Origin of the sequence: Bradyrhizobium japonicum USDA 6, from assembly GCF_000284375.1 — a bacterium.
Taxonomy (GTDB): domain Bacteria; phylum Pseudomonadota; class Alphaproteobacteria; order Rhizobiales; family Xanthobacteraceae; genus Bradyrhizobium; species Bradyrhizobium japonicum.
The window spans coordinates 7,403,730-7,513,741 of the sequence record NC_017249.1; the positions used below are offsets into that span (position 1 = coordinate 7,403,730).

The 110,012-nt window shown below is 64.8% G+C and carries 111 protein-coding genes, 1 tRNA gene and 1 pseudogene (2 of these 113 cut by a window edge); 45 read left to right on the forward strand and 68 right to left on the reverse strand.

Annotation, left to right across the window (positions count from 1 at the left end; all coding sequences use genetic code 11):
• Positions 1 to 103 carry the 5' portion of an extensin family protein gene (locus tag BJ6T_RS34585; protein WP_014497231.1) on the reverse strand. Its footprint begins 1,049 nt before the window's first position, so only the first 103 of its 1,152 coding nucleotides appear in the window; its start codon is at positions 101 to 103; its stop codon lies beyond the left edge, outside the window.
• A gap of 64 nt (positions 104 to 167) precedes the next feature.
• Here BJ6T_RS34585 and BJ6T_RS34590 point away from each other — a divergent pair, with 64 nt between their 5' ends.
• Both BJ6T_RS34590 and BJ6T_RS34595 read left to right on the forward strand, forming a co-directional pair.
• Entirely contained in the window at positions 168 to 1,796 is a 1,629-nt protein-coding gene (locus BJ6T_RS34590) for a fatty-acid--CoA ligase (protein ID WP_014497232.1), read from the forward strand.
• A gap of 263 nt (positions 1,797 to 2,059) precedes the next feature.
• On the forward strand, positions 2,060 to 2,914 hold the full coding sequence (locus BJ6T_RS34595; protein ID WP_014497233.1) for a DUF1499 domain-containing protein: 855 nt from the start codon (positions 2,060 to 2,062) through the stop codon (positions 2,912 to 2,914).
• A 53-nt stretch (positions 2,915 to 2,967) separates the two neighbouring features.
• Here BJ6T_RS34595 and BJ6T_RS34600 read toward each other — a convergent pair whose 3' ends face one another.
• The 4 genes from BJ6T_RS34600 to BJ6T_RS34615 form a co-directional block, all read right to left on the reverse strand.
• Positions 2,968 to 3,891 carry an MBL fold metallo-hydrolase gene (locus tag BJ6T_RS34600; RefSeq protein WP_014497234.1) on the reverse strand — a complete coding sequence of 308 codons (924 nt, stop codon included), beginning with the start codon at positions 3,889 to 3,891 and terminating at the stop codon, positions 2,968 to 2,970.
• A gap of 156 nt (positions 3,892 to 4,047) precedes the next feature.
• Complete coding sequence (locus BJ6T_RS34605) at positions 4,048 to 5,262, reverse strand: acyl-CoA dehydrogenase (RefSeq protein WP_014497235.1); 1,215 nt, start codon at positions 5,260 to 5,262, stop codon at positions 4,048 to 4,050.
• A gap of 136 nt (positions 5,263 to 5,398) precedes the next feature.
• Complete coding sequence (gene ribB, locus BJ6T_RS34610; protein ID WP_014497236.1) at positions 5,399 to 6,475, reverse strand: 3,4-dihydroxy-2-butanone-4-phosphate synthase; 1,077 nt, start codon at positions 6,473 to 6,475, stop codon at positions 5,399 to 5,401.
• Positions 6,476 to 6,665: 190 nt separating this feature from the next.
• A complete protein-coding gene (locus BJ6T_RS34615; RefSeq protein WP_014497237.1) occupies positions 6,666 to 8,396 on the reverse strand; it encodes a cation:proton antiporter domain-containing protein in 1,731 nt (576 codons plus the stop codon).
• Positions 8,397 to 8,463: 67 nt separating this feature from the next.
• On the opposite strand from BJ6T_RS34615, the gene BJ6T_RS34620 reads away from it, so the two are divergent.
• A complete protein-coding gene (locus BJ6T_RS34620; RefSeq protein ID WP_028170153.1) occupies positions 8,464 to 8,991 on the forward strand; it encodes a DUF3124 domain-containing protein in 528 nt (175 codons plus the stop codon).
• A gap of 54 nt (positions 8,992 to 9,045) precedes the next feature.
• On the forward strand, positions 9,046 to 10,278 hold the full coding sequence (locus BJ6T_RS34625; RefSeq protein WP_014497239.1) for an aminotransferase-like domain-containing protein: 1,233 nt from the start codon (positions 9,046 to 9,048) through the stop codon (positions 10,276 to 10,278).
• Positions 10,279 to 10,286: 8 nt separating this feature from the next.
• Here BJ6T_RS34625 and BJ6T_RS34630 read toward each other — a convergent pair whose 3' ends face one another.
• Positions 10,287 to 10,559: a helix-turn-helix domain-containing protein gene (locus tag BJ6T_RS34630; protein WP_014497240.1), complete on the reverse strand. Its 273-nt coding sequence runs from the start codon at positions 10,557 to 10,559 to the stop codon at positions 10,287 to 10,289.
• 157 nt (positions 10,560 to 10,716) lie between these two features.
• Between BJ6T_RS34630 and BJ6T_RS34635 the strand changes: the two genes are divergently transcribed.
• Both BJ6T_RS34635 and BJ6T_RS34640 read left to right on the forward strand, forming a co-directional pair.
• The gene (locus tag BJ6T_RS34635) at positions 10,717 to 11,169 is read left to right on the forward strand and encodes a hypothetical protein (protein ID WP_014497241.1); all 453 of its coding nucleotides are present in this window, start codon (positions 10,717 to 10,719) and stop codon (positions 11,167 to 11,169) included.
• 153 nt (positions 11,170 to 11,322) lie between these two features.
• Positions 11,323 to 11,544 carry a hypothetical protein gene (locus tag BJ6T_RS34640; protein ID WP_014497242.1) on the forward strand — a complete coding sequence of 74 codons (222 nt, stop codon included), beginning with the start codon at positions 11,323 to 11,325 and terminating at the stop codon, positions 11,542 to 11,544.
• Between the two features lie 69 nt (positions 11,545 to 11,613).
• Here the strand turns inward: BJ6T_RS34640 and BJ6T_RS34645 are convergent, their stop codons facing one another.
• From BJ6T_RS34645 to BJ6T_RS34665, 5 genes are all read right to left on the reverse strand, one after another.
• On the reverse strand, positions 11,614 to 12,432 hold the full coding sequence (locus tag BJ6T_RS34645; RefSeq protein ID WP_014497243.1) for an aldo/keto reductase: 819 nt from the start codon (positions 12,430 to 12,432) through the stop codon (positions 11,614 to 11,616).
• Positions 12,433 to 12,743: 311 nt separating this feature from the next.
• Entirely contained in the window at positions 12,744 to 14,318 is a 1,575-nt protein-coding gene (locus tag BJ6T_RS34650; RefSeq protein ID WP_014497244.1) for an alkaline phosphatase D family protein, read from the reverse strand.
• Between the two features lie 118 nt (positions 14,319 to 14,436).
• Complete coding sequence (locus BJ6T_RS34655) at positions 14,437 to 14,856, reverse strand: hypothetical protein (protein ID WP_014497245.1); 420 nt, start codon at positions 14,854 to 14,856, stop codon at positions 14,437 to 14,439.
• A 108-nt stretch (positions 14,857 to 14,964) separates the two neighbouring features.
• On the reverse strand, positions 14,965 to 15,966 hold the full coding sequence (locus tag BJ6T_RS34660; protein ID WP_014497246.1) for an NAD(P)H-dependent flavin oxidoreductase: 1,002 nt from the start codon (positions 15,964 to 15,966) through the stop codon (positions 14,965 to 14,967).
• Positions 15,967 to 16,028: 62 nt separating this feature from the next.
• The gene (locus BJ6T_RS34665; RefSeq protein ID WP_014497247.1) at positions 16,029 to 16,766 is read right to left on the reverse strand and encodes an SDR family oxidoreductase; all 738 of its coding nucleotides are present in this window, start codon (positions 16,764 to 16,766) and stop codon (positions 16,029 to 16,031) included.
• A gap of 166 nt (positions 16,767 to 16,932) precedes the next feature.
• On the opposite strand from BJ6T_RS34665, the gene BJ6T_RS34670 reads away from it, so the two are divergent.
• Positions 16,933 to 17,397: a winged helix-turn-helix transcriptional regulator gene (locus BJ6T_RS34670; protein ID WP_014497248.1), complete on the forward strand. Its 465-nt coding sequence runs from the start codon at positions 16,933 to 16,935 to the stop codon at positions 17,395 to 17,397.
• Positions 17,398 to 17,585: 188 nt separating this feature from the next.
• Here the strand turns inward: BJ6T_RS34670 and BJ6T_RS47625 are convergent, their stop codons facing one another.
• The 3 genes from BJ6T_RS47625 to BJ6T_RS47630 all read right to left on the reverse strand — a co-directional run bounded on the left by BJ6T_RS47625 (position 17,586) and on the right by BJ6T_RS47630 (position 18,584).
• Positions 17,586 to 17,744 (reverse strand): hypothetical protein, encoded by a 159-nt coding sequence (locus tag BJ6T_RS47625; protein ID WP_014497249.1) that lies wholly within the window; start codon positions 17,742 to 17,744, stop codon positions 17,586 to 17,588.
• A gap of 23 nt (positions 17,745 to 17,767) precedes the next feature.
• The gene (locus tag BJ6T_RS34675; protein ID WP_014497250.1) at positions 17,768 to 18,142 is read right to left on the reverse strand and encodes a PRC-barrel domain-containing protein; all 375 of its coding nucleotides are present in this window, start codon (positions 18,140 to 18,142) and stop codon (positions 17,768 to 17,770) included.
• 283 nt (positions 18,143 to 18,425) lie between these two features.
• Complete coding sequence (locus BJ6T_RS47630; protein WP_167541711.1) at positions 18,426 to 18,584, reverse strand: hypothetical protein; 159 nt, start codon at positions 18,582 to 18,584, stop codon at positions 18,426 to 18,428.
• Between the two features lie 177 nt (positions 18,585 to 18,761).
• Here BJ6T_RS47630 and BJ6T_RS34680 point away from each other — a divergent pair, with 177 nt between their 5' ends.
• Positions 18,762 to 19,016: a hypothetical protein gene (locus BJ6T_RS34680; RefSeq protein ID WP_014497251.1), complete on the forward strand. Its 255-nt coding sequence runs from the start codon at positions 18,762 to 18,764 to the stop codon at positions 19,014 to 19,016.
• Between the two features lie 176 nt (positions 19,017 to 19,192).
• On the opposite strand, the gene BJ6T_RS34685 is transcribed toward BJ6T_RS34680, so the two are convergent.
• From BJ6T_RS34685 to BJ6T_RS34690, 3 genes are all read right to left on the reverse strand, one after another.
• Positions 19,193 to 19,399 (reverse strand): hypothetical protein, encoded by a 207-nt coding sequence (locus BJ6T_RS34685; protein ID WP_014497252.1) that lies wholly within the window; start codon positions 19,397 to 19,399, stop codon positions 19,193 to 19,195.
• Positions 19,400 to 19,480: 81 nt separating this feature from the next.
• Positions 19,481 to 19,612: a hypothetical protein gene (locus BJ6T_RS49280; protein WP_256376429.1), complete on the reverse strand. Its 132-nt coding sequence runs from the start codon at positions 19,610 to 19,612 to the stop codon at positions 19,481 to 19,483.
• Positions 19,613 to 19,729: 117 nt separating this feature from the next.
• Positions 19,730 to 19,924, reverse strand: a complete 195-nt coding sequence (locus BJ6T_RS34690; protein WP_014497253.1) for a hypothetical protein — start codon at positions 19,922 to 19,924, stop codon at positions 19,730 to 19,732.
• Between the two features lie 94 nt (positions 19,925 to 20,018).
• On the opposite strand from BJ6T_RS34690, the gene BJ6T_RS34695 reads away from it, so the two are divergent.
• From BJ6T_RS34695 to BJ6T_RS34705, 3 genes are all read left to right on the forward strand, one after another.
• Positions 20,019 to 20,531 carry a DUF4142 domain-containing protein gene (locus BJ6T_RS34695; RefSeq protein ID WP_014497254.1) on the forward strand — a complete coding sequence of 171 codons (513 nt, stop codon included), beginning with the start codon at positions 20,019 to 20,021 and terminating at the stop codon, positions 20,529 to 20,531.
• Between the two features lie 457 nt (positions 20,532 to 20,988).
• Positions 20,989 to 27,282, forward strand: coding sequence for a HAMP domain-containing protein (locus BJ6T_RS34700; protein WP_028170152.1), 6,294 nt, complete (start codon positions 20,989 to 20,991; stop codon positions 27,280 to 27,282).
• A gap of 14 nt (positions 27,283 to 27,296) precedes the next feature.
• The gene (locus tag BJ6T_RS34705; RefSeq protein ID WP_014497256.1) at positions 27,297 to 28,787 is read left to right on the forward strand and encodes an HWE histidine kinase domain-containing protein; all 1,491 of its coding nucleotides are present in this window, start codon (positions 27,297 to 27,299) and stop codon (positions 28,785 to 28,787) included.
• Positions 28,788 to 28,875: 88 nt separating this feature from the next.
• Here the strand turns inward: BJ6T_RS34705 and BJ6T_RS34710 are convergent, their stop codons facing one another.
• Positions 28,876 to 29,181, reverse strand: a complete 306-nt coding sequence (locus tag BJ6T_RS34710) for a hypothetical protein (RefSeq protein WP_225895060.1) — start codon at positions 29,179 to 29,181, stop codon at positions 28,876 to 28,878.
• Positions 29,182 to 29,237: 56 nt separating this feature from the next.
• Here BJ6T_RS34710 and BJ6T_RS34715 point away from each other — a divergent pair, with 56 nt between their 5' ends.
• Positions 29,238 to 29,495: a hypothetical protein gene (locus BJ6T_RS34715; protein WP_014497258.1), complete on the forward strand. Its 258-nt coding sequence runs from the start codon at positions 29,238 to 29,240 to the stop codon at positions 29,493 to 29,495.
• Positions 29,496 to 29,591: 96 nt separating this feature from the next.
• On the forward strand, positions 29,592 to 29,837 hold the full coding sequence (locus BJ6T_RS34720) for a hypothetical protein (RefSeq protein ID WP_014497259.1): 246 nt from the start codon (positions 29,592 to 29,594) through the stop codon (positions 29,835 to 29,837).
• An 86-nt stretch (positions 29,838 to 29,923) separates the two neighbouring features.
• Here BJ6T_RS34720 and BJ6T_RS44120 read toward each other — a convergent pair whose 3' ends face one another.
• Together BJ6T_RS44120 and BJ6T_RS34725 are read right to left on the reverse strand one after the other, a co-directional pair.
• Entirely contained in the window at positions 29,924 to 30,109 is a 186-nt protein-coding gene (locus BJ6T_RS44120; RefSeq protein WP_014497260.1) for a hypothetical protein, read from the reverse strand.
• An 18-nt stretch (positions 30,110 to 30,127) separates the two neighbouring features.
• On the reverse strand, positions 30,128 to 30,349 hold the full coding sequence (locus BJ6T_RS34725) for a hypothetical protein (RefSeq protein ID WP_014497261.1): 222 nt from the start codon (positions 30,347 to 30,349) through the stop codon (positions 30,128 to 30,130).
• A 115-nt stretch (positions 30,350 to 30,464) separates the two neighbouring features.
• Between BJ6T_RS34725 and BJ6T_RS34730 the strand changes: the two genes are divergently transcribed.
• Both BJ6T_RS34730 and BJ6T_RS34735 read left to right on the forward strand, forming a co-directional pair.
• Positions 30,465 to 30,659: a DUF3072 domain-containing protein gene (locus tag BJ6T_RS34730; RefSeq protein WP_014497262.1), complete on the forward strand. Its 195-nt coding sequence runs from the start codon at positions 30,465 to 30,467 to the stop codon at positions 30,657 to 30,659.
• 72 nt (positions 30,660 to 30,731) lie between these two features.
• Positions 30,732 to 31,019 (forward strand): DUF6496 domain-containing protein, encoded by a 288-nt coding sequence (locus BJ6T_RS34735; protein WP_014497263.1) that lies wholly within the window; start codon positions 30,732 to 30,734, stop codon positions 31,017 to 31,019.
• A gap of 13 nt (positions 31,020 to 31,032) precedes the next feature.
• Here BJ6T_RS34735 and BJ6T_RS34740 read toward each other — a convergent pair whose 3' ends face one another.
• Together BJ6T_RS34740 and BJ6T_RS34745 are read right to left on the reverse strand one after the other, a co-directional pair.
• On the reverse strand, positions 31,033 to 31,395 hold the full coding sequence (locus BJ6T_RS34740) for a hypothetical protein (RefSeq protein WP_028170150.1): 363 nt from the start codon (positions 31,393 to 31,395) through the stop codon (positions 31,033 to 31,035).
• A 271-nt stretch (positions 31,396 to 31,666) separates the two neighbouring features.
• Entirely contained in the window at positions 31,667 to 33,202 is a 1,536-nt protein-coding gene (locus tag BJ6T_RS34745; protein WP_014497265.1) for a Do family serine endopeptidase, read from the reverse strand.
• A gap of 194 nt (positions 33,203 to 33,396) precedes the next feature.
• Here BJ6T_RS34745 and BJ6T_RS34750 point away from each other — a divergent pair, with 194 nt between their 5' ends.
• A complete protein-coding gene (locus BJ6T_RS34750; RefSeq protein ID WP_014497266.1) occupies positions 33,397 to 34,233 on the forward strand; it encodes a universal stress protein in 837 nt (278 codons plus the stop codon).
• A gap of 31 nt (positions 34,234 to 34,264) precedes the next feature.
• Here BJ6T_RS34750 and BJ6T_RS34755 read toward each other — a convergent pair whose 3' ends face one another.
• The 9 genes from BJ6T_RS34755 to BJ6T_RS34795 form a co-directional block, all read right to left on the reverse strand.
• A complete protein-coding gene (locus BJ6T_RS34755; RefSeq protein WP_014497267.1) occupies positions 34,265 to 34,477 on the reverse strand; it encodes a hypothetical protein in 213 nt (70 codons plus the stop codon).
• A gap of 390 nt (positions 34,478 to 34,867) precedes the next feature.
• Positions 34,868 to 35,605 (reverse strand): ribulose-phosphate 3-epimerase, encoded by a 738-nt coding sequence (rpe, locus tag BJ6T_RS34760; protein WP_014497268.1) that lies wholly within the window; start codon positions 35,603 to 35,605, stop codon positions 34,868 to 34,870.
• The gene (gene cbbX, locus BJ6T_RS34765; RefSeq protein WP_014497269.1) at positions 35,602 to 36,537 is read right to left on the reverse strand and encodes a CbbX protein; all 936 of its coding nucleotides are present in this window, start codon (positions 36,535 to 36,537) and stop codon (positions 35,602 to 35,604) included. The genes rpe and cbbX overlap by 4 nt, the downstream gene beginning before the upstream one ends.
• 98 nt (positions 36,538 to 36,635) lie before the next feature.
• Positions 36,636 to 37,043: a ribulose bisphosphate carboxylase small subunit gene (locus BJ6T_RS34770; RefSeq protein WP_014497270.1), complete on the reverse strand. Its 408-nt coding sequence runs from the start codon at positions 37,041 to 37,043 to the stop codon at positions 36,636 to 36,638.
• Positions 37,044 to 37,054: 11 nt separating this feature from the next.
• A complete protein-coding gene (locus BJ6T_RS34775) occupies positions 37,055 to 38,515 on the reverse strand; it encodes a form I ribulose bisphosphate carboxylase large subunit (protein ID WP_014497271.1) in 1,461 nt (486 codons plus the stop codon).
• Positions 38,516 to 38,546: 31 nt separating this feature from the next.
• On the reverse strand, positions 38,547 to 39,632 hold the full coding sequence (gene fba, locus BJ6T_RS34780; RefSeq protein ID WP_014497272.1) for a class II fructose-bisphosphate aldolase: 1,086 nt from the start codon (positions 39,630 to 39,632) through the stop codon (positions 38,547 to 38,549).
• A gap of 14 nt (positions 39,633 to 39,646) precedes the next feature.
• Entirely contained in the window at positions 39,647 to 41,668 is a 2,022-nt protein-coding gene (gene tkt / locus BJ6T_RS34785) for a transketolase (protein WP_014497273.1), read from the reverse strand.
• A 16-nt stretch (positions 41,669 to 41,684) separates the two neighbouring features.
• Complete coding sequence (locus BJ6T_RS34790; protein WP_014497274.1) at positions 41,685 to 42,560, reverse strand: phosphoribulokinase; 876 nt, start codon at positions 42,558 to 42,560, stop codon at positions 41,685 to 41,687.
• A gap of 12 nt (positions 42,561 to 42,572) precedes the next feature.
• A complete protein-coding gene (locus tag BJ6T_RS34795) occupies positions 42,573 to 43,610 on the reverse strand; it encodes a class 1 fructose-bisphosphatase (protein ID WP_014497275.1) in 1,038 nt (345 codons plus the stop codon).
• 119 nt (positions 43,611 to 43,729) lie between these two features.
• On the opposite strand from BJ6T_RS34795, the gene BJ6T_RS34800 reads away from it, so the two are divergent.
• Complete coding sequence (locus BJ6T_RS34800) at positions 43,730 to 44,707, forward strand: LysR family transcriptional regulator (RefSeq protein ID WP_014497276.1); 978 nt, start codon at positions 43,730 to 43,732, stop codon at positions 44,705 to 44,707.
• Between the two features lie 12 nt (positions 44,708 to 44,719).
• Here BJ6T_RS34800 and BJ6T_RS34805 read toward each other — a convergent pair whose 3' ends face one another.
• The gene (locus BJ6T_RS34805; RefSeq protein WP_014497277.1) at positions 44,720 to 44,914 is read right to left on the reverse strand and encodes a hypothetical protein; all 195 of its coding nucleotides are present in this window, start codon (positions 44,912 to 44,914) and stop codon (positions 44,720 to 44,722) included.
• A 173-nt stretch (positions 44,915 to 45,087) separates the two neighbouring features.
• On the opposite strand from BJ6T_RS34805, the gene BJ6T_RS34810 reads away from it, so the two are divergent.
• Positions 45,088 to 47,478: a TonB-dependent receptor gene (locus BJ6T_RS34810; protein WP_014497278.1), complete on the forward strand. Its 2,391-nt coding sequence runs from the start codon at positions 45,088 to 45,090 to the stop codon at positions 47,476 to 47,478.
• Positions 47,479 to 47,561: 83 nt separating this feature from the next.
• Here BJ6T_RS34810 and BJ6T_RS34815 read toward each other — a convergent pair whose 3' ends face one another.
• The 7 genes and pseudogenes from BJ6T_RS34815 to BJ6T_RS34835 all read right to left on the reverse strand — a co-directional run bounded on the left by BJ6T_RS34815 (position 47,562) and on the right by BJ6T_RS34835 (position 52,484).
• Positions 47,562 to 47,762 (reverse strand): hypothetical protein, encoded by a 201-nt coding sequence (locus BJ6T_RS34815; RefSeq protein WP_014497279.1) that lies wholly within the window; start codon positions 47,760 to 47,762, stop codon positions 47,562 to 47,564.
• Positions 47,763 to 47,900: 138 nt separating this feature from the next.
• On the reverse strand, positions 47,901 to 48,320 hold the full coding sequence (locus tag BJ6T_RS34820; protein WP_028170149.1) for a hypothetical protein: 420 nt from the start codon (positions 48,318 to 48,320) through the stop codon (positions 47,901 to 47,903).
• A 140-nt stretch (positions 48,321 to 48,460) separates the two neighbouring features.
• On the reverse strand, positions 48,461 to 49,654 hold the full coding sequence (locus tag BJ6T_RS34825; RefSeq protein ID WP_014497281.1) for an MFS transporter: 1,194 nt from the start codon (positions 49,652 to 49,654) through the stop codon (positions 48,461 to 48,463).
• A gap of 51 nt (positions 49,655 to 49,705) precedes the next feature.
• Entirely contained in the window at positions 49,706 to 50,326 is a 621-nt protein-coding gene (locus BJ6T_RS34830; RefSeq protein ID WP_039228468.1) for a TetR/AcrR family transcriptional regulator, read from the reverse strand.
• A 1,060-nt stretch (positions 50,327 to 51,386) separates the two neighbouring features.
• Positions 51,387 to 51,568, reverse strand: a pseudogene (locus BJ6T_RS48685) (SOS response-associated peptidase); the annotation flags it as partial.
• Positions 51,569 to 51,766: 198 nt separating this feature from the next.
• On the reverse strand, positions 51,767 to 51,973 hold the full coding sequence (locus BJ6T_RS46240) for a hypothetical protein (protein ID WP_141379574.1): 207 nt from the start codon (positions 51,971 to 51,973) through the stop codon (positions 51,767 to 51,769).
• On the reverse strand, positions 51,957 to 52,484 hold the full coding sequence (locus tag BJ6T_RS34835; RefSeq protein WP_014497283.1) for a hypothetical protein: 528 nt from the start codon (positions 52,482 to 52,484) through the stop codon (positions 51,957 to 51,959). The genes BJ6T_RS46240 and BJ6T_RS34835 overlap by 17 nt, the downstream gene beginning before the upstream one ends.
• A 257-nt stretch (positions 52,485 to 52,741) precedes the next feature.
• On the opposite strand from BJ6T_RS34835, the gene BJ6T_RS34840 reads away from it, so the two are divergent.
• Complete coding sequence (locus BJ6T_RS34840; RefSeq protein WP_014497284.1) at positions 52,742 to 54,295, forward strand: winged helix-turn-helix domain-containing tetratricopeptide repeat protein; 1,554 nt, start codon at positions 52,742 to 52,744, stop codon at positions 54,293 to 54,295.
• 476 nt (positions 54,296 to 54,771) lie between these two features.
• Here BJ6T_RS34840 and BJ6T_RS34850 read toward each other — a convergent pair whose 3' ends face one another.
• From BJ6T_RS34850 to BJ6T_RS34865, 5 genes are all read right to left on the reverse strand, one after another.
• Entirely contained in the window at positions 54,772 to 55,155 is a 384-nt protein-coding gene (locus tag BJ6T_RS34850; protein ID WP_014497285.1) for a universal stress protein, read from the reverse strand.
• 703 nt (positions 55,156 to 55,858) lie between these two features.
• Positions 55,859 to 56,047, reverse strand: coding sequence for a hypothetical protein (locus tag BJ6T_RS34855; RefSeq protein WP_225895061.1), 189 nt, complete (start codon positions 56,045 to 56,047; stop codon positions 55,859 to 55,861).
• Between the two features lie 1,079 nt (positions 56,048 to 57,126).
• Positions 57,127 to 57,264 carry a ParB N-terminal domain-containing protein gene (locus tag BJ6T_RS47635; protein WP_240537926.1) on the reverse strand — a complete coding sequence of 46 codons (138 nt, stop codon included), beginning with the start codon at positions 57,262 to 57,264 and terminating at the stop codon, positions 57,127 to 57,129.
• Positions 57,261 to 57,389 (reverse strand): hypothetical protein, encoded by a 129-nt coding sequence (locus tag BJ6T_RS49285; protein ID WP_259228086.1) that lies wholly within the window; start codon positions 57,387 to 57,389, stop codon positions 57,261 to 57,263. Before BJ6T_RS49285 ends, BJ6T_RS47635 begins: the two co-directional genes overlap by 4 nt.
• A 638-nt stretch (positions 57,390 to 58,027) precedes the next feature.
• Positions 58,028 to 58,561, reverse strand: coding sequence for a hypothetical protein (locus BJ6T_RS34865; RefSeq protein WP_225895062.1), 534 nt, complete (start codon positions 58,559 to 58,561; stop codon positions 58,028 to 58,030).
• A 786-nt stretch (positions 58,562 to 59,347) separates the two neighbouring features.
• Between BJ6T_RS34865 and BJ6T_RS34870 the strand changes: the two genes are divergently transcribed.
• From BJ6T_RS34870 to BJ6T_RS34880, 3 genes are all read left to right on the forward strand, one after another.
• Positions 59,348 to 59,527, forward strand: coding sequence for a hypothetical protein (locus BJ6T_RS34870; protein WP_370151206.1), 180 nt, complete (start codon positions 59,348 to 59,350; stop codon positions 59,525 to 59,527).
• Between the two features lie 211 nt (positions 59,528 to 59,738).
• Positions 59,739 to 59,963, forward strand: a complete 225-nt coding sequence (locus BJ6T_RS34875) for a hypothetical protein (RefSeq protein ID WP_014497292.1) — start codon at positions 59,739 to 59,741, stop codon at positions 59,961 to 59,963.
• Positions 59,964 to 60,166: 203 nt separating this feature from the next.
• Positions 60,167 to 60,493 carry a hypothetical protein gene (locus tag BJ6T_RS34880; protein ID WP_014497293.1) on the forward strand — a complete coding sequence of 109 codons (327 nt, stop codon included), beginning with the start codon at positions 60,167 to 60,169 and terminating at the stop codon, positions 60,491 to 60,493.
• A gap of 61 nt (positions 60,494 to 60,554) precedes the next feature.
• Here the strand turns inward: BJ6T_RS34880 and BJ6T_RS34885 are convergent, their stop codons facing one another.
• Positions 60,555 to 60,779, reverse strand: coding sequence for a hypothetical protein (locus BJ6T_RS34885; RefSeq protein WP_014497294.1), 225 nt, complete (start codon positions 60,777 to 60,779; stop codon positions 60,555 to 60,557).
• Positions 60,780 to 61,514: 735 nt separating this feature from the next.
• Positions 61,515 to 61,591, reverse strand: a tRNA-Pro gene (locus tag BJ6T_RS34895).
• 68 nt (positions 61,592 to 61,659) lie between these two features.
• On the opposite strand from BJ6T_RS34895, the gene BJ6T_RS34900 reads away from it, so the two are divergent.
• The 6 genes from BJ6T_RS34900 (at position 61,660) to BJ6T_RS34925 (ending at position 67,609) form a co-directional block, all read left to right on the forward strand.
• On the forward strand, positions 61,660 to 62,649 hold the full coding sequence (locus BJ6T_RS34900) for an L-threonylcarbamoyladenylate synthase (protein WP_014497295.1): 990 nt from the start codon (positions 61,660 to 61,662) through the stop codon (positions 62,647 to 62,649).
• Positions 62,650 to 62,727: 78 nt separating this feature from the next.
• Positions 62,728 to 64,155: an FAD-binding oxidoreductase gene (locus tag BJ6T_RS34905; protein ID WP_014497296.1), complete on the forward strand. Its 1,428-nt coding sequence runs from the start codon at positions 62,728 to 62,730 to the stop codon at positions 64,153 to 64,155.
• Positions 64,152 to 64,592, forward strand: a complete 441-nt coding sequence (locus BJ6T_RS34910; RefSeq protein ID WP_014497297.1) for a GNAT family acetyltransferase — start codon at positions 64,152 to 64,154, stop codon at positions 64,590 to 64,592. Before BJ6T_RS34905 ends, BJ6T_RS34910 begins: the two co-directional genes overlap by 4 nt.
• A 13-nt stretch (positions 64,593 to 64,605) precedes the next feature.
• On the forward strand, positions 64,606 to 65,187 hold the full coding sequence (locus BJ6T_RS34915) for an NUDIX hydrolase (RefSeq protein ID WP_014497298.1): 582 nt from the start codon (positions 64,606 to 64,608) through the stop codon (positions 65,185 to 65,187).
• A gap of 262 nt (positions 65,188 to 65,449) precedes the next feature.
• Entirely contained in the window at positions 65,450 to 66,379 is a 930-nt protein-coding gene (locus BJ6T_RS34920) for a glycine reductase (protein ID WP_014497299.1), read from the forward strand.
• A 36-nt stretch (positions 66,380 to 66,415) separates the two neighbouring features.
• Positions 66,416 to 67,609: a CaiB/BaiF CoA transferase family protein gene (locus BJ6T_RS34925; protein WP_014497300.1), complete on the forward strand. Its 1,194-nt coding sequence runs from the start codon at positions 66,416 to 66,418 to the stop codon at positions 67,607 to 67,609.
• A gap of 127 nt (positions 67,610 to 67,736) precedes the next feature.
• Here BJ6T_RS34925 and BJ6T_RS34930 read toward each other — a convergent pair whose 3' ends face one another.
• Positions 67,737 to 68,501: an SOS response-associated peptidase gene (locus tag BJ6T_RS34930; protein ID WP_014497301.1), complete on the reverse strand. Its 765-nt coding sequence runs from the start codon at positions 68,499 to 68,501 to the stop codon at positions 67,737 to 67,739.
• 63 nt (positions 68,502 to 68,564) lie between these two features.
• Between BJ6T_RS34930 and BJ6T_RS34935 the strand changes: the two genes are divergently transcribed.
• From BJ6T_RS34935 to BJ6T_RS34950, 4 genes are all read left to right on the forward strand, one after another.
• Positions 68,565 to 69,065, forward strand: a complete 501-nt coding sequence (locus tag BJ6T_RS34935) for a hypothetical protein (RefSeq protein ID WP_014497302.1) — start codon at positions 68,565 to 68,567, stop codon at positions 69,063 to 69,065.
• Between the two features lie 19 nt (positions 69,066 to 69,084).
• A complete protein-coding gene (locus BJ6T_RS34940; protein WP_014497303.1) occupies positions 69,085 to 69,519 on the forward strand; it encodes an NUDIX hydrolase in 435 nt (144 codons plus the stop codon).
• A gap of 46 nt (positions 69,520 to 69,565) precedes the next feature.
• Positions 69,566 to 69,943 (forward strand): TIGR02301 family protein, encoded by a 378-nt coding sequence (locus BJ6T_RS34945; RefSeq protein ID WP_014497304.1) that lies wholly within the window; start codon positions 69,566 to 69,568, stop codon positions 69,941 to 69,943.
• Positions 69,944 to 70,172: 229 nt separating this feature from the next.
• Positions 70,173 to 70,439, forward strand: coding sequence for a hypothetical protein (locus BJ6T_RS34950; protein WP_014497305.1), 267 nt, complete (start codon positions 70,173 to 70,175; stop codon positions 70,437 to 70,439).
• Between the two features lie 196 nt (positions 70,440 to 70,635).
• Here BJ6T_RS34950 and BJ6T_RS34955 read toward each other — a convergent pair whose 3' ends face one another.
• From BJ6T_RS34955 to BJ6T_RS34975, 5 genes are all read right to left on the reverse strand, one after another.
• Complete coding sequence (locus BJ6T_RS34955) at positions 70,636 to 70,956, reverse strand: cupredoxin domain-containing protein (RefSeq protein WP_014497306.1); 321 nt, start codon at positions 70,954 to 70,956, stop codon at positions 70,636 to 70,638.
• Between the two features lie 8 nt (positions 70,957 to 70,964).
• On the reverse strand, positions 70,965 to 71,498 hold the full coding sequence (locus tag BJ6T_RS34960) for a DUF4142 domain-containing protein (protein ID WP_014497307.1): 534 nt from the start codon (positions 71,496 to 71,498) through the stop codon (positions 70,965 to 70,967).
• Between the two features lie 88 nt (positions 71,499 to 71,586).
• A complete protein-coding gene (locus BJ6T_RS34965) occupies positions 71,587 to 72,276 on the reverse strand; it encodes an RNA polymerase sigma factor (protein WP_014497308.1) in 690 nt (229 codons plus the stop codon).
• Positions 72,277 to 72,377: 101 nt separating this feature from the next.
• The gene (locus tag BJ6T_RS34970) at positions 72,378 to 73,241 is read right to left on the reverse strand and encodes a sulfurtransferase (RefSeq protein ID WP_014497309.1); all 864 of its coding nucleotides are present in this window, start codon (positions 73,239 to 73,241) and stop codon (positions 72,378 to 72,380) included.
• Between the two features lie 143 nt (positions 73,242 to 73,384).
• Positions 73,385 to 74,719, reverse strand: a complete 1,335-nt coding sequence (locus BJ6T_RS34975; protein ID WP_014497310.1) for a dihydroorotase — start codon at positions 74,717 to 74,719, stop codon at positions 73,385 to 73,387.
• A 101-nt stretch (positions 74,720 to 74,820) separates the two neighbouring features.
• Here BJ6T_RS34975 and ygfZ point away from each other — a divergent pair, with 101 nt between their 5' ends.
• The 6 genes from ygfZ to BJ6T_RS35005 all read left to right on the forward strand — a co-directional run bounded on the left by ygfZ (position 74,821) and on the right by BJ6T_RS35005 (position 81,377).
• Entirely contained in the window at positions 74,821 to 75,696 is an 876-nt protein-coding gene (ygfZ, locus tag BJ6T_RS34980; protein WP_014497311.1) for a CAF17-like 4Fe-4S cluster assembly/insertion protein YgfZ, read from the forward strand.
• Positions 75,693 to 76,319, forward strand: a complete 627-nt coding sequence (locus tag BJ6T_RS34985) for a DNA-3-methyladenine glycosylase I (RefSeq protein WP_014497312.1) — start codon at positions 75,693 to 75,695, stop codon at positions 76,317 to 76,319. The genes ygfZ and BJ6T_RS34985 overlap by 4 nt, the downstream gene beginning before the upstream one ends.
• Complete coding sequence (locus BJ6T_RS34990) at positions 76,316 to 76,930, forward strand: YfbR-like 5'-deoxynucleotidase (RefSeq protein WP_014497313.1); 615 nt, start codon at positions 76,316 to 76,318, stop codon at positions 76,928 to 76,930. Before BJ6T_RS34985 ends, BJ6T_RS34990 begins: the two co-directional genes overlap by 4 nt.
• 144 nt (positions 76,931 to 77,074) lie before the next feature.
• On the forward strand, positions 77,075 to 77,581 hold the full coding sequence (locus BJ6T_RS34995) for a tyrosine phosphatase family protein (protein ID WP_014497314.1): 507 nt from the start codon (positions 77,075 to 77,077) through the stop codon (positions 77,579 to 77,581).
• 70 nt (positions 77,582 to 77,651) lie between these two features.
• Positions 77,652 to 78,620 carry an NUDIX hydrolase gene (locus BJ6T_RS35000; RefSeq protein WP_014497315.1) on the forward strand — a complete coding sequence of 323 codons (969 nt, stop codon included), beginning with the start codon at positions 77,652 to 77,654 and terminating at the stop codon, positions 78,618 to 78,620.
• Between the two features lie 51 nt (positions 78,621 to 78,671).
• Positions 78,672 to 81,377: a DUF2339 domain-containing protein gene (locus tag BJ6T_RS35005; RefSeq protein WP_014497316.1), complete on the forward strand. Its 2,706-nt coding sequence runs from the start codon at positions 78,672 to 78,674 to the stop codon at positions 81,375 to 81,377.
• Positions 81,378 to 81,380: 3 nt separating this feature from the next.
• Here the strand turns inward: BJ6T_RS35005 and BJ6T_RS35010 are convergent, their stop codons facing one another.
• From BJ6T_RS35010 to BJ6T_RS35045, 7 genes are all read right to left on the reverse strand, one after another.
• The gene (locus BJ6T_RS35010; protein ID WP_014497317.1) at positions 81,381 to 83,069 is read right to left on the reverse strand and encodes a methyl-accepting chemotaxis protein; all 1,689 of its coding nucleotides are present in this window, start codon (positions 83,067 to 83,069) and stop codon (positions 81,381 to 81,383) included.
• Positions 83,070 to 83,353: 284 nt separating this feature from the next.
• Complete coding sequence (locus tag BJ6T_RS35015) at positions 83,354 to 85,324, reverse strand: methyl-accepting chemotaxis protein (RefSeq protein ID WP_014497318.1); 1,971 nt, start codon at positions 85,322 to 85,324, stop codon at positions 83,354 to 83,356.
• Between the two features lie 205 nt (positions 85,325 to 85,529).
• A complete protein-coding gene (locus BJ6T_RS35025) occupies positions 85,530 to 87,272 on the reverse strand; it encodes a methyl-accepting chemotaxis protein (RefSeq protein WP_014497319.1) in 1,743 nt (580 codons plus the stop codon).
• A 225-nt stretch (positions 87,273 to 87,497) separates the two neighbouring features.
• Complete coding sequence (locus tag BJ6T_RS35030) at positions 87,498 to 87,731, reverse strand: DUF6894 family protein (RefSeq protein ID WP_014497320.1); 234 nt, start codon at positions 87,729 to 87,731, stop codon at positions 87,498 to 87,500.
• Between the two features lie 151 nt (positions 87,732 to 87,882).
• On the reverse strand, positions 87,883 to 88,482 hold the full coding sequence (locus tag BJ6T_RS35035; RefSeq protein ID WP_028170143.1) for a hypothetical protein: 600 nt from the start codon (positions 88,480 to 88,482) through the stop codon (positions 87,883 to 87,885).
• A 112-nt stretch (positions 88,483 to 88,594) separates the two neighbouring features.
• Entirely contained in the window at positions 88,595 to 89,581 is a 987-nt protein-coding gene (gene acuI, locus BJ6T_RS35040) for an acrylyl-CoA reductase (NADPH) (protein WP_014497322.1), read from the reverse strand.
• A gap of 41 nt (positions 89,582 to 89,622) precedes the next feature.
• The gene (locus BJ6T_RS35045) at positions 89,623 to 90,876 is read right to left on the reverse strand and encodes an MFS transporter (RefSeq protein WP_014497323.1); all 1,254 of its coding nucleotides are present in this window, start codon (positions 90,874 to 90,876) and stop codon (positions 89,623 to 89,625) included.
• A 337-nt stretch (positions 90,877 to 91,213) separates the two neighbouring features.
• On the opposite strand from BJ6T_RS35045, the gene nadA reads away from it, so the two are divergent.
• The 3 genes from nadA to nadC are packed head-to-tail and all read left to right on the forward strand — an operon-like array spanning position 91,214 to position 94,827.
• Positions 91,214 to 92,320 (forward strand): quinolinate synthase NadA, encoded by a 1,107-nt coding sequence (gene nadA, locus BJ6T_RS35050; RefSeq protein ID WP_014497324.1) that lies wholly within the window; start codon positions 91,214 to 91,216, stop codon positions 92,318 to 92,320.
• 9 nt (positions 92,321 to 92,329) lie between these two features.
• A complete protein-coding gene (locus tag BJ6T_RS35055) occupies positions 92,330 to 93,937 on the forward strand; it encodes an L-aspartate oxidase (RefSeq protein WP_014497325.1) in 1,608 nt (535 codons plus the stop codon).
• Between the two features lie 11 nt (positions 93,938 to 93,948).
• Positions 93,949 to 94,827 (forward strand): carboxylating nicotinate-nucleotide diphosphorylase, encoded by an 879-nt coding sequence (nadC, locus tag BJ6T_RS35060; protein WP_014497326.1) that lies wholly within the window; start codon positions 93,949 to 93,951, stop codon positions 94,825 to 94,827.
• A 152-nt stretch (positions 94,828 to 94,979) separates the two neighbouring features.
• Here nadC and BJ6T_RS35065 read toward each other — a convergent pair whose 3' ends face one another.
• From BJ6T_RS35065 to BJ6T_RS44130, 3 genes are all read right to left on the reverse strand, one after another.
• Positions 94,980 to 96,434 (reverse strand): cell wall hydrolase, encoded by a 1,455-nt coding sequence (locus tag BJ6T_RS35065; RefSeq protein WP_028170142.1) that lies wholly within the window; start codon positions 96,432 to 96,434, stop codon positions 94,980 to 94,982.
• Between the two features lie 607 nt (positions 96,435 to 97,041).
• A complete protein-coding gene (ppdK, locus tag BJ6T_RS35070) occupies positions 97,042 to 99,981 on the reverse strand; it encodes a pyruvate, phosphate dikinase (RefSeq protein WP_028170141.1) in 2,940 nt (979 codons plus the stop codon).
• A gap of 96 nt (positions 99,982 to 100,077) precedes the next feature.
• Positions 100,078 to 100,233 (reverse strand): DUF3096 domain-containing protein, encoded by a 156-nt coding sequence (locus BJ6T_RS44130; protein ID WP_014497329.1) that lies wholly within the window; start codon positions 100,231 to 100,233, stop codon positions 100,078 to 100,080.
• Positions 100,234 to 100,456: 223 nt separating this feature from the next.
• Between BJ6T_RS44130 and BJ6T_RS35075 the strand changes: the two genes are divergently transcribed.
• The gene (locus BJ6T_RS35075; RefSeq protein ID WP_014497330.1) at positions 100,457 to 100,810 is read left to right on the forward strand and encodes a DUF1236 domain-containing protein; all 354 of its coding nucleotides are present in this window, start codon (positions 100,457 to 100,459) and stop codon (positions 100,808 to 100,810) included.
• 287 nt (positions 100,811 to 101,097) lie between these two features.
• On the opposite strand, the gene glyS is transcribed toward BJ6T_RS35075, so the two are convergent.
• The 6 genes from glyS to BJ6T_RS35105 form a co-directional block, all read right to left on the reverse strand.
• Positions 101,098 to 103,197, reverse strand: coding sequence for a glycine--tRNA ligase subunit beta (glyS, locus tag BJ6T_RS35080; protein ID WP_014497331.1), 2,100 nt, complete (start codon positions 103,195 to 103,197; stop codon positions 101,098 to 101,100).
• Positions 103,197 to 104,132, reverse strand: a complete 936-nt coding sequence (locus BJ6T_RS35085) for a glycine--tRNA ligase subunit alpha (RefSeq protein ID WP_014497332.1) — start codon at positions 104,130 to 104,132, stop codon at positions 103,197 to 103,199. The genes glyS and BJ6T_RS35085 overlap by 1 nt, the downstream gene beginning before the upstream one ends.
• 222 nt (positions 104,133 to 104,354) lie before the next feature.
• Positions 104,355 to 104,546, reverse strand: a complete 192-nt coding sequence (locus tag BJ6T_RS35090) for a hypothetical protein (RefSeq protein ID WP_014497333.1) — start codon at positions 104,544 to 104,546, stop codon at positions 104,355 to 104,357.
• Positions 104,547 to 104,650: 104 nt separating this feature from the next.
• Positions 104,651 to 105,559: a S49 family peptidase gene (locus tag BJ6T_RS35095; RefSeq protein WP_014497334.1), complete on the reverse strand. Its 909-nt coding sequence runs from the start codon at positions 105,557 to 105,559 to the stop codon at positions 104,651 to 104,653.
• Between the two features lie 151 nt (positions 105,560 to 105,710).
• Positions 105,711 to 106,541, reverse strand: a complete 831-nt coding sequence (locus tag BJ6T_RS35100; protein WP_014497335.1) for a tRNA1(Val) (adenine(37)-N6)-methyltransferase — start codon at positions 106,539 to 106,541, stop codon at positions 105,711 to 105,713.
• Positions 106,534 to 106,761, reverse strand: a complete 228-nt coding sequence (locus tag BJ6T_RS35105) for a putative signal transducing protein (protein ID WP_014497336.1) — start codon at positions 106,759 to 106,761, stop codon at positions 106,534 to 106,536. The genes BJ6T_RS35100 and BJ6T_RS35105 overlap by 8 nt, the downstream gene beginning before the upstream one ends.
• 133 nt (positions 106,762 to 106,894) lie before the next feature.
• Here BJ6T_RS35105 and BJ6T_RS35110 point away from each other — a divergent pair, with 133 nt between their 5' ends.
• The 3 genes from BJ6T_RS35110 to fabF form a co-directional block, all read left to right on the forward strand.
• Positions 106,895 to 107,902 carry a polyprenyl synthetase family protein gene (locus BJ6T_RS35110; protein ID WP_014497337.1) on the forward strand — a complete coding sequence of 336 codons (1,008 nt, stop codon included), beginning with the start codon at positions 106,895 to 106,897 and terminating at the stop codon, positions 107,900 to 107,902.
• Between the two features lie 538 nt (positions 107,903 to 108,440).
• Positions 108,441 to 108,956 (forward strand): winged helix-turn-helix transcriptional regulator, encoded by a 516-nt coding sequence (locus BJ6T_RS35115; RefSeq protein ID WP_014497338.1) that lies wholly within the window; start codon positions 108,441 to 108,443, stop codon positions 108,954 to 108,956.
• Position 108,957: 1 nt separating this feature from the next.
• Positions 108,958 to 110,012 carry the 5' portion of a beta-ketoacyl-ACP synthase II gene (gene fabF / locus BJ6T_RS35120; protein ID WP_014497339.1) on the forward strand. It continues 208 nt past the right edge of the window, so only the first 1,055 of its 1,263 coding nucleotides appear in the window; it begins with the start codon at positions 108,958 to 108,960; its stop codon lies beyond the right edge, outside the window.

A 110,012-nucleotide genomic window follows, 5' to 3' on the forward strand; every position in this document is an offset into this window, starting at 1 on the left:
GCACAAGCGATAGCCCGAGCGCAGCGGTAACCATTGCCGCGCCGGCGGACATATAGCCGCGACAAGACCATTTGCGGCGAAAGTCCGGCAGGCTAAAACTCATGACAATTCTTTGGCCCAGCGCTGAGAGCTATAAAAAGTCCAGCCCACCTCGGAGGAATGTCTGAATGCTTGGTTTGATGCAAGATTGGCCCCTGCTCTGCCACCGGATCATCGAACACGCCGCCAAGATTCATGGCAAGCAGGAGGTCGTTACGCGATCGGTCGAGGGACCGATCCATCGCACCACCTACGGCGAAATCCACAAGCGGGCGCTCAAGGTCTCGCAGGTGCTGGAGCGAGACGGCATCAAGCTCGGCGACCGCGTCGCAACGATCGCCTGGAACACCTGGCGCCATCTCGAGGTCTGGTACGGCATCATGGGGATCGGCGCCATCTGCCATACCGTCAATCCCCGCCTTTTCCCCGAGCAGATCGCCTGGATCATCAACCATGCGCAGGATCGCATCGTGATGACCGACCTCACCTTCGTTCCGGTCCTGGAGAAGATCGCCGACAAGCTGCCAAGCGTAGAACGCTACGTCGTGCTCACCGACAAGGCGCATCTGCCTGAGACCACGCTGAAGAATGTGGTCGCCTACGAGGACTGGATCGCGGAGGCCGACGGCAAATTCGAATGGAAGGACTTTGACGAGAACACAGCCGCCGCGATGTGCTACACATCCGGCACCACGGGCGATCCGAAGGGTGTTCTGTATTCGCATCGCTCCAACGTGCTGCACGCTCTGATGGCGAACAATGTCGACGCGCTGGGCACCAGCGCGTCCGAGACAATGCTGCCGGTGGTGCCGCTGTTCCATGCCAATAGCTGGGGCATCGCCTTCTCGGCCCCCTCGCAAGGCACCAAGCTGGTCATGCCCGGCGCCAAGCTCGACGGCGCCTCCGTCTACGAGCTGCTCTCGACCGAGAAGGTGACGCACACGGCGGGCGTGCCCACGGTGTGGCTGATGTTGCTGCAGCACATGGCCGCCAACAATCTGAAGCTGCCCGATTTGAAGATGGTGATCTGTGGCGGCTCGGCGATGCCGCGCTCGATGATCAAGGCCTTCCTCGACATGGGCTCGAACGTGCGCCACGCCTGGGGCATGACCGAGATGAGCCCGATCGGCAGCGTCGCGGCGCTGAAGCCGCCGTTCCAGAATGCGACCGGCGAGGCGCGGCTCGACGTGCTGCAGATGCAGGGCTATGCGCCCTTCGCGGTGGAGATGAAAATCACCGACGATGCCGGCAAGGAGCTGCCCTGGGACGGCAAGACCTTCGGCCGTCTCAAGGTCTCCGGCCCCGCCGTTGCCAAGGCCTATTACCGCGTCGACAGCAACATCCTCGACGAGGAAGGCTTCTTCGACACCGGTGACGTCGCGACCATCGACGAGGCCGGCTACATGCGGATCACCGACCGCTCCAAGGACGTGATCAAGTCCGGCGGCGAGTGGATCTCCTCGATCGACCTCGAAAACCTCGCGGTCGGCCATCCGGCCGTGGCGGAGGCCGCCGTCATCGGCATCTATCATCCCAAATGGGACGAGCGGCCGCTGCTGATCGTGCAGCTCAAGCAGGGCCAGCAGGCCAGCCGCGAGGACATCCTGAAGTTCATGGACGGCAAGATCGCCAAATGGTGGATGCCCGACGACGTCGCCTTCGTCGACGGCATTCCACACACCGCGACCGGCAAGATCCTGAAGACCGCACTGCGCGACCAGTTCAAGGACTACCGTTTCCCGAACGCGGCGGCGTAGGCGTCCTGCCAACCTCCCCTGGAGGGGGAGCGTCGGCTCGCAGCTCGTGAGCGATGTGAGCCGGGGTGGGGTGGCAGTCTCTCTCCAAAAAGCGGTGCCCGTGTGGAGGGATCACCCCACCCCGCTCGCGCGTCGCGCGATCGACCCTCCCCTCCAGGGGAGGGTGAACGACCCTTGAATTTACCCCCGGGCCGTGATCTCAACGGCCCATCGTCGCGCCAAATCGGCCGACATCGCCCAAAACCCCAGCAGAGCTTCACCCGATGGCCCGCAGGTTTTCCGCTCCCTATCAGTCGGAGCCCGTGTCCAGCCTCGCGACCTGGGCGCGTAATCTGGCCGTGTTCGCGGTGGTGGCAGTGGCGGTCTCGATCATCATCGTCCGCTTCGACTTCCTGGAGATGAAACCGGCGCTGATGACGTTCTTCGGCGGGCTCGCGATCGCCGGCCTCTCGATCCTGTTTGGGCTCGCGGGCTTTGCGGCGATCTGGCAGAACGGCTCGCGCGGCATGGGGCGCATCCTGCTCGCCTTCCTCATCAACGGCGCGATCCTCGCTTATCCCGCTTATCTCGCCCTGCAATACCGCAAGCTGCCGCCGATCTACGACATCACAACCAACCCGATCGACCCGCCGCGCTTCGACGCGCTCGCGCACCTGCGCACCGGCGATGGCACCAACACCGCGGTCTATGCCGGCCTCTATTCGGCCGAGCAGCAGCGCCAATTCTACCCGGACATCGAGCCGATCGAGCTGGAGATCCCGGTCGATCGGGCCTATGCGATCGCGCGCCAGCTCGTCATCAAGCGCAAATGGCTCGTCATCGACGAGCGCGAGCCGCAACCGCCGCGCCGTATCGGCCGCATCGAGGCGGTGGCGCGGACGCCGATCATGGGGTTCCGCGAGGACATCTCGATCCGGGTGGTGCCCGACGGGGACGATTCCCGCGTCGATATCCGCTCGGCGTCGCGCTATTTCGACAGTGATCTCGGCAGCAACGCCGCGCGCATCAAAAAATTCATCGACGATCTCAACACCGCCGCCGACGCCGACGCGCTGAAACCGGTGAAGAAGACGCCGGTCGCGCCGCCGAAGGCACCGGCGAAGACGGTGAAGAAGTAGCCCCGCTGTCATTCCGGGGCGATGCGCAGCATCGAGCCCGGAATGACGAGAAGCTAGGCCCCCGCCATTCGATACGTTCCACCGATCACGGGATCGCCGTCCGTCGTCACCACGCCGCGCGCGACCAGATCTTCCAGATGCGCCAGGACCGAATAGCCTGCGGCCGTCGTCAGCCTGGGATCGATGCCGATATAGATCGCGCGCACCATGGTCGGGATATCGGCCTCGCCCTTGGCGAGGCGATGCAGGATCGAGGCTTCGCGCGCCTTGCGGTGGCGGATCAGGAAGCGCACGAAGCGCTGGCCGTCCGGGATCTCCGGGCCGTGGCCGGAGAAATACAGATCTTCCTCGCGCGCGGCGAGGCGGTCGAGCGACTCCATGTAGTCGATCATCGAGCCGTCGGGCGGCGCCACGATCGAGGTCGACCAGCCCATCACGTGATCGCCGACGAAGTTGAATTTCCGTTCGGGCCAGGCGAAGGCGAGATGATTGGCGGTGTGGCCGGGCGTCGCCACGGCCTCCAGACGCCAGCCGGCACCCTCGACGACGTCGCCATGGGCGATCCTGATATCGGGCGCGAAATCGCGGTCGGCGCCGGACTCCGGATTGTGCTTCTCGCTCTCGAAGCGCGGTCGCGAGGCACGGTGCGGGCCTTCGGCATAGACAGGCGCGCCGGTCGCCTGCTTGATCCGCGCGGTGTTCGGCGAATGGTCGCGATGGGTGTGGGTGACGAAGATATGGCTCACCGTCTCGCCGCGCACGGCAGCGAGCAGCGCCGCCGCATGCGCCTCGTCGTCCGGGCCGGGATCGATGATCGCGACGTTGCCTTGGCCCACGATGTAGCTGACCGTGCCGGTGAAGGTGAACGGGCTCGGATTGTTACAGAGCACGCGCCGCACGCCGGGACGGACTTCCTCGACGACACCGGCCTTGAGCGGAAAGTTGCGGTTGAACGGGATGTCGTCGTTCTCGGACATGGCTTGCTCATTCCTTGCTGACTTCGTCATGCCCGGCCTTGTGCCGGGCATCCACGTTCTTCGCGTGGTTTAAGACGTGGATGGCCGGGACAAGCCCGGCCATGACGCAATTGGAGAGTTCAGTCGCATCCCATGCCCATGCCGAGGCGCGCCGGCTCAGAAAAACGCCTGGATGCCCGTGATCGCACGTCCCAGGATCAGGGCGTGGACGTCGTGAGTCCCCTCGTAGGTGTTGACGGTCTCGAGGTTATGGACGTGGCGCATCACGTGGTACTCGGCCGAGATGCCGTTGCCGCCGTGCATGTCGCGCGCGACGCGGGCGATATCGAGCGCCTTGCCGCAATTGTTGCGCTTCATGATCGAGATCATCTCGGGGGCAAACTTGCCTTCGTCCATCAGACGGCCGACGCGAAGCGAACCCTGGAGGCCCAGCGCGATCTCGGTCTCCATATCCGCCAGCTTCTTCTGCACGAGCTGGGTCGCGGCGAGCGGCTTGCCGAACTGCTTGCGATCGAGCGTGTACTGGCGGGCGCGGTGCATGCAGTCCTCGGCGGCGCCCAGCGCGCCCCAGGAGATGCCGTAGCGGGCGCGGTTGAGGCAGCCGAACGGGCCCTTGAGGCCGGACACGTTGGGCAGCAGCGCGTCCTCGGGAACCACGACGCCGTCCATCACGACTTCACCGGTGATCGAGGCGCGCAGCGACAGCTTGCCGCCGATCTTCGGCGCGGAGAGCCCCTTCATGCCCTTTTCCAGCACGAAGCCGCGGATCTGGTTGTCGTGCTCGGCCGACTTGGCCCAGACCACGAACACGTCGGCGATCGGCGCGTTCGAGATCCACATCTTGCTGCCGGTCAGGCGATAGCCGTCCGAGACCTTCTCGGCGCGGGTCTTCATGCCGGCCGGATCGGAGCCGGCGTCGGGCTCGGTGAGACCGAAGCAGCCGACCCACTCGCCGCTGGCGAGCTTCGGCAGGTACTTCTTGCGCTGGTTCTCGTCGCCATAGGCGTAGATCGGATACATCACCAGCGAGGACTGCACCGAGTTCATCGAGCGATAGCCGGAATCCACCCGCTCGATCTCGCGCGCGACGAGGCCGTAGGCGACGTAGCTCGCATTGGCACAGCCATATTCCTCAGGCAGCGTAATGCCGATCAGGCCGAGCTCGCCCATCTCGTTGAAGATCTCGCGGTCGGTCTTCTCCTCGAGATAGGCCTTGGTGACGCGCGGCAGCAGCTTGTCCTGGGCATAGGCGCGCGCGGTGTCGCGCACCATGCGCTCGTCTTCGGTGAGTTGCTCGTCGAGCAGGAACGGATCGTCCCATTGGAAAGAAGCCGCAGCCGGCTTGTCCTTGGCCTGAGGGCGCACGCTCATGAAACGTCCTTTCGTCTGGTTCCGTCAAATTTGCCCGACAAAGTAAAGCGCCGCGGCAACAAGTGCAATTGCGTTGCAGATGGATGGCTCTGCGCAAATCCCGGGGATGCGCAGCGCGCGCCCCGGAATGACAGCGCTAGCTTTCAAGCTGCTCGTTGGCGACGATCTCGATGCCGAAGCCGGACAGGCCCTTGTAGTCGTGCACCGATGAGGTGAGATGGCGGATCGAGGTGACGCCGAGATCGCGCAGGATCTGTGCGCCGACACCGACCTCGCGCCACTGGCGGTTGCGGTCCGCCTCGGTCGCGCTCTCATCGGGCAGCGGGGCAACGGGGACACCGGCGGCGCCGTCGCGCAGGTAGACCAAGACGCCACGGCCGGACTTCTTGAAGTGCTCGAGCACTGCCGCCATGCGCTTGTGGCCGGTGAAGATGTCCTTGACGATGTTGGGCTTGTGGAAGCGCGTCAGCACGTTCTTGCCGTCGCCGACGCCGTTATAGACGAACGCGACGTGGGCGATGGAATCGAACGGCGAGCGGTAGGCATAGCCCTGGAGCGGGCCGATCGGGCTGTCGGTGACGAAGGTCGAGACCCGCTCGATCAGCTTCTCGCGCACCTGGCGATAGGCGATCATGTCGGCGATGGTGACGTGCTTGAGCTTATGCTGAGCCGCGAAGCGGGCGACCTGCTCGCCCTTCATCACGCTGCCGTCGTCGTTCATCAGTTCGCTGATGACGCCGACCGGCGGCAGGCCGGAGAGCTTGCACAGATCGACCGCGGCCTCGGTATGGCCGGAGCGCAAGAGCACGCCGCCGTCCTTGGCGATCAGCGGGAAGATGTGGCCCGGACGGGCGAAATCGTTGGCGCCGACATTGGGATTGGACAGCGCGCGGCAGCACGAGGCGCGCTCCTCGGCCGAGATGCCGGTACCGCCGTCGGGCTTGTAGTCGATCGAAACCGTGAACGCGGTGGTGTGCGCGGAATCATTGTGGGCCACCATCGGATCGAGCCGGAGGCGGCGCGCGTCCTCGGTGGTCACGGGCGCGCAGACGATGCCGGAGGTATGGCGGATGATGAACGCCATCTTCTCGGCGGTGCAGAGCGAGGCGGCGACGATCAGATCGCCCTCGCCCTCGCGGTCCTCGTCGTCGGTGACGACCACGAGCTCACCCCGGGCAAAGGCCTGCAAGACTTCCTGAACGTTATCGGGCATTTCCCAATCTCTATCGGTTATGGCCGGGAGGCTTAGCCGGACGCCTTAGCCGGACTTGGCCCCAAGCGCTAGTGTCCTGGACGCAACCGCATATGCCTGATGGCGGACCGGCCCACGGGTCTAAGGCTTGCACCGAAGATACCAGGGATATAGGCGCACATGGCCCGGACGGAAAGCGGCCGCGCCGCCTTCAGGGCAGCACTTCGCGCCGCTCGCCGAGCCGGACATCGAGCTCGGTCCGCTTGTCGGCCAACAGCCCGGCCTGGGCCGCTTCGATCACGGTAAACAGCTCATGAGCGTCGCTGAGCCGGGTCACCGTGACGTAGCTGGCGCCGGCCGCGTAGAGCTCGCCCACATCCGACAAAAGATCGGCCGTGGCGACGATCATGGCGGTCGGGTTGAGGGTGCGGACATGGCGGACCAGCTTCTCGTTGCTGGCGCCCTTGAGAAGGGCGTCCGGCACGCTGAGGATGATCATCTCGGACTTGCCGACGCCGGCATGGAGCAGCGTGTCGGCGCTGCTGATGTCGCCATAGATCACGTGCAGGCCGCGCGACAGCAGCGTCTTGTACACATTGGGGTTGAAGTCGATCACGGTGATCTGCTCGAGCAGCACCGGCGCCTGCCGTTCGATCTCGGCCAGCAGCGCGCTCGCCGCACGGAAAAAGCCGAGAATGACGATGCGGCGGGCCTCGCCATGGCCGCCCTCGTGCCCCTCCTCGGCATGGCCGTTGCCATGGTCGAGGTCGCGCAGGCCGATCCGTTTCAGGGGGCCGATCGCCCAGCGGGTGATCTCGTCGCTGCGGGTCATCACGAAGGTCGAGAGCACCGCCAGCACCACGAAGGCGAAGGAGGCTGCGTTCGCCGTTTCGGCCGCGATGTGATGGTCGGCGACGCCGGTCTGGATCACCACCAGCGAGAACTCGGAGATCTGCGCGAGGTTAAGGGCCGGCAGCAGGCTGGCGCGCAGGCCCTGCTTCATCAGGTAGAGCGGGGCGAAGGTGGTGACGAGGCGGCTCACCACCGTGAACGCCGCGATCATCAAGGCAAGCCCGATCACGGAGAGGCCCGGCACGGGAATGGTCATGCCGAGCGCGACAAAGAACAACGTGATGAAGAAGTCGCGGAGCGTGGTGACCTTGGCGGTGACGTCGAGGGCGTAAGGAAAGGTCGACAGCGAAACGCCGGCGATCAACGCACCCATCTCGCGCGAGAGCGAGAGCCGCTCCGCGGTCTCGGCGACGAGGAAGCACCAGGCGAGCGCGCCAAGCAGAATCAGCTCGGGGCGGCGGGCAATCTGATGGAATAGGCGCGGCAGCACGTAGCGGCTGACCAGCAGCGCGGCGGCGACCAGCACCGCGACGCGGCCGATCGACAGCAGGATGACGCTGACCTCGAGATTGGCGAGGCTCGGCTGCACCGCCAGGAACAGGATGGCGAAGATGTCCTGGAGCACCAGCACACCGAGCGTGATGCGGCCGGGCAGCGTGTCGAGCTCGCGCTTCTCGTAGAGCACCTTGACGATGATCACGGTACTCGACAGCGCGCAGGCGACGCAGAGATAGACCGCATCGAAATGCCCACCGCCGAGCGACAAGCCGATGCCGACGAAGAACAGCACCCCGAGCACGCAACCGCCGATGAGCTGGCCGCCCGCCGCGAACAGGATCACCTTTCCCGCCCGCACGATCTTTTTCAGGTCGATCTCGAGCCCGATCATGAACAGCATGAAGATCAGGCCGAGCTCGGAAATGACGCTGATCGATTCCTGTGATTTGACCCAGCCGGCACCGAATGGACCTATGCAGAAGCCGGCGATAAGGTAGGCCAGGATCAGCGGCTGCCGCGAAAAATGGGCGAGCAGGCCCAGCATCCAGGCAAACAGAATACAGAGAGTGATGTCGCGAATGAGTTCGTGCATACCAAATTGGTCCGTTTTGCCGCACCCTAGAGCCAGGTTGCGGGGCGGCAAGCGAGCAATTCGTCACATGCGAGCAGGGCTTTTCGCAGCAATGCTGCTATGTCCCCTCGCCTCTGCCGCGCCCGCAGCCGCGCAATCCAAGGTCAATATCGAACAAAACTTTGCCGATTCGCTCACCACATTGCCGAAGGAGGAACTCGCAGTCTCCGGCGGGTTCTATGTGCCCGCCTATTCCAGCGTCGCGATGAGCCAGGGCAAACTACGTGTCGACTTCTCGGTGACGCTGAGCGTTCACAACGCCTCCGAGACCCAGCCGCTGGTGGTCAAACGCATCGCCTATTTCGACACCGCAGGCAAGCAGGTCGAGACCTACCTGAAGGGCCAGGTAGCGCTGAAGCCTCTGGCCACCGTCTCGATCTTCATTCCGACCGACGACGTGCGCGGGGGGACCGGGGCCAACTTTCTCGTCGACTGGGCCGCAACAGGCGAGATCGCCGAGCCAGTGGTCGAGGCCTTGATGGTTGGCGGCGTCGCCAATGCGCATTACGCTTTCATCAGCCAGGGCCGTCCGACGAGGACGGCCGGCAAGAAGTAAGGTTGGCCGGCGCAAGGCCGGCCGCTCAACAAGAACAAAACGAGGAACGCCCCCATGACGTCCAGCTTCGATTTCGCGCCCCTGTTTCCCGCAGGGCTGCCGGCCCCTTCCGCGCGCTGGACGGGCCTCGCCAAGTACAGTTTCGTCGGCGGCAACAACGATTCCGAGCAGTTGCCGCTCGACGGCCTGATCGAGGCAACCAATTCCGCCCTGCAAAAGGAAGGCCGCTCGCTTGCCACCTATGGGCTGGCGCACGGACCGCAGGGCTACCTGCCCTTGCGCGAATTCCTGGTGACAAAACTGAAGCGCGACGCCGGCATCAACTGCACGGTCGACGATCTCCTGATCGTCTCCGGCTCGCTCCAGGCGCTCGACCTCGTCAACGCGACGCTGCTGACACGCGGCGATACCGTGATCTTCGAGCAGGACAGCTATCAGGGCTCGTTGACCCGCCTGGCGCGGCTCGGGGTCAACGTCGTCGGTATCCCCCTCGACAAGGACGGCATGCGCATGGATGTGCTGGCCTCGACGCTGGCGGATCTCAAGGGCCGCGGCATCCGGCCTAAATACATCTACACCATCCCGACCGTGCAGAACCCGACCGGCAGCATCATGCCGGAAAGTCGGCGCGCTGAACTGGTACGGCTCGCGGCCGAATATGGCGTGCCCATCTTCGAAGACGATTGCTACGCCGATCTCGTCTGGTCGGGACAGCGGCCACCGGCGATCCACGCGATGAGCCCGAACGGCGGCGTGATCCATATCGGCTCGTTCTCGAAATCGATCGCACCGGCGCTGCGCGTCGGCTTCATCGTCGCGCCCTGGGATGTGATGTCGCGCATGCTGGCGCTGAAGACGGACGCAGGCTCCGGCGCGCTGGAGCAGATGGTGCTGGCCGCCTATTGCAAGCCGCATTTCTCGACCCACGTGCCGGCCCTGACCAAGGCGCTGCGCACCAAGCTCGATACGCTGATGGAGGCTCTCAATGAGCAGTTCGGGACGGCGGCCGAGTTCGAGGAGCCCAAGGGCGGCATCTTCCTGTGGGTCAAGCTGCCCGACCAGGTCGATACGCTAAAACTCTATCAGGCCGCGCTCGCTGCCGGCGTCTCGATCAATCCGGGGCCGGAATGGTCGACCAACAAGCCCCATTCCAGCTCGCGGCTCAGGCTGTGCTTTGCGAGCCCCTCGCATCAGCAGATCCGTGAAGGCGTCGCCGTGCTCGCCGAGGTGTGCCGCAAGGAGTTCGGCGTGCCGGCCCGCAGCGCCAATGTGCAGAAGCGGGCCTAAGGCTCGCTTCAAGCCACCTGAGGCTGGCTGCCGTGGATCGCGGAGGCCAGCCGCAGCAGCAGGACGATCGAGACATTGCCCTTGCCCGCCTCGATCTGGGCGATGTAGCGCTCGGAAATCCCGGAGCGGCGGGCCAGCTCCCGGCGCGACAGCTCGCACCGCGCGCGCGAGGACCTCAAGCGCTCGCCCAGCTCGGCCAGGAACGCGGTCTCGGAATAAGGCGGCACGGCACAGCTCCCCGGCAGTACCTCGCCCGCGAAATCCACGACTTGATTCAGCATCGCTCTCACCAACTTCGCCTTCGGGAGCGCCATCCTACCCCTTGATACGACCGGCCTCATTGACGCGGATCAAATTCATGAGTGATTGCCGGCTCGCGTGGACGATCGCGCGCGGGATGCTACACTTGGACTTGTTCGAGGCGGGGTTTTTCAGGACATGACGCGTTGTCTAGGCTGCCGGATCGCGGCGGCGATGCTGTGGATTGCGTTCACGCCAGCGGCCGGCGCCGAGACGCTTGCGGCGACGGTCGAGCAATGGGGCCTGCTCGGCTCATGGGCGGTCGATTGCGCGGCCCGGCCCGACCGCGACAAGGGCTCGCTGTTGACTTACGAGATCAGGAAGGACGGCCGGGTGATGTACCGGCGCGATTTCGGCGAAGCCAGGGACGAGAACGAAGTGGTGTCCGCTACGGTCGAAGCCGAGGGCCTGCTCAATGTGATGGTTTACTTCCGCTCGCTGCACCAGACGCGTGAGTTCGGGCTGCTGCTGGCGAAGGATGGCAGCCTGCGTGCGATCTACAATCGCAGCGAGCGCGGTGTGTACACGATTCGGGACGGCAACTACGTCGCGACAGGCGCGCCGACACCAACGCAGCAACGCTGCGATTGAGCATCACGTTTGAGCATGATCGCTCGGAAAACCGCTTCACACTTTTCCGGATCATGCTCCGTCTGAACATCCATTCAGAATTCTCTTCCAGTTCCTCCGGAACGTTCGCACACATGCGTCGTTCTCATGTGCATTGCATTGGAGGAGGACATCATGAAGAAGCTTGGTTATGTGGTTGCGGCTCTCGGCGCGCTCGCGATCGTTGCACCGACGATGGCGAATGCCGAAACGGTGGTGATCAAGAACGGCTACCATCATGGCTACGGCGCCCGCGCCGAAATGCGCGAGCATCGCGACCACGGCTGGCATCGCGGCTGGCACCATCGCGACCGGGTCGTCGTGGTCAAGCGCGGTCACCGTCACCATTGGGATTGATGCGCAACACATCATGAAAATGGCCCCTCGCGGGGCCATTTCTTTGCGTATTCGCAACGTTCGGCGAGACTAATCCCACACCGGCGCAAAGCCTGGATTGACGCAACGCCTGTCCTTGGGCAACGCCGCGATCTTCTTGCGGTCGGCATCGTCGAGCGTGATCTTCAGCGCATCGAGATTGGCCTGCTGGCTCTCGCGGCGCGAAGCCTTCGGGATCGCAGCGACACCGTCCTGGTCGAGCAGCCATTTCAGCGCGACCTGCGCGGCGGTCGTGTTGTGCCTGGCGCCGATCTCGGCCAGCACCGGATCTGACGCGATGCGTCCTTGCGCGAGCGGACAATAGGCGACCAGCGGGATCGACCTGGCGTTGAGATAGGCCAGCACCTTCGATTGATCGAGCATGGCGTGATATTCGACCTGGTTGCAGGCGATCGGCGCCTTGATGTCCTCGACCGCGATCTTGAGCAGCGCCATGGTGAAATTGGCAACGCCGATCGCCCACGTACGCCCCTCCTCCTTCAGCTTCATCAGGGTCTCGAACACCGCGCCCCAGTTCGCGGATTTCGAGGGCCAGTGCACGAGGTAGAGATCGACATGGTCGAGCCGGAGCTTGGTCAGGCTGGCGTCGAAGGCGCGGCGGATCGCATCGGGGCTGAGATTCTCGTGCCAGACCTTGGTCGTGACATGAAGCTCGCCGCGCGGCAGCCGGGCCGCAGCGAGCGCGGCACCGATCGGTTCTTCATTGGCGTACATCTCGGCAGTGTCGATGTGGCGATAGCCGATCGACAGCGCGCTCTCGACCGCCGCGCGGCAGGCATCGCCCTGCATGCGGAAGGTGCCGAGGCCGAGCTTGGGCATGCTGATGCCCTGTGTCTTCAGATGATCCATGAGCTAGCTCCTGACGTATTTCAGCCGCCGAACACGCGGTGGGGCCGCGAGGGAAGACTCTTCGGTGATGGAAAGAGGTGGCGGGAATGAAGACTATAGCGCAGGAGACGCGAGGCGGCCAATCAAGATCGGGTTAGGAGCGGATAGGTTTGATCCTCGCCGCAAAGAAGGTGAGCTCCCTCTCCCGCCTGCGGGAGAGGGCTGGGGAGAGGGTGCATCCGCATCGGGACAACCCCCAAGCGGAAAAAGCCCTCACCCGGCGCTTCGCGCCGACCTCTACCGCAAGCGGGAGAGGTGAAGAAGCCCGCCACTCACGAATGCTGCGCGACCACGGCCGGGCGCGGCTGCGGCTGCGGCACGATGTCGACCGACCAGAGGTCGCGGTTGTCGACGTCTTTCAAGGTTACGGTCATCACGCCGCTCGCACCGTCGATATCGACCCTGCCGAAGAACTGCAGGCCGAAGCACGGCGCGAGGTTCTCCCCTTGCGCCTCGCCGCAGCCGTTCTGATACATCGCGACGGGCCCAAACGTATTGTCGAGCTCGCCCGGCCCCCAGGTGCCGGCATGGAGCGGGCCGGAGACGAACTCCCAGAACGGCTCAAAATCCCGGAATTGCGCCTTGTTCGGATCGTAATAATGCGCGGCGGTGTAGTGCATGTCGGCGGTGAGCCAGACGATGTTACGCACGCCCGCGCGCTTGATGGAGCCGAGGAGATCAGCGATTTCGTGCTCACGCCGATCGGGCGCTCCGTTGCCGAGCGCGACGGCATCGAGGCTGACGAGGCCGATCGGCAGGTCGGCCGCGATCACCTTCCAGGTCGCACGCGACGCGGCGAGCTCCCGCTTCAGCCATGCGAGCTGCTCGGCACCGAGAATCCAGCCGCGATGGTCCTCGCCCTTGTTCCAGCTGTCGTCACGATAGCTGCGCATGTCGATCATGAAGACGTCGAGCAGCGGACCGTAAGCGATCTTGCGATAGACCCGGCCCTGTCGCTTGCCGACGTCGCGGATCGGCATGAAATCGAAGAAGGCACGGCGGGCGCGCGAGACCAGGCGCGGCGTGCCGTCGTCCTCACGGCCGGCGTCGTCATAGCTGCCGGTCGGCGACCAGTCGTTGGTGACCTCGTGGTCGTCCCACTGCGCGAACATCGGCACCTCCGCGTGGAAGGCACGAAAATGCTCGTCGAGATGGTTGTATTTGTAGTTGCCGCGGAATTGCGCCAGCGTGTGCGCGGCATCGGCTTTCTCCTCGGTCACCAGATTGCGCCAGGTCTCGCCGTTCGGCAGCTTCTGCTCGGAGGGAACCGTGCAGTCGGCGTAGATGTGATCGCCGGAGTGGATGAAGAAGTCCGGGCGGTTCTCGAGCATGGTGCGATAGCTGCGATAGCCGCCGCGCGAGATGTCGATGCCCCAGCCCTGCCCCGCGACGTCGCCCGACCACACGAACTTGATCGACTGCCCCGCGGCCGGCGCGGTACGAAAATGGCCGACGCGGCTTTCGCCGGCAATGCCGGTCGCGATGTCGTCGAAGCGCACGCGATAGAAGATGTCCTGCCCGGACGGCAGGTCGTTCAGCAACAATTTTGCGGTGAAGTCGGCATCAGGCAGCGCGTCGCGCGAGGCTGACGCCATGATCGTCTTGAAACTCTCGACGGTCGCGCATTCCACCTGCATTCGCGCGGGCCGGTCGGCGCGCGCCCAGATCACGGCGGAGCCATCCGAGACATCGCCGGACTGAATGCCACCCGCGATTTGCGGGCGATCGGCGGCGCGGCTGATGGATGGCTTTGCGAGTGTGCCGAGCGCGGCAACGGCGAGACTTGAAGTCGAGCGGACCAGGAACTGCCGCCGGGTCCATGCGCGCGAGGCGCGGAGCGTTGCCATTCAGGAAACCTTCGTCGAATCGCGACGGAAGGTGCCTGCGCCGTTTGACTCCTATCCTGACGGTTTCTTGACTCCGGGCCTACGGTTTTGCGACGCCCGGATGACGCGACAGACCCGGCTAGCGCTTCCAGTTGCAAATGCCGCCGGTGCGGCACGGCCAGGTCTGGATGCGGGTGTCCATCGCCTGCGCGTCCAGCGGATTGCCGCGACGATGTGCGAGCTTGGTGCGCGCTGCGCCGCGTGGCTGGGCGCCCCTGGCATGAACAGCCTTCGGCTCGGCCACGTGCACGCGCTCGGCGGCAACTTTCTTCGGTACGTCCATCGGCTCGGCGCGCGCCTGCGCCTCGTTGCCACCCTTCGCCTCCAACGCGACCGGGGCGAACTGCGTCTCGGGCCCGAGCCGCTTCGGCGACAGCACCGCCTTGGAGAGATCGAGACCGAGATATTCGTCGGGCTTGTAGTCGTCAGCGCGTGCGATGCCGCCCCATGCGAGCACGAGGGCAATGGCAACTGCAAAGGGAATGCTCTTCAGGACCACGGACGCCTCCTGAAATTGCTTATTTCAAGGGTAATTTACCCCTATTTAGGAGGCGTCACGCGCAATTCCAGCGGCCAAGTGCCGCCGTGGTTAAGAAGTTTGGAAGTGTCAGGCGACCTTTCGCACCGCCCCCGTCCCGTCCAGGAATCCCATCAGGCGGCTGCGGATGATCTGTTCCGCCTCATCCATGATGCGATCGACCAGTTCCTTGCAGGAGGGGATGTCGTGGATCAGTCCTGCGACCATGCCGCAGCTCCAGGCGCCCGCGTCCATCTGGCCGTCCAGCATGATCTTGGGATAGACGCCCGCAACCTGGTCGTGGATATCGTCGATGTTCAGCTTGGCGCCCTTCTCGCGCTCGATCTCGAGCAGACGATCGACGTTGGCGTTCTTGAGCACGCGCTCGGTGTTGCGCAGAGCGCGCATGATCAGGCGGGTGTCGAGCTCGGTTGCCGCAACAAGCGCGTTCTTCACGTTCTGATGCACCGGTGCCTCCCTGGTGGCGATGAAGCGCGTGCCCATGTTCATGCCCGCCGCACCCAGCGACAGCGCCGCGACGAGGCTGCGCCCGTCGGCCATGCCGCCGGAGGCCACGAACGGAATCTTCAACGCCTCCGCCGCGCGCGGCAGCAGGATCATGTTGGGGATGTCGTCCTCGCCGGGATGGCCGCCGCACTCAAAGCCGTCGACACTGACGGCGTCGCAGCCGATGCGCTCGGCCTTCAGGGAGTGGCGCACGGACGTGCATTTGTGGATCACCTTGATGCCGGCGGCCTTCAGCGCAGGCATGTATTGCTCCGGGCTGCGCCCCGCGGTCTCGACCGCCTTGATGCCGCCTTCGACGATGGCCGCGATGTATTCCGGATAGGGCGGCGCCGAGAAGGTCGGCAGGAAGGTGAGGTTCACGCCGAACGGCTTGTCCGTCATGTCGCGACAGCGCGCGATTTCTTTCGCGAGCAATTCCGGCGTCTTCTGCGTGAGGCCCGTGATGATGCCGAGCCCCCCGGCATTGGAGACGGCAGCGGCGAGCTCGGCAAAGCCGACAAAATGCATGCCGCCCTGGATGATCGGGTGCTCGATGCCGAACAGTTCGGTGATCGCGGTCTTCACGTAGGGGCCTCCCGGATTTCAGTTTGTATTGGGATCAGTCTAGCCGCAGTCTTGCTCCGCGGTCACCATTTCTCTCCGAAGGGGCGGATCTCCATCTCGAAGGTCCAGGCGCTCTTCGGCTGCTGATAGAGTTGCCAATAGGCATCCGCGACAGACGACGGCGGCATCAGAAGATCGGGATTATCAAGCGCATTCGCCCCGAGCGCTTCGAGCCGGCGCTGCCGCACCCACTCGGTGTCGACGCCGGAATCGATGATGAGATGGGCGACATGGATGTTCTTCGGCCCGAGCTCGCGCGCCATCGCCTGCGCCACCGCGCGCAGTCCGAATTTTGCGCTGGCAAAGGCGGCAAAGCCGCTGCCGCCGCGCAAGCTCGCCGTCGCGCCGGTGAAGAAGATGTTGCCGCCACTGCGCGGCAGCATCAGCCGCGCCGCTTCCCGGCCGGCAAGGAAGCCGGAATAGCAGGCCATCTCCCACACCTTCCGGAACACGCGCTCGGTAGTGTCGAGGATCGGGAAATTGACGTTGGCGCCGACGTTGAAGATGCAGACTTCGAGCGGCGCGTGCTTGTCGGCGTCATTGAGGAAGGAGATGACCTCCTCCTCTTTGCGTGCATCGAGCGAGCGGGCGTGAATCTCGCCGCCGACGGCCTCGATGTCCTTCACCAGCGGCGCCAGCTTGTCGCCGTTGCGGCGCCCGGCGAAGACCGTGAAACCTTCCGCGGCAAATTTCTTGGCGATCTCGGAGCCGATGAAATCGCCGGCCCCGATGACGGCGGCTGTCGCGTTTCGCTTGGGCAAGGTCACCTCCTCCGGTGAGAACGGCATGTGATTGGGCCGGAGGCTATAGTTCTAAAATAGAACTGTCAAACTACAGGGTTGACTGATATTCTTCAGTAGAAATAGCGCTGATCATTCAAGTCAGTTCCTTTTTCTGACTTACTATCCTTATGCCGGAGATCGCTATATGAAGTGGGACACGCTGGACGAAGAGCCCTGCTCTCTCTCCCGCACCGTCGCCGTGGTCGGCGATCGCTGGACGCTGCTGATCCTGCGCGAATGTTTCTTACGCGTGCGCCGGTTCGAGGCGTTTCAGTCATCGCTCCAGATCACGCGGCACCTGCTCTCGGAGCGTCTGAAGAAGCTGGTGCGGTTCGGCATCCTGCGCCGCGTCCCCTATTCCGAGGCGCCCAAGCGCTACGAATACATCCTCACGCAGAAGGGCCTCGACCTCTATCCGATCATCATGGCGATGGTGCATTGGGGCGACACCCACATGGGCGACGAACGCGGCCGCCCGCTGCTGCACCAGCACAAGACTTGCGGTAAGGAGTTCGACCCCGTGATGGTCTGCTCGGAATGCGGTGAGCCGCTGCATGCGAAACAGGTGCACGTGCATGCGGGGCCGGGGCGGAAGGAGGCGGTGGGATAGAGTGGCGCCAAGCAAAAGGTGTCGCGCCCCGGCTTGACCGGGGCATCCAGTACACCGCGGCTTCTGCGTATCCCTCAACCGCTTCTGGAATACCGGATCGCTCACCCCAGCACGCAACTGCGCACAAGGCCGACGATGACAGCGCGGGCACGCTCCCTCAATGCCCCCCGCTGTCGGCGCACTCTTGCTCAGTGCGTCTTGGTCTCTTGCCACGTCTCGAGGTCAGGCTTTGTCTCGCCCGACTTCTGCTCCTTCTCCGGATTGCCCTTCCAGGGCTTGTCGGTCTGGGCGTGCGATCCCCAGTCATTCTGACGCCGGGGATCGTCGGTGGGCCGTTCCTTGCTCATCGGATCTCGCTTTCCATGGGAGCTTACGCGAAGGGAACGCCGTAATACGAGTTGATGCCGCGGACTGCCGCGTCGTCACCCCAGTTCCAGTCGCTGCGTTCGCCGTATTTCGGCGCGCCTTCAAGCGTCTTGGCGGTGATCCCGGTGACATAGCCGCCGAGCTCCGTATCGTATTTCAGCGACTGCCAGGGCAGCGGATAGTGGTCGTTGCCGAGGCCCAGGAAACCGCCAAAGCCGAGCACGGCGTAGGACACCTTGCCGCTGACCTTGTCGATCATCACGCGTTCGATCGAACCGATCTTGTTGCGATCGGCCCCATAGACCGACGTTCCCTCGACCTTGTCGCTGCCGATCAACCTTCCCATCTCGCTGCGGTCCAACTCGCCTTGTTTCAGCATTCCAATTCTCCACTCAGTCAACGTGTGAACCAACCGGGTCGGCGAGCGAACGTTCCGACGCATGCTCCATGCGGTCGCGTCAGGCACGGAGCACGGACGCCAGGTGCGATCAGCGAGCGGCCGCGGCCTCCCGTAGCATCAGGAAATCATGCATCGCGGCAGCGGTCTGAAGCTGATCGATGCGCGCCATGACAGAATCGCGCCGCTGTCCATTGGCAAGCCCGACAGTTCGTGCTCGAGCCGCAGCTGCTCTGCCTTGAGACGTTGTTCGAACGTGTGGGGCTCAGATCGTCTTCGCATCTTCCGTCCTCGGTGGTTGCAGCCCCGAGCTGTTGGCCCAGCGCTCGACTTGCTCGATGACCTTCTGGTGGCTCGGACGCACCGGCTTGGGCGCCTCGGGCTCCTCGGAAAGTTTGCGAGGTAACCTGACTTGCTCCGTCATGGCCTGTTCTCCCTCTCTTCCGAAAGAATGCGCCACTGCCAGAGTCGTTTCAATAATAACTTATTGATTTTATTGACTATTTTTACTCATCTGGCGATTTTTCCGACTCTTGTGGAACTCGCGCCAAACTCGTTCGTTGAGCAAACTACTCAACTTACTCACTTTGCGTGATCGACCATGAATGACCTTCGCGCTGAGCGCCTCCAGGTCATGCTCTCCCCGGAAGAGCTGGCCGCCATCGACGATTTCCGGTTCAAACATCGCATGCCGACGCGAGCGGCAGCGGTCCGCGAGCTCCTCAAGTTCGGACTGGCATCCGTGGGCGTGGATGCGAAAGCCGGCGTCAAATCGAGCAGCTTCGGCGTGTTCGGCCGCGGCCCTGAGGGACACACCCAGGGCGATCCTGAAAACGGCAACGAATCTGATCTGTAGAAGGCCATCCATAAGCAGAGGCCATCCATAAGCAAACGACCCCGGCACGGTGGTGCCAGGGTCGTCCTTGGAGATTGCTTCCGGCTCACCGGGGGTATGACAACCGGAAGCATCCTGTCGACGCTTCGCGCGGGGATTCGTTCCTCGCGACAAATCTTCTACCTTTCGAATACGCTCTACCCACTCGGCGCTGCGCCGGAATCATCCGGCGTCATGCCGGAGCCCGGCGTCTTGCTGTCGTCGTTGAGCTTGGGATCGCGCGTCGCTTCGCGCGACGGCGAGCCCTTCGAATCCGTCTTGTGCACGGTTTGCGCGCGCTGCTTGTCGCGCGGTTGATCTTCCGCCCGCTTGTCCTTGACGATGCCGTGGTCGGAATGCGCCATGATGTCCTCTCGCTTCTCCAGATGTCCTGAAGCGCTTACGCGCCGGCACAACGAATGTTCCAGCGTGCGAGGCCCGCAGCTCTAACTATGCGTGGCGTGGATCGCCGCCGATGCATTCTCCAGATGCACCTGCCGCACTGTCGTCACTGTCGCGAACGCGACCGAGACGCCAAAGGCGAGAATGAGCGAAAGAAGAGCCAGACGTGGAGCCATCGCAAAACCTCCTTCTGGAATCAAAATCAGCGCGATCGACTGTTCGTGGATGATCCTGGATTGGTTGCTTGCATTCCGTGAGCGGTCACACACGCAGATTCACGAAGATGAGAGCGCTCACGCATCCTGCGTTCGAAGGACGCGGACCTTTACGGGCGGGATTTCACCGTCCAGCCAGTCCTGCTCGTTCGCCAATGCCGTCCAGGCATCCGCCATGCGCAAATAGCGCTTGTGGGCGGGCTGCCCTTCCGCGCGCTCGGCGAGCTGAAGGCAGTTGTCGGCGTTATCCCTGAAGACGTCAGACTGTTTCATACAGAAGATCTGGGAACGGAACTCCGGCTCCGCAACCGCCCTTACTGGATGGTAACGTCGGGGAACTTCGCACGGCTTCGGCCATTGGAGATGCATGAGGATTCTTGTCGCGATCATCCTGGCTCTCGTCAGCACCTCGGCGTTCGCCGACAATATGGGCGAGCGAACGGCCGGCGACCGTGTGCCGACCGCAACCGATGTCATCACCGGCCTCTACAGCTTCAGCCGTTTCCAGCAGGGGCTGCTGGAGAGCACCGACCTGAAAGGCAATGCGGAGGTGAAGAATCTCGCGGCCCTGCGCGCCGAGGAGGCAGGCAAGCGCGACAAGACCCTGAAGCAGATTCAGGACGCGATCGGTGCGGAGCCGCACGCCGGCAAGACGACGTCGGTGAGCGCAAGCCTTGTCGAGCCCGAAAACGCGGATGGACCAACTTACGTCAGAAGCTTCTATGCCGCGCAAATCCCCGAATACGACTCCGCCATCAGCCTGCTCGAGCGCTACCTGAAAGCGCCCGACAATCCTGCGCTCGCCGCCTTCGCGCGCGAGCAATTGCCGATGCTGCGCACGCAGGTGAAAGATGCGGAGCGCACCATGGCGGACAAATAGCAGCGCTATTTGTCTTCCGGATGATGCGGCTGGCTCTCCGGCCGCACCGTACGGTTACTCGCGGGCATCTTGTCCCCGCCGGCGTCGCCGTTGTCGTCCTAGCCGCCCGAGGTCGAGGTGCCGCTGCAGCCGGGGTTCGATCTGGTCGCGGTCCCCGCGTGACGTGGCGGAGCTTGCAGCGGGGTCGCCGGTCCTAGCCCCGCGCTGGGGGCGCCAGCCTCCCTCTCCTGGGACGGCTGGGAGCTCTGGTGCCGGCCACAAGGCCAGCGTCCGGCCGGCTTTTTCCTGAACGGGATGGAACCATCGTCACTCCTCACCGTTATTTTGGCCGGGCTGAGCACGGCAGGTTCCAATTCCAAGCGCTGCGACGTTGGCGCTTGATTTCGAATTTGGCTGACGCTCTATTTTGACAACTGCGTCACGCCTTGGATTCGGCCGACGCTGCGGGGGAATCAGTATGAGCGACCTCGATCCCGGAACTGCATCACGCTCCGGTCGTCGCGTCCCAAAGCCAAAAACCAACGGTATGTCGGACCCGGATTCGCGGCCGGAATTGCTGCTCGCCTTGCAGGCCATGCGCAGCGGCGATTTTTCGGTGCGGATGAGCGGGGACTATCTCGGCATCGACGGCAAGATCGCCGACACTTTTAATGAAATCATCGCGGCCAACCAGCGCATGGCGCAGCAGCTCGAGCTGGTCGGTCAGGTCGTGGGGCGCGAGGGCAAGACCCGCCAGCGCGTGAAGTTCGGCCTCGCCAGCGGCTCCTGGGCCGACATGGAAGGCTCCGTCAACACGCTGATCGACGACCTTCTGTGGCCGACGCGCGAAGTGACGCGCGCGGTCGCCGCGGTGGCGCAAGGCGACCTGCTCCAGACCGTCAAGCTCGACGTCGACGGCCGCCCGCTACGCGGCGAATTCCTGCAGTCGGCGACCATCGTCAACACCATGATCAAGCAGCTCGGCGTGTTCACCTCCGAGGTGACGCGCGTGGCGCGCGAGGTCGGCACCGAAGGCAAGCTCGGCGGCCAGGCCCAGGTGCCGGAAGTGACCGGCGTCTGGAAGGATCTGACCGAGAGCGTCAACTCGATGGCGAACAACCTGACCAACCAGGTTCGCAACATCGCCGAGGTCACGATCGCGGTCGCCAACGGCGACTTGTCCAAGAAGATCACCGTCGACGTCCGCGGCGAGATCCTTCAGCTCAAGGAAGCCATCAACACGATGGTGGACCAGCTGCGCTCCTTCGCCTCCGAAGTCACGCGCGTGGCGCGCGAGGTCGGCACCGACGGCAAGCTCGGCGGCCAGGCGATCGTGCCCGGCGTCGCCGGCACCTGGAAGGACCTGACCGACTCCGTGAACGCGATGTGCGGCAACCTCACCGCCCAGGTCCGCAACATCGCCAACGTGACGACCGCCGTGGCGCGCGGCGACCTGTCGCGCAAGATCACGGTGGACGTGCGCGGCGAGATCCTGGAGCTGAAGGACACCATCAACACCATGGTGGACCAGCTCAACTCCTTCGCCTCGGAAGTGACGCGCGTGGCGCGCGAGGTCGGCACCGAGGGCAAGCTCGGCGGCCAGGCCCAAGTGCCCGGTGTCGCCGGCACCTGGAAGGACCTCACCGACAACGTCAACTTCATGGCGTCGAACCTGACCGCGCAGGTCCGCAACATTGCCGACGTCGCGACCGCGATCGCCGGCGGCGACCTGTCGAAGAAGATCACGGTGAACGTCTCGGGCGAGATCCTTCAGCTGAAGGAAACGCTCAACACCTGCGTGGACCAGCTCAATGCCTTCGCCGGCGAAGTCACGCGCGTGGCGCGCGAAGTCGGCACCGAGGGACGGCTCGGCGGCCAGGCCAACGTGCTCGGCGTCGCCGGCACCTGGAAGGACCTGACGGAAAGCGTCAACTCGATGGCGTCGAACCTGACCGCGCAGGTCCGCAACATCGCCGAGGTGACGACGGCGGTCGCCGGCGGCGACTTGTCGAAGAAGATCACCGTGGACGTGCGTGGCGAAATCCTGGAGCTGAAGGACACCATCAACACCATGGTGGACCAGCTCAACGCCTTCGCCGGCGAAGTCACGCGCGTCGCGCGCGAGGTCGGCACCGAAGGCAAGCTCGGCGGCCAGGCCGTCGTGCGCGGCGTCGGCGGCACCTGGAAAGATCTCACTGACTCCGTCAACTCGATGGCCTCGAACCTCACCGGCCAGGTCCGCAATATCGCCGAAGTCGCAACCGCGGTCGCCAAGGGCGACCTGTCCAAGAAGATCACCGTGAACGTGTCGGGCGAAATCCTTCAGCTGAAGGAAACGCTCAACACCATGGTGGACCAGCTCAACGCCTTCGCCGGCGAAGTCACGCGCGTCGCGCGCGAGGTCGGCACCGACGGCAAGCTCGGCGGCCAGGCCGACGTGCCCGGCGTCGCCGGCACCTGGAAGGACTTGACCGACTCCGTGAACTCGATGGCGGGCAACCTCACCGCGCAGGTTCGTAACATCGCGGAGGTCGCGACCGCCATCGCCGGCGGTGACTTGTCACGCAAGATCACGGTGGACGTGCGCGGCGAGATCCTTCAGCTCAAGGACACGCTGAACACGATGGTCGACCAGCTCAACCGCTTCGCGGGCGAGGTGACGCGCGTGGCGCGCGAGGTCGGCACCGAAGGCCGCCTCGGTGGCCAGGCCAACGTGCCCGGCGTCGCCGGCACCTGGAAGGATTTGACCGACAGCGTGAACTCGATGGCGGGCAACCTCACCGCCCAGGTCCGCAACATCGCCGAAGTGACCACCGCCGTGGCGCGCGGCGACTTGTCCCGCAAGATCACGGTGGACGTGAAGGGCGAAATCCTCGAGCTCAAGAACACCATCAACACCATGGTGGACCAGCTCAACGCCTTCGCCGGCGAAGTCACGCGCGTTGCCCGCGAGGTCGGCACCGAAGGCAAGCTCGGCGGTCAGGCCGAGGTGTCCGGCGTCGCCGGCACCTGGAAGGACCTCACCGACAACGTCAACTTCATGGCCTCCAACCTGACGGCCCAGGTCCGCAACATCGCCGAGGTCGCGACCGCGATCGCCGGCGGCGACCTGTCGAAGAAGATCACGGTGGACGTGCGCGGCGAGATCTTGCTGCTCAAGGACACCTTGAACACGATGGTGGAGCAGCTCCGCTCCTTCGCCGCCGAAGTGACGCGCGTGGCGCGCGAGGTCGGCACCGAGGGCCGGCTCGGCGGTCAGGCCGTCGTGCCCGGCGTCGGCGGTACCTGGAAGGATCTCACCGACAACGTCAATTTGCTCGCCGCGAACCTCACGACGCAGGTCCGCAACATCGCCGAAGTCACGACCGCCGTGGCGCGCGGCGACTTGTCCCGCAAGATCACCGTGGACGTGAAGGGCGAAATCCTCGAGCTCAAGAACACCATCAACACCATGGTGGATCAGCTCAACGCGTTTGCGGGTGAAGTCACCCGCGTCGCGCGCGAAGTCGGCACCGAAGGCGAGCTCGGCGGCCAGGCCCAGGTGCCCGGTGTGGCCGGCACCTGGAAGGACCTCACCGACACCGTCAACTTCATGGCGGCGAACCTGACCGAGCAGGTCCGCGGCATCGTCAAGGTGGTGACCGCGGTTGCGAACGGTGATTTGAAACAAAATCTCACCGTGAAATCCAAGGGCGAAGTCGCGGCGCTCGCCGACACCATCAACAACATGACCGAGACGCTCGCGACCTTCGCCGACCAGGTGTCGTCGGTGGCGCGCGAGGTCGGCGTCGAAGGACGGCTGGGCGGCCAGGCCGACGTGCCTGGCGCGGCCGGCACCTGGAAGGACCTCACCGGGAACGTCAACCTGCTCGCGGCCAACCTCACCTCGCAGGTGCGCGCGATCGCGGAAGTCGCGACCGCGGTGACCAAGGGCGACCTCACCCCGTCGATCCAGGTCGATGCTCGCGGCGAGCTCGCCGAGCTCAAAGACAACATCAACACGATGATCACGAACCTCCGTCTGACGACGGACGTGAACACCGAGCAGGACTGGCTGAAGACCAACCTCGCCAAGTTCACCAACATGCTCCAGGGCCAGCGCGATCTCACCACCGTCGGCCGGCTGCTGCTGACCGAATTGTCGCCCCTGGTGAACGCCCATACCGGCGTGATCTACCAGGTCGAGAACGAGGATAGTCCGCGGCTCCTGCTGCTCGCCTCCTATGCCGGCGACGGCGTCTATCCCTATCAGCGCGTGCTCCCGCTCGGCGACGGCCTGATCGGCCAATGCGCCCTCGACAGACGGCCGCGCGTCATCACCGACATTCCACCCGACGTGGTGCCGATCAACTCGGCGCTGTTCCGCGTCGCACCAAAGAACCTCGTCGTGCTGCCGGTGCTGTTCGAAGGCCAGGTCAAGGCGGTGATCGAGCTCGCCTCGCTGACCTCCTTCACGACCTCGCAGATGACGTTCCTCGAGCAGCTTACCGACTCCATCGGCATCGTGCTCAACTCGATCGAGGCGACGATGCAGACCGAAGGCCTGCTCAAGCAGTCGCAGCAGCTTGCCGGCGAGCTTCAGACCCAGCAGCGCGAATTGCAGCAGACCAACGACCAGCTCGAGCAGAAGGCGCAGCAGCTCGCCGAGCGCAACGTCGAGGTCGAGCGCAAGAACCAGGAAATCGAGCAGGCCCGCCGCGCGCTGGAGGAAAAGGCGACCGAGCTCGCGCTGACCTCGAAGTACAAGTCCGAATTCCTCGCCAATATGAGCCACGAGCTGCGCACGCCGCTGAACTCGATCCTGATCCTGGGACAGCAGCTCACCGACAATCCGGATGGCAACCTCTCGGCCAAGCAGGTCGAGTTCGCCCGCACCATCCATGGCGCCGGCACCGACCTGCTCAACCTCATCAGCGACATCTTGGATCTCTCCAAGATCGAATCCGGCACGGTGACGGTCGACGCCGAGGAGATTCTGACCGCAAACCTGCTTGAGACCGTCGGGCGGCCGTTCCGGCACGAGGCGGAAAACCGCAACCTGTCGTTCAAGATCGACGTCGACCCGAACCTTGCGCGCAGCATCGTCACCGACTCCAAGCGCCTGCAGCAGGTCCTCAAGAACCTGCTTTCCAATGCCTTCAAGTTCACCGCCGAGGGCGAGGTGCGCCTGAAGGTCGTCGCCGCGGTCGGTGGCTGGGGCACGGATCACCCGGTGCTGAACTCCGCGCCGGCCGTGATCGCGTTCGAGGTGACGGACACCGGCATCGGCATTCCCCTCGAGAAGCAGAAGCTGATCTTCGAGGCGTTCCAGCAGGCGGACGCCGGCACCAGCCGCAAATATGGCGGCACCGGTCTCGGACTTGCGATCAGCCGAGAGCTCGCGAGCCTGCTAGGCGGCGAGATCCATCTTCGCAGCGCGCCCGGCAAGGGTTCGTCCTTCACGCTCTATCTGCCGCTGAAATATTCCGGCCCGACGCTGGCGCCGCGTGCGCCCGCGCCGCAGCAGTACAGTCAGCCACCGGCCTTGCAAGCGGCTGCACCGGAACAGCAGCGCGTCATCGAGCAGATTGCCGACGACCGGCTCGATCTCGAGCCCGGCGATACCATCCTGCTCATCGTCGAGGACGATCCGCATTATGCGCGCGTGCTGGTCGATCTCGCCCGCGACAAGGGCTTCAAGGTTCTGGTCGCCGCGCGCGGCGCGGAGGCGCTGGAGCTTGCGAAGCAGTACCAGCCGCGGGCCGTTTCGCTCGACGTGTTCCTGCCTGATATGCTGGGCTGGACGGTGCTGAGCCAGCTCAAGCACAATCCGCTGACCCGCCACATCCCCGTGCAGATCATCACGCTCGACGAGGACCGGCAGCATGCGCTGGCCCGCGGCGCCTTCTCCTTCGTCAACAAGCCGACCACGACCGAGGGCGTCTCGGCCGCGCTGACGCAGATCAAGGAATATGCGCGTCCCAGGCGCAAGCGGCTCCTGATCGTCGAGGACAACGAGGCCGAGCAGCTCTCGATCCGCGAGCTGCTGCATCACGACGACATCGAGATCGTGACGACGGATACCGGCGCCGGCGCGCTCTCGACGCTGCGCGAGGCACCCTGCGATTGCGTGGTGCTCGACCTGCGGCTGCCCGACATGAGCGGCTTCGAGGTGCTGGACCAGATTCGCAACGACGAGAGCCTGTCGAACGTTCCGGTGGTTGTCTTCACCGGCCGCGAGCTCTCGGCGGAGGAAGATGCGGAACTCCACACCATGGCGCGCAGCATCGTGGTCAAGGGTGTGGAATCGCCGGAGCGCCTGCTCGACGAGACCGCCTTGTTCCTGCATCGCGTGATCACGGAACTGCCGGTCGAGAAGCAGCGCATGCTGGAGAAGCTGAACAGTTCCGACGAAGACCTGATCGGCAAGACCGCCCTGCTCGTCGACGACGACGCCCGCAACATCTTCGCGCTGTCGAGCGTCTTGGAACGGCGGGGCATGAAGGTGCTTACGGCCACGACCGGCCGCGAGGCGGTGACGCTGGTCGAATCCAATCCGGAGATTGCCATCGTGCTGATGGACATCATGATGCCGCAGATGGATGGCTATCAGACCATCGGCGTCATTCGCGAAAATCCGGCCTTCGCCCGCCTTCCGATCATCGCGCTGACAGCCAAGGCGATGAAGGGCGACCGAGAGAAATGCCTGGAAGCCGGTGCGTCCGACTACCTCGCCAAACCCGTCAACACCGATCAATTGCTGCTTGCGATCCGCATGTGGCTGCATCGCTGAGTTTGGATCCGCGAATGGACCACGAAAAGGTCAATATCCTCCTCGTCGACGACCAGCCGGCCAAGCTGCTCGCCTACGAGGTGATCCTGAAGGAACTCGGCGAGAACCTCGTGATCGCATCATCGGGCCGCGAGGCGCTGGAGGTGCTGCTCAAGACCGAGATCGCGGTGATCCTGGTCGACGTCTGCATGCCTGAGCTCGACGGCTTCGAGCTGGCCGCGATGATCCGGGAGCATCCGCGTTTCCAGAAGACCGCGATGATCTTCATCTCGGCCATTCAGGTGAGCGACATCGACCGGTTGCGCGGCTACGAGATGGGCGCGGTCGATTACGTGCCGGTGCCTGTGGTGCCGGAGGTGCTGCGCGCCAAGATCAAGGTGTTTGCCGAACTCTACCGCAAGACGCGCGAGCTCGAACGGCTGAACCAGGAGCTCGAAGACCGCGTTCGCGCACGCACGGCCGAGCTGGAGAATTCCACCGCGAAGCTGCGCGAGAGCGAAGAGCGACGCAGCATGGCTATCGCCGCCGGCAAGATGGGATCCTGGGACTGGGACTGGGTCAACGGCGACTGGATGTGGGACGAAGGCCAGTACCGTATCTTCGGCGTGACTCCGGAGACCTTCAATGTCACCTCGGCCAACATCCAGGCGCTGCTGCACCCTGATGACGTCGACCAGTTCGGCCAGGCGATTGCCGCGTTCAATACCGGCGCGCACGCCTATGAAGGCGAATTTCGCGTCAGCCGACCCGATGGCGAGGTGCGCTGGTGCGTCGGCACGGCAGCCGCGACGGTGGACCAGGGCGGCCGCGTAGTGCGCGTGAGCGGCGTCACCGTGGACATCACCGAACGCAAACGCGCGGAAGAGAGACAAAACCTGCTGGCCCGCGAGGTGGATCATCGCGCCAAGAACGCGCTGGCGCTGGCGCAATCGATCGTGCGCCTCACCCGCGCCGACGAAGTCAAGGCTTACGTCAACGCCGTCGAGGGGCGCATCAACGCGCTGGCGCGCGTGCACACGATCCTGTCGCTGTCGAGCTGGCAGGGCGCCGAACTCTCGAGGCTGATCGACGAGGAGCTCGCGCCCTACTCGCTCGGCGGCCAGATCAAGCTGGCCGGTCCGGAAGTTCAGCTGGCGCCGGCGACAGCGCAGACGCTGGCGCTGGCGTTGCATGAGCTCTTCACCAACTCGGCGAAATATGGCGCGCTCTCGACGCGGTCGGGGCGGCTCGCGATCGGCTGGCAGGTCGAGGACGACCACCTCACACTGACCTGGGACGAAACCGGCGGTCCGCTGGTGAGGACGCCGAAATCCCGTGGCTTCGGCACGCGGAGCCTGCTTGCCAGTGTGGAATCGCAACTCGGCGGACAGGCGGAGTTCGACTGGCGCGCCGAAGGCCTGTTGTGCCGGCTCGAAGTGCCGCTGACGCGGAAGACCGTAGCGCCGTCGGCCGCGAGCAAGTTCGATGCGGCTCCGTCCGAACCCCTTCAGCGGGCCTCAGGCTAGAGCGCTTGCGTGCGAGGTGGGCTCCGGTTCGCGCGTGAGGACAAGAACCTGGAGCTTCGGCCCTGATTCACTCAGAACCGATACTGCTCTAGCGCGTCGCGGCGACCCTCATGCGCGGCATCGCCTGCGGTTCGTCAGCGACCCGTCCTTCCAGCCAGGCTTCCGTTTGCGAAAGCTCGCGCAGCGCCCGCGCGTAACGGCGGGCTGCGCTCCGCTCGGCGCCGCGGGGCAGCTTGCGCGCCTTGCGCAGCATGTCCGCAGCCGCGTTGCGATAGGCCAGCGAGCGATAGAGAAAGACGACCTTACCCATATCGAATGTTCCCGTGTTGATGGCATTCATCCTCGCAAGACCGCCATGAACGTCGGATGAAGCGGGGAATGACAAAATCGTCATGACAATGGAACCCGCAATCGTCGCGCGCGTTTTATGCCACACCGCGAGGCGGTTCCATGCGCGGGAAAAAGTCGCCGAGCCTTATCTCTCCGACCGGCGCCATCAAGCTGATGACGCATGCGATGATGGGCGCAGCCCTCGGCCTTGTCTTCGGTCTCGCCCTCGTCCTGTTCAATCCGACAGTCGCAAATCTGCTGAACCACGGCGGACATTCGGCCGCTATAGTCTTCATCATCACACTGGTAACGACGTTCGCGATCGGCGCGACGCTCACGGGCCTCGTGTTCATCCTCGCCGAGGACAAGGAATTTTGAAGCGCGCGTGATGCGCACCGGACGCTTTCGTTCGGAACTCCTGCGGCAAATGACGGTTGGCTGCCTGCGTCAATTTAACTCAGGGAGTTCCCGCGCATGAAAACCACCACGCTCGCTCTCACCGTGATGTTGGCAACCGGCCTCGCCGCCGCTCCGTTCGCCGCGCAGGCCAAGTCGCATAAGGCCAAGCACGGATCCGCGATGTCCTCGTCGCAGACCACGGGCGCCAACACCAAGTCCTCCAAGGGCGCTGATCCCTCCGGTCAAGGTGGTTCTGGCCCCGGCTCCGACCAAGGCGGCACCATGACGAACAACAAGGGCGGCATGAGCAACACCAAGTGAGCTCCGGCGCCGACAATCAAGGCCTCGCGGCGACGCGGGGCCTTTCGCTTTGGAGCTGGATTGGGAATCCTTCCAGCGTCACATCGCTAGAGCGGCCGTCCTGCAGCATTCGCCTTCACGAGATGCTCGAGCTGTGCACGTTTGCGTGCAATCAGGAGCTGGGCTGCGGCATCGTCGAGACCCTCGCGCTGCAATTGCCGGATGGCGGAGCCGAGTTCGAGAATTTCGGCGCGCAGTTTTAGAATCCGGTACGTGTCCGGGTCTTCCTCCACTGCACGCTCCCAAAATTCTCAGCGGCGCGCGATCACGCGCAGCGGATTGCCGGATGTCGTTGCAGGACGAAGGCGTACCCGCTCGCGGACGTCAGGCAAGACATCGCCGCCACCGGCCGCCTTCCATTCGCCGATCAGCAGGTTGATCTTCCGGCGCAGATCCATCTGCGCCAGGGCCTTTTCAGTGCAGTCGCGGTCGCGATCGACGAGGTCGCGCACAGACACCTCGATGTCGGCCATCTCGAGCCTCAAGGCGCTGATTTTGCGTCGAATTTCATTAATTCTGTTGTCCATGACTTGTTAGAACAAAATAAGAACATATAGTCAAGTGACGATTTGGGAACGGAGAGGCCAGATGCAGGTTCAAGGTAAATACGACGCCAGGGTTTTCCTCACGGAGCAGATGACGCGTGCGCAGGGGTTGAGGCTGAAGCGTCTGAGCGAGGAGGCCTATCAGCCCACTCAATACGATCGGGCTCTGTCCTCCGCTGAGGCTGCGCGCCGCATTCGAGCGCTGGAAGACGAGATCGAGTTGGCGAACTCCTTCTGAGGAGCGCGGCCAGCGCATTCGGAACGTTGGGTCAGTGATGCGGTTCTTTCCCCGGGCCAAGGGAGAGAGTTGATGGCACGCAAGGCAAAGAAACGCCGCTACTCACGCAGCGCCAGCAGTGATGTCGAGCGCGAGATGCGCCGTTACAAGAAGGGCACCGCGAAAAGCGGCCCCGGCGGTCGTGGCGGACGCGTGAAGAGTCGCAAGCAGGCGATCGCAATCGGCCTGTCGGAAGCGCGCGCGAAAGGTAAGAAGGTCCCGAAGAAGGCGTCGAAGCGAAAGACCTCCAAGAAGAAGACGGCCAAGAAGACAGCCAAGAAAACGAAGAAGACCTCGAAGCGCAAATCCAGCAAGCGGTAACGCCCGACCCGCGTCAGATCATGCTGCCCGGCATGAAGCAACGGATCGAAATCCCGAATGCAGTCTTCACCGGCCACACCATGGTGTGGCCGGCCCTGTTTGGCTCGGTGATGACGGCCTCATCAGGCACGTCCACCCACTGCCCGTCGAGCCGCACGCGATAGTGCCCATCGTGCGATTCCCAATCGGGGTCGGATACAGCAAAGCCATCTGCATCCGAGCAGCAGGGCCCGAGATGGCTGCGCAAGCTATCGAACCAGGGTTTCAGGGGCGAGTTTGCGTAGCGGCCATCGTCGCGCCCCAGGGCGCTTCCGGTCGTCATGACAAGCGGCGCCAAGAGCAGCGCACACCTCAGCGAGAGCTTCAATCGATCCATGTCGGCACCGATCAAATGCGAACCACCGGTTCCACAAGAAGGCCGGGCGTTCGAAGTTCCACTCCTGCAATTCGCTTGGGCGTCTTCATTGACGCCCAAGCCCAACACGTGATTCTGAACTGTGACGAGCGAACGCGGCTTTTTCGGACGAACCCGTCATCAACGCTGCCGTTAACGAGAATGTTATCGACACCTGTGGGAATCTTCCAGACGCGCACGAAAAAGGCGGCCCGCAGGCCGCCCTTTGAGTTTGCCGCCGGAAGCGCGAGGCTTACGCCAGCGGCACCGCGACGAACCGCGTCGCTTCCGCGCTCTTCACCTGCAACAGCACGCTGTTCTTGCCGGACGATTTGGCCTGCGCCAGCTCGGAACGGACGTCGCCGACATTGGCGACGGCCTTGCCGCCGACATTGAGGATGACGTCGCCGGTCTGGATGCCGCGCTGCGCGGCGGGTCCCTGCGGATCGACATCGGTCACGACGACGCCCTTCTGGCCCGCGCCCTGGACGTCGCCGGCCGGCGCCAGGCTGAGACCGAGGCGCGGCGTGCCGGTGTTCGGCTGCGCCTTGCCCTCGCCGGCCTTGGCCTGCCGCTCGTTCGGCAACTCGCCGAGGGCGAGTGTCACCGTCTTGCTCTCGCCTTTGTGGAAGACGTCGAGCTTCACGGAGGTGCCCGGCGCCAGGGTGGCAATGGTGCGGGCGAGATCGCGGGAGTCCTTGATCGCGGTACCGTTGACGGCGGTGATGACATCGCCAGCCTCGATGCCGGCCTTCGCCGCAGGGCTGCCGTCCTGCGGGTTGTCGACGATCGCGCCGCGCGCCTCCTTGAGGCCGAGGCTGTCGGCGATCTCGGCGCTCACCGGCTGCACCTGCACACCGAGCCAGCCGCGGGTGACCGAGCCCTTGTCCTTCAGCTGCGCGACGACGAGCTTCGCGGTCGAAGCCGGAATGTCGAAGCCGATACCGACCGAACCGCCGGAGGGTGAGAAGATCGCGGTGTTCACGCCGATCACGTTGCCGTTCATGTCGAAGGCCGGACCGCCGGAATTGCCCTTGTTGATCGGCGCGTCGATCTGGATGAAGTCGTCATAGGGACCGTTGCCGATGTCGCGACCGTTGGCCGAGACGATGCCGGCGGTAACGGTGCCGCCGAGGCCGAAGGGATTGCCGACCGCGACCACCCAGTCGCCGATCCGCGGCTTCTGGTCGGAGAATTTGACGAACGGAAAGTCCTTCTTGCCATCGACCTTGATCAGCGCGAGATCGGTCTTCGGATCGGTGCCGACCACCTTCGCGGTGTAGCTCGTGCCGTCGTCCATGGTCACCTGCACCGACTCGGCGTGATCGACGACGTGGTTGTTGGTCACGGCATAGCCGTCGGCGGAGATGAAGAAGCCGGAACCCTCGCCCGTGATCACCTGGTGGCGCTGGCGCGGCATGCCGTTCATGCCACCAGGGCCGCGGAAGCCGAACTGCCGCGAAAACTGGTCGAACGGCGAATCCTCGTCCGAATCCATCCGGTTCTGTTGCAGCATCGCGCTCTTGTCATTGTCCCGGTCGATCTTGACCCGCACCGAGATGACGGCGGGTTTGACCTTGCTGACGAGATCGCCGAAGCCCGGCGGGGTCGCGGCGGCTTCCGCGGCCTGGGCCGGCGCGACGAACGAGTTCAGACCGAACTGCGACGAAGCGGGAGAGGCAGCCAGCACGGCCACGCCAAGCGCGGCCACGGTGCCCAGCAGCGCAAGCCGGCGCGGCTTCAAGATCTTGCGGGACGTGGTGGTGTCGGAATTGACGCGGTCGTTCATGTCGAAATGTCCATGTTGGGTAAGTCGCCTTGCACCCAACATGGACATCGTCACCTTACGGCGTCCCGTCCGCCCGATTAAATCTTGGCAAAGGTCCCGCGAAAATCAGGGCTGCATATTTGATGCGGCTCAACACGGGCCACGTGCGCCGTGATAGGCTGCCGCCACTGGATGATGTCCATCGGAGGCACACCATGTACAAAGACATTCTCGTCCACATCCCGACCGAGCGCCCGATGCACGCGGTGATCGACGGCGCGATCGCGCTCGCGGCGAAACTCAACGCACACGTCGACGCCGTCGCTGTCGGGTACATCGCGAGCAGCACTGCCTACGTCCTGGATGGCGGAGCCGCCGTAGCGGCCGTGTTCGAGATGGAGCGCGAGCGCGCGGTGGAGCGCGCCGAGGCCGCCTTGGCGATATTTCAGAGCGAAGCCAGGAACGCCGGCATCTCCTGCACCTGCCACCCGCTCGGCGCAATCCCGGCGGATGCAGCCGGCTCGCTCGGCGAGATGGCGCGGCTCCACGATCTCAGCATCGTGCTGCAGCCCGATCCGGCGCAAGGCTCATTCGACAATGATATGCCCGGCGAGATCCTGTTCCAGGCGGGCGGACCAGTGCTGTTCCTGCCCTACACCTTTCGCGGTTCATTCAAGGCGAACCGGATCGGCATCTGCTGGGATGGCAGCCGCCTCGCCGCCCGCGCGATGCGCGACGCCGCTCCCCTCCTGGCCCGCGCCGAGGAGATCGTGATCATCACGATCAACGAAGCCGACGCCGTTCGCGACGAGGTCTCGGCAAGCCATCTGGCAAGACACCTCGGCCGGCGCGGGTTGTCGACCCGCACGGTCAGCCTGTCGGCAGCGCGCGCCGACATCCAGCCGACCATCCTGTCGCTGGCCGCCGACGAGGGCCTCGATCTCCTGGTCATGGGCGGCTACGGCCACTCACGGTTGCAGGAACGCTTCCTCGGCGGCGTCACCCGCGCCATGCTGGAGGCCATGACCGTCCCGACGCTGATGTCACATTGATCGAGAGATGATCCGCAACGGACCGACGCCCTCACGCCGCGGCGGGGGTCTCAAATGGCGCGGTGGCGATGGCCTCGTCCTTGGGCTGCGCGTTGCACGCATCGAAATGCGCCTTCAGCGCAATCTCGGCGAGATATTCGAAATGCTCGGCTTGGCCAAGGAGTTGCCAGTTCTGGAGCGGCCGATAGGCCGCCTGCTGACGACAGAGAGACGCCAGCGCCCGGTAGCGACGTACGTTCTCCATGAGACCCTCCCTCGCATTCACTGAGCTTATTGCCCTGATTTACGTCAGGCCGATGGCGGTTATGCAAAACATTTACTGCGTGCGAAGCACCCCGCGCAACCTGGGTTAACGTCTGGGAAACGCGCAGGCCCCCATTGGTTCCTATCGGAGAACTCCACGGGGAACTCATTGGCCAGGCTTAGCGCCGGCGCGCGGCGAAGATGCCGATCAGATCAAGATACCGTTCGATCGATTCCGGCCACCCGATGAGATTGCCCTGCATTTCTGCGCAGAACTCGCGCGAGGAAGGCCCGCTGCGCTGTGCCGCATGCCCTGCAGAACCTCGGACGGAACGGCACGCCATGGCACAGCCAGCGCGACGCCCGCTCTGCCATGCCTGTATGCCGTATTCTACCGGGCGAGCGCGGTCTCGCCGGCCCGGATCGTCTGCGCCGAACCATGTTGCAGCTTCGGAACCCTGCCGGCTTCCGCAGCAGCGCGGATGGCGGCGATGTTGCCCGCATAATCGGCGCTGCTCTTGCCGCGGAACACGGCCGATCCTGCCACGAGGGTGTCGGCGCCCGCGGCAGCCACGGCGGCGGCATTGTCGCGCGTGATGCCGCCATCGACCTCGAGCCGGATCGGCCGGCCGCCGATCATGCTTCGAATGCGCCTGATCTTCTCGATCTGGGAGTCGAGGAAGGACTGGCCGCCGAAGCCGGGATTGACCGTCATCACCAGCACGAGGTCGAGACGATCAAGCACGTATTCGATCGCAGCTTCCGGCGTGGCCGGACACAGGCTGACACCAGCCTTCTTGCCGAGCGCGCGGACGGCCTGGAGCGAGCGGTCCAGATGCGGGCCGGCCTCGGCATGAACCGTGATGACGTCGGCGCCTGCCTTTGCGAACGCCTCCAGATAGGGATCGGTCGGCGCGATCATCAGATGCACGTCAAAGATCTTCGCCGTCGCCGGCCGGATCGCCTTGATGACGTCGGCGCCAAAGCTGATGTTCGGCACGAAATGTCCGTCCATGACGTCGCAGTGGATCCAGTCGGCGCCGGCAGCATCAATAGCCCTGATCTCCTCACCGAGGCGCGCGAAATCTGCGGCCAGGATCGAAGGCGCGATGAGGATTTCTCCCGTCATGGCTTCGCACTCCTCTGCGCGTCCGCACCGCCGCTGAAGACGCGGCTCGCAAGGACGTCCGTCGGATCGATCGTTTCGAGATCGACGACATCGAGCATCCGGTTGAGATCAGACACGAGGCGATCGGCCTGCCGCAGGCGGATGCGGTCGACCGCGTTGCGGATCGAGCGCGCATTGGAGAAGAACGGCTGGGTCCGGCGCAGTTCGATGTACTTCTCGAAGGCCTCGCGCGCGGCGGCCGAGAAGCCGTAGCCGCGCTCCTTCAGCATCAGCTCGGCGATGACCAGCAGCTCGGCTTCGGCATAATCCGGAAATTCGATGTGATGAGCGATGCGCGAACGAAAGCCCGGGTTGGAGGCAAAGAAGCTCGTCATCCGCTCGCCATAACCGGCGAGGATCACGACGAGGTCCTCGCGCTGGTTCTCCATCACCTGGAGCAGGATCTCGATCGCCTCCTGGCCGTAATCGCGCTCGTTGTCGGGCCGGTGCAGATAGTAGGCCTCGTCGATGAACAACACGCCGCCCATCGCCTTCTTCAAGATCTCCTTCGTCTTCGGCGCGGTATGGCCGATATACTGGCCGACGAGATCGTCGCGCGTCACCGAGATCACCTGCCCGCGCCGCACGAAACCGAGACCATGCAGGATCTTCGCCATGCGCAGCGCCACCGTGGTCTTGCCCGTGCCGGGATTACCGGTGAACGACATGTGCAGCGTCGGTGGCGACGATGCCAGGCCTGCACGCTGACGGATGCGCTCGATCAGCAGAAGTGAGGCGATCTGGCGCACGCGGTTCTTGACCGGCCGGAGGCCGATCAGCTCCCGCTCGAGCTGTTGCAGCGTGTCGGTGATCCCGGCCGCCTCGGCCTCCTTGCGGAGATCGAAACTGGTCTCGCTCGTTTCAGCGGTCGTCGCATGAGGGACATCAAGCATCGGCACCTCGAAGAAAAGAGCTTCGCCGCGGGGAGAGCGGCGAAGCAGTGGTCCGCCAAGGAAACGGAGCAGGGAGTGCCCCGCGCGGAGAGGAGTGACTACGTCGACGCGTGCGCGGCCGGCCGGCGCACGGTGGTGTAGCGGATCGCACGTCCGCCCACCTCCTGCCGCACCAGCTCGAACTCGGCTTCCTGCGGCGGGCGGTTGACGAGGAACGAGATCCGCACCGATTCCCAGCCATGGCTGGAGTCGAATCCACTGATGCGGATGTAGCGGTCGCCGTAAACCCTGCGGCATTCGGCGAGCTCCATCATCACGCCGGCGGCGTCCTGGAGGTCGAACATTGGCAGGCCCCACATCTCCCAATAGGTACTGCGGGGATGCGGATCGTCGGTGAACTCGATATTCACCGCCCAGCCGTTGGTCAGGCAATACTGCACCTGCTTATAGATCTGGTCGTCGGTCAGATCAGGCAGGAACGAGAAGCAGCCCTGGGTCAGTTTCATGTCAATACTCCTCAAACGGTTTCCAGCGCGGTCGGCACGAAGTCCGGCGTGTCGGTGGATTCATAGTTGAAGGTGACGTCCTTCCAGACCTCGAGCGCAGCCTTCAGCGGCGTGCAGGTCTCGGCCGCCCTGGCCAGGATCTCCGGACCTTCATGGACGTAGTCGCGCCCCTCGTTGCGGGCGAGGATCATCGCTTCGAGCGCCACGCGGTTGGCGATCGCACCGGCCGCAATGCCCATGGGATGGCCGATGGTGCCGCCGCCGAATTGCAGCACGACGTCCTCGCCGAGGAGGTCGAGCAGCTGGTGCATCTGGCCGGCATGGATGCCGCCGGAGGCGACCGGCATCATCTTGTTGAGGCTCGCCCAGGACTGGTCGAAGAACAGGCCATGCTCGAGCTTGGTCGGGTTGAAGTCTTCGCGGCAGACGTCGTAATAGCCGCGCGTGGTGTTGGGATCGCCTTCGAGCTTGCCGACCACCGTGCCGGCATGGATGTGGTCGACGCCGGCGAGCCGCATCCACTTCGCGATGACGCGGAACGACACGCCGTGGCTCTTCTGCCGCGTATAGGTCGAGTGACCGGCGCGATGCAGATGCAGGATCATGTCGTTGCGCCGCGCCCATTTCGCCATGGACTGGATCGCGGTGTAGCCGATCACGAGATCGATCATCACGATGCACGACCCGAGCTCTTTCGCGAACTCCGCGCGCTCATACATGTCCTCCATCGTCCCCGCGGTGACGTTCAGGTAGGTGCCCTTGACCTCGCCGGACGCCGCCTGCGCGCGGTTCACGGCCTCCATGCAATAGAGGAAGCGGTCACGCCAATGCATGAAGGGCTGCGAGTTGATGTTCTCGTCGTCCTTGGTGAAGTCGAGCCCGCCCTTGAGCGCCTCGTAAACCACGCGGCCATAGTTGCGCCCGGACAAGCCGAGCTTCGGCTTCACCGTCGCGCCCAGCAGCGGCCGCCCGAACTTGTCGAGCCGCTCACGCTCGACCACGATGCCGGTCGCCGGCCCCTGGAACGTCTTCACATAGGCGACCGGGAAGCGCATGTCTTCCAGACGCAGCGCCTTCAGCGGCTTGAAGCCGAACACGTTGCCGATGATCGAGGCCGACAGGTTGGCGATCGAACCCGGCTCGAACAGGTCGAGGTCGTAGGCGATGTAGGCGAAATACGAGCCCGGCGTGCCGGGCACCGGATCGACGCGGTAGCACTTTGCGCGATACTTCTCCGCAGCGGTCAGGCGATCAGTCCACACCACCGTCCAGGTCGCGGTCGAGGATTCTCCGGCAACCGCCGCTGACGCCTCGATGGGGTCCACGCCCTCCTGCGGCGTCACGCGGAACAGCGCGATGACGTCGGTGTCCTTCGGCGTGTAATCGGGCTCCCAATAGCCCATGCGCTTGTATTCCATCACGCCTGATCGATAGCGCTCTTTGCCCCGGACGGTTCCTGCGTGTGCATTCATGGCTCTCTCCTGCTCTTCTCTCTCTGAATGATTAGGCGGCGACCGGTTCGCGGGTGCCAATACGCGGGTCGAGATCGCCGGCGCGATAACGCCGCGCCATCTCGCTCAAGGGAATGACCTTGATCTTGCTGGCGTGGCCCGCTGTACCGAACTGCTCGAAGCGATCGCGGCAGAGCTCGCGCATCGCATCCATCGCAGGCTTGAGGAATTTGCGCGGATCGAACTCCGAGCGCGTTTGCGCGGCGACCTTGCGGAACACCGCGGTCATCGCCAGGCGACAATCGGTGTCGATGTTGACCTTTCGCACGCCGCTCTTGATGCCGCGGACGATCTCCTCCACCGGCACGCCCCAGGTCTGCGGCATCTCACCTCCGAACTGATTGAACATGTCCTGGAGTGGCTGCGGCACCGAAGAGGAGCCGTGCATCACGAGATGCGTGTTCGGCAGGCGGCGGTGAATCTCCTCGACAACCCGCATCGCCAGGATGTCGCCATCAGGCTTGCGGCTGAACTTGTAGGCGCCGTGGGACGTGCCCATCGCGATCGCGAGCGCATCGACCTTGGTGGCGCGGACGAAGTCGACGGCCTGGTCGGGATCGGTGAGGAGCTGGTCGTGGCTGACCTTGCCCTCGACGCCGTGGCCATCCTCCTGCTCGCCGCCGCCATGCTCGAGCGAGCCGAGCACGCCGAGCTCACCTTCGACCGAGGCGCCCACCCAATGCGCGAGATCGACGACGCGGCGGGTAATCGCGACATTGTAGTCGTAATCGGCGGCGGTCTTGGCGTCGGCCTTGAGCGAGCCGTCCATCATGACCGAGGTGAAGCCATGGGCGATTGCGGAGGCGCAGGTCGCCTCGTCATTGCCGTGGTCCTGGTGCATGCAGAGCGGAATGTCCGGATAGGTCCGCTCCAGCGCGTCGATCATGTGCGAGAGCATGAGATCACCGGCATAGCTGCGCGCGCCGCGCGAGGCCTGGATGATCACGGGCGCATCGACCTCGGCCGCGGCCTGCATGATCGCAATACCCTGCTCCATGTTGTTGATGTTGAACGCCGGCACCGCGTAGCCGTGGCTGGCGGCGTGATCGAGCAGCTGACGAAGGGTGATACGGGCCACGAAAGTTCCTCCTGTTATGGCTTGCCGGCGCGGGTGATCGCCCGCCGGGCGGCTTCGGCAACGCTTTGCGGCGTGATGCCGAATTCCCGGTAGAGCACGGGCGCCGGCGCAGAGGCGCCGAAGCCGCGCATGCCGACGAACTCGCCGTCCGCGCCGATCCAGCGATGCCAATCGCCGGCGACTGCGGCCTCGATGCCGACGCGCGGGGCGGTGCCGAGCACGCAGGCGCGGTAGTCCTCCGGCTGCTCCTCGAACAGCGCGAAGCATGGCGCGGAGACCACAGCGGCGCGGATATGTTCCGTCGCGAGCAGGCGCGCGGCTTCCAGCGCGATCGAGACTTCGGAGCCGGTCGCCATCAACGTGACGTCGCGACCGCCGTCCGGCGAGACGATGAGGTAGGCGCCGCGCGCGACACGGTTCCTGCCGCGCACGTCGCTGCGGAATGTCGGCAGCGCCTGACGCGACAGACACAGCACGGAGGGGCGATCCTCCGCCTCGAGCGCGCAGTCCCAGGCTTCCAGCGTCTCGACCGCGTCGGCGGGGCGGAAGACCAGAAGATTCGGGATGACGCGCAGGGCCGCGAGATGCTCGACGGGCTGATGCGTGGGACCGTCCTCGCCAAGACCGATGGAATCGTGGGTCATCACATGGATGACGCGCAGCCGCATCAGGGCCGCAAGACGGATCGCCGGCCGGCTGTAGTCGGAGAAGGCGAGAAAGGTGCCGCCATAGGGGATGAATCCGCCGTGCAACGCGAGGCCATTCATCGCGGCGGCCATGCCGTGCTCGCGAATGCCGTAGTGGATGTAGCCGCCGGCGAACGTCCCACGCGTCACCGGAGTCTGCGCTTTGGCGTGTGTGAGGTTCGAATGCGTCAGGTCCGCCGAGCCGCCGACCAGTCCGGGAATCGTCCCGGCGATGCCGTCGAGCACCTGTTGCGAGGCTTGCCGCGTCGCCAGCTTTGGACGTTCGCTGGCAAAGCGCTCGCGCAATTTCGCCGAGGCCTGGGCATAGGCCTCCGGCAGGGCAACGGCCTTGCCCTCGATGAACAGCTCGCGCTGCGCGGCCGTCGCGCATTCGTAGCGGTCGAGCCAGGCAAGACGCTCGACCTGTCCACGCTGTCCGATCATCCGCCATGCCTTGAGGATCGGGATCGGCACCACGAAGGGCTGATAGTCCCAGCCGAGCGTCCGCCGCGCCGCCGCCGTTTGCTCGGTCCCCAGCGGCGCACCATGCGCCTTCTCGGTACCCTGACGGTCCGGCGCGCCATAGCCGATGATGGTGCGGCAGGCGATCAGCGATGGTTTTGCGCTCTCACGCTCTTCGGCAATCGCCTGCGCAACCGCTTCGGGGTCGTGGCCGTCGACATGGCGGACCGACCAGCCGGAGGCCGCAAAGCGCGCGAGCTGATCATCGGAAGTGGCCAGCGACGTCGGCCCGTCGATGGAGATGCCGTTGTCGTCGAACAGCACGATCAGCCGGCCGAGCTGGAGATGACCGGCGAGCGAGATCGCCTCCTGGCTGATGCCTTCCATCAGGCAACCGTCGCCGGCGATCACATAGGTGAAGTGATCGACCAGACCGTCGCCGTGCCGTGCATTGGCCATGCGCTCGGCGAGCGCGATGCCGACCGCGGTCGCGATCCCCTGCCCCAGCGGGCCGGTCGTGGTCTCGACACCCGGCGTGTGGCCGTATTCCGGATGTCCCGGCGTCTTCGAGCCCCACTGCCGGAACGCCTTGATGTCGTCCAGGCTGACATCGCCGCCGGTGAGATGCAGCAGCGCATAGAGCAGCATCGAACCGTGCCCGGCCGAGAGCACGAAGCGATCGCGGTCCGGCCAATTCGGGTGAGCCGAGTCGAATTTCAGGAACCGCGAGAACAGCACGGTTGCGACATCGGCCATGCCCATGGGCAGGCCGGGATGGCCGGACTGCGAGGTCTCGATGGCGTCGACCGCGAGGAAACGGACTGCGTTGGCGAGATCGCTGTGTGTGACTGCAGTGATGTCGGCTTCGGCGTGGACGGAGATGTTCATCGGATTCTCTCCCAGTTCACTTCAGATTTCGCTTGCGCTCGATCAGCTGCATGATCAGTGGCGTCAGGATCAGTTGCATCGCCAGATCGAGCTTCGCTCCGGGACACACGATGGAGTTCGCGCGGGACATCCAGCTGTGCGGCAGCATCGACAGCAGATAGGGAAAGTCGATGCCGCGCGGGTTCTTGAAGCGGATCACGACCATCGATTCGTCGGGCGTCGGGATCCAGCGCGCGATGAACGGATTGGAAGTATCCACCGTCGGCACGCGCTGGAAGTTGATGTCGGTCTCGGTGAATTGCGGGCAGATGTAATGGATGTAGTCGGGCATCCGCCGCAGGATGGTGTCGGTGACGGCCTCGGTCGAATAGCCGCGGGCGCTGCGGTCGCGGTGCAGCTTCTGGATCCATTCGAGATTGATGACCGGCACGACGCCGATCTTGAGATCGGCGTAGCGCGCGACATTGACCTTGTCGGTGACGACGGCGCCGTGCAGGCCCTCGTAGAACAACAGGTCCGAGTTTTCCGGTAGCTGCTCCCATTCGGTGAAGGTCCCGGGCGCCGCACCGTGCAGTGCGGACTCCTCGGCATCGTGGACATAGTGCCGCGTCGTCGCGGTGCCGGTCTCGCCATAGTCGCGGAAGGCACGCTCCAGTTCCTCGAACAGGTTGGTCTCGGGGCTGAAATGGCTGAAATGCTTGTTGCCGCGTTCGGCCTCCTTCGCCATCTGGGTGCGCATCTCGGCGCGGTCATAGCGATGGAAGGCGTCGCCCTCGATGTAGACGGCGTTGACCTTCTCGCGGAAGAAGATCTGCTCGAACGTCTTTTTGACCGAGGTGGTGCCGGCGCCGGAGGAGCCGGTGATGGAAATGATCGGATGCTTCCTGGACATGGATCGCCTCGCTCACAGCCGGAAGAAGCCGCGCCGCGCGAACAGCGGTGCGGAGATGCTGGCGACCAGCAACGGATCGCAATGCAGTTCCTCGACGCGCCGCACCTCGTTGCTCGAGCCCATGATCAGCGGCACGCGCTGGTGCAGGCTCTGCGCCGATAGCTCGAGGATGCGCTCGCGCCCGGTCGTGGCGGAGCCGCCGGCCTGCTCGATGATCATGGCCATCGGGTGCGCCTCGTAGGTGAGGCGCAGGCGGCCGTCGCCATAGCCGGGGCGCGCGTCCGAGGGATAGAGGAACACGCCGCCGCGGGTGAGGATTCGGTAGGCCTCCGCAACCAGCGAGCCGATCCAGCGCATGTTGAAATTGTGGTTGGCGGGCCCTTCGACGCCGGCAAGACATTCGTCGACGAAGGCGCGGACCGGCGAATCCCAGTGGCGGCGGTTCGACGCATTGATCGCGAATTCTTCGCACGTCTCGGAGATCTGCACGGCGCTGCGCGCGAGGCGGAAGCAGCCCGCCTTGCGGTCGAGAGTGAAGATGTCGACGCCGTCGCCGAGCGTCAGCACCAGTGAGGTCTGCGGCCCATACGTGACGAACCCCGCAGCAAGCTGCGCCGAGCCGCGCTGATGGAAGGCGAGAGTGGGGTCATCCGGCGCGGGCAGGATCGAGAAGATCGTGCCGACGGTCATGTTGATGTCGATGTTGGAGGAGCCGTCGAGCGGATCGATCGCGACGCAGATTTTTGCCTCGCGGTCGCCGATTTGCGGCTCGCGCATCTCCTCCGACGCGAGCGCCGCGATCGGCAGCCTGCTGAGACAGCGGCGCAGGATCGCATCGGCCTGGAGGTCGAGGTCGCGCTGGAGATCGCCGTCGCTGTTGCGGCCGGTGGTCAGGCCCGACGCGTCCGCGAAATCGCCGGTGGCGATGAGGTCGGCGATCTCGATCGCCGCCGCCGCGATGGCGTCGACTGCGGCTGCCACGGCCAGCGCATGCGGCGCCGTCTCGGAATACCGTTGAAGGTGGTCGTCCAACCTGAGTTGCCCGGTCATCTGCGTCCATCCCCTTGCGGGCGCCGCATCCAGTTCCCTCCCCGCTGGAGGTCGGTGCGGTCGGTCCCAACACGAGGAGATTGACAGGGGCGACTTAATAAGGAAAATTTCTATTCATAATGAGCGCCAAAGAATTTTCTTATAATGGCCCCGGCCACGCAGCGGCCCAGCTCCGGCATCTGACGATCCGGCAGCTGCGCTCGCTTGCGGCGCTCTCGGCGAAGGGCAGCGTCACCGCGGCCTCGGGCCAGCTCGGCCTGACCCAGCCAGCCGTCACCCAGCAGCTCCGGCAGCTTCAGGACCTCGCCGGCCTGCCGCTGGTGCAGCGGACCGGCGACGGCATGCTGCTGACGGAGGCAGGCAAGGAGGTGCTGGCCCTCGCCGAACGCGTCGAGGCCGCGATCATGGACTGCCAAGGCGCGCTCGATCTGCTCGCTGGACGGACCGGCGGCACGGTGCATCTCGGCGCGGTCTCGACCGCGAAATATTTCGTGCCGCATGCGATCGCGGCGTTCTCGAAGCGGCATCCGAAGATCGAGATCAAGCTCACGATCGGCAATCGCGAGGAGATCCGCGAGGCCATGCACGGCTATGATCTCGATTTCGCCGTGATGGGTCGGCCACCGGCCGACGTCAGCGTCGACGTGCGTCAGCTCGGGCGCAATCCGCACATCATCGTCGCACGCAAGGGACACTGGCTGGGGAAGGATTCCGGCCTCAACCTGACCGACCTCGTGCACGAGACCTTCCTCACCCGCGAGCCGGGGTCAGGGACGCGCACGCTGATGGAAGGCATGTTCCAGAGATCCGATCTCGAGCCGATCATCGGCATGGAGATGAGCAGCAACGAGACCATCAAGCAGGCCGTCATCGCTGGGCTCGGCATCGCCTTCATCTCGGCCCACACGGTGGCGCATGAGCTCGCCGAAGGCCGCCTCATCGTGCTCGATGTCGCCGGTTTGCCGATCGTCCGGCAATGGTACGTGATCCGCCGCAGCGACAAGGTGTTGCTGCCACCGGCGCAGGCGATGTTCGATTTCCTGGGCTCCGAGGGCTCGAACTATTTGCCCGACGTGCCCGAGTTCGGCGGGCAATAGCCCGCTAGAGGCTCACGCCATCAGCTTCATCGCGATCGTCGCGGCCAGAATGACGATGATCTGGAGCAGACGCTCCGTCGTGAAGATGCGGTTGAAGGTGGTCATCGCTTGCCCGGCGTAGGAGATCTCGATCGGTCCGGTGCTAGCACACGCGGGCGCCGAGATAACTCCGTAGTCGCCACGGATGCTGCCGGCGCGCCGAAACATGTGATCGCCTGGAACCCGACAAGTTTCGAACGATTCAAATCATCCTGCGCGGAATGGCCGCGGGGTCGCCGTGTTCATGCACACAGTGACTTCGCGTGCACGGATGCGCCTTGCCCCGCATCCGGCCGCGCAATGGGGAATCCGGGCGAGTTTTGCAGAGTGAAGGGGGCGCGATGAGCCACATCGCCGCCGCGGGAGAGCTGTTGCCTGCCGCAAGCTACATGTCCAAGCGCAATTTTTCGGGTATCGGAGGCGCGTTGACCGCGCTGATGACGTCAGCTGCGTTCTTCGCCAGTCCGCAGGCCCTTGCGCAATCCACGCCCGCACAGGGCGTGACGATTCCATCCGTCACCGTGACCGCGCCGGAAACACAGCGCCGCACCAATCCCGCTTCGGCCGCACGCCGGTCGAGCGGCACGCGGACGCGCCGGACGCAAACGGCACGGCGGCCGGAGACGACCGCCGCGCCACAGCCCTTCGCACCATCGCAGGACTCGCGCACCGGGACGGTCGGCTATTTCGCCAACAGCACCTCCGTCGCCACCAAGTCCAACACGCCCATCGTCGACATCCCACAATCCCTGTCCGTCATCACCCAACAGCAGATCCGCGACCAGAACTACCAGGGCCTGACCGATGTCACCCGCTACGTTCCGAGCGTGGCCGTCCACCAGGGCGAAGGCAATCGCGACGAGCTCGTCATCCGCGGCGTCGATTCCAGCGCGAACTTCTTCGTCAACGGCTTCCGCGATGACGTGCAATATTTCCGCGACATGTACAACGCGCAGAGCATCGAGGTGCTGAAGGGCCCGAGCGCCCTGACCTTTGGCCGCGGCGCCGGCGGTGGCGTGCTCAATCGCACCCTCAAGGAGGCCGACGGCAATCGCATCTACCAGGCCACCGCGCAAACGGGCTCGTGGGGCGACCGCCGCGTCTCGCTCGACGCGGGACAGGCCATCAACGACAACGTCGCCGCGCGGCTCAACGTATTCTACGAGGGCAGCGATGCCTTCCGCGACTTCAATCATCTCGAGCGCTACGGCATCAACCCGACCGTCACGTTGAAGCCGGATGATTTCACCAAGATCAAGCTGTCTTACGAGTATTACCACGACGGCCGCACCGCAGATCGCGGCAATCCCTCGCAGAGCCTTCCCGGCGGCGTCACGCGCTTCAATCCGACGACGCCGTTTGCGCCGAACGGCAATCTCCAGACGTTCTTCGGCAGCCCCAGCCTCAATACCGCGCAAGCGACGGTGCAGACCGGCATGGCGATCATCGAGCACGATTTCCAGAACGGACTATCGGTGCGCAACGGCACGTTCGCGGCCGACTACCAGAAGTTCTATCAGAACGTCTATCCGACCGGCGGGCCGCTCGCCGGCGCCGTCAATGCGGCCGACACCGCGGTCAATCTCGGCGCCTATCAGCACACGACCAACCGCGACAATTTCTTCAACCAGACCGACTTCACCTACAAGGGCTGGACCGGCCCGATCGCGCACACGGTGGGCTTCGGCACCGAATTTGGCCGCCAAACCGGCGTCGACATCCGCAACACCGGCGTCTTCCCGAACGGCACCAACACCATCGTGCAGAATCCGTTCGCGCCGACCTATTTCGGGCCGGTCAACTTCGTTCACCACTTCACCGGCACCAACACCGACGGCGTCACGACACCGGATTCGAACAGTAAATATGCACTGAACGTCGAGTCCGGTTACCTGCGCGACACGATCGAGTTCTCGCGTGCGCTCCAGCTCATCGTGGGAACGCGATTCGACCGCTTCGAGATGTCGGCGCTGGACATGAACACCAACCTCAACCGCAACCGCACCGACAATTTGGTATCGCCGCAGGCGGCCGTGCTCCTCAAGTCGATGGAGACGATGTCGGTCTACACGGCCTACAGCATCTCGTATTTGCCCGCCTCCGGCGACCAGTTCTCCTCGCTCAACGACGGCACGCTGATCCTTCAGCCGCAGAAGTTCGAGAACACCGAGGTCGGGATGAAGTGGAACATCAACCCGAAGCTGTTGTTCTCGACGGCGATCTACAATCTCAACCGCACCAACCAGCCGATCGCCGACGGCAACAATCCCGGCTTCTTCCTGCCCTCCGGCAGCACGCTGACGCGCGGTTTCGAGGCGAGCCTCGTCGGCTACGTCACCGAGCAATGGCAGTCCTTGCTCGGCTACGCCTATACCGATGCGAAGATCACCAGCGCGACGTCCGCGACCGTGGTGCCGGGCAATCGCGTGCAGCTCGTGCCGTACAATCAGTTCGCCTGGTGGAACAAGTACCAGTTTACGCCGATGTGGGCGGCCGCGCTCGGCATCATCTATTTCGGCGACTCCTTTGCGTCGTCGGATGACACGGTGAGACTGCCGGGCTTCGTGCGCTTCGATGCCGGCGTCTACGCCACGATCGACGCCAACTGGCGGGCGCAGCTCACGGTCGAGAACATCTTCAACCGCGGCTATTGGGCGTCCGCCGACGGCAACAACAACATCTCGCCCGGCCAGGGCCGCACCGTGAAGGTCCAGGCGAGCTACCGGTTCTGACGGCTATGGCGCGAACGTCTGCGTCCCATCGCGTGTCGTTCGCGCCGTTCGTCATCGATACGAATACCTGTGATGGTTAACGATCAGGCAGCGCGCTGGACGGCGGCGTAATCCGCGCGCGCGGCGAAATAGGCTTCCAGCTCCGACAGCGCCCGCGCTTCCCACTCGCTCGCCTGCTCCAGAAGCGACCAGCTCTGGCCCGGGCGGAATGCAGCGGTCTGGCGATAGAGCGATGCGATGCCGCGATAGCGGCGCACGTTCTCAAAGATGGCGTGACCGTTCATGTTCAAAACTCCCTCGTCATTCCCGGGGGAGAAATTGCGGCCAAATCTTTTTCGAAAAGTTAGCGGCGCGCACGAAGCTCGCGGATGGTTGCCGGACTGTTGCGCCGGCGCAACGCGCCGCTTCCGCGCGAAGCGGATTTACTGCGAATTCGTTGCCGTGCTCTCGCCCGAGGGCTTCAACCCGCCGCGGCTGATCATGGCCATCGTCTCGCGGCAGAGATCGGCAAGGCCGATCAAGAGCACCGCGAGCAGGCAGAACAGGTTGATGGAATCCGCGCCCGCGCTGGAGAGCGGCATGAACTGGAAGAATGGCGGGATGAACGCCCACCACACCAGCGGGACGGTGAGCAGCGCGGCGAACGCCGCTGCCGGCGCGCCCGCGATGATTCCGAGCACGAACAGGCTGGGCAGGAACGCCGCGAAATAGAGCTTTGCGCCGAACGCGACGCAGACGCCTTGAAGCGCGGCCGACATGGCGACGACGACAAATCCGAGCAGAAACGCCTGCCACGACCATGGCCGTACTCGCGGTACGCCAACCAGTCCCGCACGCCTCATCAGCCTCCCCCTGCCGCCCATTAACCGGGCTCGCTTGCGACCAAAGTACTACAGCCGCAGGGAAACCGCGAGACGGAAATCGCACGGTGCTGCGCTGCGTATCCCGGGCTTGGTAAACGGCCGCGGGCACGATCGTACCGCTACTCTGTCGCCGCATAGAGCAAGCCCGCGACGGGCAGAGCAAGGCCAATGGCCGACGCCAGCGCCCAGCCGCCTTGCGCGAAGGCCCAGGCGCCGACCGCAGAGCCGGCTGCGCCGGCGGCGAAGAACGTCGCCATATAGAGGCCGTTGAGACGGCTGCGGTGCTCATGCCCGAGCACGAAAATGGCGCGGAAGCCGAGCACGACGTTCCCCTGGACACCGATATCGATGGCGATCGCGGCCACGACCAGGCAGGCGAGATTCAGCGTCGAGCCGGCCGCGCCGATATAGGTCACCAGGAAGCCGGCGGCCGCGAGCAGCATGGCGACCAGCGTCGCGATGCGGCTATGGCCGCGATCGGCGAGCCGTCCCGCGATCGGGGCGGCGAACACGCCGGCGACGCCGGCGAGCGCGAACAGCGCGATGCCGCGCTGGGAGAAGCCGAATTCGCTGGCGAGCTGGAGTGGCGCCACCGTCCAGAACAGGGTGAAGGCGCCGAACAGGCTCGCCTGATAGAGCGCGCGGCGCCGGAGCAGCGGCGTGGTCCGGGCCAGATGCGGCATCGACAGCAGCAGCGTGCCGTAATGCATGCGCGCGACCGGCTTGCGCTTGGGCAGCGTCGTCCACAGCACCGCCGCGAGCACGATCATCAGCGCGGCGGAGATGAAGAACACCGCGTGCCATGACAGCGCTGCCGTGACGAAGCTCGACACCGGCCGCGCCAGCATGATGCCCAGCATCAATCCGGTCGAGACGTTGCCGACGACGCGGCCGCGAATGGCTTCCGGCGCAAGGTGCGCCGCGTAGGGAATGATGATCTGCACGGCGACCGAGCCGAGGCCGATGAACAGCGCGGCGATCAGGAACGGCAACGCGTGCGTGGCGAACGCGGCGGCGAGCAGCGAAGCCGCGCCGAGCGTGATGACGGAGCAGATCAGCGCGCGGTTCTCGACGAGGTCGCCGAGCGGCACGATGAAGAGGAGCCCCACGCCGTAGCCGATCTGCGTCATGGTGACGATCAGTCCGGCCGCCGCATGCGAGAGGCCGAGCGCGGCGCTGATCGGGGCGATCAGCGGCTGGGCGTAGTAGATGTTGGCGGCGACCATGCCACAGGCCGCGGCAAGCACGAAGGTCAGTCGCTGCGACACCGCATCCGGCCCGGGTGCGGTCTCGATCGTGGCATTCATCGTCATTCCAACAGACTCCAGATATCGGGAATGATCATTCCCTAATATGACATAAATTCAGGCGAGCAGTTTCATCGCGACGCCGACCAGGCGCTCGCCGTCGAGCGGCAGGCGCGCCTTGCCGACGACGCGCATTCCCTGCGTGATGCAGATCATCAGCCGCGCGGTGTCGTCGGTCGCAACATGGGCGGGAATCGAGCCATCGGCCTGGCCCTCGCGAATGAGGCCGGCGATGAAGGCCTCGTTGGTCTCGAGCTGGGCGTTGACGCGGGCGCGGACGTCCGGATCGAGCGCGGCGAGCTCGACCGCGCCGCCGACCACGATGCAGCCGCGACGGCCCTCGATCCCCTGGGAGTGCTCGACATAGGACAGCAACATATGGCGCAGTCGCTCGCGACCGTTGGCGCCGCGCGCGGCCGCGCTGCGGGTCTGCTCCCGGCGCACCGTGGCATAGCGCTCGAAAGCGGCCAGGAACACGGCCTGCTTGTCGCGAAACGCCTTGTAGACGCTGCCGGTGGCAAGCCGCATCGCGGCGGTCAGGTCGCCGATCGAGGTGGCATGATAACCTCGCTCGCAAAATACGCGTACGGCGCGGTCAAGCGCGGTGTCCATGTCGAATTCCCGGGGACGGCCGGGTGGACGGGCGGCAGGCTCGGGACGGCGCGCGGCTTTTTGCATTGTGGGATAATAGGGAATGATTGTTCCCGAATCAAGGCACGGAGTTGTGATGGGGATAGGCGGGATGAGGGATGTATCGCGGAACGTCCAGCTCTCGTCGCGGCTCTGCAGCGCACCGCCAACGTGGCGCTGCGCTCGCAATGACGGAGCAAGGGTCATCGGCGTCGTCCTCCAAGTACCACTGTCATTCCCCGCGAAGCGGGGAATCCAGTACGCCGCGGCGTCTCGGCTCAATCACAGCCGTCTCTGGAATACTGGATCGCCCGGTCCCGGCTTCGCCAAGGGCTTCGCCGGGCACCTCGGTATTGGGCCGGCGAAGCGTCGGCGAAGACGGCAAGCCGGGCGACGACAGTGAGTGCCTGGTCGCAGACACACCTTCGCATCCTCGCAGCGCATTTCGCCCGAGCTTTGCCTGGTCACTCCACCCTCGAAGCCAAGAGGGCGCAGGGAAGGCCGGGTGCTGACCTCGCACCCGCGGTCCGCTGCGCGAAAGGTAGCGCAAGGAAACCGCACAGCAGCATACAGGTGGTGCCAATCACTCGGCCTTCCCTGCGCAGTGGTTGGACGGCTTATGCCGTGCTCTCCCGGGAGCCGAATTCCCTCTGGCCTCCCTCGTCCTTGCGAAAGTCACCAGCACCGCGCCGGTTGACGCGACTGCCGCATTCGCAAAGCACTTGACCGTAGCAACGACGGCCAGGACCACACGGTTTTGCCGTACGCACGGCCCGCCATTTCGCCGCAGTTTTCCCAGCCCTGTCGACGGAGCCGGAAACTTACAGACGAGACGAAGCCTAGCAGCGCCGCTCATCCGGCACGAAGTCTTGGGCTCACGGAGAGCAATCCGCCCTGCCCCTGACCTCTCGCGCCCGACGCTGCCGCGTCCACCGCAAGCCCGGCTCGCGACGGTGACGACACAAGATCGCCCCTCTTGGTGAGCCGGGATGGGCGACACATACGTCATTTCCGAATTTCGGTAAAGTGGAATATTCTTGCAGGCGCGGCTTGACACCGGCGCAGCTCGGAATGACCCGGTGTTTTGCCCGACGGCCGGGGCCGGCGGCGTGACTGGCGGCACGCCTGTGCGGAGTGGCGGCGGCATGCCCCACCGCATCAACACCATCCTGCGTCTGTGTTGCGGACGACCGGCGCAGGATAGTCGGGAAACACGCCGGCCATCGATGCGAGGTTGCCGACGTATCGGTTGGCGACGCGCAACAGTGCGGCGATCGCTACCTCGCGCACCGGGCAGGATAGATGCCATCAAAACGGTGTCAGCAATGCCGCTTTAGCCACACTTACCGGTGAGGACCTGATCTTGAAACATAGGAGAGTACGTCATGCCGCCGAGCGTTCAGCCGCGAAATCATGTTGGCGAACTGAACGAGAGAAAAAATTGCGAGGAATTCCAAAATCATTTCGAAAAGCCTCCGGGTTCGAAAATTAGCTGTCGTAAAACACGCCCCAGCCCGGAGACCGCAAATCTAAAACTGTTTGTTGCGGCGTAAACGCAAAATGGAACAGTTCAACGATGAAACAATAAATCAGTTGCTTTTCGGCAACAGCATGAGGAGATTGCAGTGTTCTCGAAAACACGCTGTCATTGCCGCCGATCGCCACCGTCGCGCCAGCATCATCCGTACCGTTCATCGAGTGGCGGCTCGCCGCACTTGTCGGTCATCTCCTGACCGACGCGAGCGATTTCGGTGCGCACCTCGAACACGACGCGATCGATGCTGCGACGGATAGCAAGATCGCCGCGCGGCGCACACCGCGAAGGCATGCTCGACAACGCAGTCAGGGTGACGCCAGCGATGGCGTCGACCAGGGCGTCGACATCGATCCGACGCACAAGTTCGCGCTTCTTCTCCATCAGCCGGAGTTGCAGCATCTCGGTCTTGACCCTGACGTGATCGGCATCAGCCTCACTGCGCGGCGATTGCCGCCGCTCGCGCCGCAAGTAGCGGGGGTAGGCAACGCGGCTCTGGTCGAGCGGGAAGCCGTCACCTTGCCGCTGTATCACGCCTTCGGCTTCGAGCTTGTCGATGTAGGCCCGGCTGCAATCGAGGTGCAGCGCCAGTGCCGACGCGCTGACGATCTCGGTCTTTCTGGGTCGCGGTCGAGGGACAGCCTTGGTGGCGGGCGCGACGGTCTCGGTCATCAGCGTCATTCCTATTGCGTCGCGGTAGGATAGCTCACTTCCGCTTTCGGCGGCAGAGCAGACCATGCACGGACTTGCCGCTGGCCAACCCGGTCGCGAATGACCAAAACCGGAGGCTGGGCTCCGCTGCATCACATGAGATGCCACGGCTCAAACCCGCTCAACCATCGGTTTACATGTTTCATGCCAGCGGCTTATCCTTTGGGTGCGCGAAGATGCCTTCCTGCGAAGGGAGGACACCGTAAGGGGTTCGCAACTTGCGCTATCGCTTCGAGGAATTCGCATTTGACATCGACCGACGCGAACTGCATCGCGGGGCAGAGGTCGTTTCCATTACACCGCAGGTGTTCGATCTGCTCGAATACCTGCTCCGAAACAGGGAGCGCGTCGTCAGCAAGGACGACCTTATCAACGCCGTCTGGAGCGGCCGCATCGTATCCGATGCCGCACTTACGACACGCTTGAATGCCGCGCGAAGTGCAATTGGCGACAGTGGAGAGGAGCAGCGCCTCATCAAGACGCTTCCGCGCAAGGGCTTCCGTTTCGTCGGACAGGTGCAGGAGACGCGAGAAGTTGCGGCCTCAAATCCGGGTGAAGTCGCGCCCGAGAGCGCTCCTGCGCTTCCCGACAGGCCCTCCATCGCCGTGTTGCCGTTCGAGAACATGAGCGACGATCCCGAACAGGAGTATTTTGCGGACGGAATGGTTGAGGAGATCATCACCGCGCTTTCGCGGTTCAAATGGCTGTTCGTGATCGCCCGCAATTCCAGCTTTACCTACAAGAGCAAGGCGGTGAACGTGAAGCAGGTCGGGCATGAGCTGGGCGTGCGCTATATCCTTGAGGGGTCTGTGCGCAAGGCCGCGGGGAAAGTTCGCATCGCAGGGCAGTTGATTGACGCGGTGACCGGCGCGCACATCTGGGCGGATCGGTTCGAGCGCGACCTGACAGACGTTTTCGCGCTTCAGGACGAAGTGACGGTCGCCGTTGTCTCAGCTATCGAGCCAAAATTGGTTCAAACGGAAATCGCAATGGCGGCGCGGCGCCGACCGGAGAACCTCACCGCCTATGATTTTTATCTCCGCGCTCTGCCGCTGTCTTACCTGGCGACCCGCGAAGGGTTGGCCGACGCGATCAGGTTGGCTCACCGCGCCTTGGAACTGCACCCTCGGTTCGGCGGTGCCGCGGCTCTCGCAGGTCTCTGTCACATGCGAAACGTCCTTTTCGGCTATGCTGACGATCCCCAATTCGACCGCAGGGAAGCCGTTCGGCTTTCTCGCTTGGCATTGAGCGTCGACGATAGTGATCCAGATACGTTAGCAGCGGCTGCTGTAATCTCGTCGTTCATGATTGGCGATTGTGAAAGTGAGATCGAAATGGCTGACCGGGCAGTCGCGCTCAATCCCAATTCATTTGGCGCATGGTCCGCCAGAGGCTGGGTCTGTAGAGCTGCGGGGTTACCGCAGGAAGCGGTCCAGAGCTTCGAACGTGCCATTCGCGTGAACCCAATAGACCCGCTGCTACATTCGTCGTTTGTCGGGATGGGCATAGCCTTGATCGAGCTTCGCCGCTTTGACGAGGCCATCGTCGCAGGCAAGAAAGCCCAACGCCAGAAATCCTCCTATTGGCCAGCTTACTGCTGTCTCGCGTCCGCTTTCGCCCATCTCGGGCGCGAGGCTGAGGCCCGTGAGTTGGTGGCGCGTCTGCTTGAGTTCGATCCCGCCTTTACAATATCAGCGTTCATCGTGCGGGGCGGGCAATCAAACGCGAAGCTGTTGATCGAGGGCCTTCGGAAAGCGGGCTTGCCCGAATGAACCTTGCTCGCGGCATCACGAATTAGAATGCAACTGCAACCACGGGTTTTCTCGAGCGAGATTGCCTCGAGGGGAGCGGTCGCGCGGTCCCCGCGCTTTGGGGCGCTCTCCAAAGGACCCTGCCGACCGATTGCGGAGGGACCGCTACAACTTCACACGCCCGGATAGCGTCACGCGCCGCACGTCATCACGATCACGAAAACTGCCAAGTTTACCTGTTCCGTTAATTTTTCATTAACCGGGTCCGCGCACCATCGATCCCGTTCTGAGGGGACACTGCGTCGCTTCTTGTCTTGTCGCCACGCATCGTCACCACGACGCGACCGTGCGTCAGCATCAAGCGCACGACCCTCACCAATCCCTCCCGCTGGTTTCCGGCGCGGACTTTGGCCGCCATGGACGCATAGCGGACCATGCCCGGACGAGCCGCTGGCCAACCCGCTCGCGAGTGACCCATCTTCGAGCGGCCTGCACATTCACCGACAAACCAGTACGGGGGTTTTCGCGTAGGTCAGCACCTTGTTTGTCACACTGCCGATCAGAAGCATGGGAAGTCCGCTGAGCCCATGCGATGACATTACAATGAGATCGCAGCCTTTTTCCTCGGCTGTTGCGATGATGGCTTCATGAGGTGGCACGTTCTCCAGCTGAATTGTCTCGCAGGAAACGCCAGCCTCCTTGGCCGCATTTGCCGCGCAATCCAACACGCTCGCAAAGTCGCCCGTCACTGCAAGAAGCGAGTCCACAGCGTAGATTACGGAGACCTTGGCTCCAACGGATTTCGCCAACGCCAACCCATGCGCAACCCCACGCCCCGCTAGCTTCGACCCATCTGTCGGAATGAGAATATGCCGGTACATGCTTCACCTCCCGATTGTCTGGACGTATCGCTGAGCCCGTCACATCGGCGTTGTGCGAGCCACCGCGCGGGCGTGTCACCATTACACCGGGCAGAGCGGCGAACCCCGTGCGCTCCTCGATCTCAGAACGAGAACACCACGATTGCCGCGAGCACCGTCGAGCCGATGCCAGACAGCACGATCAGAGTCACAAACAACCGGTCAGCCACAACACCACCCTACCACTTGCGCGTTTTGCGAGCATACATCCCCTGCGTGAGGCCTGCACTGTCATGAACTGGAACACGGTCGTCAGATCGTGGGGCGGATGTTCCTAAGTAGTGGGCCGCCGATAACTCCCTGCAATTCCCGGCGGCCCCTGTTGGTCACTCCCAATGCCTCTGCCCAATGACAGTAGGCGTGACCGCCCATTGAGGGCGAGCATACTCACCGAGGGGGACGGGGGGATTGATCTCAATCAATCGTCGCCGGAGGCCCTAGGAAGGCCGTCCGGCGCCCCGGGGCGGCAGGGCTGCAGAGCTTAGGTTCGCAATTGCTTTAGTTGAGCTTCGATGATGCACCGCTGGCCGCCATGGTGAACCTCCCGATGGTGGGAGGGGCAGAGGCACGCGACGTCACGGCAAGCCGCCGAGAATTACGCCAAACCGCCGCGCTGAACTTCGGCCATCGAATGACCAATTGCGCGGGCCCCGCCACCGATCTATCAGGTCTGCCTCTTCACGATTTCAAATCCCTTTGCCTGCAATTCCAGAAGTATGCCCTGTGCTAAGTGCGAGCACTCTTCGGGCTTGATCCAGTGCGGACTTCTCCAATCCGGGTCGTCTTCCTTTGGGTAACTGGTGAAGGCGGAGCGAATGGCGGCTTCGATCACGTCGATGGGATTGTCCGACATCTGCATCCCTCACGCATTTGGCGAAATAGATCAAAATCCCGGGAATTAAAGAACAAGCCCAGCCGGACACTCACCCGGCGGCCCTCTCCGTTCAGAAGAACGTCACCGCCATCATTGGTTTGATCTAGGTCAACGTTGTGCCCTTGGGCTCAGGCACGTGAACAGCTTTGTAGAAGAGAGTTAGAGATGAACTGGCTCAGCCCCTTGTTCGGCATTGCAATCGCGTTGTCTGGTCAAGATGCATTCGCCAAGAACCGGTTGACCGACCCCGTTAAGATTGCACGAGAATGCAAAAGCGATGTGGAGCGCTTGTGCAAAGGACTTCGGCCCGGTGGCCATCGCATCATACGCTGCCTCAAGGCGCGAGTTGCCGAATTGTCGCCCGCGTGCTCGGCCGCACTTAGGTCGACGGAATAACGGAGGCCAAGGCGATCCGCGTCTAAACAAGGGAGGGGGGCCCCTCACTGCCATCGCGTCACAAGTGGAGCATGCCGATGTGGGTCCTGATGTACGTCTTCTCCTACTCAGTCAGCCCGGCCGCCACCAACGACAGAGCGGAATGGCGTCTCCTTCCGACTGTGGTGTTTCAAGAGTTCTCGAACGAAGAACGATGCAGGGCGGCGAAGTCGGCGCTTGAAAGAAGTTTAGGGGACGCCGGAGCCAAGCTGAGAAGTGGTCTAGAAGACTTGAAGACCATCGGGAAGGCTGACCCAGCACAGATTATCATTGCCTACAATGTGGAATGTCTTCCCAAATGACGGCGGTAGCCACCGCTATGCCAAGATCCATGGCACCGATCATCGGCCCTGGCTCACTCGATTGTTGGCGCGGCGCCCCACCAAGGTCGCCGCCACCATCGGCGTACCGACCTTTGTATACCGGATCGCACTAAATCATCGCATTGGCAGAACGCCGTCAACGAGTTTGATCCGAACCGTGGCAGGGGCAAAGGGCGGCGACGGCGGAGCCGCGATCAGGCACACGATGCAGGGCAAGTGAACGAGACATTATCGGCCGTCGAGCGGCTTAGGCTGAGTGCCGAAGAGAACTTCCATAATGCTTGAAGAAGTTATCAAGCTTCACTGGTTCGCCGGTATGTCGCCAGAACAGTTTTTACCAAGGCTGGCCGCCACCGCGAGGCGGTGGTGGCCGCCGATTAGAGTATGGTCATCGGATGCTGTGGCGATGATCTCGCCGTCTTCGTCCACGATGATCATTTGCTGCCTCCAATCCAGCGCGCGGTCAGCGCCGCCGCGATGGTGCGCAATCCATCTAACCTCGCGCCGATCCCGGCGTTCCAATCCGCGAAGATCACTGCTTCCGTATTCGACGTCTCGATCATATCTTGCTTCATGCACGCGAGCTACTACGGGCGCTGCACCGGGACGATGAGCGGAGATGAAGACCTATCGACCCACTACGCTCTAGCCAAGCTACTTAGCTGCCCCCGTCGTAACTCCTGGCGCCGGCGTAACTCCGCGCCGCACTTCGCGCGCCTCACGGCGACCCTCGCGGCGCACTTGGCGCGCGTCACGGCGACCCTCGCGGCGTTCGTGGCGCCCCTCACGTCGATCTTGACGCCTTTCCATGCCAACGGTCTGCGCCTCCGCGTCAGGGACCATCAGCACGGTCGGGAACGCGGCAATTGCAGTCGCCAAGCCCAAAGAAGAAAGAAGCTTCCGTCGAGAGATCATGACTGCCTCCCTCACTGGACTGCCCCAAGATTAGAAGTTTACTCGCTCTGCCCGTCCTCGTCTTGATCTATGTCATTGGACGGATGCGCTCACATCGGCCATCCCCGATTGCACGGCATCAGTTCGACCTCGCCCCTGTCATCACACAGGGACATCCATCGACAGCGCCGGGAATGCGAAAGCATCTTGTCGCCGGCGGGGGGACCACTGGCGCGGCCTTCCCGTTGAGGCGATCTATGAGTTGGCACCTCAGCCGCTGACTAAGTCCCAACGCAAAGCTCTAGTTTCACCAGCCCCAGCCGCCGCCGTAGTAGCGCGGAAACAGCGTTGGCCGCCCAGTGACGTAGCTGCGGTTGGCGTAGCCGCCGCCGTAATAGCTGGCAGGGTAGCCAGCGGCGTAAGCGTCGTAGTAGCCGCCAGTGCCATAGCCGCCGTAGTAGCGCGGGAACAGCGTTGGCCGTCCGGTGACGTAGCTGCGGTTGGCGTAGCCGCCGTAATAGCCTGGGTATCCGCCATAACTGCCATAGTAGCTGCCAGGGTAGCCCCAACTAGTGCCTGCGTAAGGGCCGCCGCCGTAGTACGCAGCGGTTCCAATCGCACCGGCGGCCAAGCCAGCACCGACTACACCGGCACCGTATCCATATGCAGCGCGCCGGTATTGTCGTCGCGCAACTCCTGCAACGCTCAGGGGCGTAAACGGGCGACCGACCCGCGCCTGAGCGCTCTCGACAGACAGCGAGACGCCATGCTGTTCAGACCAACCGAACGAGAGCAGTGCTGCGGCCGCGACGGTCGAGGTTGCAATTGCAAGCTTCCCCATATTCATCGGCTTCATGGATTTTCTCCATTACTGCCTGCCCTGATCCTATCCGTGCGCCTTTTGGCTAACGTGACCCTTGCGCCAGATCAAAATTCTCGGGAAAGCTCGCCGGGAGCGGCAGAGCTACAGGACACCGGGCGGGCCGCGCCAGCGCACGGGCGATCCCCCCTTACGTCACACCTTTGTAGGTTGATAGGTAGGCCAACCGCTTGGCCGCCTCAGTGATTTCGGCCGGTGAGTTGATCCCTAGCTTTAGAAGCAACCGGGTTCGCTGCTCTGCAACGCGCTCGCGCGGTCTCCGAACCGCCCAGCTATCTCATGGCAGGACCGGCTGAACCAGGATCACCAATTCGTCGTCTTTTACAATCGTGCGAGCGGACGAGTGTCCTATGGCCTGCGGGCGCGCGCGATCATCTGTCCGAGTGGACCGCCGGTAACTCTCTGCAATTCCCGGCGGCCCCTGTCGGTCACTCCCAATGCCTCTGCCCAATGACAGTAGGCGTGACCGCCCATTGAGGCTCAGCATACCGAGCGAGTATGACGGGTGAAATTGATCTCGATCAATTGTCCCCCAGAGGCGGCAGACGTCAGCACCAAACAGCCCGGCAGGCCTTCGCCCTCGGCCGACGCGCTGGCACTCTCCTTGCTGCTCGTCCGCCAATCCCTCAGACCCGCAGTGGGTCTGTTTCATAGTGAGGCGATCCCATGCAATCGACGTCCCGTTTCGAAGCGACCATCCCGACACAGCTCCACGTCCTGATCTCCGATCTGCGTTGGCGCACGCAAATGCTCGACGCCGACATTCTGGAGGAAGAGCGGAGGGCCGGAATCTCCGATCCAAACAATCTCGCCTACCCGATGCTCGCGCAGAATCTCAGAGCCCGGCGCGACAATATCCAGGTAAGCATCGCGATCCTGGAAAGCCGCATCGAAAAGCGATCAACCGGGTGGCCGAGCGCCGCCTGACGCGGATCGTGCCGGGCCCGGCCAGGCCACGCGACGGCATATGCAGAAGGGCGCGGACAATGGGCGATAGCTCTGTCCGCGCCGGCCAGCGCGCAGGAACCCGCGTTGCCCTTTTGCAACGGTTCCCCACTGTCTGAAGCCGGACAAAACAAACTCCCATTCCAGCCACGAACCCCGCTCACAACGCCGTGAGACTAGCAGGGGAACTACGATGCGTGCACAGCGCGTTTGGAAAGTGAATGGGGCCGCCAGCATCGGGCAGCTCCAATCGAGACTGGACGACCTCAACAAGCGTCTCGGTCAGCTCGAAAGCCAGCGTCCGGAGAGCTGGAAGCTCGAAGAACTGAGATCCAGCGCGCTCAGGCTGTCGCGCGAGATCGACGACATCCGCTGCGCCGAGGCGACGGCGGCATTGAGCGAGCTCTTGCGGAAGTAGAGATTCCGGGCGATTCGAGCGACGCGCTAGGAACCAACCTTCCTCGCCGCCATTGCCATGCAGAGCATGGAGCAAAATCATGACCAGGCACCTGACGCGAGCCCATCTCGCGCGCGGGGTGGCCGGCGCGGTGTCCACGCTGGTCCTGTGCGCGACGGCGGCATTCACCATCGCGCACCACTTCGCGCTGTGAGGGATTTCGCATGACGTCCGATCCCGAGGAATCGGTGAGGCTGCAAGGTTTTGGCGAGATGACGTTGCGCACCGCCGTCGCGACGCTGATGGCGCTCGCGCCGCGCGAGCGATCCGACGCCGCCATCTTCCGCGTCCGCGACGGCGTGCGTTTGGCCTCGAGCGAGATCGCCGAACTTGCCTCCGACTGGGGCATGACAGCAATGGCTGAAGTCAGGTCTCCAAGCCTCGTCCCGGACCAGCACTGGCCGGACATCGTTCGCGGCATGGTGCGCGAGGCGCCACTGCCGGCACTGATGGTGGCGTTCCTGGTGGGCGTGCTGGTGGCGCGGCGGTAGTCCGCCGACCTACCGACCATCGGCCCGCGAATGCAGGGCCATGCCGCACCGGGCGCCGGATTTACATCTGCCAGACGGTCGCCTCTTCGTGAGTCCACGCGGCGTAGAGTGCGCGGATCTCCTTCAGGCGCTCGTGGTAGCCGGGCGGATGACCGGCCTTGACGTACCGGGCCTGAACACGAAGAGACCAGCGGGACATGGAGGCGCCGAGCCGCTGCGCCACCACCCACGCAACCCCGGCGACGACAGCAATGACAATGCCGTAGGCGATTATCTCGGGCAACATTCCAAACCCTTCAATCAAAGGGATGCAACTAATGCGAGTGGAGCGTTGCTGTCTATCGGTACTTGTACGGACCGCTGACCGGCGTCGATAGACTTGCGACAGTGCCGCCCCGCAGCGCGGCCCTTTGTTCTGCGCCTATGGGTACCGCGTTCGAATTCTGCCTGCCGAGCGCCGCCAATGCGGTGAACAGGCTGACCGCCGCAGCGTAGCTGCTGAGCATCTTTGAGAAGCCATTGAAGAGGCGAGCGGACAGACGCTGCGCTTGCGCCCAAACCTCACCTGCGCAACCGGTATAAGTCATTGCGCATTGACGATTCTGTGCTGAGAATCCGCGTTTTTCCTCGCGTCGCATTCGAGGTACCGAGTCCGAGGCCCCCGTCGATGACTTCATCGGCTCAGCACCTGATTTGGCCTTGCTGAATGAGGTCTTCGAAGACCTGAAAGTGCATGCGAGCGAGCAGCGTTGCCCATTAACGGAACGAAGCTGGGTCGGAGTGCGGGACGTCGAAAACGCTCGTTGACGGAAGGCCACAAGTCGATTCGGGCCTACGGACAACTAACTCGAACGCTCTGGGGGGGGATTCGTGCGTCAAAACGTTTGGCGTTTGCGCACCGCGAAGTTCGATGCCAAATAGCGCCGCGAACAATCCACGAACTTTGACACCCGCGCACCCTGCGTAGTACGGAACATCGCGGGACGTAAAAACTAGGGGAAGCGCAAATCCCTGAAATTCTTGGTCGGAGTGGCAGGATTCGAACCTGCGACCCCTGCGTCCCGAACGCAGTGCTCTACCGGGCTGAGCCACACTCCGACAAGAAGGCGGCTTATAGCGTCGGGTTTGACGCACCGCAAGCGGCCGGTATGAGGAATTTTGTCCCTGTGAAAACGGGTCTTGAAACGTCGATTTTACCGGCCGGCGCGGCCGGCGCGGAAGCTGCCGCCCGGATTTTGGCCGCCGGCGGGCTGGTCGCGTTTCCGACCGAGACGGTCTATGGGCTCGGCGCGGACGCCGCCAATGCCACCGCGATCGCCCATCTCTACGCCGCCAAGGGGCGGCCGGCCTTCAACCCGCTGATCGCCCATGTCGCCGACCTCGCCGCCGCGCGGCGGATCGGGCGGTTCGATGCGCGTGCGTTGAGGCTTGCGGAAGCGTTCTGGCCGGGGCCGCTGACGCTGGTGGTGCCGAAGACGGACGACTGCCCGGTGGCCGAGTTGGCCACCGCCGGGCTCGACACGGTCGCGATCCGCATTCCCGCCCATCCGGTGGCGGAGGCGATCCTGCGCGCCTTCGGCGGGGCCGTGGTGGCGCCGTCCGCCAACATCTCCGGCCATGTCTCGCCGACGCTGGCAGCCCATGTCGAAAGCGACCTTGCCGGGCGGATCGACCTGATCGTGGACGGCGGGCCGGTTACGGTCGGCGTCGAATCGACCATTGTCGGCTGCTTCGATGCCCCGATGCTGCTCCGCCCCGGCGGGCTGTCGCGCGAGCGGATCGAGGCCGTGCTCGGCGTAGCCTTGGCGCGGCCACCTGTAGAGGCCGAGAGCGACGACAGCCAGCCGCTGGCGCCGGGCATGCTGGCCTCGCATTACGCGCCGCGCGCCAGCGTGCGGCTCAATGCGCGTGATGTGGCCACGGGCGAAGCACTGCTGGCGTTCGGACCCGATCGCCTGCCGGGCCTGGAGGCCGCCGCCGCCGTCATGAATTTGTCGCCCGCGGCCGATCTCGATGAAGCCGCCACCAATCTGTTCGGCTATCTTCGCGCCCTCGATGCGAAGAGCCCGCGAGCGATCGCAGTGATGGCGGTGCCGGAAGAAGGACTTGGCGAGGCCATCAACGACCGGCTGCGCCGGGCCGCGGTCGCCCGATAGCGCATGATCCGGAAAAGTGTGCAGCGGTTTTCCGATAAGATCATGCGCAAGAGATAAAAGCGAAGAAGAGACAAGAGCATGAACGTCAATAAATCTGCCACCCCGCCGCTTGCGCCCGAGCTGATCGAACAATTCCGCAAGATCGTCGGCGACCGCCACGCGATCACCGACGCGGCCGACATCGAGGCTTACGTCACCGAGGAGCGCAACCTGTTTCATGGCCGCTCGCCGCTGGTGCTGCGCCCGGGCTCGACGGCGGAAGTCTCGGCGATCTGCAAGCTCGCCTCCGCGCACGGAATCGCGCTGGTGCCGCAGGGCGGCAACACCGGGCTCGTCGGCGGCCAGACGCCGCACAACGGCGAGGTGGTGGTGTCGCTGCGCCGGCTCGACAAGATCCGCGAGGTCGACACCGCCTCCAACACCATGACCTGCGAGGCCGGCGTCGTGCTCCAGGTCGCGCAGCAGAAGGCGGCCGACGTGGACCGGCTGTTTCCGCTCTCGCTCGGTGCCGAAGGCAGCTGCACCATCGGCGGCAATCTCTCGACCAATGCCGGCGGCACCGCCGCGCTCGCCTATGGCGTCGCGCGGGAGATGGCGCTGGGGCTGGAGGTCGTGCTCGCCGACGGGCGCGTGCTCAACGTGCTGTCGAAGCTGAAAAAGGACAACACCGGCTACAATCTGCACAACCTCTTCATCGGCGCCGAAGGCACGCTCGGCATCATCACGGCGGCCACGCTCAAACTGTTTCCGAAACCGCGGGCGGTCGAGACCGCCTTCGTCGGGCTGAAATCGCCGGCGGCGGCGCTGAAGCTGCTGACCATCGCGCAAGGCGAAGCCGCGAGCGCGCTGACGAGCTTTGAGCTGCTGTCGGAGATGGCGGTCGACTTTTCGGTCCGCCACGGCATCGACGTGCGCGATCCGCTCGAAGCAAAACATCCCTGGTACGTGCTGATGGAATTGTCCTCGCCCGGCGACGATGCCCGCACGCCGCTGGAGACGATCCTGACGCGCGCCATGGAAGACGAGATCGTCGACGACGCCGTGATCGCGGCCAACCTCACCCAGCGCAACGGCTTCTGGAAGCTGCGCGAGGAGATGTCGTCGGCGCAGAAGCCCGAGGGCGGCTCGATCAAGCATGACATCTCCGTTCCGGTCGCCGCCGTGCCCGCCTTCATCGACGAGGCCAATGCCGCCGTCGTGAAACTGATCCCCGGCGCGCGGCCGGTGCCGTTCGGCCATCTCGGCGACGGCAATCTGCATTACAATGTCAGCGAGCCCATCGGCGCCAACACCGCGGATTACCTGGCGCGCTGGCACGAGATGAACGCGGTCGTGTTCGAGATCGTGCTGCGCATGGGCGGCTCGATCTCGGCCGAGCACGGCATCGGCGTGCTCAAGCGCGACGAACTGCCCGAGGTGAAGGACAAGACCGCGATCGAGCTGATGCGCGCGATCAAGGCGATGCTGGATCCGCACGGCATCATGAATCCGGGGAAGGTGCTGTGAGCGTCTCACTTACGATCGACGCCATCAACGATGCCGATGTCGAGAACGTCGTCGCGCTGTGGCAGCGCTGCGGCCTGACGCGGCCCTGGAACGATCCGCATGCCGACATCGCGCTGGCGCGGCGGCGCGACAATTCGACCGTGCTGATCGGCCGCGACGGCGGCGCGATCATCGCCACCGCCATGGTCGGCCATGACGGCCATCGCGGCTGGGTCTATTACGTCGCGGTCGATCCCGATGGGCGCAAGCGCGGCTATGGCCGCGTCATCATGGCCGCGGCCGAGGACTGGCTGCGCCAGGCCGGCATTTTGAAGCTGCAGCTGCTGGTCCGCCGCGAGAACGCGCAAGCCAATGCGTTCTACCAGTCGCTGGGTTTCGAAGAATCCACCTCGGTGATGTTCCAGAAGTGGCTCGACGGCCGCGCTTCCACAACGTAGCTGGAAAACAGCAATGACCATTTCCGACCGCGTCCGCATCAAGGACGTCCGCGTGCTCTCGGACGGCTGGACCACGCTGAAGACCACGACGTTCGAGTACCGGCGCGCCAATGGCGAGTGGCAGACGCAGCACCGCGAAACCTATGAGCGCGACAACGCCGCCGCCGTGCTGCCGTATAATCGCGCACGGCGTACGGTGATCCTGGTGCGCCAGTTCCGTTTGCCGGCCTTTATCCGCGGCTACGACGATCTCCTGATCGAAGCGGCCGCCGGCGTGCTCGACGATGCCTCCCCCGAGGTGCGCATCCGCGCCGAGGCCGAGGAGGAGACCGGCTATCGCCTGCACCACGTCCACAAGGTGTTCGAGGCCTTCATGAGCCCCGGCGCCATCACCGAGAAGCTGCATTTCTTCGTCGCCGAATACGAGCCGGAGATGCGGGTCAGCGACGGCGGCGGCCTGGAGCATGAGGGCGAGGACATCGAGGTGCTGGAGCTCTCGATCGACGAGGCCTTGGCGATGATCGCGGACGGCCGCATCATCGACGCCAAGGCGATCATGCTGCTGCAATACGCGGCGCTGCACGTGTTCAGGTGAGCGCTCTCTTCACCTCGCCCCGCTTGCGGAGGGGTCGGATTGCATCGAAGATGCAATCTGGGTGAGGGGGACTCTCCACGAGTCTCACCGTCACCTCCCTTGCGGAGACTCCCCCTCTCCCCGCAAGCGGGGCGAGGGAGCGCACCTGCCGCGCGGCGAGCTATTGCGCAATGCAATTCTGCCCTGCGCCGCCCCGCCCCGGTTGAGCAATTCCAAAACTATCTCTAGTCTGGCGCCAACCAAGAACCAGGAGACGCGCCCCATGTCCGCTCCGCGCGACGACGAATTCGGCTTTGCGCCCGACTATGACTCTCCCATCCCCTATATGCAGCGCACGCGCGAATATTACACCGCGATCGGCTACACCACGCCGTATCGTTGGGCGCACTACACTCAGGCGCCGTTCCAGCCGCTGAAGAAACCGCTGGCGCAATCGCGCGTGACGATCATCACCACGGCCGCGCCTTACGATCCCACCAAGGGCGACCAGGGGCCGGGCGCGGCGTATAATGGCGGCGCCAAATTCTACCAGGTCTATGACGGCGACACCTCGAAACAGCACGACCTGCGCATCTCGCATATCGGCTACGACCGCAAGCACACCACGGCGACCGACAACGGCACCTGGTTTCCGCTGCCGCAGCTTTTGACGGCATCCGCCGCAGGTCGCATCGGCGAGGTGAGCCAGCGTTTCTTCGGCGCGCCGACCAATCGCAGCCATCGCGTCACGCTCGACACCGACGCGCCGGAAATCCTGGCGCGCTGCCTCGCCGACAAGGTCGATGTCGCCGTGCTGGTGCCGAACTGCCCGGTCTGCCACCAGACCACCGCGCTGGTGGCGCGGCATCTCGAGGCCAACGGCATTCCGACAGTGGTGATGGGCTGTGCCAAGGACATCATCGAGCATGCCGCCGTGCCGCGCTTCTTGTTCTCGGACTTCCCGCTCGGCAATTCCGCCGGCAAGCCGCACGACGTCGCCTCGCAGGCGCAGACGCTGGAGCTCGCGCTGAAGCTGCTGGAAAGCGCGAGCGGTCCGCAGACCACGATGCAGTCGCCGCTGCGCTGGAGCGAGGACGCCTCCTGGAAGCTCGACTACAACAACGTCGCACAGCTCTCACCCGAGGAGCTCGCGCGCCGCCGCGCCGAATTCGACAAGCAGAAGGAGATCGCGCGCGGCAACCGCGCCGCCTGACGTCCTCCGACAACGACAAACAAAGGGGAGAGCGACGTGACGCGACCGTTCGAGGGCGTGAAGATCCTGGACTTCACGCAGGTGCTGGCCGGCCCCTATGCGAGCTACCAGCTCGCGCTGCTCGGGGCAGATGTCATCAAGGTCGAGCGGCGCGAGGGTGAAGACATGCGCCGCACGCCGCTCAGCCGCGAATGGGCCGAGCGTGGGCTCGCGCCGGCGTTCCAGGCCATCAACGGCAACAAGCGCAGCCTGACGCTCGATTTGCAGAAGCCCGACGCCATCGCGATCGTGAAGAAGCTCGCCGCGCAAGTCGACGTCGTCATGGAGAATTTTCGCCCGGGCGTGATGGACAGGCTCGGGATCGGCTACGAGGCGCTGTCGGCGATCAATCCAAAGCTGATCTATTGCGCCGTGTCCGGCTTCGGCCAGACCGGCCCGGACCGCCTGCGGCCCGGCTATGACGGCAAGATGCAGGCGCTGTCCGGCATCATGGCGATCACCGGCCACCCGGAGACGGGGCCGACGCGCGCGGGCTTTGCGGTGTGCGACGTGCTCTCGGGCGCCACCGCTGCCTTCGGCGTATCGAGCGCGCTGTATCAGCGCGACCGCACCGGCCAGGGACAGCTGATTGACGTCTCGATGCTGGAGGCGACGATGGCGTTTCTCTCGGGACAGATCGCGGACTGGTCGGTCGCCGGGCATCGCCAACAGCTTTCGGGCAACCAGGCCGTGAGCCGCCGGACCACGGCAAATCTGTTCAGATGCGGCGACGGCCACATCCTGCTCGCCGTCAATAACGAGAAGCAGTACCGCGCGCTGATGTCCACGCTCGGCCGCGAGGACACACTGTCGGACCCGCGCTTCGCCGACTGGTTCGCGCGCAACGAGAACGAGAGCGCATTGCGCGCCATCATCGAGGAGGCGCTGGCGGCCAGGCCTGCGCGCGAGTGGGAGACAATCCTGGAAGATGCCGGCGCGCCCTGCGCCAGCATCTGGAAGGTCGAGGAGGTCATCGATCATTCGCAAATCAAGGCCCGCGGCGCGATCCAGGAGCTGGATACACCCTACGGCCGCCTGCGCTTCGCCGGCAGTGGCTTCAAACTCGCCCATGGCGGCGGCAAGCTCGATCGGATGGCGCCGGAATTGGGCGCGGATACGGATGCGGTGCTGGGCGAGCTGGGATTCGATGCAGCGGAGATCGCGGCGCTGAGGGCAAAAGAGATCGTGTGAGAGCGGTGCTACAAACTCCGCTGTCGTAGGGTGGGCAAAGCGAAGCGTGCCCACCATCGTGCATCGCGTGACCGGAGAGAAGGTGGGCACGGCGCTTTGCGCCTTTGCCCACCCTACGGCACTGCGGCTAGAACAACGATCCCTGCCCGTCATCCGGCGAGCTAGCAGCAACCTTCCGGGCCGCCTTCTTCGGTTTCGCAGCCTCTGCCTCGGCCGCCATCTCCTCCACGCTGATCGGCAACACGAGCTGATTGTCGTCATTGGCGACGCGGTTGACGCGGGTGGAGACCGGGTGCCAGGCGAATTCGCCGATGCGCGGGGCCGACATCAGCGGCAACACGGCATCGACATCGTCGCCGCGGCTGTCGAGCCAGCGTTCGAAATCGCGCGGGCTGATGGTGACCGGCACGCGGTCGTGCAGGGCGGCGAGATCCTCGCCCGCCGCCGCCGTGACGATCGCGACGGTGTCGAGCTCCTCACCGTTCGGCCCGACCCAGGTCTCGAATACCGCAGCGAAGCCGAGCGGCTCGCCGTCGGCGCGATGGATGAAGAAGGGCTGCTTGCGGCCGCCCTCCGCCTTCCATTCATAATAGCCGTCGGCGGGAATCAGGCCGCGGCGCCTCCGAATCGCGTTCTTGAAGGCTGGCTTTTCCAGCACCGTCTCGGAGCGCGCGTTGATCAGGAGTGTAAATCCCTTGGGATCCTTGACCCAGCTCGGCAACAATCCCCAGCGCATCAAGCGGAAATGGCGCGCGCCGTTCTCGAGCAGCACGACCGGAATCGGTTGTGTCGGCGCGACATTGTACCGTGACGGGAAATTCGGCTGCTCGACATAGCCGAACAGTTGCCGCAAAGCCGCGGGGGCCGAAGTTATGACGAAGCGTCCACACATCCTTGGATATCTATATAGGGGCCGTTCAGGTCCTTTTAACCCCGAACGTTAACACTGCGGCAGATGAGCTCAACGGCCTCCCAACCCGCGCGGACGCATGTACAGACGGGCCCCGAGGCCGCCGCCTGGGCCGAGCGGCTGCGCGTGGCCAACATCAACCCGCGAACCGGGCTTGCCACCGACTATCTCAACCATTTCAATGAAGCCGTGATGCTGCTGGAAATGGTCCCGGACATGCCGGAATGCGCCGAAGATTTTTTGACCTGGTCGCCGCTGTCCTATGCCGAGCATTTCACCGCGTCGAATTTCAAGGCACGGGATCTGGCCATCGAAGCCTATGAGAAGGCCGATCCGAACGTGCGCGCCCAGTTCGACCACATCACGGATACAATGACCTCGATCCTGACAGCGGTCGGCTCGGCCATGCGCGAGGTCGAGAAGGACACGACCCGCGTCCGCCTCGCCGAGCAGGCCACGCTCTGGGTCAAGCCGCTGATCGCGGCCTGCGGCGGCATCATCAATGGCGGCGCGGAGGCCGACGTCGACACCATCATGGCGAATTGAGCCAAAGGTTGTTGAAGATATGTCCGCGGTCATCCAGCCCACCCACCCCCAGATCGCGGTCAGTGCCGCCATCTTCCGTGACGGCAAGGTGCTTCTGACCCGCCGCGCCCGCTCGCCCGCCAAGGGGTTCTATTCGCTGCCGGGCGGCCGGGTCGAGTTCGGCGAATCGCTGCATCAGGCGCTGGCGCGCGAGGTCGACGAGGAGACCGGGCTCGCCATCGAGATCATTGGCCTCGCCGGCTGGCGCGAGGTGCTGCCGGCCGCCCCCGGCGCCGGCCATTATCTGATCATGTCCTTTGCCGCCCGCTGGGTGGCCAGGGAGCCCGCTCTCAACGACGAGCTCGACGATTACCGCTGGATCGCCCCCGACGCCTTGGCGAGCCTCGGCGACCTCAAGCTGACTGGGGGGCTGGAGGAGGTCATCCAGTCGGCCGCCCGGCTGATCGGGCCCTGACCACCCGTCTTGCGTCAGCCGCCCCGAGGGGGCATACACCCCGCCGATGTCCACGCGATTTCTGGCCATTTTTGCCCTGATTCTCGCCTGCGCCTCCGTGCCCACGAGGGCCCAGGACGTGGCGGCGCCGTTTGACGCCGATTTGCAGCGGCTGGCGGAGATCCTCGGCGGGCTGCATTACCTGCGCGGCATCTGCGGGTCCAACGAGGGCAACAAATGGCGCAACGAGATGCAGGCGCTGATCGATGCCGAAACCCCCTCGGGCGAGCGCCGCACCCGCATGATCGCCGGCTTCAACCGCGGCTATAACGGCTTCCAGCAGACCTACCGGAGTTGCACGCCGGCCGCGACGGTGGCGATCCGCCGCTATATCGAGGAGGGCTCGAAGATCTCGCGCGATCTCACGGCGCGTTACGCGAACTAGCTCTCCGTCATTCCGGGGCTCGACGAAGTCGAGAGCTATGATGCGCAATTGCGCATCATGGCTCTCGCTACGCGCGACCCGGAATGACCGAGTAGCGGAACCCTGTCATCGACTTTGTTCACAGCCGTTAACCGTTCCTAAAGATGTGGCCTAGCGGGCGTTAATACGCGTGCTACACCTTTCGTACAGCGCATCGCCGTGGATCGCGCCCCAGCCCTGATCGAGTTTCATGAGCCATTCAGTGTCCTACGCCCCCGCCCGCGCGCCGCTGCCCGATCACGAGCAGAAACAGGCCGCGCTGAGCTATCTCAACGAGGCCTGGGCCGAGGCGCGGCATGATGGCGTCGACGGCGACTGCCTGGCGCAGGCGAGCCTGTTTGCGGCATTCGCCGAGCTCGTCGGCACCTACGGCGAGGATGCGGTGGCGAAATTCGTAGAGGGCTTTCCGGGCCGCATCCGCAACGGCGAATTTTCGGTCACTCTCGCAAGGCAGTAAGCTTCTTGCGAAAAATGACCCCGCCACACGGGCGGGGCCAGTCTACGGATGAATGACCTGGCGAACGGGCTCTGGCGAACTGGTTCGCGAAGTCTGCCGCGTTTATCGCACGGAAGCCGCCTCCCCCGGACAAGCATTAGTCTCGCGATGACCGGGAGATATTCCCGCTACGATTGGGAATGCACTCCCCCTATCTTCACGGCGCGACCTTGAGCGTCGCTTTCATGTTGGGATGATAGCGGCAGTAGTAGTCGACTGTTCCCGCCTTTTTCAGAACTGACGTCGCCGACTTCTTCGGTGGCAGCATCACGTCGAAATCGCCGTTCTTCGCCGTGGCGGTGTGCGCGAACACGTCGTTGTTGATCCATTCGATGGTATCACCGACCTTCGCGGACGTTTCGGCCGGTGAAACCACGAGATTTTCCATTGTGATCTGAATGGTCGCGGCGCGCGCCGGGACGACGATCGACAGCAAGACGACCGCAAGCGCGATCGAAGCGAGGTGTCCCGGCTTCATCCCACCCCCTATTTCAGCTCGGCCGCGACATGCTCGGCGTGCTGCTGATGGCCCTGAAAGATCTTCAGGCCGGTCTGCAACAGGCTCTTGAGCTCGGCATTTCCAGCGGACGGGATGAGCTGGGTTTCCAGCGCGCCGTTGACCGCCTTGTGGTAGGCGACCTCGTTCGCGACATAGGCCTTGTCGAAGGCCGCGCCGCTCAGCTTGCCGAGCTCAGCCAGCTTGTCGCTCGCCTGCTTCGACAGCGCCTTGCTGGTATCGTTGTCTTCAGGCGTAACGTTCAGCTTCTTGACCAGCGCCAGCGCCTGCTTGTTGACCGCCTCGTGGTCGCGCAGCATGTCCTCGGCAAACGCCTTGACGTCCTTGTTCTTGGCCTTTTTCTGCGCCTGCTTGGCCGCGTTGATGTCGATCACGCCCGCGGTATAGGCGATGTGAGCGATCTGCGGATCGGTGGGCTTGTCGGCTGCGCTCGCGCCTTGCGGCAGCGCCGGGCTCGACAACAGAATTGCCGCGGCCATCGCCGTGCTCCATCGGGTGAACATGTCTGAAACTCCTGTGTTGCCGGACGGTTTGCCGGCGTTGCTTCACAGGCATTGGATGGGATTTTCGCGCAAACGTTCCCGAAAAACTTCAACCGCCACTGCCGAGTCGCCTCAGCACCGATACGGTCAGCCGCTCGCAGCGCCACCCGGCGAACGGGAACGCATCCATCACCACCGGACCGATCTCCTTCTCGACGTTCTCCCGCAGCATGGTGCGCGCACGGTGCAGCCGGGTCTTCACGGTCTCGGGCTTGACGCCGAGCAGATCGGCGGTCTCCTCGATGTTCATCCCCTCCATGACGCGCGCGACGAAGACCATGCGGAAGACATCCGGCAGTTCGTCGATTGCGCGTTCGACGACGCGCTGGATTTCGCGTTGGGCCATGGTCCTTTCCGGATCGCCTGCGGGAGAAACGGGAAATTTTATGATCTGCGCGTCGAGCGCCTCCTCCGGCAGCGCGCCGAGCTCGACATGCGGCTTGCGGCTTCGCGCCCGGCCAAGCGCCTCGTTGATCGCAATGCGCGACAGCCAGGTCGACAGCCCGGACTCGCCGCGAAAGTCGTCCAGATGGGTAAAGGCCCGGACATAGGTTTCCTGCACCACGTCCTCGGCTTCGCTGTCGCTGCGCAGGATACCGCGCGCCAGACGGTAGAGCCTGCGGTTGTTGGCCTGCATGATCTCGCGCAACGCGGCCTCGTCACGGCCCCGCGCGCGGTCGACCAGTTCGGCTTCCGATGCTCTGGCGCCGGCGGACAGGCCGGCTGCGGTCCGCTGCATGGTGGTCGCCTGTTTCCATTCGATCCGGACATTGGATGCGGGGGCAGCGAAAAGGTTCCCGATTTTCTTCCTTACCCTCCCCCTCCAGGGGAGGGTAAGAGCTAGTCCGTCTCGATCGGCAGTGCCGGATCCCTCGCCCATTCGCCCATGGAGGCATCGTACAGCGTCAGCTTGTCGTAGCCGAGCTGTGTCAGCATGAGCAGGTCGATCGTCGCCGAGATGCCGCCGCCGCAATAGCAGATCACATTCTTGTCGCGCGTAACGCCCTGGGCCGCGAATTTCGCTTCGGCATCGGCAAGCGTCGTCAGCGTCTTGTCGGCCTTGGCGAGCGTGGCCGCGGGCACGTTGACGCTGCCGGGCACGCGGCCGGGCCGGCCGTAGCGGCTCGGCTCGAGGCCTTGATGAAATTGCGGCCCGAGCGCGTTGACGATCACGGTCGAGGAATCGCCGATCCGCGCCTTCACAGTGGTCTTGTCGACGAACAAGCCCGCGCGCGGCGCGGCCTTGAAGGTGGTGGCGGGATAGCCCTTCGGCGCGCCCGTCTCGACCGGGCGCCCCTCGTCCTTCCATTTGTCAAAACCGCCGTCGAGCACCTGTGCATCGACACCGAGCGAGCGCAGCATCCACCAGAACCGCGTCGACCACATCATGGTGCCGATGCCGTAGAGCACGATGGTCTTGGATGCGTCAGCGCCGTGGCGGCCGAAGGCGGCTTCTAGCTGGGGCACGCCAGCCATCATGAAGAGCTGTTGCGCGGAGGTGTCGGAGAACTCGCCTTGCAGGTCGAGGAAATCGGCGCCGGGGATGTGGCCGGCCGCGAACGTCTTGTCGCCGGGCACCGCGCGATAGGGCACATCGCTGCCCGGCGGCACCGGCTCGTTGTAGGTCGTGCAGTCGTAGAGGCGGAGGTTGGGATCGCCGAGGTGGGCTGCGAGTTGCGCGGTGGTGATGAGGGGTTGGGTCATGGACTGCTCTCCCTGTCGAGGGATTGTAGCTCTCTCCCCTCGTCATTGCGAGCGAAGCGAAGCAATCCAGACTGCCTCCGCGGAGAGATTCTGGATTGCTTCGTCGCTGCGCTCCTCGCAATGACGAGGCTAAAGAATGCCCCCTACTGCTTCAACGTCTCCAGAAACCGCACCGGCTCGCCCTGCGAGGCCGTCACCAGCTCGCCCTGCCACATCACGCGGCGGCCGCGGATGAAGGTGCCGACGGGCCAGCCGGTAACGCGGACGCCGTCATAGGGGGTCCAGCCGGCTTTGGACGCCACCCATTTGTTGGTGATGGTTTCGCTGCGCTTGAGATCGACGACCGTGAAGTCGGCGTCGTAGCCTGCGGCAATGCGGCCCTTGCAGGCCATGTTGTAGAGACGCGCGGGGCCCGCGCTGGTGAGGTCGACGAAGCGCGCCAGCGACAGGCGGCCGGCGTTGACGTGGTCGAGCATGAGCGGCACCAGCGTTTGCACGCCGGTCATGCCGGAGGGCGAGGCCGGATAGGTCTTCGACTTCTCTTCCAGCGTATGCGGGGCATGGTCGGAGCCGAGCACATCGATGATGCCCTGCTCGATGCCGCGCCAGATGCCGGCGCGGTGATCGGCCCCGCGCACCGGCGGGTTCATCTGCGCCAGCGTGCCGAGCCGCTCGTAGCATTCGGGTGCGACCAGCGTCAGATGATGCGGCGTCGCCTCGCAGGAGGCGACATCCTTGTGGTCGCGCAGGAACTCGATCTCTTCCTTGGTCGAGATGTGCAGCACGTGGATGCGCTTGCCGGTCTCGTGCGCGAGCTTGACCAATCGCTGCGTCGCCATCAGCGCGGCGGTCTCGTCGCGCCAGACCGGATGCGAACGCGGATCGCCCTCGATGCGCAGCGACTTGCGGTCGTTGAGGCGGTATTCATCCTCGGCGTGGAAGGCGGCGCGGCGGCGGATCACCTGGAAGATGCGGCGCAGGCTCTCGTCGTCCTCCACCAGCAGCGCGCCGGTCGACGAGCCGATGAACACCTTGACGCCCGCGCAGCCGGGCGCGCGCTCCAGCACCGGCAGATCCTGCACGTTCTCGCGGGTGCCGCCGATGAAGAACGCGAAATCGCAATGCATGCGATGATGGGCACGCTTCACCTTGTCGGTGAAGGTAGCCTCCGTCACGGTCAATGGCGACGTGTTCGGCATCTCGAACACGGCGGTGACGCCGCCCATCACGGCGCTGCGCGACCCTGTCTCGAGGTCTTCCTTCTGCTCCAGCCCGGGCTCGCGGAAATGCACCTGGGTATCCATCACGCCGGGCAGGATGTGGAGGCCCTTGCAGTCGATCACCTCGGCGGCGGAGGCCTGCGACAGCGGGCCCAGCTCCGCGATGCGGCCGTTGGTGATGCCGATATCGCGAACACCCTCGCCGTCCTGGTTGACGACGGTGCCGCCCTTGAGGATCACATCGAAGCGCTGGGTCATGGCTGAAGGCCTCTCTCATCCCCAAGCGCGGGGCTTGAGGTCTTGTCGTTTATGCCCTGCGGGCTTACGTTCCGGAGCAACATGTCGCAAGAGATTTTCACATGAAATCAGCGTTTCTTCCCGACCGGAGCGTGGTCAAGGTCGCGGGCGAGGACGCGCGCAACTTCCTCAACGGCCTGATCACGACCGATCTCGACAGGCTGAAGCCGGGCCTGGGGCGATTCGGTGCGCTGCTGACGCCGCAGGGCAAGATCATCGTGGATTTCCTGATCACCGAGGTGCCCGCAGGCCATGGCGGCGGGTTCCTGATCGACTGTCCGAAGGCGCTGGCCGAGGGCCTCGCCACCAAGCTGAAATTCTACAAGCTGCGCGCCAAGGTCACGGTGGAAAACCTCGATCTCGGCGTGCTCGCGGCCTGGGACGGCCAGCTCGCGGCGCAGCCGGACCTTGCGTTCGCCGATCCGCGCAATGAAGCGCTCGGCACTCGCATCCTGATCCCCGAAGATCTCAAGCAGAAGCTGTCCGATCTCATCGGCGCCGAGCTGGTCGACGCCGCCGAATACGAGACGCATCGTATCGCGCTCGGCGTGCCGCGCGGCGGGCTCGATTTCATGTACAGCGATGCGTTCCCGCACGAGACCAACATGGACCGCCTTGCCGGCGTCGATTTCGACAAGGGCTGCTATGTCGGCCAGGAGGTCGTCTCGCGCATGCAGCATCGCGGCACCGCGCGCACCCGCAGCGTCAAGGTGCTGCTCGATGACCTCTCGCCGGAGGCCGGCGTCAGTGTTATGGCCGGCGACAAGCCGGTCGGCACGATGGGCTCATCCGCGCAGGGCAAAGGCATCGCGCTGGTGCGTATCGACCGCGTTGCGGACGCGCTCGATGCCGGCCAGCCGCTCACCGCCGGCGGCCTCGCCGTGAGGCTCGCCGAACCCGACGTCGTCCGCATTCCCCTGAAGCAGCCCATCGCATGAGCCGAGCCCCCCGCCTGCATCCCGACGGAAAGACCCGCTGCCCCTGGCCCGGCGAAGACCCGCTCTATGTCGCCTATCACGACACCGAATGGGGCGTGCCGGAATATGACGACCGTGCGCTCTATGAAAAGCTGATCCTCGACGGCTTCCAGGCCGGCCTTTCCTGGATCACGATCCTGCGCAAGCGAGACAATTTCCGCAAAGCCTTCGATGATTTTCAGCCGGAGAAGATCGCGCGCTACAGCGACAAGAAGGTGCACGCGCTGATGAACGATGCCGGCATCGTGCGCAATCGCGCCAAGATCGACGGCGCGATCCTGAGCGCGAAATCGTATCTCGACATCATGGAGAAGGGCCCGGGCTTCTCGAAGCTGTTGTGGGACTTCATGGACGGACGGCCCAAGGTCAACAATTTCAAGACCACTGCGAGCGTGCCGGCCTCGACGCCGCTGTCGATGCAGATCTCCAAGGAACTGTCTTCGCGCGGCTTCAAATTCGTCGGTCCGACCATCGTCTACGCCTTCATGGAGGCGACCGGCATGGTCAACGACCATCTCGTCGACTGCCATTGTCACGCGAGCTGCGGCAAGACGCAGCGCAAGCCGCGCCTCAAGGCCAAATGACCGCGAAGAAAACGGCACGCGATGCGGCATCCCGCGCCTGGCAGCGCATGCTGTCGGGGCGGCGGCTCGATCTGCTCGATCCCTCTCCGCTCGATGTCGAGATCGCCGACATCGCGCATGGGCTCGCGCGCGTGGCGCGCTGGAACGGGCAGACCACCGGCGCGCACATCTTCTCGGTCGCGCAGCACACGCTTCTGGTGGAGACCGTGATGCGGCACGAGATGCCGCGCGTCGATGCGCGCATGCGGCTCGCCGCCCTGCTGCACGATGCGCCCGAATACGTGATCGGCGACATGATCTCGCCGTTCAAGGCCGTGCTCGACGGCCACTACAAGGCGGTGGAGAAGCGCCTGCTCGGCGCCATCCACATCCGCTTCGGCCTGCCGCCGGCGCTCCCCGAGGAGATCACGCAAGCCATCAAGGCGGCCGATCGCGGGGCGGCCTATCTGGAGGCAACCGAGCTTGCCGGCTTCAGCGAAAGCGAGGCGAAGCGCCTGTTCGGCAGGGACCCCGGCCTCTCCGACAGCGTCCGCCGCGACTACCTCACGCCCTGGACCGCGGCGCGGGCCGAGAAGCAGTTTCTGGAGCGGTTCAACGCGGTGTTCGCATAGCATCATCCCTTCGTAGGGTGGGCAAAGCGAAGCGTGCCCACCAAACTAGCCGCGGTGTGCGCGGTGCGAAACGGTGGGCGCGGAGCGATGCGCCTTTGCCCACCCTACGAGCGCTCGCTATAATCAGCGGCAAAAAGGTCCGCCATGATCCACGTCTGTTCCCTCGCCGCCCTTCCCGAAACCGTCCGCCTCACCAGGGCCAGCCATGTGCTGACCGTCATGGCCAATGTCGAGCAGGTGGCACGTCCGGTGTCGGTGCTGCCGGCCAACCATCTCAAGGTGTCGATGGACGACATCACCGAGGAGATGGACGGCTTCACCGCACCGTCCGAAGCTCATATCGACCAGGTGTTGAATTTCGTGCGCGGCTGGGATCGCAGCGCCCCGCTGGTGGTGCATTGCTATGCCGGCATCAGCCGTTCCACCGCGAGCGCCTTTGCGGCCGTCTGCGCCCTCAATCCGGATCGCGACGAGATCGAGATCGCCAAGAAGATCCGCGCGGCTTCCCCGATCGCTTCGCCGAACCGCCGCATCGTCGGCCTTGCCGACCGCGCGCTTGGACGCAACGGCCGCATGCTGCGCGCGCTCGACGAGATGGGCCCGGGCGCCATGATGGTGGAAGGCCGCCCCTTCGTGATCGAGCTCAAATGACCGCTACGCGCCACAATGCAGGTGTTGCCGTCATGGCCGGGCTTGTGGCAGCACCTGCGATCATCATCGCATGAGCGACAAGTTCCTGACGCCGATCGAGATCGGCCTGACCGCGGCGATCGTCGCGATCGAGGACCATGAGCCGCTGATCCTCACCGCACACAGCAGTGATGGGCTGGCGGGCCTGCCGTTCGGCCCCTTCGATGCGCTCAGCCATCGCACGTTCGAAATCGGCCTGCGCGCCTGGGTCGAGGCGCAGGCGGGCTTGCGGCTCGGCTATGTCGAGCAGCTCTACACGTTCGGCGATCGCGGCCGTCACGCGGAGGCCGGCGACACCGGCGCGCATATGGTGTCGATCGGCTATCTCGCGCTGACGCGCGCGGTGGGCGGCGAGCTCGCAGCGACCGGTGCGAGCTTCGAACCGTGGTATCGCTTCCTGCCCTGGGAAGACTGGCGCGAGAAGCCGCCCGCGATCATCGCCCGTGACATCATTCCGGCGCTGACGCTATGGGCCGAGGAGGAGACGCCGGAGACCACACGCGCGCTGCCGCGCCGGGATCGCGTGCGGTTCTATTTCGGTCTCGACGGCGCGCCCTGGGACGAGGAGCGCGTGCTCGACCGCTACGAGCTCTTGTACGAGGCCGGGCTGATCGAGGAGGCGCGGCGCGACGGCCGTCCTGCGGCATTGGCGCGCAAGGAGCTTCCCGCGCTCGGCACCTCCATGCGGTTCGATCACCGCCGGATTCTCGCGACAGCGATCGCGCGGCTGCGTGCAAAACTGAAGTATCGTCCTGTGGTGTTTGAACTTTTGCCCGCGGACTTCACACTCACTGAATTGCAGTACACGGTGGAGGCGATCTCCGGCCGGCACCTGCACAAGCAAAATTTCCGCCGCCTGGTCGAAACCGAAGCCCTGGTCGAACCGACCGGCGTGATGTCGACACAGACCGGCGGACGGCCGGCGGCGCTCTACCGCTTCCGCCGCGACGTGCTCCAGGAACGACCCGCGCCGGGCTTGCGCGTACGGTCCCGGCGCTAGATCCTAGGATTTGCGTGACCGGCCCCTGCCCGCCGGTTGCCTGGAGGCTTCATGTTCGACGGCCCGTTTGACGTCTTTGCGCTGATCATTGCGATCATCGCTGTCCTGATCGCGATCAAGGCCTCCAGCCAGGCGGCCGAGCTGCGCCGCCGGCTGGCCTCGCTCGAAGAGGTGTTTTACGCGCAGCGGCAGGTGCAGCCGCCGCCGCTGATGCCCGCGCAGGTGCAGGCCGAAGCGCCCGCGACGACGGCCGCCGAGCCGCCGCCGCTCGCGCCCGAAGCCGAAGCGGCTCCGCCTCCGCTCGTCACCGAAGAGGTTTCACCGCCGCCGCTCGCAGCGAGCACCGAGGCCGATACGCCGCCGCCCCTGCCCGCGCCGGCGCCCGGCTTCGAGGAGCGGCTCGGCACGCGCTGGGTGGTCTGGATCGGCGGCCTTGCGCTCGCGCTCGGCGGCTTCTTCATGGTGCGCTATTCGATCGAGGCGGGCCTCGTCGGCCCCGGCGTGCGCGTGTTCCTCGGCGGGCTGTTCGCAGCCGCGCTGCTGGGCGCCGGCGAATGGTCGCGGCGCAAGGAGACCATCTCCAACATCGCGGCGCTGCCGATCGCCAACATCCCCGCGATCCTCACCGCGGCCGGAACGGCCGTGGCGTTCGCGACCATCTACGCGGCCTATGCGCTCTATGGCTTCCTCGTGCCCGCCACCGCGTTCGTGCTGCTCGGCCTCGTCGCGCTCGGCACTCTCGCCGCGGCACTGTTGCATGGGCCCGCGCTCGCGGGCCTCGGCGTGGTCGGCGCGTTCGTGACGCCGATCCTCGTCTCCAGCGGCAAGCCGGACTATTGGGCGCTCTATATTTATCTTGCGATCGTCACCGCCGCGAGCTTCGGTCTCGCCCGCATCCGGCTGTGGCGCTGGCTCGCGGTCACGACCATCGCCTTCGCCGTGCTCTGGATCTTCCCGGGGCTCGATACCAGCGAGCTGCAGGTTGCGCCGCACGCCTTCCATGCGATCGCGGGCTTCGTGCTCGCAGCCCTTCTCGTGGTCTGCGGCTTCATGTTCGGTCCGACCATCGAGGACGGCGAGATCGAGCCGGTGTCGTCGAGCTCGCTCGGCGCCTATCTGTTCGGCGCGATGCTGATCGTGCTGTCGAGCGCGCATGCGGACCTTGCGCTGATCGCCTTCACGCTTCTCGTTGGCGGGACGCTGTTCGTCGCCTGGCGCGCGCCGGCGGCGACCGGCGCGCTGGGCGCGGCCGCAGCGACCGTCTTCATCGTGTTCGCCGAATGGGCGGTGCGCGCTAACCCCGACATGCTGGTGCTGCCGGGCGGCCCGATGCCCGGCGTCGGACCAACTGCGATCGACAGCTCGGTGACGTTGCATCTGGTGATGGCCGCGATCTTCGCTGCCGGCTTCGGCATCGCGGGCTTTCTCGCGCAAGGCCGCTCGAACTCGGCGGTCATCCCGGTGGTGTGGTCGGCGGCAGCGGTTGCGACGCCGATCGCTATCCTCGTTGCGCTCTACGCGCGCATCGCCCATCTCGACCGCTCGATCCCGTTCGCGATTCTCGCGGTGCTGCTCGCCGCCGCCTTTGGCGCTGCGACCGAAGCGCTGGCGCGCCGCGAAGATCGGCCGGGCGCTGCGACCTCCGTCGCGCTGTTCGCGACCGGCACGCTCGGCGCGCTGGCGCTGGCGCTGACCTTCGCCCTCGAAAAGGGCTGGCTCACCATCGCGCTGGCGCTGATGTCGCTCGGCACGGCCTGGATCTCGCTGCAGCGGCCGATCCCGGTCCTGCGCCGGCTCGCCGCCATCTTTGCCGCGATCGTGACCGCGCGCATCGGCTATGATCCGCGCATCGTCGGCGATGCCGTCGGCACCACGCCGATCTTCAACTGGCTGTTGTGGGGCTACGGCCTGCCGGCGGCCTCGTTCTGGGGCGCGAGCATCTTCCTGCGCCGCCGCAGTGACGATCCGCCGCTGCGCATCGTGGAGGCTGCCGCGATCCTGTTCACCGCGCTGCTCGCCTTCATGGAGATCCGGCATCTCGCCACCGGCGGCCGCATGACCTCGCCGCCCTCGCTGCTCGAATTTGGCCTGCAAGTCTGCGTCGCGCTCGCCATGGCGATCGGGCTGGAGCGGCTGCGGCTGAGGAGCCACAGCATGGTTCACAATGTCGGCGCGGTCGTGCTCACCGCGATCGCCGGGCTCATCAGCGTGTTCGGCCTGCTGATCCTGGAGAATCCGTGGCTGCTCTCCAGCGTCGATGTCGGCGGTCTCGTCTTCAACCTGCTGCTGCTCGGCTACGCTCTCCCGGCGGTGCTGATGCTGCTGCTGTCCTATGCGGTGGCAGGACATCGCCCCGTCGCCTATGCGAACACGATTGCCGGCGGTGCGCTGGTGTTCGCGCTGACCTATTTGACGCTGGAGATCCGCCGCTTCTATCACGGCCCGGTCCTGCTTTACGGCGCCACAACGGGCGCCGAGCAATACACCTATTCGATCGGCTGGCTCGCCTTCGGCGTGGTGCTGCTCGGCGTCGGCATTCTCGTCAACTCCGAGCGGGCACGGCTGGCGTCGGCCGCGGTGATCGCGCTGACGATCCTGAAGGCCTTCGTGATCGACATGTCGACGCTGACAGGCGTCTATCGCGCGCTGTCGTTCATGTGCCTCGGCATCGTGCTGGTCGCGATCGGCTGGCTCTACCAGCGCATCCTGTTCCGGCGGCAGGTCGCACCGCCGCCGGCTCCGCAGGCGAGCACTTGAGGATCAGGCCGCGCGGACCGACTCCAGGAACTGCGCGACCTCGACCTTGAGCCGCGTGCTGTCGGTTGCCAGCGATTTCGCCGCCGACAGCACCTCCGTCGACGCCGAGCCGGTCTCGATCGCACCACGCTGCACGTCCGTGATGTTCATCGAGACCTCCTGCGTGCCGACCGAGGCCTGCTGCACGTTGCGCGAGATCTCCTGCGTGGCCGCGCCCTGTTCCTCGACGGCGGCTGCGATGGCCGCCGACACCTCGGACAGCCGCTCGATGGTACCGCCGATCTCCTGGATGGCGCTGACGGATTCCTGCGTCGCGGCCTGGATCCCGGAGACCTGCGCCCCGATCTCGCCGGTCGCTTTCGCAGTCTGCTCGGCCAGCGCCTTGACCTCGGAGGCGACGACCGCGAAGCCGCGGCCGGCTTCACCGGCACGCGCCGCCTCGATGGTGGCGTTGAGCGCCAGCAGATTGGTCTGACCGGCGATGGTGTTGATCAGCTCGACCACGTCGCCGATGCGCGATGCCGCCTGCGACAGCGCGTTGACGCGGTCGTTGGTCCGCGTCGCCTGCTCGACGGCCTCCGCGGCCATCCGCGCCGAATCCTGCACGCGGCGGCTGATCTCGGTGATGGAGGATGACAGCTCCTCCGACGCGGACGCAACCGCCTGGACGTTGGTGGAAGCTTCTTCGGACGCCGCGGCGACCACGGTTGCAAGCTCCTGTCCGCGCTGCGCCGTGTTGGTCAGCGTGGTCGCGGACGCCTCGAGCTCGGTCGAGGCCGACGACACGGTGCCGACGACCTCGCCGATCATGGCCTCGAACTTGCGGGTGATGGCGTCGACGCGGCGGCCGCGTTCGATCTTGGCTTCGGCGTCGGCCGCAGCGAGTTCGTCGGCGGCCTTCTTGGCGATCAACGCCTCCTTGAAGATCTGGAGCGCATCCGCCATCGAGCCGATCTCGGTCTTCTCGCCGCGATGCGGCACCTCGGCGGAAAGGTCGCCTTCGCCAAGCGACTGCATCGGACGGATGATCGAGGCAATCCCGCGAGAAACGTCACGCACGAGATAATAGGCGGCACCGATCGCGATGACGACCGAGAACACGATGATGCCGACCAGCACGCGGAAGATCGTGGCGTAGCTGTCGGCCGCCTGCTTCGTCTCCAGCTCGGCGCCCCGATTGTTCATCTCGATGCCCTTCTGGAGCAGCGGGTCGGCGGCCTGGGCCATCTTCGCGACCTTGGTCTGCAACAGCTCGTTGGCATCGGTCGGGAAGCGACCGACGCCCTTGCGCGACAGCGCCATGACGTCCTGCACCCCATTCAGGTACTCGGCCCACGCCTTGCTCCACTGCTCATAGAGCGAACGCTCCTCGGCTGAGGCGATCAGTGGCTCGTAGACCTTGCGGGTCTGGTCGATGCGCCCCTGCAGCGAGGCGAGGCGCTTCTCGGCGGCTTCCTTGCCCTCGGCGGTGTCCTGCATCAGGTGCAGGCGCAGCGCGACGCGCAGCTCGTTGATGTCGGCGCGAAGCGAGCCGAGCGCACGCACGCTCGGCAGCCAACTCTCGGCGATCTCGACGGTGTGGGAATTGATACTCTGCATGGTGCCGATCGCCATCACGCCGACGCCGGCGAGCGACAACACGAGGACCGACAACACGGTCAGAAGCTTGAACACGATCGACAACTTCGACATCACGACAAATCCCGATGATACCTAGCAACGCACAAGTCACCCGCGCCGCTATCGTCGCGACGGACGAGAGGGCGGAGTCATTCCAACAATGCTGGCTGGTTCTTATCCGGTAAGATTGCGCCCATAGTTGCAAACAGGCGTTAACAGGAACCTAGTGAAACTACGGAATTCGCTGTCGCTGCCGTTATATGTTCGGCAATCAAGCGTTGCAGCGCGACAAACATCGCGCAGCGCCACACCGGCACAAAGCGCGATGCGCGGTTCGAACAAGACCGCTGACGACCTCACGCCGCCCGCACCGACTCCAGAAAGCGCGCGACTTCACTCTTCAGCCGGTTGCTCTCCTGAGACAGCGATTGCGCCGCTGAATGGACCTGGGCCGACGCAGCCCCGGTCTCGCCTGCGCCGCGCCGGACGTTACCGATATTGGCGGAGACTTCCGAGGTGCCGTGCGCTGCATGCTGGATGTTGCGGGAGATCTCCTGCGTCGCGGCGCCCTGCTCCTCCACAGCCGCGGCGATGGCCGAGGATATTTCCGACATCCGCGCGATGGTGTCGCCGATCTCCTTGATCGCGCCGACCGAATCCTGCGTCGCGGTCTGGATCGCGCCGATGTGCTGGCCGATCTCGCCGGTGGCCTTCGCGGTCTGCTCGGCGAGCGCCTTCACTTCGGTCGCGACCACCGCAAAGCCCTTGCCCGCCTCGCCCGCACGTGCCGCCTCGATCGTGGCATTCAGCGCCAGCAGATTGGTCTGGCTCGCGATGGTGTTGATCAGCTCGACCACGTCGCCGATGCGCCCTGCCGCCTTGGTCAGCTCGGCGACGCGCGCGTTGGTGCGCTGGGCCTGCTCGACCGCGACGTCAGCGACGCGGGCCGATTCCTGCACCTGGCGGCTGATCTCCGAGATCGATGTGGTCATCTCCTCGCTCGCGGACGACACCGACTGCACGTTCGCGGACGCCTCTTCGGAGGCCGCCGCCACCGCCGTGGCGAGCCCGTTACCGCGCTCGGCGGCCTGGGTCAGCGTGTTGGAGGACGCCTCGAGCTCGGTTGCCGCCGACGACACCGTGTCGATGATCTCGCCGACCGCGCCTTCAAACCCGTCGGCGAGGCGGTGCATATCCGCCTTGCGCCGTTCGCGTCCGCGCGCATCAGCCTCCGCCTGCTCCGCGCGCAGCCGCTCCGCCTCCGCCATGTTGGTCCTGAACACCTCGACCGCGCCGGCCATCTCGCCGATCTCGTCATTGCGCCCCACGCCCGGAACGGTAATCGAGAGCTCGCCGCGCGCGAGCCGCGTCATCGCACCGACCATGCCGGACAGCGCCTTCGAGATCGACCGCCCGAGGAAGAAGCCGACCACGGCGAGCACGACGACAGTGACGGCGAAAGCAATCATCATCCACAGGCGTACGGCATCGCGCGTTGCGACTTCCGCGGCGTCGGCCTGCTTGTACATGGCGTCGACGGCGGTCCGCACCTCGACCATGGAGGGTTCGAGCTCGCGGAATGTTTTCATCATGCTCGCGTCCAGCGCAGCGCTCTGCTGCGCGGTCTCGGCCCAGGCCGCGAACTCGGACTGGTACTTCTGGAGCTTGGCCGTGATGTCGTTCATCACCGCCGTCGGGACTGCGACCACCTCGATCGCCTTGGAGAATTCAACCGCGGCCTTCTTCACTTCGGCAATGTATTTGGGCTCGCGCCGCAGCATGAAGTCCTTCTCGTGCCGGCGCATCATCAGCATCCAGCTCGTCGTCCTGGGATCGTCGATCTCCTTGAGCCTCACCTCGATGTCGTGCACGGCGGCGCGGAGCGAACCGGACAGGCCAAGCGTCTCGTTCAGCCCTATTCTGGTCTCGGCCACGACGAGCGCCTTGAAACGCTCAGCGTAGCGTTTGAAGCCGTCATGCGCCTGCCTGGTCTTGTCGGACAGCGCGCTCATGCCGCCGGCCGCCATCAACCGCCCGACCTCGTCGAAATCGCGGTTGATCGGTCCCATCAGCTCGGCATGGGCCTTGGCGTAGCTTTCGTTGCGGCGCTGCTGAAAATTCTTCTCGTTGCGGCGCGCCTCCAGCATCTCGATCGTGAGCTGATTGTTGAGGTCAGCGATCGCGCGGGCGCGGTTGGCAACGGTGCGGGAGGCGTCCTGAGAGAGGCTGCCGATCTCGTAGATAGCGCCGAAGGCGACGAGACCGACAAGGCCGAAGAGTCCGATCGCCATGACCTTGTGGGTGAGGCGAATGGAAAAGCCGCTCATTGAATGTGCTCCGATACGTTCGATACGCAATACAGGGAGGGCGACTCGGCACCCGAATATTGCGAGATCATGACCGTATCGGTTTTCCGGAAGGTTAACCGTGCAGGCCTTCTCACCGCGGTATCGGCCGCGGACGCATGCGAGCCGCCACGCGTCGTCGCGCGGCGGTTGCAATCGGCGGTTGATCGGGTGCGGACGGCCGCCCTCAGGCGGCGCGCACCGTGGTGAGGAACTTCCCGACCTCGAGCTTGAGGCGGCTGCTGTCGCCGGACAGCGACTGCGCCGCCGAAAGCACCTGCGACGACGCCGAGCCGGTCTCGCTTGCGCCGCGCTGCACGTCGGTGATGTTGGACGACACTTGATGGGTGCCTTCCGCCGCCTGCTGGACGTTGCGGGAGATTTCCTGCGTCGCGGCGCCCTGCTCTTCCACTGCAGCCGCGATCGCCGAAGAGATCTCCGACAGCTTCTCGATGGTGTCGCTGATGTCCCTGATGGCGCCGACCGAATGCTCGGTCGCGGCCTGAATGCTGGCGATCGGCTGGCCGATCTCACCGGTTGCCTTCGCGGTCTGCTCGGCGAGCGCCTTGACCTCGGAGGCGACCACGGCAAAACCGCGGCCCGCTTCGCCGGCACGCGCGGCCTCGATCGTGGCGTTGAGCGCCAGCAGGTTGGTCTGGCCGGCGATGGTGTTGATCAGCTCGACGACGTCGCCGATCCGCGTTGCCGCCCTCGACAGCTCGCTGACACGGTCGGTGGTGGTGCGGGCCTGGCCGACCGCCTCGCTGGCGACGCGCGCAGATTCCTGCACCTGGCGGCTGATCTCGGTGATCGACGACGACAGCTCCTCCGTTGCCGAGGCCACCGACTGCACGTTGGTGGAGGCCTCTTCGGAGGCGGCTGCGACCACGGTGGTGAGCTGCTGCGTGCGCTCCGCGGTCGAGGTGAGCGTGGTGGCGGATGCTTCAAGCTCCGTGGAAGCCGATGACACCGTACCTACGATCTCGCCGACTGCGCCTTCGAAGCTGTCGGCGAGCCTGCGCATCTCGGAGCTGCGCTGCTCGGCCGCGAGCTGATCCTGCCGCGACTTGGCTTCCGCATGCTCCCGCGCCTTCTGTTCGGACACGATCTTGAATTTTTCGACGGCACCGGCGACTTCGCCGACCTCGTCCTTGCGGCCGAGGCCCGGCAGCACCACGGAGAAATCGCCGCCGGCGAGCTTCTCCATCGCCGCCGTCAATGCGCGCATGGGCCGCGCAATGCTGAAGACGGAGAAGATGCATGCCCCGATCAGAACCAGCGCGACCAGCATACCGGTGATGAACGAGGTCCGCGCCACCGACGCCGCCTCTGCTTCGGCCTCGGTGCGGGCTTCGACGCTCTTCTGCTTGGCAAAATTGGTGATCTCGTTGGTCAGCTCCGAGATCTCTTCGTTGATCGGCGCCAGCGTTTCCTTGCGGATGCGGTCGATATCGGACACGAGCTTTGCGTACTGCGCCGCCGCTTCGCCGTCCTTCTTGCCTTCGAGCGCTAGCTCCTGCTTGCGGATAGTTTCGATTTGCTGCTCGCCCTTCTGGTAATTGCCGATCAGCACAGTCAAACGGTCGATTCGTTTGTGGTTCTCCGGCGAGTGCGACAGCTTCGCCATCTCGCCCGAGAACTTCAGCGCCGCCGTCAGGCGATCATTGAAATAGGTGGCGGCCTTCTGCATTTCGGCCGACGAGGATGATGTCAGAATGTCGCGAATGCCGATCTGCATCCCGCGCACCGAGGCTTTCGCTTCTGCAGCGTTCTGCGCGATCGCCTGCTGCGCCGATGCGGCATTGCTGAGCTTCTGAACCTCGGCGCCGCCGCTCATCTGGAGGATGATCATCAGCGTGACGAGCCCGATGGTCAGCGCGGACGTGATGGCGAGCTTGGTGCCAATTCGCAGGTTCTGAATGAACATCATCGACGTAATCCCCGGATATGCATTGCCGCGCCAACGCGCGTGAACAATCCGGGAAGGCTAACCCGCGAGGTTGCTCATTAACGTTAAGGGCGGCAGCGGCAGCCTGGGTAGAAATACTGAAATGGCGCTTTAAACTACTGCAGCAGCGCACTTTTCACGTGCAACGAGATGGATCTCGCGGATTTGCACGCGGTGGCGTCCGTTAACGGTTACCGTTCGCGGGCATCAGCACACTGTCTCACCGACCAGGCTGACGCGGAAGACCGGCTTCTTGTTCTCGTCGAGCAGCTCCATGCTCCATTTCGCATTCGGCTTCAGGTTGCGCGCGATGCTGCCGAGCAGGTTGGCGCAGACCTCGCTCATCTCGGCCCAGACGGCGGCGCGATCCTCGAACTCGTACGGCTGGTCGGCGGCGCCGGAATAACGACCGGTGCTGATGCGGAAGAAATACAGCGACATCGTAGAACCCTTGCCCCCGGCCCTGGGCAAACTGGGACGCGAGTCGCTACCAAGGCATGAAAGCCGCCGTCCGTATGACTACGGCGCGGCGGCCTGGTGACCGATGAATATTTTCAACGACAAAATGCGCGGGCGGCCCCGCGCAGCCAGCTCACTGGGTCGAGCGCCGCAATTCCAGCGGAGCGTCGTTCCTGGCGGGCTCCGATTTGGCTTCGGATTTCACCGGCTCGAGCCGGCTGCTCTCGACACGCGGCGTCTCGACGCGCGCGGCGACTTCAGTGTTGGACGCAGCGACCGAACCGGTGCGCTCCGAAGCGCGCAGCGAACGCGGACGCGCCACGGCGCGGGCCATCAGCATCTGATTGCCGCCCTGGTGGCGGAAGTCGCAATAGGCGAAGCCCATGCCCGACACCGAGCCGCGGAAGCTGCGATCGTCGGTCTTTTCCAGGTTGAAGCACGGCTCGAATGGAATGCCCTTGATCGAGGCGCAGACGTTCTGCCCGCGGATCTGGAGCGTGTTGCCGGGCAGGCGGAGATGCTTCACCGGGCCTGCGCCCGAGAACTGCACCGCGCCGGCGGCGCCGAGATCGTCCAGGATGCGGCCTGCGCCGCGGGTACCGTCGAAGCAGGTGAAGGCGAACACTTTACCGGCAACGAAGCGGCGCGCCTCGTCGGCGTTCATGCTTCCTGCAATAGCCGGAGCAAACGTCGCTGCCGCCGTGACAGCCCCCAACACAATACGCGCAAGCATGCTCAACTCCGAACCAACCCCAGCGCGGGCGATGCCTTATCTCTTTACCCGCTGCTTACCATACTAACCAAGGCAACATTGAAGCAGCTTGGTTGGTAAAGTCTGAACGCCGTTAGAGAATTTTTACCACGATGCGGCCGCGGACCTGGCCGGCCAGGATTTTCGCGCCCCATTCCGAAACTTCCTCGATCGGAATTTCATGAGTAATTTCAGATAGTTTCGTCCGATCTAGATCCGAGGCCAGACGCTGCCAGGCGGCTTTCCGCGGCTCGATCGGGCACATCACGGAATCGATGCCGAGAAGGCACACCCCGCGCAAAATGAAGGGTGCGACAGAAGACGGCAGGTCCATGCCGGCCGCCAGGCCGCACGCCGCGATCGCGCCGCCATACTTCGTCATCGAGAGGAGATTCGCGAGCGTGGTCGAGCCGACGCTGTCGACGCCGCCGGCCCAGCGCTCCTTGGCGAGGGGCTTGGCCGCCGCCGACAATTCATTGCGGTCGATGATCTCGGCCGCACCGATCTCTTTCAAATAGTCGGCTTCCGAGGCGCGGCCGGTGGAGGCGATGACGTGATAACCAAGCTTCGAGAGCACGGCGGTGGCGACCGAGCCGACGCCGCCGGCCGCGCCCGTCACCACCACAGGGCCGCTCTTCGGCGACAGGCCGTGCTTCTCCAGCGCCAGCACCGACAGCATCGCGGTGAAGCCGGCGGTGCCGATCGCCATGGCGTCACGCGCCGACAGGCCCTGCGGCAAGGCGACCAGCCAGTCGCCCTTGACCCGCGCCTTCTCGGCATAGGCGCCGAGATGGGTCTCGCCCATGCCCCAGCCGGTGCAGACGACCTTGTCGCCCGCCTTCCATTGCGGATGGGCGGAGGTTTCAACCGTGCCGGCGAAATCGATGCCGGCGATCATCGGGAAGCGACGCACCACCGGCGCCTTGCCGGTGAGCGCGAGGCCGTCCTTGTAGTTCAGCGTCGACCATTCCACGCGGACCGTGACATCACCGTCCATCAGCTCGGAATCGTCGAACTGCGTGAGTGCGGCGGTGGTGCCCTTGTCCGCCTTGTCGATCCGGATCGCCTTGAATGTGGCCACGACTGAACTCCCTGAACTTGTTTCAGGGGATGTTTAGCCGATCAGGCAGGCTGCGCAACCGCTCGCTGAACCGGTTTCTCCACGATCGGAAGATTGATCAGCGCGGACAGCACGCCGAACAGGATCGACAGCCACCAGATCGGCGTATAGGAACCGAACTTTTCGAACACGATGCCGCCGAGCCAGACGCCGAGGAAGCCGCCGACCTGATGGCTGACGAAGGCGAAGCCATAGAGCGTGGCGAGCCAGCGCGTGCCGAACATCAGCGCCACCAGCGCCGAAGTCGGCGGCACCGTCGACAGCCAGGTCAGGCCGGAGACCGCGCCGAATGCGATCGCCGAGAACGGCGTGATCGGAAACGAGATGAAGGCGAGCGTCGCAAGCGCGCGCGTGAAATAGATCGCGGAGAGGATGTAGCGCTTGGGCAGCGAGTTCTGGAGATAGCCGACGCTCAGCGATCCCATGATGTTGAACAGGCCGATCGCCGCGATCACCCAGCCGCCGGTTTGCGTCGAGATGCCGCGATCGACCAGAAACGCCGGCAGATGCACGGTGATGAAGGCGAGCTGGAAGCCGCAGGTGAAGAAGCCGAGCACCAGCAGCACATAGGAGCGATGGCCGAAGGCTTCGGCGAGCGCTTTCGTGAAGGTTTGCTCATCCTCAGGCGTCGTGTTGGCCGTGGTTGCGACCGGCGGCGTCGAGAGCGCCAGCGACAGCGGGATGATCAGCAGCATCAGGAAGCCGAACACGGTGAGCGCCTGCTGCCAGCCGAAATTGTCGATCAGCGCGACGCCAATGGGCGCGAACAGGAACTGGCCGAACGAGCCCGCCGCGGTGCCGGCGCCGAGCGCGAGCCCGCGCTTCTCCGCCGGCAACAGCTTGGTGAAGGCCGACAGCACCAGGTTGAACGAGCAGCCGGCGAGACCGAATCCCACCATCACGCCCGCGCCGAGATTCAGCGACAGCGGCGTCGAGGAATAGCGCATCAGCAGCAGGCCGCCGGCGTAAAGCAGCGCACCGACGCACATCACCCGGAACAGGCCGAAGCGATCGGCGACCGCGCCGGCAAGGGGCTGGCCCAATCCCCACAGCAGGTTCTGCACGGCGATCGCGAGGCCGAACACGTCGCGGCCCCAGGCGAATTCGTGGCTCATCGGCTGCACGAAGAAGCCGAGCGCCGAGCGCGGGCCGAAGCCGAGCATGCCGATGGCACAGCCGCAGAGAATGATGATGGCTGGGGTACGCCAGGAGGAGGAACGCGAGACCGGACCGAGCTCGCCCGCTTGAGTGGACATGGGTTCCTCATCAGTCGCTGGCGGATCCGGAATAGGCAACCGCGAGCCACGCGTTTAATGCAGATGCATGAAAATCCCAAGCCAAAAATGATTGCGTTCCACGAAGGGCTGCCGCGGGAGCATTGCGTTTCAACGCGGCCTCGCCTGACGCGCCGGGTGCGACTTGACGGTAATGTGTGCGGCTGGGGCTAGCGGCCTGCGCGGGCACGTGTTATCTTTGATTTACTCAGATTGAGTATATGTAAGCTTTGGTGAAGTCCCACCGGCCTCTCGGCCGGAGTTCTCAGGTTCTATATATACTCACATGGAGCATAATTAGCATTCACGGGAGGCTTCGATGCCCATCACTGGAATTTACGGCCCCGACGACTTTGCCAACCAGCCGCAGGGCCAAGTCCCCGCCCCTCCTCGCGCCATAGCAGCGCGAACCGGCCCCGCGCTGCCGAAGCCCTCACTGGAATGGACTGCGGACGTCGAGCGGGCGACTGCGCCGCTCTATGAGCGCGTGAAGCACGTGATCCCCCCGATCGAGTGGCCGCTGATGGCGCCGACGATCAAGGCGATCAACGAGCTGAAGCAGGCCCGGGGCGCGGTCATCCTCGCGCACAACTACCAGGCGCCGGAGATCTTTCATTGCGTCGCCGACATCGGCGGCGACTCGCTTCAGCTCGCGGTCGAAGCGACCAAGGTGAAGGCCGACATCATCGTGCAATGCGGCGTGCACTTCATGGCGGAGACGTCAAAGCTGCTCAACCCGGACAAGATGGTACTGATCCCGGACGCGCGCGCCGGCTGCTCGCTCGCGGACAGCATCACGGGCGCGGACGTTCGCCTGCTCCGCGAAAAATTTCCCGGCGTGCCCGTCGTCGCCTATGTCAACACGTCGGCGGACGTGAAGGCGGAGGTCGACATCTGCTGCACCTCGTCGAACGCGGTGCAAGTGGTCGAGAGCCTGAACGCGCCGACCGTGATCTTCCTGCCCGATCGCTATCTCGCGACGTATGTGGCCTCGAAGACCGACGTGAAGATCATCGCCTGGAAGGGCGCCTGCGAGGTGCACGAGCGCTTTACGGGCGAAGAGCTGCGCGCTTATCGCGAGGCCGACCCCTCCGTGCAGATCATCGCGCATCCCGAATGCCCGCCTGATGTGCTGGCGGAAGCCGATTTCACCGGCTCGACCGCGCACATGATCAACTGGGTGCGCGAGCGGCGGCCGCGGCGGCTCGTCATGATCACGGAATGCTCGATGGCCGACAATGTCCGCGCCGAGCTGCCTGACGTGGAGATGCTTCGCCCCTGCAATCTCTGCCCGCACATGAAGCGCATCACGCTCGCCAACATTCTGGACAGCCTGCTCACGCTTGGCGAGCAGGTCACGATCGATCCCGCGCTCGTGGAACGCGCGCGGCGCTCGGTCGAGCGGATGATCAATCTGAAGAATTGAGAGCGAAGCATGCCAGACAACATCCACAATCTCACCCGCAGCACCGATGACGTCGTCATCGTCGGCGGCGGCCTCGCCGGACTCTTTTGTGCACTGAAGCTCGCACCGCGGCCGGTAACGCTGATCTCCGCCGCACCGCTTGGACAGGGCGCATCATCCGCCTGGGCGCAAGGCGGCATCGCTGCGGCCGTGGCCGAAGGCGATAGCCCGGAAGCGCACGCCGCCGACACCATCGCCGTCGGCGGCGGTCTTGTCGATGAAGCGGTCGCACTCGGCATCGCGCGCGAGGCCGCGCCGCGAATCCATGACCTACTCGCCTATGGCGTGCCGTTCGACCGCGACCTCGAAGGCAAGCTTGCTGTCGGCCGCGAGGCCGCGCATTCGGCGCGGCGCATCGTGCATGTGCGCGGCGACGGGGCCGGAGCCGCGATCATCGCGGCGCTGAGCGAGGCCGTACGCCGCACGCCGTCGATCCGACTGATCGAAGGTCTCGTCGCCGAATCGCTGTTGACCGAGGACGGCGCGGTCACCGGTCTTCAATTGCGCGAGGCCGGCAATCCCGCGGCACGTCCGCTCCTGCTGGCCTCTCGCGCGGTGGTGCTGGCGACCGGCGGCCTCGGCCATCTCTATGCCGTCACCACCAACCCGCTCGAAGCCAGCGGCTCGGGCCTTGCGATCGCAGCACGCGCCGGCGCCGTGATCGCCGATCCTGAATTCGTGCAGTTTCACCCCACCGCCATCATGGCCGGGCGCGACCCGGCGCCGCTCGCAACGGAGGCGCTGCGCGGCGAAGGTGCGACGCTGATCAACGGCGATGGCGAACGTTTCATGCTCGCGCGCCATCCGCTCGCAGAGCTCGCGCCGCGCGACATCGTGGCCCGCGGCGTGTTCGCCGAGATCGCGGCCGGGCGCGGCGCCTTCCTCGATGCGCGGCAGGCGCTGGGTGCGCGCTTCGCCGACAAATTTCCGACCGTGCATGCAAGCTGCATCGCGGCCGGTATCGATCCCGCCACGCAGGCCATCCCGATCGCGCCGGCGGCGCACTACCATATGGGCGGCATCGCGGTGGACGAGCAGGGCCGCAGCTCGATCGACGGGCTCTGGGCCGCGGGCGAAGTGTCATCCACCGGCGCGCATGGCGCCAACCGGCTGGCGTCGAATTCGCTCCTGGAGGCGGTGGTCTACGCCGCCCGCATCGCCGACGACATCGCCCGCCGCGCGATCCCCTCGCCTGCCCGCCTTCCCGATGCGTTGGTCACATCGCGTGGCGGCACGCCGGACGCTGCCGCCGTGAAGCGGTTGCGAACGATGATGAGCGCGCATGTCGGCGTGATCCGAAACGGTGACGGGCTTGCGGAGGCCGTGCGCAGCTTCGCCGCGGTCGAACGCGAAGCCGGCAACTTCGCTGTCCGCAACATGGCAATTTCGGCCCTGCTCGTCGCCGCGTCGGCCTGGACGCGGCGCGAGAGCCGCGGCGCACATTTCCGCTCCGACCATCCGGCGGAAGGCCCCGCGCTGGCGCAGCGAACGATGACGACGCTCACGGAGGCACGTGAGATCGCGGAGAGCCTGAGCGAGCGTCCGCTGCCACGCACCGCCCGACCGATGATCGCCTGATGGAGTCCCCCATGATCACCCCGACGTCACTGCTCTATCCCGACGCCTTCCTGTCGCCGCTTGCGATCGACGCGGCCGTGCATCGCGCGCTCGACGAGGATCTCGGCCGCGCCGGCGACATCACCTCGCTTGCAACGATCCCGGAGGCGACCAAGGCGCAGGCCATCCTGGTCGCGCGCCAGTCCGGCGTTATCGCCGGCTTGCCGCTGGCGCTGGCGACGCTGCAAAAGCTCTCGCCCGATATCGAGGTGCGCGCACATGTCCGCGACGCCGCACGCGTCGCCCGCGGCCAGCGCGTGCTGACGATCACGGGCCCGGCGCGCGCCATCCTCACGGCGGAGCGGGCCGCGCTGAATTTCGTCGGCCGGCTGTCGGGCGTCGCGACGCTCACGGCTGACTACGTCGCACGGACCGAAGGCACGACAATGCGCATCTGCTGCACGCGCAAGACCACGCCGGGGCTCCGGGCGCTGGAGAAATACGCCGTGCGCTGCGGCGGCGGCTTCAACCACCGCTTCGGGCTCGACGATGCGATCCTGATCAAGGACAACCACATCGCGGTCGCCGGCGGCATCCGCCCGGTTCTGGAGCGCGCCCGCGCCCATGCCGGTCATCTCGTCAAGATCGAGATCGAGGTCGATACGCTCGCGCAATTGCGCGAGGTGCTCGGCACCGGGCTCGCCGATGCCGTGCTGCTCGACAACATGGACCTTGCGACGCTGCGCGAGGCTGTCAGGCTCAACGAGGGGCGCCTCCAGCTGGAGGCATCCGGCGGCGTCACGCTGGACTCGATCGCGGCCATCGCGGCGACCGGCGTCGACTACGCCTCATCCGGCGCGCTGACGCATTCGGCGCCGAATTTCGACTGCGCGCTGGATATCGATGCGTGACGCCATCTACTCCCTCTCCCCGTTCCTACGGGGAGAGGGTTGGGGTGAGGGGCCTCTCTCCCCACGCGAGATCTCCGAGAGACCTGTACCCCCTCACCTGACGCGCTTCGCGCGTCGACCTCTCCCCGCAAGCGGGGCGAGGTTAAGAGAGACTACCTTCGCTCGCTGACGCCCATCTCGGCGGAGCTCTTGGCTTCCTGGGCGAGCTCGGCGGAGAGCGCGGCGGTCTGGGCCGGGGTGCCCCAGCTCGGTTCCTCGCTGCCGTCGCCCCAGGCGCGCGGGCGATAGAAGGTGTGAACGCCGGTCTTGTACATCTTCTTCATCTCGGCGACCCAGGACGGACGCACCCAGTAGGCGTGGTAGTGCGTGGACTTGCCGACTTCAGGCAGCCAGATCTGGCCGTCGAGCATCGCCTTCGAAATCTTTTTCGCGCGCTCCCACATCTCGGGCTCGCGGATCACGTCGGCATTGTTGTCGCAGGCGAAGGTGAACTGACACGCCAAATGGCGATGCTTGTTCTGATAGACCGCGCCACACACGGTGTCCGGATATTTGCCGGAGAAGACGCGGTTCATCACGACTTGCGCAACCGCCATCTGGCCACGCACGGCCTCGCCGCGCGATTCGAAATAGACGGCTTCGGCGAGACATTTCTCGGACTTTGCGCGCGACTTGTCGTCGAGCGCGAGCCGCTCCGCCGGCGATCTGGCGCGCTGGTTGTCGGCGTTGACCTCGCCCTTCGGCGCGACGCTCTCGCCGCTTTCGATATCCTTGGCGATCTCGGTCGACGGCGGCGACAGCGAGGCCGTCACCTTCATATCGGGATCGGGCATCACGATCAGCGGCTCGGCGCCGGGCTGCCAGCTCTCGATGCTCTCGAGATTGCCGCCGAGCGAGGAGCTGCCGAAAAACAGGTTCGAGGTCTTGACGCGGAAGGGATCGCGCGGCGCTGCCTCCGGAAGGGTCGCCTGCTTCAGCGCCTCGAGCGGCTGCACCGCGAATGCGCGCGCTGCGTCACTGGCTTGTGGCGGATTGGCATATTGCGGCAGCGGCGGCGCGCGCAGCGCTTCCTGAAGCTCGGGATCGAGCGCGGCCGCGGACTCCGGCGACATGATTTGCGGCAAAGCGGCGGTTTTGGCGCCGAACACCGAGCTGTTCGATGTCGCGGGATCTTGCTGGGCCGGTGCGTCCGATGGCGCGGTCGTCTCGGGCGCCTGCGCGGGCGTGACGCTTGCGAGGCGATCCCCCTTCATGGAGCGATCGACCTTGGGAAAATCGGCGGCCTGGTAGCGCGGCGGCGCCTGAAGCGCGGGATTGCGGCTGATCGCGCCGGTGACGTCGCGACCATCGAGGCTCGCGAGGCGAACCATCGCGCTCTGCGGAAGCGACGTGCCGATCGGACGGGAAAAGCTGTAGGTGGCGAGCTGGATCGAGGACGCGGCAGAAAACACCTGCTTTTGCCAGCGCTCGGCGACGCCGGGCTGACGCGCCAGCAACGACGCGATATCCTGATAGCCGGTCTCTCTCGGCATCAATGCGAAGATGCAGAGACCGATTCCGAAGGACGCGAACCGCGCGCCCTTCGGATGGTTACGCAAGACTGACATCGACACGCTCACGCTACGCTTACGCCAGAAAAATCGAACCGCAGTACGTCCGTACAATTCGATCTTTATCGTAAGTATCCAATTTAGGTTGCCGGGGCGTTAATCGGCGTTGCGCGTGCGGCACACTCAAGCGATTGCAGGTGTTTCCACGGGCAATGATGCACGTTGGTAAACGCCGCCTCTCGTAAAGCGGTAAACATTCGGTCAACGTGAATGGTGAAGGAACTCTTGCGCGGGCGTCTCATTACGGGACGCGTGTGAGTTCCCGGTGTTGGCGTTTTCGCGAACCCCCTCCACACCACAGCTGTCATGCCCCGCGAAGGCGGGGCATCCAGTACGCCGCAGCTTCTCGATTCAATCACGGTTGCCTCGGAATACTGGATCGCCCGGTCGAGCCGGGCGATGACAGTGAGTGTGTGGCGGCACGCGCGTGCAACACACTCGTCATTGCGAGGAGCGCAGCGACGAAGCAATCCAGACTGCTTCAGCGGAAGGGTTCTGGATTGCTTCGCTGCGCTCGCAATGACGGTGGGGAGAGAGCAGTGTACCAAATGAAAGAGGCGGGGTTTGGCCCCGCCTCTTCGCATTCAACACTTCACCGCTTCGCTTACGCCTGGCTCGCGATCGCCTTGCCGAGCGCCGCCTGCGCCGCCGCGAGACGGGCGATCGGCACGCGGTAGGGCGAGCAGGAGACGTAGTCGAGGCCGATGTTGTGGCAGAAGGCGACGGAGGCGGGATCGCCGCCGTGCTCGCCGCAGATGCCGACCTTGAGCTGCGGGCGCGTCTTGCGGCCGCGCGCGACGCCGATCTTGACGAGCTCGCCGACGCCTTCCTGGTCGAGCGCGACGAAGGGATCGACCGACAAGATGCCCTTCGACACGTAGGGACCGAGGAAGCTCGCCGCGTCGTCGCGGCTGATGCCGTAGGTCGTCTGCGTGAGGTCGTTGGTGCCGAACGAGAAGAACTCGGCGCTCTCGGCGATCTCGGCCGCGAGCAGGCAGGCGCGCGGCAGCTCGATCATGGTGCCGACCTGATAGGTCAGCTTGGTGTTGGTGTCGCGCATCACGGCTTTCGCGGTGGCATCGATGCGCGCCTTGACGAGGTCGAGCTCCATCTTGGTGGCGATCAGCGGCACCATCACCTCGAGGCCGACGGCCTTGCCGGTGCGCTTCTCGGCCTCAACTGCGGCTTCGAAGATCGCACGAGCCTGCATCTCGGCGATCTCCGGATAGGCGATCGCGATGCGGCAGCCGCGGAAACCGAGCATCGGATTGAACTCCGAGAGCTCGCGCGCACGGTCGGCCAGGCGCCGCGGGTCGGTGTTCATGGCGCGCGCCACTTCCTCGACCTCGGCATGGGTGTGCGGCAGGAATTCATGGAGGGGAGGATCCAGAAGCCGGATCGTGACGGGCAGGCCCTTCATGATCTCGAACAGCTCGACGAAGTCGGCGCGCTGCATCGGCAGCAGCTTGGCCAGCGCGGCGCGGCGCGACTGCTCGTCCTCGGAGAGAATCATCTCGCGAACCGTGCGGATGCGCGTCTCCTCGAAGAACATGTGCTCGGTGCGGCAGAGGCCGATGCCTTCCGCGCCGAACTTGATCGCGGTGCGGGCATCATCCGGCGTATCGCCGTTGACTCGGACGCCGATCTTGCGGACCTGGTCGGCCCAGGTCATGAGCGTGCCGAACTCGCCGGACAGCTCCGGCTCGATCATCGGCATGCGGCCGGCGAGCACCTGGCCGAGCGAGCCGTCGATGGTGATGACGTCGCCGGTCTTGAAAGTGCGGGAGCCGATGCTCATGGTGCCGCGGCCGTAATCGACGCGGATGGTGCCGCAGCCGGAGACGCAGGGCTTGCCCATGCCGCGCGCGACCACCGCCGCATGCGAGGTCATGCCGCCGCGGGTGGTCAAGATGCCTTCGGCGGCGTGCATGCCGTGGATGTCTTCCGGGCTGGTCTCGATGCGAACCAGGATCACCTTGCGCCCGTCGGCCTGGAGCTTGGCCGCCTCGTCCGAGGAGAACACGATCTCGCCGGAGGCCGCGCCGGGCGAGGCCGGCAGGCCGGTCGCGATCACGTCGCGCTTGGCGTCGGGATCGATGGTCGGATGCAGCAGCTGGTCGAGCGAGGCGGGATCGATCCGCGTCACCGCTTCCTTCTTCGAGATCAGCCCTTCATTGGCGAGCTCGACCGCGATGCGCAGCGCCGCCTTGGCGGTGCGCTTGCCGCCGCGGGTCTGGAGCATCCACAGCTTGCCCTGCTCGACCGTGAACTCCATGTCCTGCATGTCGCGGTAGTGCTTCTCGAGCAGCGTGTAGATCCGCGTCAGCTCCTTGAAGGCTTCCGGCATCGCCGCTTCCATCGACGCCTTGTCGGAACCGGATTCCTTGCGCGCTTCCTCGGTGATGTCCTGCGGCGTGCGGATGCCCGCCACCACGTCCTCGCCTTGCGCGTTGATCAGGAACTCGCCGTAGAGCTTGCTCTCGCCGGTCGAGGGGTTGCGGGTGAAGGCGACGCCGGTTGCCGACGTCTCGCCCATGTTGCCGAACACCATGGCCTGCACGTTGACCGCGGTGCCCCAGGATTCCGGAATGTCGTGCAGCTTGCGATAGGTCACCGCGCGCGCGTTCATCCAGGATGAGAACACCGCGCCGATCGCGCCCCAGAGCTGGTCGTGCGGATCCTGCGGGAAATCCTTGCCGGTCTCGCGCGCGACCGCGTCCTTGTACTTTCCGACCAGCCCGACCCAGTCCTCGGCGCTGAGGTCCGTGTCGAGCGTATAGCCCTGGCTGTCCTTGAAGGTGTCGAGGATTTCCTCGAAGTGATGATGCTCGAAGCCGAGCACCACGTCCGAATACATGGTGATGAAGCGGCGATAGCTGTCATAGGCGAAGCGACGGTCGCCCGACAGTTCCGACAGCGCTTCCACGGTCTCGTCGTTGAGGCCGAGATTGAGCACCGTGTCCATCATGCCCGGCATCGAGGCACGCGCGCCGGAGCGCACGGAGACGAGCAGCGGGTTTTTGACGTCGCCGAACACCTTGCCGGTCAACTTGCCGACATGGTCGAGCGCCTTCTCAACCTGCGCCTGCAATTCCTTCGGATAGGACTTGTCGTGCGCGTAGAAGTAGGTGCAGACCGAGGTCGGGATGGTGAAGCCGGGAGGCACGGGAAGGCCGAGATTGGCCATCTCGGCGAGGTTGGCGCCCTTGCCGCCAAGCAGATCGCGCATCTCCGTCCGGCCCTCGGCCTTGCCGTCGCCGAACGTGAACACCCATTTGCCGGCCTTGGCCGCGGCTGGCGCCGCCTTGGCGGGCGCGGCCTTCTTGGGGGCGGGCTTCACGGCAACCTTCGGCGCAGCCGCCTTGGTCGTGGCCTTCGCCGCCGGCTTTGGAGCCGCCTTTGCGGCCGTCTTGGCGACCGGCTTCGGGGCGCTCTTCAAGGTGCTCTTGGCGAGCGCCTTGCGAGCCGCCGGCGCGGCTTTCGCCTTGGCGGAGGGCTTTGATTTCGCTGCAGTTTTAGAAGGCTTCGAGGCGGCTTTGGCCATAGCTTGCACACAACCTGCGAGAGGAATGGGAAATCGCGCGCCTTACACCACTTTGGGCAGGCCCGCGCAAGTCGAAGAGTTCCGGAAAATGAAGGCCTAGAGATGGAGCCACTTCAACAATCCGAGCCCGATCGCACCATTTATGATGAGAAAGATCGCGACGATCAGGTTGAGAAGGCGCGGCATGATCAGGATGAGCACACCCGCAAGCAGCGACAGAAGCGGCGAGATGTGGGCGACGGTGATGTGCATGAATTGTCTTTCCGTGACGTGAGGCGAATCGCGGCTGGATCATACCGGACCGGGTTCCGCGGGTAGAGACGCACAAGGCGCGAACAGGTTCCCGGCTTCGCGAAAACTGCCCGAAATTGCCGCTGATGCGGCAGGGCTTTTCCCGGAACATTGCGAAGGGGACATGCATTGGCAACCGGTCGCGCCAGTGGCGCCGGCTGAAATCAGTTCGAAGGAGTTGCCCATGCGGAACAGGATTCTCGCCCTCGCTGCGCTTGGCGCCGCGCTCGGCTCGCCGATCGCAGCGTCTGCGCAATCCGGTCTCACCGTCGGCCGCGCGCCTGTTGTCGTCGACAGCGGTCCGACGATTGCGGTCGAACAGAGGCCGGCATTCCGCGAATATGTCGTCGAGCAACGTGTGCCGGCCTTCCGTGTCCCGGATCGCGTGGTGGTCGGCGCCACCTTACCTGAAAGCGGCGTCACTTATTATGACGTGCCGCAACGTTTCGGCGCCACCACCTATCGCTACACCGTCGTGAACGGCGCAACCGTGCTGGTCGAGCCACGCTCGCGGCGCATCGTCGAGGTGATGGATTAGATTCTCGTCTGAACGCGTTTTCTTCACGCGAACCGGTATCCACTTCGCTTGAAAACGCTTCCGATCAACTCGATGTCCGGCGCGTCACTTCAATCAGGCTGGCGCGCATCGCGTAGTGCGGACATCAGGCCCCGCCCGGTTCTCCCCCGCCGGGCGGGGCTTTTTGTGTGCGTCGTCATTCCGGAGCGCGAGCCCGGAATCCATAACCACGATTGTGAGTATGGATTCCGGGCCCACGCCTTCGGCGTGTCCCGGAATGACAGCGGTGTTTGCCGTGCGACCGCGCCTCAATCCTGGATCTTCGAGAAATCCGCGACCGCACGCGTGGCGCTGCGGATCTCGTTGAGCAGCTTCAGCCTGTTCTCGCGCACCTTCGGATCGTCGTCGTTGACGCGAACCTTCTCGAAGAACGCATCGACCGGCGGACGCAGCTTGGCCATCGCGCTCATCGCGGCGGCAAAGTCTTCCCTGGCGACGGCAGCACTGGCTTCCGCCTGCACCTCGCCGATCGCCTTCGCCAGCGCCTTCTCCTCATCGAGGCCATAGAGCGCGGCATCGGGCGCACCGTCGAAGCTGCGCTTGTCCTTCTTCTCCTCGATGCCGAGGATGTTGCTCGCACGTTTGATGCCGGCGAGCAGGTTCTTGCCGTCATCGCTATCGAGGAACTTGCCGAGTGCCTCGACGCGGCGGACGATCATCAGGAGATCGTCCTGGCCGCCGAGCGCAAACACGGCATCGACGAGATCGTGCCGTGCGCCCTGCTCGCGCAGCTGGACCTTCAGGCGATCGGCGAAGAAGGCGAGGAGATCGCTTGGAAGCTTCCCCACATCGGCCGACTTCACCGACAAGCCGGCGAGTGCAGATGCCACCACCTTCATGAGCGACAGACGCAGGTTGTTCTCAGCGATCAGCCTGATCACACCCAGCGCCGCACGACGCAACGCGTACGGGTCCTTGCTGCCCGTCGGCTTCTCGTCGATCGCCCAGAAGCCGACGAGCGTGTCGATCTTGTCTGCAAGCGCGACCGCAACGCTGACCGGATCGGTCGGCACGCGATCAGCCGGGCCTTGCGGCTTGTAGTGCTCCTCGCACGCGGCAGCGACAGAGGCATCCTCGCCCTGCGCCAGCGCGTAGTACTTGCCCATCAGGCCCTGCACCTCCGGGAATTCGCCGACGACTTCGGTCAGCAAATCGGCCTTGGCGAGATGCGCGGCGCGCTTGGCCTTGGCGACATCGGCACCGACCAGCGGCGCGATTTCGGCAGCGAGACGCTCGATGCGCTTGATGCGCTCAGCCTGCGTCCCGAGCTTCTCGTGGAACACGATCTGCTCGAACTTCGGCAGCCGATCCTCGAGCTTGGTCTTCAGGTCGGTCTCATAGAAGAACTTCGCATCCGACAGGCGCGGACGGATCACGCGCTCGTTGCCTGATACGATGACCTTGCCGCCGTCGGCCGCCTCGATATTGGCGGTGAGGACGAACTTGTTGGTCAGCTTGCCCGTCTTGGAATCCCTGACGACGAAGCACTTCTGGTTGTTGCGGATCGTGGCGCGGATCACCTCTTCCGGAATCGCGAGATATTCCTGCTCGAACGATCCCATCATGACGACGGGCCATTCGACGAGGCCCGAAACCTCGTCCAGCAGCACCTGATCCTCGACCAGCTCGAACCCTTGCGCGAACGTCAGCTCCTTGGCGTCGGCGAAGATGATGTCCTTGCGCGCCTGCGGATCGAGGATGACCTTTGCCGCCTTCAGCTTCGCCTCATAGTCCTCGAAGCGACGCACGTTGATCGCGCTAGGTGCCATGAAGCGATGGCCGTAGGTGGTCTGGCCGGTCTCGATGCCGTCGATCGAGAATTTGACGACATCGGGCTCTTCCGTCTCGGGTCCGAAGGTCGCGGTGATCGCGTGCAGCGGACGCACCCAGCTCAGCGATCCCGGTTTTCCGGAGCGCGCGCCCCAGCGCATCGATTTCGGCCAGGGGAAGGTGCGGATGATGACGGGCAAGATTTCGGCGAGCACGTCGATCGCGTCGCGGCCGGGCTTTTCGATCAGCGCGATGTAGAAGTCGCCCTTCGGGTCGCGCTGGATCTTGGCTTCCTCGAGCGAACTCAAACCGGTCGCTTTCAGAAAGCCCTGCACGGCCGCATCGGGCGCGCCCATTTTCGGACCGCGGCGTTCGGTCTTCAGGTCGGGCTGGCGCGCGGGGATACCGTGCACGGTGAGCGCAAGGCGGCGCGGCGTCGCGAACGCCTTCGCACCCTCGTAGACGAGGCCCTCGGCGACGAGCTTGTCGGTGACCATGCGGCGCAGATCGTCGGCCGCCTTGGCCTGCATGCGCGCGGGGATCTCTTCCGAGAACAGTTCAAGCAAAAGATCGGGCATCAGGCCGCTCCGCCCGCTTCAGTATGGATCCACGCCTCGCCGCAGGCCTTTGCCAGCTCGCGCACACGAAGAATGTAGCTCTGCCGCTCGGTCACGGAGATCACGCCGCGCGCATCGAGCAGGTTGAAGACGTGGCTCGCCTTGATGCACTGGTCATAGGCCGGCAGCGCCATCAGGTGCGCCTCGCGCTTGCCGTCCTTCCAGCCTGCCTCCAAGTACTTTCTGCACGCACCTTCGGCCATCTTGAACTGCTCGAACAGCATCGCGGTGTCCGCGACTTCGAAATTGTGCTTCGAATATTCGCGTTCAGCCTGCAGGAACACGTCGCCATAGGTCACCTTGGCGTCGCCCTCGCGGCCGTTGAAGTTGAGGTCGTAGACACGGTCGACGCCCTGCACATACATCGCGAGGCGCTCGAGCCCGTAGGTGAGCTCGCCGGCAACAGGCGCGCATTCGAAGCCCGCGACCTGCTGGAAATAGGTGAACTGGCTGACTTCCATGCCGTCGCACCAGCACTCCCAGCCGAGCCCCCAGGCGCCCAGCGTCGGGCTTTCCCAGTCGTCCTCGACGAAGCGGATGTCGTGCACGGCGGAATCGATACCGATTGCGGCGAGCGACTTCAGGTACAGTTCCTGAAGGTTCGGCGGCGACGGCTTCATGATCACCTGGAACTGGTAGTAGTGCTGCATCCGGTTCGGATTCTCGCCGTAGCGGCCGTCCTTGGGCCGGCGCGAGGGCTGCACATAGGCCGCGTTCCAGGGTTTTGGCCCGAGCGCGCGGAGCGTGGTGGCCGGATGGAAGGTGCCCGCGCCCATCTCCATGTCGTAGGGCTGCAGGATTACGCAGCCCTGCTCGGCCCAGAACCGCTGGAGCGCGAGGATGAAGCCCTGGAACGAGCGTTCCGGGCGCATATGGGCGGGCAATGAGGCGTCCATCGTCAGATCAGGCTCTCGCGGGGGTTTTGAATCGCGCGGGACCGTATCGACGGCGGGGATGGGAATCAAGGCAAGGGGGCGGTTTCGGGCCGATCAGCCCTTCACCCCGAACGGTGCGGTAGGGTGGGCAAAGCGAAGCGTGCCCACCATCGTCACCACAGTTACAAAGGGAATGGTGGGCACGGCGCATGAGCGCCTTTGCCCACCCTACGGCAGCGCGGCCTAGCCGGGCCGATACGCTCCGGTCACGGGGTCACGTTTCAGCTTCTGAATTTCCCCGGCATGGGCGGCTTCAGCGACGCGCGACAGGCGCATCTCCTCCAGCTCGTGGTTGATCCGGACAGCGGTCTTGTAGGCCCAGCGGACCACGGCAAGCCCGCCCAGGACGCCCGCGAAAGCGACAAACGGCGGCATCGGTCGATCCTTGTCTAGTGCTCAGCCCCCACCGACATTCTTGCGCAGACCGGGCCGCGCCGCAATTGGCTCGGCCCGGACCAAATGGCGCGGGAGGGTGTCGCCTAGAACCCGAATTTCGCCCAGATCGCCCGCGTCTCGACCGCCGAGATCAGCTCATCCGGCAGGCCGGCCATTGTTTCCATGGCCGAAAGCTGGCCCGCACCGGGCGATTTCCGCCCCAGAAGGCCCGAGAGCAGACCGGTCGGCTGGGCGATCACGGGGGTGAGAACCTTCTCGCCGTAGCGGGCACGAAGAGTTGAGCGGAGATCGCCGATGCCGTCGGCGAGCCCGAGCGCGATCGAACTCTCGCCGGCCCAGTATTCGCCGGTGAAGAGGGTGTCGTCGGCGCCCTTCAGCCGCGCGCCGCGGCTCTCCTTCACCAGCGCGATGAAGATCTGGTGGATCTCGCGCTGGAGCGCCTTCAGCCTCGCGACGTCGTCGGGGTTCTCCGGGAGGAACGGATCGAGCATCGCCTTGTGCGCGCCGGCGGTGTAGAGCCGCCGCTCGATGCCGAGCCGCTTGATCGCCTCCTGGAAACCAAAACTGCCGCCGACCACGCCGATCGAGCCGAGGATGGAGGACGGATCGCAGATGATCTCGTCGCCGGCGCAGGCGATCATGTAGCCGCCGGACGCCGCGACGTCCTCGACGAACACCAGCACGGGCAGCTTCTTCTCCGCCGCGAGTTGCTTGATGCGCAGATAGATCTGGCGCGACTGCACCGGCGAGCCGCCGGGCGAATTGATCACCAGCGCCACCGCCTTGGCGTTCCGGTACGAAAACGCCCGCTCCAGCACCCGCGCGACGCCCGCAAGCGTCATGCCCGGGCGCAGCGGCGTCACCGCACCGATCACACCGGACAGCCGCACCACCGGCACCACCGCCGTGCCGGGACGGAAGCGCGCCGGGAGATATTGCATGAGCTTGTCGGCCAGGCCGGAACCCTCGCGATCGTTCAATTGTTCGGCCATGCCGTTACCTCTGATTAACCATTTCTTATCACGCGACTGTCATTGGAAGTGCCCGGAACGTGTTTTGCAGATTCCCCGTTGGGAAGCTGCAATGAGGCAGCGGAGAACACCATGAAAATCTATCTGCTGTTGCTGCTGGTCGGTGCGCTGTTCATGGCGATCCGTCTGACGAGCCCGCAAGAGCAGCAGTCGGAATCGCTTCCGCAGTAAGTCGTCGCGGCTCCGCCAGCGGCAAGAGCGCCCTCCCCTCCAGAATCTCCGTCACCTGATTTTTAGGCACGCCTGACTCGTCGTTGAGCATGAGGCCCGGCAGCAGTCGCGTCGGAGCCCGGCCGCCTTTGACCGCGCGCACCAGCACGCGGATCGCGGGCCGTCCCGCCTCGCCGTGAACCGGCAGGATCGACAGGCTGCCGAAGCCGCGTGACAGCGCAGTCAAAACCTCCGCGATCCCATCGGCGCGCCAGATCAGGGTCAGCGCGCCGTCCGATCGGAGAATGCGCCGCGCCGCATGCACCCATGCATTCAGCGTCTCCTCGCTCGCAACATGCGCGGTGCGGCGCGCCTGATCGGGCGAACCGCGATGGCGTGCGGGATCGTTGAAGGGCGGGTTCATCAGCACCACGTCGACGCTGTCGGGCACGAGGCCATTTGCCGCAAACGCCTGCGCGTCGGTCGTCACGTCGAGCACGATCGTCTCCGCGGCAATTCCGTTCGCCGCCGCATTGGCGCGCGCAAGCTCCGCCAGTTCCGGATCGATCTCGACCAGGCTCAGCCCGATACCGGCGACGCGCCGGCCGAGCGCCAGCCCGGCCGTGCCGATGCCGGCGCCGAGATCGACGACACGGTCGCCCGCCCGGGCCTCTGTCGCCGCCGCGAGCAGGATGGCGTCATGCCCGGCGCGGTGGCCGGACCGCTTCTGCCTCAAGCGCAATTGCCCGCCGAGAAAGGCGTCCTCGGTGAAGTCTGTGACGACGTCAATCATCGCCGCGCAGTTCATGGCTGAGGCCGGCCTCGGTGAGGAGCTCCCTGGCCTCCTGGGCGTCATCCTCATGGACCAGGATCCGCCGCGGCAGGATGCCCAGCGAGCCCTCGATAATGCTCATGTTCTGGTCCAGCACCAGATGATGGATGTTGGCGCCGTCGAGCAGCGCGCCGATCGCCGACACCAGCACCATGTCGTTGGTCCGAACCAGTTCACGCAAAACGCAGGTCTCCTGCCTGAAAGGGGCTAAAGCGGCAAATGTCAATGGTTCCGCGGCACTTGCCGCATCCGCTGCCAGTTTCTATTGTCTTTCCATCAGAATAGCCCTTCCGGGGCAAATATTGGAGACCGGCGTGGCCGTCATCGTACCTTTCGAAACTCCCGGCGCGTCGATCGAAGAGCTGGTTGCCCTTGTCGCCGGTGACATGGAGCGCGTCAACGCCACGATCCTGTCGCGGACCGGATCGGACGTCACCATGATCCCGGAGGTCGCCAACCATCTGATCTCCTCCGGGGGCAAGCGCCTGCGGCCCATGCTGACGCTCGCCATGGCCAACCTCGCCGGCTACACCGGCGACGGTCACATCAAGCTCGCAGCCTCCGTCGAGTTCATGCATACCGCGACCCTGCTCCACGACGACGTGGTCGACGAGAGCGAGATGCGCCGCGGCAAGCTGTCGGCGCGCATGCTCTGGGGCAACGAGGCGAGCGTGCTGGTCGGCGACTTCCTGCTCGGCCAGGCGTTCCGCATGATGGTCGAGGTCGGCTCGCTCCGCGCGCTCGACATCCTCTCCGCGGCCGCCGCCACCATCGCCGAGGGCGAGGTGATGCAGCTTGCCGCCGCCAAGAACACCGCCACCACCGAGGACGAATATCTCGCCGTGATCCGCGGCAAGACCGCCGAGCTGTTCGCCGCCGCCTGCGAGGTCGGCCCCGTCATCGCCAACCGCCCGAAGGCGGAACAGACCGCCTGCCGCTCGGTCGGCATGAATCTCGGCATCGCCTTCCAGCTCGTCGACGACGTGCTCGACTATGGCGGCAAGAGCGCCAAGCTCGGCAAGAACACCGGCGACGATTTCCGCGAGGGGAAGATCACGCTGCCGGTCGTGCTCGCCTTCCGCCGCGGCAACGACACCGAGCGCGCCTTCTGGATCCGGGCGCTGGAGCGCGGCGAGATCGGCGACACCGACCTCGACCATGCCATCGGCCTGATGAACAAGCACCGCGCGCTCGAGGATACGCTCAGCCGCGCCCAGCACTACGGCGCCATGGCCGTCGACGCGCTGGCGCTGTTCCCGTCCTCGCCGATGAAGAGCGCGCTGGAGCAGGTGGTCGCGTTCTGTCTGGCCCGGTCGCACTGAGCGAAACGGCTTAACGCTCCGCTTCCGCACCCCTATTAGCCCCGTCATCCTGCGGCGCTCGCCTAGCGAGCCTCGAAGGATGAATGGCCCGGATGCAGCCGGGCCGCCGCCCTCCGAGGCCTCCGCTACGCTTCGGCGCTTCAGGGTGACGGTGATGGATATGCGCACGCTGCATCAACATCGTCATTGCGAGCGCAGCGAAGCAATCCAGTCTGTCACCGCGGCAAGACTCTGAATTGCTTCGCTGTGCTCGCAATGACGGAGAGCCAGGCAGCGGCGCATTCCCTCTCTTGTCCCGGACGCGCTGCAGCGTGAAACGCTGCTGCGCAGAGCCGGGACCCACGCGACACGCAGCGATCAGCAATATGGGCCCCGGCTCTGCAGCGCACCGCCGAGGCGTTGCGCTGCGTCCGGGGTACGAGAGCATTTGCGCAGGTCCCTGCCGCACATCCCACCACTGACCCGACCGCGGCGTTCTCGCCAAACACTCCTCCACCAGTAACTTGCATTTTGAAAGCTACTCACCTACCTTCCCGCCATGCAGCCCAAATCCCCCTCCATCCTGGAATGCCCGGTCGGCCGCGCCGTGGAGACGGTCGGCGAATGGTGGAGCATCCTGATCTTGCGGGATGCCTTCCAGGGCGCGACGAGGTTCGACGAATTTTCGCAAAGCCTCGGCATCGCACCGAACATCCTGTCGCGGCGCCTTGCCCATCTCACCGAGAGCGGCATGTTCGTGCGCCGCCGTTATCATGAAAGGCCGCCGCGGTACGAATACGTGCTGACGGAGAAGGCGCGGGATTTCTTCCCTGTGGTCGTGGCGCTGCTGGCCTTCGGCAACAGGCATCTCGCGCCCAAGGGCGAATCCATCGTGCTGGCGAATCGGAGCGACGCTCGTCCGTTCGATCCGATCGTGGTCGATGCCGCCGACATGCGCCCGATCACCCTCGCCAATGCGGTCGTCGTCCCGGGTCCCCGCGCCAGCCGCGGGATGCGCAAGCGGCTCGCCTCGCTCAAAGCCATGAACCCGGCCGTCGCGCCGGCTGGAGACTGACATGCGTCGTATCGTCGTGACGGGAATGGGGGCGGTGTCGCCGCTCGGCTGCGGTGTTGAACTCTCCTGGCGCCGGCTGCTGGCCGGCCAGAGCGGGTTGCGCCCTCTGCCGGAATGGTCGCAAGCGCTGCCCGCCCGCATTGCCGGTCTCGTGCCCGACAAGGCCGACGATGCCGAAGGCGGCTTCGACCCCGCGCAAGCCGCCGCACCAAAAGACCAGCGCAAGATGGACCGCTTCATCCTGTTCGCGTTGCTCGCCACCGCCGAGGCGGTCGCGCAGGCCAAATGGGCGCCGCAGGACGCGAGCGCACAGGAACGAACCGCGACGATCATCGCTTCCGGCGTCGGCGGCTTCCCGGCAATGGCGGAGGCGGTGCGCATCACCGAGCAGCGCGGCGCGCGCCGGCTCTCGCCCTTCACCATCCCCTCGTTTCTCGCCAATCTCGCCGCCGGCCACGTCTCGATCAAATACGGCTACAAGGGCGCGCTGGGCACACCGGTCACGGCCTGTGCCGCCGGCGTCCAGGCGATCGGCGATGCCGCGCGCATGATCCGCGCAGGCGAAGCCGATGTCGCGATCTGCGGCGGCGCGGAAGCCTGCATCGATATCGTCAGCATCGGCGGCTTTGCCGCGGCCCGCGCGCTGTCGAGCGGATTCAACGACGCGCCCGCGCGCGCCTCGCGCCCGTTCGATCGCGACCGCGACGGCTTTGTCATGGGCGAAGGCGCGGGCATCCTGGTGATCGAGGAGCTGGAGCATGCACTGGCGCGCGGCGCCTCCCCGATTGCGGAGATCGTGGGCTACGGCACGACGGCGGACGCCTATCACATGACGTCGGGCCCGCCCGACGGCGACGGCGCCCGCCGTGCGATGGAGATCGCGCTCCGCCAGGCGAAGCTTGCGCCCGCGGATTTGCAGCATTTGAACGCGCATGCGACATCGACGCCGGCCGGCGACGAAAGCGAGCTCGGCGCGATCGCCGCGCTGTTCGGCCGCAACCGGAACATCGCGGTGAGCGCGACGAAATCGGCCACCGGCCATCTGCTCGGGGCCGC

Coding starts and splice junctions, on each gene's coding strand:
- BJ6T_RS34590 (WP_014497232.1), top strand. CDS start 168: ATGCTTGGTTTGATGCAAGATTGGCCCCTGCTCTGCCACCGGATCATC.
- BJ6T_RS34595 (WP_014497233.1), top strand. CDS start 2,060: ATGGCCCGCAGGTTTTCCGCTCCCTATCAGTCGGAGCCCGTGTCCAGC.
- BJ6T_RS34600 (WP_014497234.1), bottom strand. CDS start 3,891: ATGTCCGAGAACGACGACATCCCGTTCAACCGCAACTTTCCGCTCAAG.
- BJ6T_RS34605 (WP_014497235.1), bottom strand. CDS start 5,262: ATGAGCGTGCGCCCTCAGGCCAAGGACAAGCCGGCTGCGGCTTCTTTC.
- ribB (WP_014497236.1), bottom strand. CDS start 6,475: ATGCCCGATAACGTTCAGGAAGTCTTGCAGGCCTTTGCCCGGGGTGAG.
- BJ6T_RS34615 (WP_014497237.1), bottom strand. CDS start 8,396: ATGCACGAACTCATTCGCGACATCACTCTCTGTATTCTGTTTGCCTGG.
- BJ6T_RS34620 (WP_028170153.1), top strand. CDS start 8,464: ATGCGAGCAGGGCTTTTCGCAGCAATGCTGCTATGTCCCCTCGCCTCT.
- BJ6T_RS34625 (WP_014497239.1), top strand. CDS start 9,046: ATGACGTCCAGCTTCGATTTCGCGCCCCTGTTTCCCGCAGGGCTGCCG.
- BJ6T_RS34630 (WP_014497240.1), bottom strand. CDS start 10,559: ATGCTGAATCAAGTCGTGGATTTCGCGGGCGAGGTACTGCCGGGGAGC.
- BJ6T_RS34635 (WP_014497241.1), top strand. CDS start 10,717: ATGACGCGTTGTCTAGGCTGCCGGATCGCGGCGGCGATGCTGTGGATT.
- BJ6T_RS34640 (WP_014497242.1), top strand. CDS start 11,323: ATGAAGAAGCTTGGTTATGTGGTTGCGGCTCTCGGCGCGCTCGCGATC.
- BJ6T_RS34645 (WP_014497243.1), bottom strand. CDS start 12,432: ATGGATCATCTGAAGACACAGGGCATCAGCATGCCCAAGCTCGGCCTC.
- BJ6T_RS34650 (WP_014497244.1), bottom strand. CDS start 14,318: ATGGCAACGCTCCGCGCCTCGCGCGCATGGACCCGGCGGCAGTTCCTG.
- BJ6T_RS34670 (WP_014497248.1), top strand. CDS start 16,933: ATGAAGTGGGACACGCTGGACGAAGAGCCCTGCTCTCTCTCCCGCACC.
- BJ6T_RS47625 (WP_014497249.1), bottom strand. CDS start 17,744: ATGAGCAAGGAACGGCCCACCGACGATCCCCGGCGTCAGAATGACTGG.
- BJ6T_RS34675 (WP_014497250.1), bottom strand. CDS start 18,142: ATGCTGAAACAAGGCGAGTTGGACCGCAGCGAGATGGGAAGGTTGATC.
- BJ6T_RS47630 (WP_167541711.1), bottom strand. CDS start 18,584: ATGACGGAGCAAGTCAGGTTACCTCGCAAACTTTCCGAGGAGCCCGAG.
- BJ6T_RS34680 (WP_014497251.1), top strand. CDS start 18,762: ATGAATGACCTTCGCGCTGAGCGCCTCCAGGTCATGCTCTCCCCGGAA.
- BJ6T_RS34685 (WP_014497252.1), bottom strand. CDS start 19,399: ATGGCGCATTCCGACCACGGCATCGTCAAGGACAAGCGGGCGGAAGAT.
- BJ6T_RS49280 (WP_256376429.1), bottom strand. CDS start 19,612: ATGGCTCCACGTCTGGCTCTTCTTTCGCTCATTCTCGCCTTTGGCGTC.
- BJ6T_RS34690 (WP_014497253.1), bottom strand. CDS start 19,924: ATGAAACAGTCTGACGTCTTCAGGGATAACGCCGACAACTGCCTTCAG.
- BJ6T_RS34695 (WP_014497254.1), top strand. CDS start 20,019: ATGAGGATTCTTGTCGCGATCATCCTGGCTCTCGTCAGCACCTCGGCG.
- BJ6T_RS34700 (WP_028170152.1), top strand. CDS start 20,989: ATGAGCGACCTCGATCCCGGAACTGCATCACGCTCCGGTCGTCGCGTC.
- BJ6T_RS34705 (WP_014497256.1), top strand. CDS start 27,297: ATGGACCACGAAAAGGTCAATATCCTCCTCGTCGACGACCAGCCGGCC.
- BJ6T_RS34710 (WP_225895060.1), bottom strand. CDS start 29,181: ATGACGATTTTGTCATTCCCCGCTTCATCCGACGTTCATGGCGGTCTT.
- BJ6T_RS34715 (WP_014497258.1), top strand. CDS start 29,238: ATGCGCGGGAAAAAGTCGCCGAGCCTTATCTCTCCGACCGGCGCCATC.
- BJ6T_RS34720 (WP_014497259.1), top strand. CDS start 29,592: ATGAAAACCACCACGCTCGCTCTCACCGTGATGTTGGCAACCGGCCTC.
- BJ6T_RS34725 (WP_014497261.1), bottom strand. CDS start 30,349: ATGGCCGACATCGAGGTGTCTGTGCGCGACCTCGTCGATCGCGACCGC.
- BJ6T_RS34730 (WP_014497262.1), top strand. CDS start 30,465: ATGCAGGTTCAAGGTAAATACGACGCCAGGGTTTTCCTCACGGAGCAG.
- BJ6T_RS34735 (WP_014497263.1), top strand. CDS start 30,732: ATGGCACGCAAGGCAAAGAAACGCCGCTACTCACGCAGCGCCAGCAGT.
- BJ6T_RS34740 (WP_028170150.1), bottom strand. CDS start 31,395: ATGGATCGATTGAAGCTCTCGCTGAGGTGTGCGCTGCTCTTGGCGCCG.
- BJ6T_RS34745 (WP_014497265.1), bottom strand. CDS start 33,202: ATGAACGACCGCGTCAATTCCGACACCACCACGTCCCGCAAGATCTTG.
- BJ6T_RS34750 (WP_014497266.1), top strand. CDS start 33,397: ATGTACAAAGACATTCTCGTCCACATCCCGACCGAGCGCCCGATGCAC.
- BJ6T_RS34755 (WP_014497267.1), bottom strand. CDS start 34,477: ATGGAGAACGTACGTCGCTACCGGGCGCTGGCGTCTCTCTGTCGTCAG.
- rpe (WP_014497268.1), bottom strand. CDS start 35,605: ATGACGGGAGAAATCCTCATCGCGCCTTCGATCCTGGCCGCAGATTTC.
- cbbX (WP_014497269.1), bottom strand. CDS start 36,537: ATGCTTGATGTCCCTCATGCGACGACCGCTGAAACGAGCGAGACCAGT.
- BJ6T_RS34770 (WP_014497270.1), bottom strand. CDS start 37,043: ATGAAACTGACCCAGGGCTGCTTCTCGTTCCTGCCTGATCTGACCGAC.
- BJ6T_RS34775 (WP_014497271.1), bottom strand. CDS start 38,515: ATGAATGCACACGCAGGAACCGTCCGGGGCAAAGAGCGCTATCGATCA.
- tkt (WP_014497273.1), bottom strand. CDS start 41,668: ATGAACATCTCCGTCCACGCCGAAGCCGACATCACTGCAGTCACACAC.
- BJ6T_RS34790 (WP_014497274.1), bottom strand. CDS start 42,560: ATGTCCAGGAAGCATCCGATCATTTCCATCACCGGCTCCTCCGGCGCC.
- BJ6T_RS34795 (WP_014497275.1), bottom strand. CDS start 43,610: ATGACCGGGCAACTCAGGTTGGACGACCACCTTCAACGGTATTCCGAG.
- BJ6T_RS34800 (WP_014497276.1), top strand. CDS start 43,730: ATGAGCGCCAAAGAATTTTCTTATAATGGCCCCGGCCACGCAGCGGCC.
- BJ6T_RS34805 (WP_014497277.1), bottom strand. CDS start 44,914: ATGTTTCGGCGCGCCGGCAGCATCCGTGGCGACTACGGAGTTATCTCG.
- BJ6T_RS34810 (WP_014497278.1), top strand. CDS start 45,088: ATGAGCCACATCGCCGCCGCGGGAGAGCTGTTGCCTGCCGCAAGCTAC.
- BJ6T_RS34815 (WP_014497279.1), bottom strand. CDS start 47,762: ATGAACGGTCACGCCATCTTTGAGAACGTGCGCCGCTATCGCGGCATC.
- BJ6T_RS34820 (WP_028170149.1), bottom strand. CDS start 48,320: ATGAGGCGTGCGGGACTGGTTGGCGTACCGCGAGTACGGCCATGGTCG.
- BJ6T_RS34825 (WP_014497281.1), bottom strand. CDS start 49,654: ATGACGATGAATGCCACGATCGAGACCGCACCCGGGCCGGATGCGGTG.
- BJ6T_RS34830 (WP_039228468.1), bottom strand. CDS start 50,326: ATGCAAAAAGCCGCGCGCCGTCCCGAGCCTGCCGCCCGTCCACCCGGC.
- BJ6T_RS46240 (WP_141379574.1), bottom strand. CDS start 51,973: ATGAACGGTACGGATGATGCTGGCGCGACGGTGGCGATCGGCGGCAAT.
- BJ6T_RS34835 (WP_014497283.1), bottom strand. CDS start 52,484: ATGACCGAGACCGTCGCGCCCGCCACCAAGGCTGTCCCTCGACCGCGA.
- BJ6T_RS34850 (WP_014497285.1), bottom strand. CDS start 55,155: ATGTACCGGCATATTCTCATTCCGACAGATGGGTCGAAGCTAGCGGGG.
- BJ6T_RS34855 (WP_225895061.1), bottom strand. CDS start 56,047: ATGTCGGACAATCCCATCGACGTGATCGAAGCCGCCATTCGCTCCGCC.
- BJ6T_RS47635 (WP_240537926.1), bottom strand. CDS start 57,264: ATGATCATCGTGGACGAAGACGGCGAGATCATCGCCACAGCATCCGAT.
- BJ6T_RS49285 (WP_259228086.1), bottom strand. CDS start 57,389: ATGATCGAGACGTCGAATACGGAAGCAGTGATCTTCGCGGATTGGAAC.
- BJ6T_RS34865 (WP_225895062.1), bottom strand. CDS start 58,561: ATGGGGAAGCTTGCAATTGCAACCTCGACCGTCGCGGCCGCAGCACTG.
- BJ6T_RS34870 (WP_370151206.1), top strand. CDS start 59,348: ATGCTCGACGCCGACATTCTGGAGGAAGAGCGGAGGGCCGGAATCTCC.
- BJ6T_RS34875 (WP_014497292.1), top strand. CDS start 59,739: ATGCGTGCACAGCGCGTTTGGAAAGTGAATGGGGCCGCCAGCATCGGG.
- BJ6T_RS34880 (WP_014497293.1), top strand. CDS start 60,167: ATGACGTCCGATCCCGAGGAATCGGTGAGGCTGCAAGGTTTTGGCGAG.
- BJ6T_RS34885 (WP_014497294.1), bottom strand. CDS start 60,779: ATGTTGCCCGAGATAATCGCCTACGGCATTGTCATTGCTGTCGTCGCC.
- BJ6T_RS34905 (WP_014497296.1), top strand. CDS start 62,728: ATGAACGTCAATAAATCTGCCACCCCGCCGCTTGCGCCCGAGCTGATC.
- BJ6T_RS34915 (WP_014497298.1), top strand. CDS start 64,606: ATGACCATTTCCGACCGCGTCCGCATCAAGGACGTCCGCGTGCTCTCG.
- BJ6T_RS34920 (WP_014497299.1), top strand. CDS start 65,450: ATGTCCGCTCCGCGCGACGACGAATTCGGCTTTGCGCCCGACTATGAC.
- BJ6T_RS34930 (WP_014497301.1), bottom strand. CDS start 68,501: ATGTGTGGACGCTTCGTCATAACTTCGGCCCCCGCGGCTTTGCGGCAA.
- BJ6T_RS34935 (WP_014497302.1), top strand. CDS start 68,565: ATGAGCTCAACGGCCTCCCAACCCGCGCGGACGCATGTACAGACGGGC.
- BJ6T_RS34940 (WP_014497303.1), top strand. CDS start 69,085: ATGTCCGCGGTCATCCAGCCCACCCACCCCCAGATCGCGGTCAGTGCC.
- BJ6T_RS34945 (WP_014497304.1), top strand. CDS start 69,566: ATGTCCACGCGATTTCTGGCCATTTTTGCCCTGATTCTCGCCTGCGCC.
- BJ6T_RS34950 (WP_014497305.1), top strand. CDS start 70,173: ATGAGCCATTCAGTGTCCTACGCCCCCGCCCGCGCGCCGCTGCCCGAT.
- BJ6T_RS34955 (WP_014497306.1), bottom strand. CDS start 70,956: ATGAAGCCGGGACACCTCGCTTCGATCGCGCTTGCGGTCGTCTTGCTG.
- BJ6T_RS34960 (WP_014497307.1), bottom strand. CDS start 71,498: ATGTTCACCCGATGGAGCACGGCGATGGCCGCGGCAATTCTGTTGTCG.
- BJ6T_RS34965 (WP_014497308.1), bottom strand. CDS start 72,276: ATGCAGCGGACCGCAGCCGGCCTGTCCGCCGGCGCCAGAGCATCGGAA.
- BJ6T_RS34970 (WP_014497309.1), bottom strand. CDS start 73,241: ATGACCCAACCCCTCATCACCACCGCGCAACTCGCAGCCCACCTCGGC.
- BJ6T_RS34975 (WP_014497310.1), bottom strand. CDS start 74,719: ATGACCCAGCGCTTCGATGTGATCCTCAAGGGCGGCACCGTCGTCAAC.
- ygfZ (WP_014497311.1), top strand. CDS start 74,821: ATGAAATCAGCGTTTCTTCCCGACCGGAGCGTGGTCAAGGTCGCGGGC.
- BJ6T_RS34985 (WP_014497312.1), top strand. CDS start 75,693: ATGAGCCGAGCCCCCCGCCTGCATCCCGACGGAAAGACCCGCTGCCCC.
- BJ6T_RS34990 (WP_014497313.1), top strand. CDS start 76,316: ATGACCGCGAAGAAAACGGCACGCGATGCGGCATCCCGCGCCTGGCAG.
- BJ6T_RS34995 (WP_014497314.1), top strand. CDS start 77,075: ATGATCCACGTCTGTTCCCTCGCCGCCCTTCCCGAAACCGTCCGCCTC.
- BJ6T_RS35000 (WP_014497315.1), top strand. CDS start 77,652: ATGAGCGACAAGTTCCTGACGCCGATCGAGATCGGCCTGACCGCGGCG.
- BJ6T_RS35005 (WP_014497316.1), top strand. CDS start 78,672: ATGTTCGACGGCCCGTTTGACGTCTTTGCGCTGATCATTGCGATCATC.
- BJ6T_RS35010 (WP_014497317.1), bottom strand. CDS start 83,069: ATGTCGAAGTTGTCGATCGTGTTCAAGCTTCTGACCGTGTTGTCGGTC.
- BJ6T_RS35015 (WP_014497318.1), bottom strand. CDS start 85,324: ATGAGCGGCTTTTCCATTCGCCTCACCCACAAGGTCATGGCGATCGGA.
- BJ6T_RS35025 (WP_014497319.1), bottom strand. CDS start 87,272: ATGATGTTCATTCAGAACCTGCGAATTGGCACCAAGCTCGCCATCACG.
- BJ6T_RS35030 (WP_014497320.1), bottom strand. CDS start 87,731: ATGTCGCTGTATTTCTTCCGCATCAGCACCGGTCGTTATTCCGGCGCC.
- BJ6T_RS35035 (WP_028170143.1), bottom strand. CDS start 88,482: ATGCTTGCGCGTATTGTGTTGGGGGCTGTCACGGCGGCAGCGACGTTT.
- BJ6T_RS35045 (WP_014497323.1), bottom strand. CDS start 90,876: ATGTCCACTCAAGCGGGCGAGCTCGGTCCGGTCTCGCGTTCCTCCTCC.
- nadA (WP_014497324.1), top strand. CDS start 91,214: ATGCCCATCACTGGAATTTACGGCCCCGACGACTTTGCCAACCAGCCG.
- BJ6T_RS35055 (WP_014497325.1), top strand. CDS start 92,330: ATGCCAGACAACATCCACAATCTCACCCGCAGCACCGATGACGTCGTC.
- nadC (WP_014497326.1), top strand. CDS start 93,949: ATGATCACCCCGACGTCACTGCTCTATCCCGACGCCTTCCTGTCGCCG.
- BJ6T_RS35065 (WP_028170142.1), bottom strand. CDS start 96,434: ATGTCAGTCTTGCGTAACCATCCGAAGGGCGCGCGGTTCGCGTCCTTC.
- ppdK (WP_028170141.1), bottom strand. CDS start 99,981: ATGGCCAAAGCCGCCTCGAAGCCTTCTAAAACTGCAGCGAAATCAAAG.
- BJ6T_RS44130 (WP_014497329.1), bottom strand. CDS start 100,233: ATGCACATCACCGTCGCCCACATCTCGCCGCTTCTGTCGCTGCTTGCG.
- BJ6T_RS35075 (WP_014497330.1), top strand. CDS start 100,457: ATGCGGAACAGGATTCTCGCCCTCGCTGCGCTTGGCGCCGCGCTCGGC.
- glyS (WP_014497331.1), bottom strand. CDS start 103,197: ATGCCCGATCTTTTGCTTGAACTGTTCTCGGAAGAGATCCCCGCGCGC.
- BJ6T_RS35085 (WP_014497332.1), bottom strand. CDS start 104,132: ATGGACGCCTCATTGCCCGCCCATATGCGCCCGGAACGCTCGTTCCAG.
- BJ6T_RS35090 (WP_014497333.1), bottom strand. CDS start 104,546: ATGCCGCCGTTTGTCGCTTTCGCGGGCGTCCTGGGCGGGCTTGCCGTG.
- BJ6T_RS35095 (WP_014497334.1), bottom strand. CDS start 105,559: ATGGCCGAACAATTGAACGATCGCGAGGGTTCCGGCCTGGCCGACAAG.
- BJ6T_RS35100 (WP_014497335.1), bottom strand. CDS start 106,541: ATGATTGACGTCGTCACAGACTTCACCGAGGACGCCTTTCTCGGCGGG.
- BJ6T_RS35115 (WP_014497338.1), top strand. CDS start 108,441: ATGCAGCCCAAATCCCCCTCCATCCTGGAATGCCCGGTCGGCCGCGCC.